Annotated in this window: 91 protein-coding genes, 1 tRNA gene and 2 pseudogenes (1 of these 94 cut by a window edge); 44 read left to right on the top strand and 50 right to left on the bottom strand. The window is 75.2% G+C overall.

All coding sequences use genetic code 11. The features are described from left to right. Nucleotides 1-241 precede the first annotated feature (241 nt). On the top strand, nt 242-808 hold the full coding sequence (locus tag ACVWNX_RS05230; RefSeq protein ID WP_454412688.1) for an adenylosuccinate lyase: 567 nt from the start codon (nt 242-244) through the stop codon (nt 806-808). Between the two features lie 171 nt (nt 809-979). Here ACVWNX_RS05230 and ACVWNX_RS05225 read toward each other — a convergent pair whose 3' ends face one another. The 3 genes from ACVWNX_RS05225 to ACVWNX_RS05215 all read right to left on the bottom strand — a co-directional run bounded on the left by ACVWNX_RS05225 (nt 980) and on the right by ACVWNX_RS05215 (nt 5,024). After that, on the bottom strand, nt 980-1,405 hold the full coding sequence (locus ACVWNX_RS05225; protein ID WP_454412687.1) for a RidA family protein: 426 nt from the start codon (nt 1,403-1,405) through the stop codon (nt 980-982). 230 nt (nt 1,406-1,635) lie between these two features. Continuing rightward, nucleotides 1,636-3,222, bottom strand: a complete 1,587-nt coding sequence (locus ACVWNX_RS05220; RefSeq protein ID WP_454412686.1) for an alpha/beta hydrolase — start codon at nt 3,220-3,222, stop codon at nt 1,636-1,638. 317 nt (nt 3,223-3,539) lie between these two features. Continuing rightward, nucleotides 3,540-5,024, bottom strand: a complete 1,485-nt coding sequence (locus ACVWNX_RS05215; RefSeq protein ID WP_454412685.1) for an MFS transporter — start codon at nt 5,022-5,024, stop codon at nt 3,540-3,542. A 223-nt stretch (nt 5,025-5,247) separates the two neighbouring features. Here ACVWNX_RS05215 and ACVWNX_RS05210 point away from each other — a divergent pair. From ACVWNX_RS05210 to ACVWNX_RS05200, 3 genes and pseudogenes are all read left to right on the top strand, one after another. Beyond that, nucleotides 5,248-5,694 (top strand): annotated as a pseudogene (locus ACVWNX_RS05210) (winged helix-turn-helix transcriptional regulator); the annotation flags it as partial. A gap of 318 nt (nt 5,695-6,012) precedes the next feature. Continuing rightward, nucleotides 6,013-6,459, top strand: a complete 447-nt coding sequence (locus ACVWNX_RS05205; RefSeq protein WP_454412684.1) for an SRPBCC family protein — start codon at nt 6,013-6,015, stop codon at nt 6,457-6,459. Nucleotides 6,460-6,670: 211 nt separating this feature from the next. Then, nucleotides 6,671-9,490 (top strand): SpoIIE family protein phosphatase, encoded by a 2,820-nt coding sequence (locus ACVWNX_RS05200; protein WP_454412683.1) that lies wholly within the window; start codon nt 6,671-6,673, stop codon nt 9,488-9,490. A 247-nt stretch (nt 9,491-9,737) separates the two neighbouring features. On the opposite strand, the gene ACVWNX_RS05195 is transcribed toward ACVWNX_RS05200, so the two are convergent. Continuing rightward, nucleotides 9,738-10,247, bottom strand: coding sequence for a MarR family winged helix-turn-helix transcriptional regulator (locus ACVWNX_RS05195; protein ID WP_454412682.1), 510 nt, complete (start codon nt 10,245-10,247; stop codon nt 9,738-9,740). 136 nt (nt 10,248-10,383) lie between these two features. On the opposite strand from ACVWNX_RS05195, the gene ACVWNX_RS05190 reads away from it, so the two are divergent. From ACVWNX_RS05190 to ACVWNX_RS05155, 8 genes are all read left to right on the top strand, one after another. Beyond that, nucleotides 10,384-11,028 (top strand): NAD(P)-dependent oxidoreductase, encoded by a 645-nt coding sequence (locus tag ACVWNX_RS05190; RefSeq protein WP_454412681.1) that lies wholly within the window; start codon nt 10,384-10,386, stop codon nt 11,026-11,028. 301 nt (nt 11,029-11,329) lie between these two features. Further along, nucleotides 11,330-12,052, top strand: coding sequence for a class I SAM-dependent methyltransferase (locus ACVWNX_RS05185; protein ID WP_454412680.1), 723 nt, complete (start codon nt 11,330-11,332; stop codon nt 12,050-12,052). A gap of 200 nt (nt 12,053-12,252) precedes the next feature. Continuing rightward, nucleotides 12,253-13,086: a M55 family metallopeptidase gene (locus ACVWNX_RS05180; protein WP_454412679.1), complete on the top strand. Its 834-nt coding sequence runs from the start codon at nt 12,253-12,255 to the stop codon at nt 13,084-13,086. Next, nucleotides 13,079-14,668, top strand: coding sequence for a M20/M25/M40 family metallo-hydrolase (locus ACVWNX_RS05175; RefSeq protein WP_454412678.1), 1,590 nt, complete (start codon nt 13,079-13,081; stop codon nt 14,666-14,668). The genes ACVWNX_RS05180 and ACVWNX_RS05175 overlap by 8 nt, the downstream gene beginning before the upstream one ends. Continuing rightward, on the top strand, nt 14,665-15,627 hold the full coding sequence (locus ACVWNX_RS05170; RefSeq protein WP_454412677.1) for a S66 peptidase family protein: 963 nt from the start codon (nt 14,665-14,667) through the stop codon (nt 15,625-15,627). The genes ACVWNX_RS05175 and ACVWNX_RS05170 overlap by 4 nt, the downstream gene beginning before the upstream one ends. 419 nt (nt 15,628-16,046) lie before the next feature. Beyond that, nucleotides 16,047-16,292, top strand: a complete 246-nt coding sequence (locus tag ACVWNX_RS05165) for a lipopolysaccharide assembly protein LapA domain-containing protein (protein ID WP_454412676.1) — start codon at nt 16,047-16,049, stop codon at nt 16,290-16,292. Nucleotides 16,293-16,597: 305 nt separating this feature from the next. Then, nucleotides 16,598-17,500, top strand: coding sequence for an arginase family protein (locus tag ACVWNX_RS05160; RefSeq protein WP_454412675.1), 903 nt, complete (start codon nt 16,598-16,600; stop codon nt 17,498-17,500). A 171-nt stretch (nt 17,501-17,671) separates the two neighbouring features. Then, complete coding sequence (locus tag ACVWNX_RS05155) at nt 17,672-19,654, top strand: DUF5107 domain-containing protein (protein WP_454412674.1); 1,983 nt, start codon at nt 17,672-17,674, stop codon at nt 19,652-19,654. 4 nt (nt 19,655-19,658) lie between these two features. Here ACVWNX_RS05155 and ACVWNX_RS05150 read toward each other — a convergent pair whose 3' ends face one another. Continuing rightward, a complete protein-coding gene (locus tag ACVWNX_RS05150; RefSeq protein WP_454412673.1) occupies nt 19,659-20,024 on the bottom strand; it encodes a VOC family protein in 366 nt (121 codons plus the stop codon). 297 nt (nt 20,025-20,321) lie between these two features. On the opposite strand from ACVWNX_RS05150, the gene ACVWNX_RS05145 reads away from it, so the two are divergent. Beyond that, nucleotides 20,322-21,116 (top strand): GvpL/GvpF family gas vesicle protein, encoded by a 795-nt coding sequence (locus ACVWNX_RS05145; protein ID WP_454412672.1) that lies wholly within the window; start codon nt 20,322-20,324, stop codon nt 21,114-21,116. 237 nt (nt 21,117-21,353) lie between these two features. Here ACVWNX_RS05145 and ACVWNX_RS05140 read toward each other — a convergent pair whose 3' ends face one another. Both ACVWNX_RS05140 and ACVWNX_RS05135 read right to left on the bottom strand, forming a co-directional pair. Further along, the gene (locus ACVWNX_RS05140) at nt 21,354-22,163 is read right to left on the bottom strand and encodes a methyltransferase domain-containing protein (RefSeq protein ID WP_454412671.1); all 810 of its coding nucleotides are present in this window, start codon (nt 22,161-22,163) and stop codon (nt 21,354-21,356) included. 290 nt (nt 22,164-22,453) lie between these two features. Further along, complete coding sequence (locus ACVWNX_RS05135; RefSeq protein WP_454412670.1) at nt 22,454-24,073, bottom strand: bifunctional phosphatase PAP2/diacylglycerol kinase family protein; 1,620 nt, start codon at nt 24,071-24,073, stop codon at nt 22,454-22,456. 92 nt (nt 24,074-24,165) lie between these two features. On the opposite strand from ACVWNX_RS05135, the gene ACVWNX_RS05130 reads away from it, so the two are divergent. Together ACVWNX_RS05130 and ACVWNX_RS05125 are read left to right on the top strand one after the other, a co-directional pair. Then, the gene (locus ACVWNX_RS05130) at nt 24,166-25,785 is read left to right on the top strand and encodes an ABC-F family ATP-binding cassette domain-containing protein (RefSeq protein ID WP_454412669.1); all 1,620 of its coding nucleotides are present in this window, start codon (nt 24,166-24,168) and stop codon (nt 25,783-25,785) included. A 159-nt stretch (nt 25,786-25,944) separates the two neighbouring features. Next, entirely contained in the window at nt 25,945-26,184 is a 240-nt protein-coding gene (locus ACVWNX_RS05125; protein ID WP_454412668.1) for a DUF6158 family protein, read from the top strand. Nucleotides 26,185-26,248: 64 nt separating this feature from the next. Here the strand turns inward: ACVWNX_RS05125 and ACVWNX_RS05120 are convergent, their stop codons facing one another. From ACVWNX_RS05120 to ACVWNX_RS05090, 7 genes are all read right to left on the bottom strand, one after another. Beyond that, a complete protein-coding gene (locus ACVWNX_RS05120; protein WP_454412667.1) occupies nt 26,249-27,376 on the bottom strand; it encodes an Ldh family oxidoreductase in 1,128 nt (375 codons plus the stop codon). Between the two features lie 4 nt (nt 27,377-27,380). Next, nucleotides 27,381-28,481, bottom strand: coding sequence for an aspartate-semialdehyde dehydrogenase (locus ACVWNX_RS05115; protein WP_454412666.1), 1,101 nt, complete (start codon nt 28,479-28,481; stop codon nt 27,381-27,383). Nucleotides 28,482-28,614: 133 nt separating this feature from the next. Continuing rightward, nucleotides 28,615-29,298, bottom strand: coding sequence for a GntR family transcriptional regulator (locus ACVWNX_RS05110; RefSeq protein ID WP_454412665.1), 684 nt, complete (start codon nt 29,296-29,298; stop codon nt 28,615-28,617). Next, nucleotides 29,295-29,891 (bottom strand): hypothetical protein, encoded by a 597-nt coding sequence (locus ACVWNX_RS05105; RefSeq protein WP_454412664.1) that lies wholly within the window; start codon nt 29,889-29,891, stop codon nt 29,295-29,297. The genes ACVWNX_RS05110 and ACVWNX_RS05105 overlap by 4 nt, the downstream gene beginning before the upstream one ends. Nucleotides 29,892-29,947: 56 nt before the next feature. Beyond that, nucleotides 29,948-30,964, bottom strand: a complete 1,017-nt coding sequence (locus ACVWNX_RS05100) for an ABC transporter permease (protein WP_454412663.1) — start codon at nt 30,962-30,964, stop codon at nt 29,948-29,950. Then, nucleotides 30,961-31,755, bottom strand: a complete 795-nt coding sequence (locus ACVWNX_RS05095; RefSeq protein ID WP_454412662.1) for an ABC transporter ATP-binding protein — start codon at nt 31,753-31,755, stop codon at nt 30,961-30,963. The genes ACVWNX_RS05100 and ACVWNX_RS05095 overlap by 4 nt, the downstream gene beginning before the upstream one ends. After that, on the bottom strand, nt 31,752-32,777 hold the full coding sequence (locus ACVWNX_RS05090) for an ABC transporter substrate-binding protein (RefSeq protein ID WP_454412661.1): 1,026 nt from the start codon (nt 32,775-32,777) through the stop codon (nt 31,752-31,754). Before ACVWNX_RS05090 ends, ACVWNX_RS05095 begins: the two co-directional genes overlap by 4 nt. A 284-nt stretch (nt 32,778-33,061) precedes the next feature. Here ACVWNX_RS05090 and ACVWNX_RS05085 point away from each other — a divergent pair, with 284 nt between their 5' ends. Continuing rightward, a complete protein-coding gene (locus ACVWNX_RS05085; RefSeq protein WP_454412660.1) occupies nt 33,062-34,357 on the top strand; it encodes a M20 metallopeptidase family protein in 1,296 nt (431 codons plus the stop codon). A gap of 157 nt (nt 34,358-34,514) precedes the next feature. Here the strand turns inward: ACVWNX_RS05085 and ACVWNX_RS05080 are convergent, their stop codons facing one another. Beyond that, entirely contained in the window at nt 34,515-35,021 is a 507-nt protein-coding gene (locus ACVWNX_RS05080; protein WP_454412659.1) for a hypothetical protein, read from the bottom strand. Between the two features lie 264 nt (nt 35,022-35,285). On the opposite strand from ACVWNX_RS05080, the gene ACVWNX_RS05075 reads away from it, so the two are divergent. Then, nucleotides 35,286-36,545, top strand: coding sequence for an aminotransferase class I/II-fold pyridoxal phosphate-dependent enzyme (locus tag ACVWNX_RS05075; RefSeq protein WP_454412658.1), 1,260 nt, complete (start codon nt 35,286-35,288; stop codon nt 36,543-36,545). A 19-nt stretch (nt 36,546-36,564) separates the two neighbouring features. Further along, complete coding sequence (locus ACVWNX_RS05070) at nt 36,565-37,854, top strand: MBL fold metallo-hydrolase (protein WP_454412657.1); 1,290 nt, start codon at nt 36,565-36,567, stop codon at nt 37,852-37,854. 85 nt (nt 37,855-37,939) lie between these two features. Here the strand turns inward: ACVWNX_RS05070 and ACVWNX_RS05065 are convergent, their stop codons facing one another. Then, a complete protein-coding gene (locus ACVWNX_RS05065; protein ID WP_454412656.1) occupies nt 37,940-38,578 on the bottom strand; it encodes a DedA family protein in 639 nt (212 codons plus the stop codon). Continuing rightward, nucleotides 38,575-39,348: an MBL fold metallo-hydrolase gene (locus ACVWNX_RS05060; protein ID WP_454412655.1), complete on the bottom strand. Its 774-nt coding sequence runs from the start codon at nt 39,346-39,348 to the stop codon at nt 38,575-38,577. Before ACVWNX_RS05060 ends, ACVWNX_RS05065 begins: the two co-directional genes overlap by 4 nt. 83 nt (nt 39,349-39,431) lie before the next feature. Here ACVWNX_RS05060 and ACVWNX_RS05055 point away from each other — a divergent pair, with 83 nt between their 5' ends. After that, entirely contained in the window at nt 39,432-39,887 is a 456-nt protein-coding gene (locus ACVWNX_RS05055; RefSeq protein WP_454412654.1) for a hypothetical protein, read from the top strand. Between the two features lie 202 nt (nt 39,888-40,089). On the opposite strand, the gene ACVWNX_RS05050 is transcribed toward ACVWNX_RS05055, so the two are convergent. Continuing rightward, a complete protein-coding gene (locus ACVWNX_RS05050) occupies nt 40,090-40,725 on the bottom strand; it encodes a maleylpyruvate isomerase family mycothiol-dependent enzyme (RefSeq protein WP_454412653.1) in 636 nt (211 codons plus the stop codon). 455 nt (nt 40,726-41,180) lie between these two features. Here ACVWNX_RS05050 and ACVWNX_RS05045 point away from each other — a divergent pair. The 4 genes and pseudogenes from ACVWNX_RS05045 to ACVWNX_RS05030 all read left to right on the top strand — a co-directional run. Further along, a pseudogene (locus tag ACVWNX_RS05045) lies at nt 41,181-43,469 on the top strand (phage holin family protein); the annotation flags it as partial. A gap of 553 nt (nt 43,470-44,022) precedes the next feature. Then, nucleotides 44,023-45,084: an ATP-binding protein gene (locus ACVWNX_RS05040; protein WP_454412652.1), complete on the top strand. Its 1,062-nt coding sequence runs from the start codon at nt 44,023-44,025 to the stop codon at nt 45,082-45,084. Further along, on the top strand, nt 45,081-46,895 hold the full coding sequence (locus ACVWNX_RS05035) for a vWA domain-containing protein (RefSeq protein WP_454412651.1): 1,815 nt from the start codon (nt 45,081-45,083) through the stop codon (nt 46,893-46,895). The genes ACVWNX_RS05040 and ACVWNX_RS05035 overlap by 4 nt, the downstream gene beginning before the upstream one ends. Nucleotides 46,896-46,992: 97 nt before the next feature. After that, entirely contained in the window at nt 46,993-47,418 is a 426-nt protein-coding gene (locus tag ACVWNX_RS05030) for an OsmC family protein (protein WP_454412650.1), read from the top strand. Nucleotides 47,419-47,596: 178 nt separating this feature from the next. On the opposite strand, the gene ACVWNX_RS05025 is transcribed toward ACVWNX_RS05030, so the two are convergent. The 3 genes from ACVWNX_RS05025 to ACVWNX_RS05015 form a co-directional block, all read right to left on the bottom strand. Then, nucleotides 47,597-49,219 carry a flavin-containing monooxygenase gene (locus tag ACVWNX_RS05025; protein WP_454412649.1) on the bottom strand — a complete coding sequence of 541 codons (1,623 nt, stop codon included), beginning with the start codon at nt 49,217-49,219 and terminating at the stop codon, nt 47,597-47,599. A 242-nt stretch (nt 49,220-49,461) separates the two neighbouring features. Beyond that, nucleotides 49,462-49,986 (bottom strand): ABA4-like family protein, encoded by a 525-nt coding sequence (locus ACVWNX_RS05020; RefSeq protein WP_454412648.1) that lies wholly within the window; start codon nt 49,984-49,986, stop codon nt 49,462-49,464. Further along, nucleotides 49,983-50,951 carry a hypothetical protein gene (locus ACVWNX_RS05015; protein WP_454414638.1) on the bottom strand — a complete coding sequence of 323 codons (969 nt, stop codon included), beginning with the start codon at nt 50,949-50,951 and terminating at the stop codon, nt 49,983-49,985. Before ACVWNX_RS05015 ends, ACVWNX_RS05020 begins: the two co-directional genes overlap by 4 nt. A 169-nt stretch (nt 50,952-51,120) precedes the next feature. On the opposite strand from ACVWNX_RS05015, the gene ACVWNX_RS05010 reads away from it, so the two are divergent. Then, a complete protein-coding gene (locus tag ACVWNX_RS05010) occupies nt 51,121-51,849 on the top strand; it encodes a MerR family transcriptional regulator (RefSeq protein ID WP_454412647.1) in 729 nt (242 codons plus the stop codon). A 254-nt stretch (nt 51,850-52,103) separates the two neighbouring features. Here ACVWNX_RS05010 and ACVWNX_RS05005 read toward each other — a convergent pair whose 3' ends face one another. Together ACVWNX_RS05005 and ACVWNX_RS05000 are read right to left on the bottom strand one after the other, a co-directional pair. Then, on the bottom strand, nt 52,104-53,054 hold the full coding sequence (locus ACVWNX_RS05005) for a helix-turn-helix domain-containing protein (protein WP_454412646.1): 951 nt from the start codon (nt 53,052-53,054) through the stop codon (nt 52,104-52,106). A gap of 227 nt (nt 53,055-53,281) precedes the next feature. Next, nucleotides 53,282-54,127 carry a helix-turn-helix domain-containing protein gene (locus ACVWNX_RS05000; protein ID WP_454412645.1) on the bottom strand — a complete coding sequence of 282 codons (846 nt, stop codon included), beginning with the start codon at nt 54,125-54,127 and terminating at the stop codon, nt 53,282-53,284. Between the two features lie 582 nt (nt 54,128-54,709). Here ACVWNX_RS05000 and ACVWNX_RS04995 point away from each other — a divergent pair. After that, on the top strand, nt 54,710-55,735 hold the full coding sequence (locus tag ACVWNX_RS04995; protein ID WP_454412644.1) for a class I SAM-dependent methyltransferase: 1,026 nt from the start codon (nt 54,710-54,712) through the stop codon (nt 55,733-55,735). Nucleotides 55,736-55,898: 163 nt separating this feature from the next. Here the strand turns inward: ACVWNX_RS04995 and ACVWNX_RS04990 are convergent, their stop codons facing one another. From ACVWNX_RS04990 to fdhD, 3 genes are all read right to left on the bottom strand, one after another. After that, nucleotides 55,899-56,735, bottom strand: a complete 837-nt coding sequence (locus ACVWNX_RS04990; RefSeq protein WP_454412643.1) for an aldo/keto reductase — start codon at nt 56,733-56,735, stop codon at nt 55,899-55,901. 140 nt (nt 56,736-56,875) lie between these two features. After that, complete coding sequence (locus ACVWNX_RS04985; RefSeq protein WP_454412642.1) at nt 56,876-58,708, bottom strand: AMP-dependent synthetase/ligase; 1,833 nt, start codon at nt 58,706-58,708, stop codon at nt 56,876-56,878. Between the two features lie 415 nt (nt 58,709-59,123). Then, a complete protein-coding gene (fdhD, locus tag ACVWNX_RS04980) occupies nt 59,124-59,972 on the bottom strand; it encodes a formate dehydrogenase accessory sulfurtransferase FdhD (RefSeq protein ID WP_454412641.1) in 849 nt (282 codons plus the stop codon). A 249-nt stretch (nt 59,973-60,221) separates the two neighbouring features. Here fdhD and ACVWNX_RS04975 point away from each other — a divergent pair, with 249 nt between their 5' ends. Both ACVWNX_RS04975 and ACVWNX_RS04970 read left to right on the top strand, forming a co-directional pair. After that, nucleotides 60,222-61,169: a beta-ketoacyl-ACP synthase III gene (locus ACVWNX_RS04975; protein ID WP_454412640.1), complete on the top strand. Its 948-nt coding sequence runs from the start codon at nt 60,222-60,224 to the stop codon at nt 61,167-61,169. A gap of 290 nt (nt 61,170-61,459) precedes the next feature. Continuing rightward, a tRNA-Leu gene (locus tag ACVWNX_RS04970) sits at nt 61,460-61,547 on the top strand. Between the two features lie 132 nt (nt 61,548-61,679). On the opposite strand, the gene ACVWNX_RS04965 is transcribed toward ACVWNX_RS04970, so the two are convergent. Then, the gene (locus ACVWNX_RS04965; RefSeq protein ID WP_454412639.1) at nt 61,680-62,267 is read right to left on the bottom strand and encodes a hypothetical protein; all 588 of its coding nucleotides are present in this window, start codon (nt 62,265-62,267) and stop codon (nt 61,680-61,682) included. Nucleotides 62,268-63,026: 759 nt separating this feature from the next. On the opposite strand from ACVWNX_RS04965, the gene ACVWNX_RS04960 reads away from it, so the two are divergent. The 3 genes from ACVWNX_RS04960 to ACVWNX_RS04950 all read left to right on the top strand — a co-directional run bounded on the left by ACVWNX_RS04960 (nt 63,027) and on the right by ACVWNX_RS04950 (nt 70,310). Further along, complete coding sequence (locus ACVWNX_RS04960; RefSeq protein WP_454414637.1) at nt 63,027-64,133, top strand: glycosyltransferase family 4 protein; 1,107 nt, start codon at nt 63,027-63,029, stop codon at nt 64,131-64,133. A 580-nt stretch (nt 64,134-64,713) separates the two neighbouring features. Continuing rightward, the gene (locus ACVWNX_RS04955) at nt 64,714-68,853 is read left to right on the top strand and encodes a Pls/PosA family non-ribosomal peptide synthetase (protein WP_454412638.1); all 4,140 of its coding nucleotides are present in this window, start codon (nt 64,714-64,716) and stop codon (nt 68,851-68,853) included. A 200-nt stretch (nt 68,854-69,053) separates the two neighbouring features. Then, nucleotides 69,054-70,310, top strand: coding sequence for a M1 family metallopeptidase (locus tag ACVWNX_RS04950; protein ID WP_454412637.1), 1,257 nt, complete (start codon nt 69,054-69,056; stop codon nt 70,308-70,310). A 25-nt stretch (nt 70,311-70,335) separates the two neighbouring features. Here ACVWNX_RS04950 and ACVWNX_RS04945 read toward each other — a convergent pair whose 3' ends face one another. From ACVWNX_RS04945 to ACVWNX_RS04935, 3 genes are all read right to left on the bottom strand, one after another. Continuing rightward, the gene (locus tag ACVWNX_RS04945) at nt 70,336-71,046 is read right to left on the bottom strand and encodes a polysaccharide deacetylase family protein (RefSeq protein ID WP_454412636.1); all 711 of its coding nucleotides are present in this window, start codon (nt 71,044-71,046) and stop codon (nt 70,336-70,338) included. Nucleotides 71,047-71,376: 330 nt separating this feature from the next. Next, entirely contained in the window at nt 71,377-71,991 is a 615-nt protein-coding gene (locus tag ACVWNX_RS04940; RefSeq protein ID WP_454412635.1) for an NADAR family protein, read from the bottom strand. Between the two features lie 170 nt (nt 71,992-72,161). Then, the gene (locus ACVWNX_RS04935; protein ID WP_454412634.1) at nt 72,162-72,332 is read right to left on the bottom strand and encodes a hypothetical protein; all 171 of its coding nucleotides are present in this window, start codon (nt 72,330-72,332) and stop codon (nt 72,162-72,164) included. A 340-nt stretch (nt 72,333-72,672) separates the two neighbouring features. Here ACVWNX_RS04935 and ACVWNX_RS04930 point away from each other — a divergent pair, with 340 nt between their 5' ends. After that, nucleotides 72,673-74,097 (top strand): MFS transporter, encoded by a 1,425-nt coding sequence (locus tag ACVWNX_RS04930; RefSeq protein ID WP_454412633.1) that lies wholly within the window; start codon nt 72,673-72,675, stop codon nt 74,095-74,097. Nucleotides 74,098-74,116: 19 nt separating this feature from the next. On the opposite strand, the gene ACVWNX_RS04925 is transcribed toward ACVWNX_RS04930, so the two are convergent. From ACVWNX_RS04925 to ACVWNX_RS04885, 9 genes are all read right to left on the bottom strand, one after another. Continuing rightward, a complete protein-coding gene (locus ACVWNX_RS04925; protein ID WP_454412632.1) occupies nt 74,117-74,356 on the bottom strand; it encodes a hypothetical protein in 240 nt (79 codons plus the stop codon). Nucleotides 74,357-74,414: 58 nt separating this feature from the next. Then, nucleotides 74,415-75,806: a WhiB family transcriptional regulator gene (locus ACVWNX_RS04920; protein WP_454412631.1), complete on the bottom strand. Its 1,392-nt coding sequence runs from the start codon at nt 75,804-75,806 to the stop codon at nt 74,415-74,417. A gap of 169 nt (nt 75,807-75,975) precedes the next feature. Continuing rightward, the gene (locus ACVWNX_RS04915; protein ID WP_454412630.1) at nt 75,976-76,680 is read right to left on the bottom strand and encodes a hypothetical protein; all 705 of its coding nucleotides are present in this window, start codon (nt 76,678-76,680) and stop codon (nt 75,976-75,978) included. A 164-nt stretch (nt 76,681-76,844) separates the two neighbouring features. Further along, the gene (locus ACVWNX_RS04910; RefSeq protein ID WP_454412629.1) at nt 76,845-79,256 is read right to left on the bottom strand and encodes a hypothetical protein; all 2,412 of its coding nucleotides are present in this window, start codon (nt 79,254-79,256) and stop codon (nt 76,845-76,847) included. Between the two features lie 45 nt (nt 79,257-79,301). Further along, the gene (locus ACVWNX_RS04905) at nt 79,302-79,856 is read right to left on the bottom strand and encodes a hypothetical protein (RefSeq protein WP_454412628.1); all 555 of its coding nucleotides are present in this window, start codon (nt 79,854-79,856) and stop codon (nt 79,302-79,304) included. Nucleotides 79,857-79,909: 53 nt separating this feature from the next. After that, on the bottom strand, nt 79,910-82,912 hold the full coding sequence (locus ACVWNX_RS04900; protein WP_454412627.1) for an ATP-binding protein: 3,003 nt from the start codon (nt 82,910-82,912) through the stop codon (nt 79,910-79,912). A gap of 7 nt (nt 82,913-82,919) precedes the next feature. Beyond that, the gene (locus tag ACVWNX_RS04895; RefSeq protein WP_454412626.1) at nt 82,920-83,462 is read right to left on the bottom strand and encodes a hypothetical protein; all 543 of its coding nucleotides are present in this window, start codon (nt 83,460-83,462) and stop codon (nt 82,920-82,922) included. A 124-nt stretch (nt 83,463-83,586) separates the two neighbouring features. Then, nucleotides 83,587-83,838, bottom strand: a complete 252-nt coding sequence (locus ACVWNX_RS04890; protein ID WP_454412625.1) for a hypothetical protein — start codon at nt 83,836-83,838, stop codon at nt 83,587-83,589. 93 nt (nt 83,839-83,931) lie between these two features. Continuing rightward, a complete protein-coding gene (locus tag ACVWNX_RS04885; RefSeq protein WP_454412624.1) occupies nt 83,932-85,626 on the bottom strand; it encodes a conjugal transfer protein in 1,695 nt (564 codons plus the stop codon). A 292-nt stretch (nt 85,627-85,918) separates the two neighbouring features. Here ACVWNX_RS04885 and ACVWNX_RS04880 point away from each other — a divergent pair, with 292 nt between their 5' ends. The 5 genes from ACVWNX_RS04880 to ACVWNX_RS04860 all read left to right on the top strand — a co-directional run bounded on the left by ACVWNX_RS04880 (nt 85,919) and on the right by ACVWNX_RS04860 (nt 91,852). Continuing rightward, nucleotides 85,919-86,500, top strand: coding sequence for a hypothetical protein (locus tag ACVWNX_RS04880; RefSeq protein ID WP_454412623.1), 582 nt, complete (start codon nt 85,919-85,921; stop codon nt 86,498-86,500). A 27-nt stretch (nt 86,501-86,527) separates the two neighbouring features. Further along, nucleotides 86,528-86,947, top strand: coding sequence for a DUF4913 domain-containing protein (locus ACVWNX_RS04875; protein WP_454412622.1), 420 nt, complete (start codon nt 86,528-86,530; stop codon nt 86,945-86,947). A 280-nt stretch (nt 86,948-87,227) separates the two neighbouring features. Beyond that, nucleotides 87,228-87,902 carry a hypothetical protein gene (locus ACVWNX_RS04870; RefSeq protein ID WP_454412621.1) on the top strand — a complete coding sequence of 225 codons (675 nt, stop codon included), beginning with the start codon at nt 87,228-87,230 and terminating at the stop codon, nt 87,900-87,902. A gap of 6 nt (nt 87,903-87,908) precedes the next feature. Next, complete coding sequence (locus tag ACVWNX_RS04865) at nt 87,909-90,095, top strand: peptidoglycan DD-metalloendopeptidase family protein (RefSeq protein ID WP_454412620.1); 2,187 nt, start codon at nt 87,909-87,911, stop codon at nt 90,093-90,095. A 20-nt stretch (nt 90,096-90,115) separates the two neighbouring features. Then, complete coding sequence (locus tag ACVWNX_RS04860; RefSeq protein ID WP_454412619.1) at nt 90,116-91,852, top strand: type IV secretory system conjugative DNA transfer family protein; 1,737 nt, start codon at nt 90,116-90,118, stop codon at nt 91,850-91,852. 49 nt (nt 91,853-91,901) lie between these two features. Here the strand turns inward: ACVWNX_RS04860 and ACVWNX_RS04855 are convergent, their stop codons facing one another. Beyond that, nucleotides 91,902-92,465: a hypothetical protein gene (locus ACVWNX_RS04855; RefSeq protein WP_454412618.1), complete on the bottom strand. Its 564-nt coding sequence runs from the start codon at nt 92,463-92,465 to the stop codon at nt 91,902-91,904. A 476-nt stretch (nt 92,466-92,941) separates the two neighbouring features. Between ACVWNX_RS04855 and ACVWNX_RS04850 the strand changes: the two genes are divergently transcribed. Next, nucleotides 92,942-95,401 carry a hypothetical protein gene (locus ACVWNX_RS04850; protein ID WP_454412617.1) on the top strand — a complete coding sequence of 820 codons (2,460 nt, stop codon included), beginning with the start codon at nt 92,942-92,944 and terminating at the stop codon, nt 95,399-95,401. A 41-nt stretch (nt 95,402-95,442) separates the two neighbouring features. On the opposite strand, the gene ACVWNX_RS04845 is transcribed toward ACVWNX_RS04850, so the two are convergent. From ACVWNX_RS04845 to ACVWNX_RS04830, 4 genes are all read right to left on the bottom strand, one after another. After that, complete coding sequence (locus ACVWNX_RS04845; RefSeq protein WP_454412616.1) at nt 95,443-95,673, bottom strand: hypothetical protein; 231 nt, start codon at nt 95,671-95,673, stop codon at nt 95,443-95,445. A 254-nt stretch (nt 95,674-95,927) separates the two neighbouring features. Continuing rightward, complete coding sequence (locus ACVWNX_RS04840; RefSeq protein WP_454412615.1) at nt 95,928-97,112, bottom strand: MAB_1171c family putative transporter; 1,185 nt, start codon at nt 97,110-97,112, stop codon at nt 95,928-95,930. A gap of 224 nt (nt 97,113-97,336) precedes the next feature. After that, nucleotides 97,337-97,873: a toxin-antitoxin system, toxin component gene (locus ACVWNX_RS04835; RefSeq protein ID WP_454414636.1), complete on the bottom strand. Its 537-nt coding sequence runs from the start codon at nt 97,871-97,873 to the stop codon at nt 97,337-97,339. Between the two features lie 23 nt (nt 97,874-97,896). Then, nucleotides 97,897-98,646 (bottom strand): helix-turn-helix domain-containing protein, encoded by a 750-nt coding sequence (locus ACVWNX_RS04830; protein WP_454412614.1) that lies wholly within the window; start codon nt 98,644-98,646, stop codon nt 97,897-97,899. 453 nt (nt 98,647-99,099) lie between these two features. Here ACVWNX_RS04830 and ACVWNX_RS04825 point away from each other — a divergent pair, with 453 nt between their 5' ends. From ACVWNX_RS04825 to ACVWNX_RS04810, 4 genes are all read left to right on the top strand, one after another. Next, complete coding sequence (locus ACVWNX_RS04825) at nt 99,100-99,774, top strand: MmyB family transcriptional regulator (RefSeq protein ID WP_454412613.1); 675 nt, start codon at nt 99,100-99,102, stop codon at nt 99,772-99,774. 603 nt (nt 99,775-100,377) lie between these two features. Next, the gene (locus ACVWNX_RS04820; protein WP_454414635.1) at nt 100,378-100,455 is read left to right on the top strand and encodes a putative leader peptide; all 78 of its coding nucleotides are present in this window, start codon (nt 100,378-100,380) and stop codon (nt 100,453-100,455) included. Nucleotides 100,456-100,756: 301 nt separating this feature from the next. After that, on the top strand, nt 100,757-101,308 hold the full coding sequence (gene ssuE, locus ACVWNX_RS04815; protein ID WP_454412612.1) for an NADPH-dependent FMN reductase: 552 nt from the start codon (nt 100,757-100,759) through the stop codon (nt 101,306-101,308). Nucleotides 101,309-101,441: 133 nt separating this feature from the next. Continuing rightward, nucleotides 101,442-102,791, top strand: a complete 1,350-nt coding sequence (locus tag ACVWNX_RS04810) for a 6-phospho-beta-glucosidase (protein WP_454412611.1) — start codon at nt 101,442-101,444, stop codon at nt 102,789-102,791. A 42-nt stretch (nt 102,792-102,833) separates the two neighbouring features. On the opposite strand, the gene yidD is transcribed toward ACVWNX_RS04810, so the two are convergent. Both yidD and ACVWNX_RS04800 read right to left on the bottom strand, forming a co-directional pair. Further along, on the bottom strand, nt 102,834-103,202 hold the full coding sequence (gene yidD / locus ACVWNX_RS04805; protein ID WP_454412610.1) for a membrane protein insertion efficiency factor YidD: 369 nt from the start codon (nt 103,200-103,202) through the stop codon (nt 102,834-102,836). Between the two features lie 225 nt (nt 103,203-103,427). Then, the gene (locus tag ACVWNX_RS04800; RefSeq protein ID WP_454412609.1) at nt 103,428-104,351 is read right to left on the bottom strand and encodes a DMT family transporter; all 924 of its coding nucleotides are present in this window, start codon (nt 104,349-104,351) and stop codon (nt 103,428-103,430) included. Between the two features lie 344 nt (nt 104,352-104,695). Here ACVWNX_RS04800 and ACVWNX_RS04795 point away from each other — a divergent pair, with 344 nt between their 5' ends. After that, on the top strand, nt 104,696-105,328 hold the full coding sequence (locus ACVWNX_RS04795; RefSeq protein WP_454414633.1) for a TetR/AcrR family transcriptional regulator: 633 nt from the start codon (nt 104,696-104,698) through the stop codon (nt 105,326-105,328). Between the two features lie 274 nt (nt 105,329-105,602). On the opposite strand, the gene ACVWNX_RS04790 is transcribed toward ACVWNX_RS04795, so the two are convergent. Next, the gene (locus tag ACVWNX_RS04790; RefSeq protein ID WP_454412608.1) at nt 105,603-106,664 is read right to left on the bottom strand and encodes a DUF2510 domain-containing protein; all 1,062 of its coding nucleotides are present in this window, start codon (nt 106,662-106,664) and stop codon (nt 105,603-105,605) included. A gap of 271 nt (nt 106,665-106,935) precedes the next feature. Here ACVWNX_RS04790 and ACVWNX_RS04785 point away from each other — a divergent pair, with 271 nt between their 5' ends. After that, a complete protein-coding gene (locus tag ACVWNX_RS04785; protein ID WP_454412607.1) occupies nt 106,936-109,611 on the top strand; it encodes an ATP-binding protein in 2,676 nt (891 codons plus the stop codon). A gap of 430 nt (nt 109,612-110,041) precedes the next feature. Here the strand turns inward: ACVWNX_RS04785 and ACVWNX_RS04780 are convergent, their stop codons facing one another. Continuing rightward, the gene (locus tag ACVWNX_RS04780; protein ID WP_454412606.1) at nt 110,042-111,019 is read right to left on the bottom strand and encodes a DUF3048 domain-containing protein; all 978 of its coding nucleotides are present in this window, start codon (nt 111,017-111,019) and stop codon (nt 110,042-110,044) included. An 89-nt stretch (nt 111,020-111,108) separates the two neighbouring features. After that, entirely contained in the window at nt 111,109-112,173 is a 1,065-nt protein-coding gene (locus tag ACVWNX_RS04775) for an ATP-dependent DNA ligase (RefSeq protein WP_454412605.1), read from the bottom strand. 111 nt (nt 112,174-112,284) lie between these two features. Here ACVWNX_RS04775 and ligD point away from each other — a divergent pair, with 111 nt between their 5' ends. Then, on the top strand, nt 112,285-113,391 hold the full coding sequence (gene ligD / locus ACVWNX_RS04770) for a non-homologous end-joining DNA ligase (RefSeq protein WP_454412604.1): 1,107 nt from the start codon (nt 112,285-112,287) through the stop codon (nt 113,389-113,391). 45 nt (nt 113,392-113,436) lie between these two features. On the opposite strand, the gene ACVWNX_RS04765 is transcribed toward ligD, so the two are convergent. Then, nucleotides 113,437-115,343, bottom strand: partial view of a CHAT domain-containing protein gene (locus ACVWNX_RS04765; RefSeq protein ID WP_454412603.1) — the end only. 2,620 nt of this gene lie beyond the right edge of the window; only the last 1,907 of its 4,527 coding nucleotides appear in the window; the start codon falls outside the window, past its right edge — the gene reads right to left on this strand; its stop codon occupies nt 113,437-113,439.

The raw sequence follows: 115,343 nt of genomic DNA, 5'->3' as shown, positions 1-115,343 counted from the left end.
GAGGGGACGTCCGGCGGTGGGTGACGTGCCGTCACCGGGTCGCCGTCCGTCGGGTTCGTCCGAACCGACCGTGCTCCCGCCGGTCGCGTCACCGAACCGCCGGGAGGCGTCATCCAGCGGAAGGTCGTCCCGCTGGCCTGAGGTTAACTCGCGGGTAACGAGCGCGCCAGCCTCCGGTGCGCTCCTTTTCCGTCGCTTTCGGTGTCCTGACGGTGACCAGGGGTGTCGATAGGGTCCCCGTATGGACGAAGAGCTGCGAGTACTGACGGAGCGTCTGCGCAAGGAGTCCGGCGGTTCGGCCTCCTACGGGCGGCTGGCCGCGACCGTCGACCCCGAGGTGCTGGCGGAGGTGCTGACCGCGCCCGCCCAGCCCCTCTGGGCCCGCGAACTGGCCGCCTTCCGGCTCGGCGGCGCCGGGGACCGCCGCGCCTTCGAGTCCCTGGTGCTGCTCCTCAACCACCGTGACCCGGAGCGCTGCGCCAGCGCGGCCACGGCGCTGGCCCGGCTCGCCGACCCCCGGACGGCCCGCGCGGCGGCGGCGCTCGCCACCAACGAACTGCGCGTGGCGTACGCCCTGCACCCCGTGCGCCTGCTGGTCGCCCTGCGCGCCCCCGAGTCGGTGCCCGCGCTGATCACCGCGCTGGAACGGCGCCTCGCCCCGCGCGATCCGTACCGGGCGGTGGCCCTCGCCTGCGTCGACGGACTCGGGGAGCTGGGGGACGGGCGGGCCCGTCCGGTGCTCCGGGAGGCCCGCGCCCGCCCCGCCCTCGCGGAGGCGGCGTCGCGCGCCCTCGCCCGGATGGTCTGAGGAGGGCGCTGGCTCGCGGCCCGCGTCCGGCTGTTCCGGCGGGCCCACGCGGACCTCGCCCGGATCACCCTGGCCCCGGTCCACCGCTCCTGACCGTTCGCGCTCCCCGGGCGGGCTGCGGCGCGCGGCGTGGCACGGTACCGTCCGGCCCGTCCGCCCCGGTCGGAGCGGTCACCGGCCGGGCTCCGGGACCACCGCGTACGCCTCGATCTCCATCAGGTACTCCGGCGCGACCAGCGCGGCCACCTGGACGGCCGAGCCGGCGGGCAGCCGGGCCGGGTCGAGGAACTCGCCGCGCACCGAGCGCACCGCGTCCAGGTGCGCGATGTCCGTCACGAAGTACGTCAGCTTGACCACGTCGGCGAAGGTGGCGCCCGCCGCCGCGAGACAGCGGCCGAGGTTGACGAAGACCTGACGGGCCTGGGCCGTCGGGTCCCCGGGGCCGACCAGCTCGCCCTCCTCGTCGAGGGCGAGCTGTCCGGAGACCGCCACGAACCGTCCGCTGCCCAGGACGACATGGGTGTAGGCGGTGGCGGGGAAGACCCCCTCGGGCGCGGGGACGCGGGTGAGGTGGCCGGAGCCGTGATCGCTGCTCATGGCCGTCATCCTCACACCCGTCGGCCCGGAGCGGTCCACCGGCCCCGGCGCCGACTCCGGCTCCGGTCCGCACCGGTGCGGGCTCCGGCACCGGCATGCGCCCTGGCGCTGGACCGGAGGTTGGGGCGGAGCCGGTTCGGACCGCGCCGGCCGCCGGGGCGCGTTCCCCCGGCGGCCGGTCGCCCCTGAGGGCGTGCCGTCCCCGTCGACGCGTCGGCACCTCGGGCGGGTCAGCCCCGGAAGCCGATCAGCCCGTGCAGAGTGGTGCCCCGGGCGGCGGTGCCGCCGGTGCCGCGTGCGGGCCTCGGCTCGGGCTCCGGGGAGCGGGCGCACACCGCGTCCGCGCCCGGACCGCGCTCGTCCGGCACCCGGCCGGTGGCCAGGTAGTCGGCGAGGTGGCGGTCGAGGCAGTCGTTCCCGCTGAGCGTCACCCCGTGGTTGCCGCCGCCCTCCTCCACGACCAGCCGGGAGCCGCGCAGCTCCCGGTGCAGCGAGAGGGCGCCCTCGAAGGGCGTCGCCCCGTCGTCCGTGGCCTGGAGGAGCAGGACGGGCGGCAGTTCGCCGGTGGAGACGTCCGGCCGGACCAGCGGCGGGACCGGCCAGTGCGCGCACGGCGCGTTGTACCAGGCGTTGTTCCAGGTGGAGAACGGTGCCTTGGCGTGGCTCCGGCGGTTGTCGGCCCGCCAGTCGTCCTCGTCGCGGCTCCACCAGGAGTCCCGGCACTGGACGGCGGTGTAGACGCTGTAGCCGTTGTCCCCCTCCGCGTCCACGGCGCCGACCGCCTCGTACACCTTGACCAGCGGGCCCGGGTCGGCGCGCAGCGCGTACGCGGCGAACGCCTCGGCGAGGTAGGGCCAGTAGCCGTCGTAGTAGCCGCCGGGCAGGAAGGCGTCCTCCAGTTCGGCGCCGCCGACCGTGCCGCCCGCCGGGTCGCGGGTGACCGCCTCCCGCATCGCGTACCAGGCGGCCTCCACCCGCGCCGGGTCGGTGCCCAGCCCGTAGCGGTCGTCGTGCCGGGCGACCCAGGCCAGGAACGCCTGGTGGCGGGCGTGGAACGCGGCGTTCTGCCGCAGGTTCCCCTCGTACCAGACCTCGTCGGGGTCCACGACCGAGTCCAGTGCCATCCGCCGCACCCGGTGCGGGTAGCGCGCGCCGTACACCGCGCCGAGGTACGTGCCGTACGAGTAGCCGAGGTAGCTGATCCGCTCGGCGCCGAGCGCGGCGCGGATCGCGTCCATGTCCCGGACGGTGCTGACGGTGTCGACGTGGGCGAGCACGTCCCCGTGCTTCTCGCCGCACGCCCGCGCGAACGCCCGCGCCCGGTCGCTGTTCGCGCGGTCCACGGCCGGGGTGTCCGGCACGCTCGGCGGGCGCACCGGGTCGAAGTGGCCGGGGCGGCAGTCGAGGGCGGGTTCGCTCTTGCCCACCCCGCGCGGGTCGAAGCCGATGACGTCGTAACGGGCGCTCACCTCGCGGGGCAGCCCGCCGGACACCACCCCGGCGAGCGAGAGCCCGCTGCCGCCGGGACCGCCCGGGTTCACCAGGAGCGGGCCGTCGGACGTCTTCGCGGTGTGCGGGACCCGGGACAGGGCGAGGGTGATCCGGCGTCCCTCGGGCCGGTCGTGGTCGAGGGGGACCAGTAGCGAGGCGCACTGGAGCCTCGGGTGCCGTGCGGTGCCGCACTCCTTCCAGACGAGCGGCGCGGCGGGGGCGGCCTCGGTGGACGGGGGGCGGGCGGTCGCGGGGTGGGGGAGGGCGGTGAGGGTTCCGGCCAGGGCCACGGCGATGCCGCAGAGCGCGGCCGTACGTTTCTTCATGGGGCCTTCCAGGGCGGCGGGTACGGGGCCGTGGGCCCACGACCCCCAGGGCATGGTCGCGGACCGTCCGCCCCGATCCGCCCCGGGCGCCGGGGTGTTGCCCCGCGTTGACCCGTACGGGTGACCGGCCCGGTCGTGCGGGCGAGGGGGACGCGCCCGGCACCCGGTGCGGTGCCCGGCACGGGCTGGGGCGGCGCCCGGGGAGAGGGGAGCTTCCGGCGGGCCCGGCCGGGCCGTGCGGAGGGAGCGCCCGGGTGGGCCTGGCGCTGGCGGGAACGTCCTGGCGGGCCAGGCCGGACGCCGCGGCGCGGGGACGTCTAGGAGGGGTCGGGCCGTGCGGGCGGGGGGAAGGCCCGGTGCGCGGTGGAGGGGGCGTCGGCCGGGTCGTTCGGGGCCGTCCCGGCGGCCGTGCCGGGGTCGTCGTGCCGGGTCCGGGCCCACAGCGCGAGCCCGAGGCAGCCGAACGCGGCGCCCAGCGCGCACACGGCTCCCCAGCCCACCGCCGCGTACAGGGTGGTCGAGGCGAGGGCGCCGATGCCGCTGCCGACCGAGTAGAAGACCATGTACCCGCCGATCACCCGGCCGGTCGCGGTCGGGTGCAGGGCGGTGATCAGGGTCTGGTTGGTGACGTGGACCGCCTGCACCGCGAGGTCGAGGAGGACCACGCCGACGACCAGCGCCCAGAGCGAGTGCCGGACGAGGGCCAGCGGCAGCCACGAGACGGTGAGCAGCGCCAGGGCGACGCCCGTGGTCCGGCCGGAGAGTCCCCGGTCGGTCAGCCGCCCTGCGGTGGTCGCGGCCAGCGCGCCGACGACGCCCACCAGCCCCAGCGCGCCGATCGCGCCGTGGGACAGGGAGTGCGGGGGCTCGCCCAGCGGCAGCGCGACGCCGCTCCACAGGGTGCTGAAGGAGGCGAAGACCAGCAGTCCGAACAGCCCCCGGAGCCGCAGCGGTCCGCTCCGGACGAACAGGGTGACCGTGGAGAGCGGCAGCCGTCCGTAGCGCGGGGCCGTGGCCGTCGGGGCGGACGTCTGCGGTGCGGACGTCTCCAGGACGGCGGCGCGGCGCGGCAGCGTCCGGTGGAGGACCAGGGCGAGCAGGGTGGTGAGCACCGCCGAGGCGAGGTAGACGGACCGCCAGCCCGCCAGATCGGCCAGCAGACCGGACACGGTACGGGCCAGCAGGATGCCGATGACCACCCCGCTGGTGACCAGGCCGACGACGTGTCCGCGCCGGTCGGCGGGGGCCAGGGACGCGGCGTGGGCCACCAGCGTCTGCGCGACGACCGCGAGGAACCCCGTCGCGGCCACGCCCGCGAGCAGGACCGCCGCCGTGGGAGCGGTGGCCACCACGAGCAGCGCCGCCACCAGCAGGAGCGTCTGGACCACGACGAGCCGTCCACGGTCCACCCGGTCGCCCAGCGGGACGAGGAGGAGGAGCCCCAGCCCGTATCCGACGTGGGTGAGGGTGATGACGCCGCCGACGAGCGCGGGGCTCATGGCGAGGTCCCGGCCCATGGTCACCAGGAGCGGCTGGGCGAAGTAGACGTTGGCCACGGCGGCCCCGCAGACGACCGCGAACAGGGCGAGCACCGCGCGGGGCGGCGCCGATCCGGGGCCCGCCCCGCCCCGGGCTCCGGTGGCCGGTGCCGTCCCGGCGGGCGCGGACGGCCCGGTGGCCGCGGTGGCCCTGTCCGCCGTGGCCGTACCCGTCGCGGTGGCGATACGTGTCGTGGCCGTATCCGCCGTATCCGCCGTATCCGCCGTATCCGGTGTGCCCGGCGCACCAGGCGTGCTCGTCATGTCTGGTGCGGTCGTCCCGCTCGTCTCCGCCGTGGCGGTCCCCCTCGTGGTCGTCTCCGTCGCGGCTGTCCCTGTACCTGTCGCGGTCGTGCCGCTGTCGCTGTCGCCGGGCATCGGCGCCCCCCTCGGTTCTGGTTGCATCTTGCTACCAGTCGGGACGGTAGCCCGCCTTGGTAGCATGTTGCAACCATTCAGTGCTCGGGATCGGGAGGCGGGGAACGCCGTGGTGACCAGGACGCGTTTCGACGACAGCGAGTGCCCCGTCGCGCGGTCGGTGGACGCGATCGGGGACTGGTGGTCCCTGCTGATCGTGCGGGACGCCTTCGACGGGAGCAGGCGCTTCGGGGAGTTCCAGCGGAGCCTCGGCGTCGCGAAGAACATCCTCGCCGCACGGCTGCGCACCCTGGTGGCGGGCGGGGTCCTCGTGTCCGTCCCCGCCTCGGACGGCAGCGCCTACCGCGAATACGCGCTGACCCCGAAGGGTGAGGCGCTCTTCCCCGTCATCGTGGCGTTGCGCCAGTGGGGCGAGGGGAACGCCTTCGTGCCCGGCGAGCCGCGCTCCCGGCTGACCGACCGGGAGCGGGGGCGACCGCTGCGCGCGCTGGAGGTGGTCTCCGAGGACGGACGGCGGCTGGGGCCCGGCGACACCGTCGTCCACAAGGTCCCCGCCGTTTCCGGCACTTCCGGCACTTCCGGTGCTCCCGGCGCCTCCGTCGTCCCCGGCGCCCCCGCTGTTCCCGACGCTTCCGACGTCTCCGGCGGGTGATCCCGGGCGCGGGGGCCGGCGCCGGGCGCGGGCCGGTCGTCCGTCGCTTCGGAAGGGAACGGGCGTTCGGTCCGAGGGTGGGGCGCGCCGGAGACGGGGAGGTGCGCCGGATCACGGGGCGTCACCGTGGGGCGTCAACCGCCACCCCGATTTGGGGGCGCGGGCGCGGGGGTGGTTGGCTTTCCGTGGACCTTTGGGAAAACAAGCCTTGGAGGAAGTGCAATGGCGCAGGTCGAGGCCACCACGGAGCGGATCATCGCGGCGAACCCCGACGACGTCTTCGACGCGCTGGCCGATTACAGCGAGGTGCGCGGGAAGCTGCTGCCGGAGCAGTTCAGCGAGTACGAGGTCCGCGAGGGCGGCGACGGCGAGGGCACCCTCGTCCACTGGCGGCTCCAGGCCACCAGCAAGCGGGTCCGTGACTGCCTGCTGGAGGTCACCGAGCCCAAGGACGGCGAGCTGGTCGAGAAGGACCGCAACTCCACCATGGTCACCACCTGGCTGGTCACCCCGGCCGGGGAGGGGCGGGCCCGGGTCGTCGTGACCTCCCGCTGGCAGGGCGCCACCGGCATCGGCGGCTTCTTCGAGCGGACCTTCGCGCCCAAGGGCCTCGCCCGGATCTACGACGCGCTCCTCGCCCGGCTCGCGGCCGAGACCGAGAAGAAGTAGCCGAGCGCCCACCGGGCCCCGCCGCGCGCCCCGGAGCGGAGGGGGCCGCGCCGTCTCCCGGACGCGCCCCCGGGGTTCCCCGGGGGCGCGCGGGCGCGGTGAGGGGCGCGGAGCGGCGCGAGTTCCGGCGTTGTCGCACACCGCGACACGGGCCGGACGTACCGTGGTCACGAGCGACCACGTACGTGTGGCACCGGAAGGAGCCTCGGCCATGGAGCACGGCACGGGACCGGCCCGCCCCGAGGGCCCGGCGACGGGCGGTGGGGCCGCCCGTCCGGCCCCCGGACGCGTCCCGCTGGCCGTCGTCGTGGTGGACGGCGCGGGACTCGTGACCCACTGGAGCACCGGCGCCCGCAGACTCTTCGGACATCCGAGGGAGGCCGCCGTCGGCCGCCCCGCCACCGATCTGCTTCCGGTGACCGGGGCCCTCGCAGACCTCTCCGGGACGGATCTCTCCGGAGTGGACGTCTCCGGAGCGGACGGCGCCGACGAGCCCCCGGCGGACGGCCGGGGCGGCCCCGGGCCCGACCCGGCGGATCTCCTGCGCGGCTCCACCGGCTATCCGAGGTCCGGCCGCGCCCGGGTCTCCGTGGCCTCCGGCCCCTGGCCGTCCGGCACTCCCGGTTCCGGCCCGGCGCCCGGCGCTCCCGGTTCGGACGGTCCGTCCGGCACCCGTGTTTCCGGCCGCGCGCCCGACGCCCCCGGTCCGTACGGCGCCGCCGCCCCGTCCGTCAACGGTGCCTCCGGCCCGGCCGCGTACCGCGCGGGAAGGCTTCCCGGTTCCGGCGCCCCGCTCCCGGCCGGTCCGTCCGGCGCCGCCCCCGTCGCGGGCGGCCCGTCGAACGGGACGGTGCCCGCCCCGCGCTCCCCGGTCTCCGGGCGGGGACCGGACGACCCGGCCGGGCACCGGATCGAGGTCCTCTGGTGGACCTACCCGCTGGTCGGACCGGGCCCCGCGCGGCTGCTCGTCCTCGCCGCCGGGGCGCCCGGACCCGGGGAGGATCCGGCGGCGGAGCACGTCGCCCCCGGCTTCGCCCGGCACGCCGACCTCCCCGACGCCGACGACCTGGCCCGGCGGCTCCCCGAGATCATGCCCAGCATGAGCGTCGCCGACAGCGCCCGGATCGCCGAGCAGGTCCTCGAACTCGGCTACCCCGTGCTGGAGTTCAGCCAGCGCGACCGGGTGCCCGTCACTCCCGACTGGGGAGTGGCCCGCCGGGCGGAACGCCGGGCCCGCCGGGAGCGCGCGGCCCGCGCCCGCGCCGCCGGAGTGCCCCCGGAAGCGGTCGACGGCTCCTCCCGAGACGTCTGGGACGCCGAGGACGCCGAGGACCTGGAGTACGCGGCCGTCCGGGAGCGCCTGGAGTTCCTCAACGAGGTGAGCGGACGGATCGGCACCTCGCTCGATCTGGCGCGCACCATCGAGGAGGTCAGCCGCGCCGTGGTGCCCCGGTTCACCGATGTCGCGGGCACCTATCTGCGGGAACAGGTCGTCGCGGGCGAGGGGTTCCCCGACGGGCCGCCCGACACCACCACCATGTGGCACCGGGTCGCCGTCGAGCACACCGACGAACCCGGCCGCTGGGACGACGTGGTGCCGGTCGGCGAGGCGATGCCGTTCCCCGCGCACACCCCGTTCTTCCAGTGCATGACCACCGGGCACCCGGTCCTCGTCCCCCGGATCACCGAGGAGATGGGCAACGCCATCGCGGCGCAGTTCGAGAAGCGGGACATCCGCCCGCTGATCAACCACCGCTCGATGCTGGTCGTCCCGCTGAAGGCCCGTGACGTGGTCCTCGGCTTCATGATCCTGCTGCGCCACCGCGAGCGGCCCGTCTTCAACGACATGGACCGGGTCACCGGCGCCGAACTCGCCGCCCGCGCCGGGCTGGTGCTCGACAACGCCCGGATGTACACCCATCAGGAGAACGTGGCGGAGACCCTCCAGGACAGCATGCTCCCGCACATCCCGCCCCGGATGGCGGGCTGTGACATCGCCACCCGCTACCTTCCGGGCACCCTGCTCGGCAGGGTCGGCGGCGACTGGTTCGACGCGGTGAAGCTGCCGGGTTCCCGCACCGCCCTGGTGGTCGGCGACGTGATGGGGCACGGCCTCAACTCCGCCGCGATGATGGGACAGTTGCGGACCTCCGTCCAGACCATGGCCGCCCTGGACCTGCCGCCCGCCCAACTGCTGCGCAACCTGGACGACCTGGCGCAACGGCTGGGCGAGCACTACCTGGCGACCTGTCTGTACGCGGTGTACGACCCGGTGCGCGGTCATCTGGAGATCGCCAACGCGGGCCATCTGCCGCCGGTGGTGGTCCGCGCCGCCGACGGCCGCAGCGAACTCCTCGACCTGCCGACGGGCGCCCCGATCGGCGTCGGCGGGGTGCCCTTCGAGACGGTGCGGGTGCCGGTGGCCCCCGGTGACCGGCTGGTGATGTGCACCGACGGACTGGTCGAGACGCGCGGCGAGGACATCGGGGTGGGCCTGGCGACCCTGTCCGAGTCGGCGGCGCACCCGGCGGCCTCCATGGACGCCGCCTGCGACACCATCATCCGGGCGCTGGCCCGCCGGGGCGACCGCAAGGACGACGTGGCGCTGCTGATGGCCCGGTTGAACGGGATCTCCCCCGAGGACGTGGCCCACCACCGGATGCCCGCCGACCCGGCGGAGGTCCGCGCGGCCCGGGCGTTCGTCGCCGAACGGCTCACCGGATGGGGGCTCGGCGCCCTGGCCGGGACGGCCGCGCTGCTCGCCGGGGAACTCGTCGCCAACGCGGTGCGGCACGCCGGGGGCGGTGGGGTCGGGGTGCGGCTGGTGCGCGGGGACGCCCTGCTGTGCGAGGTCACCGACGACGACCACCATCTGCCGACCCTGCTGAGCGCCGGTCCCGGGGACGAGGCCGGACGCGGGCTGCGGGTGGTCAGCGCGCTCGCCCGGGCCTGGGGCACCGGTCGCACCGCCACCGGCAAGACGGTGTGGTTCGAACTGGCGCTGCCCCGCCGCCGCCCCGTCCCGCGCTGACCCGTCCGGCTCCGGACGTCGGTCCGGACGGGTGGACCCGTCGCCCCCGGTCCGAGGGACCGGTGCCACGGGTACCTGGACAGGCGGTCCCTGGACGGTGGCTCCGCTCAGGGGCCGCCCCCCTGGGCGGCAGCCGTCACCCCGGCGGCGAACCGGCCGTCAGGGCCGATCCGGGACGGACGGCCGTCAGGGTGACCCCGGGCGGATCGGAGGTCAGGGTGATCCGGGACGGGACGCGGTGGGCGCCTCAGCCGCGCGGCACGTCCCCCAGCCCGGTCAGCAGTTTCCTCAGCAGTCCCGCCAGTAGCTCCCGCTCCTCCCCGTCGAGGTGGTCCAGCAGCTCTTCCTCGGTGGCGAGGTGCCCGGTGAGGGCCGTCCCGGCCAGCCGGTGGCCCTCGGGGGTGAGGGTGACCAGCAGGCTGCGGCGGTTGTCCGGGTCGGTCTCCCGGGTCACCAGCTCCTTGGCGACCAGTCGGTTGAGACGGTTGGTCATCGCTCCGGAGGTGATCATCGACGCCTCGCTGAGCGCCCCGGCGGTGAGCCGGTACGGGGGGCCGGACCGCAGCAGGGTCGCCAGGATGTCGAACTCGCCCAACTGGAGCCCGTGCGTCGCGAACTGGTCGGACAGCACGCGTTCGAGGAGTCGTGAAGCGCGCTGGATCCGGCCGATCACCCCCATCGGGGCCGCGTCGAGGTCCGGCCGTTCGGCCCGCCACTGGGCGAGCACCCGGTCCACGTTGTCGCCGTCACCGCTCACGGTCCCTCACCCCTCATTGATTGCTTTACGTCGAACTGTTTGACGTGAAGGTAGCAGAGTCCTACTCTTCTTCATGTCGAACAGTTCAACGTCAAGCAATCCGGGCGGGGTTCAGGCCCGGAGGGGGAGGCAGGCCATGCGCATCACCGTCTTCGGAGCCGCCGGGAACGCGGGTGTCCGGATCGCCGCCGAGGCGCTGGACCGGGGTCACGAGGTCACCGGGGTGGTCCGCGACCCGTCCCGGGCCGCCGCGCTGCCCGCCGGGGTCACCGTCCGGACCGGCGACGCCTCGGACTCCGGACGGGTCCGGGAGCTGGCCGTCGGTCAGGACGTGGTGGTCGGCGCGACCCGTCCGCCCCGGGGACACGAGGACGAACTCGCCACGGCGGCCCGGGGTCTGCTCGCCGGGCTCACCGGAACCGGGACCCGGCTCCTGGTGGTCGGCGGCGCGGGAAGCCTCCTGGTCCCCGGTACCGGGGGCCGCCTCCTCGTGGACGACCCCGCGTACGTCCCGCCCGCCTGGCGGGACGTCGCCCTCGGCAGCGTCCGGCAGCTGGAGGTCTTCCGGGACCGCGCCGAGGTGGACTGGGCGTACGTCAGCCCGCCCGCGATCCTGGAGCCCGGCGAGCGCACCGGCCGCTACCGGACCGGTCGCGACGAGGTGCTCACCGGTCCCGGCGGCGTCTCCCGGATCTCCATGGAGGACCTGGCCGTCGCGCTCCTCGACGAGATCGAGCGCCCCCGCCACCACCGCGTCCGCTTCACCCTCGTCGAGGACTGACGCCCCGGGCGGCGCGACTCCGTACGGCCCGTCCGACCTGTACGGCGCCGTCTGACCCGTACGGCCCGTTCGGCCCGTTCGGCCTGCCCGGCCTGTCCGTCCCGCCCAGGGGCCGGACGGACCGGGGCGCACGGACGGCGGGGACGGCCGGACCGGCCCGTTCGGTCCGGCCCGGACCGGGCATCCGGTGACGCCACGTCAGGGGAAGCCCTTGCCCGCGCCTCCCTCCGGACGGTAGACCGGTCGTAGTACCGGTGTTCGGGACGGATCCGGCGGCCGGACGGGTGAACGGGGACACGGAATGGGTACGGAGCACGGGCAGCGGGACGCCTGGCAGGGGTTCTGGGCCGGGGCGCCCGAGGAGGAGGGCGGGGTCTTCTGGGACGCCGACCCGGCCACCGCCGCCGCCCTCCATCTGCCGCTGTTCGCCGACCACTTCACCGACGGGCCGCCCGTCCTGGACCTCGGCTGCGGCAACGGCACCCAGACCCGCCACCTCGCCCGCCACTTCCCCCGGGTCATCGGCGTCGACCTCGCCCCCGCCGCGATCGAGCGCGCCCGCCGCGCCGACCCGGAGCACACCGTCGACTTCCGGGTGGCCGATCCGACCGACCCGGCCGTGACCGAGGGGCTGCGCGCCGAACTCGGTGACGTCCACGTCTACGTCCGGGGGGTCCTCCACCAGTGCCCGCCCGGGGACCGCCAGCCGCTGGTGGACGGGATCGCCGCGCTGCTCGGCACCCGGGGCCGGGGCTTCCTGGTGGAACTCGCCGAGACGGCCGGGGAGGTGCTGCGCGCTCTCGCCGGGTCCCCGTCCGGCCCCCCGGCCAAACTCGTCCCGGTCCTCGCGCACGGCATCGCGCCCGGCGCGGTCTCCGACGCGGCCGTCCCCGGTCTTCTGGAGGCCGCCGGGCTGGACGTGCTAGCCACCGGCGAACTCCCGCTCACCACCACCGAGACCACCGGGGACGGCCCGGTCGTCCTGCCGTCCCGCTGGACCCTGGTGGCGGCCCGCCCGCGCTGAACCGGCCACCCGGTCCGGCGCCCGCGCGGTGGTCCGGCCACCCGGCCCCGTACCCGGCCACCCGACTGCTCGGCGCGCGGGCGAACCGGCCGCCGGGCCCGCCGTCCGCGCGACCGGACCGGTGAACCCGGTCCGGGGCTCCTGGCCCGGCCCCGTCCCGGCGCGTACCGTGGCGGGACAGCGAAGAGGGGAGCCCCGGTGTGAAGATCCTCATCAGCGCCGACATGGAGGGCGCGACCGGAGTCACCTGGCCCGCCGACGTGCTGCCCGGCACCCCGCAGTGGGAGCGCTGCCGGTCGATGTTCACCTCCGACGTGAACGCCGCCGTCCTCGGGTTCTTCGACGGGGGCGCCGACGCGGTCCTCGTCAACGAGGCCCACTGGACCATGCGCAACCTGCTGCTGGAACGGCTGGACGACCGGGTGGAGATGCTCACCGGCCGCCACAAGTCCCTCTCGATGGTCGAGGGCGTCCAGCACGGCGACATCGACGGCATCGCCTTCGTCGGCTACCACACCGGCGCAGGGATGGAGGGCGTCCTCGCCCACACCTACCTCGCCAACTCCCTCACCGGGGTCTGGCTCAACGGGGAGCGCGCCAGCGAGGGCCTGCTGAACGCCCGGGTGGTCGCCGAGTTCGGAGTGCCCGTGGTCCTCGTCACCGGTGACGACCTGACCTGCGAGGACGCCCTCGGCTACGCGCCCGGGGCGCTGAAGGTCGCCGTCAAGGACCACGTCTCGCGTTACGCGGCGGTGTGCCGCACCCCCGCCCGCACCTCCGCCGCGATCCGCTCGGCCGCCAAGGAGGCCGTCGCCCTGTCGGAACGCCACGTGCCGGTCGAGGCGGGACCGTTCACCGTGGAGATGGAGTTCGACGCCGAACACCTGGGCCTCGCGGCCACCGTCGTCCCCGGGGTGGCCCGCAGCGGGGAACGCCGGGTCGGGTACACCAGCGACACCATGTACGAGGGCATCAGGACGTTCAAGGCCGTCACGACGATCGTCTCGGCGGCCGTGGAGGAGAGCTATGGCTGACCCCCGATCCGGACCGCCCGGCGGCGCCTCCGCCGCGACCGCGACCGGCTCCCGCGCCACCGGCGCCGGAAGCGGTCACCGCGCCCCACGGACCGGCCCGGCGGGCCCGGCGGACGGCCCGCCCGCCCCCGGGGCCGACGTCACCGGAGTCCGTTCCCCGGGGGCCGACGCCTCCGGAGCCCCCGCGCCCGGGGCTCACGCCCATGGGGTTCACGCCCCCGGGGCCGACGCGCCCGGGACCCGTGTGCCGGGTGAGGACGCTCCCGAGGTCGACGCCCGGGCCCTCGACGAGGTCGTGCGGTTCACCTCCGACCTCATCCGCGTCGACACCTCCAACCGGGGCGACGGCGAGTGCCGGGAGCGGCCCGCCGCCGAGTACGCCGCCGCCCTCCTCGCCGACGCGGGCCTGGAACCGGTCCTGCTGGAACGGGTCCCCGGCCGCGCCAACGTCGTCGCCCGCTTCCCCGGCACCGACCCCACCGCGCCCGCCCTGCTGCTCCACGGGCACCTCGACGTCGTCCCGGCACGGGCCGACGAGTGGTCCGCGCACCCCTTCTCCGGGGAGGTCCGCGACGGGGTGGTGTGGGGCCGGGGCGCCGTCGACATGAAGAACATGGACGCGATGATCCTGGCGACCGCGCGCTACTGGGCGCGCGCCGGACTGCGGCCCCGCCGCGACGTGGTGATCGCGTTCACCGCCGACGAGGAGGCCAGCGCCGCCGACGGGGCCGCGTTCCTCGCCGACCGGCACCCCGACCTCTTCGAGGGGTGCACCGAGGGCGTCAGCGAGTGCGGCGGCTACACCTTCCACGACGGACGCGGCACCCGCATCCACCCGATCGGCGCCGGGGAGCGCGGCACCGCCTGGGTGCGGCTCACCGCCCGGGGCCGCGCCGGACACGGCTCGAAGATCAACCACGCCAACGCCGTCACCCGGCTCGCCGCCGCGATCACCCGCATCGGCGACCACGCCTGGCCCGTACGGCTCACCCCCACCGTGCGCGCCTCGCTCGCCGCCCTCGGCGCCCTGTACGGACTGGAAGCCGACCCGGACGCGCCGGACTTCGACGTCGACGCCTTCCTGGACGACCTCGGCCCCGCCGCCGCGCTCGCCGCGCCGGTCGTCCGCAACAGCGCCAACCCCACCGTGCTGAACGCCGGTTACAAGGTCAACGTCATCCCCGGCGAGGCCACCGCCCTGGTCGACGGACGGTGTCTGCCCGGCACCGAGGAGGAGTTCCGCGCCACACTCGACGCGCTCACCGGACCCGACGTCGACTGGGAGTACCACCACCGGGAGATCCCGCTCCAGTCACCCGTCGACACCCCCACCTACGCCCGGATGCGGGCCGCGCTGGAGGAGTTCGCGCCCGAGGCCCGGGTGGTGCCCTTCATGATGTCGGGCGGCACCGACGCCAAGCACTTCTCCCGGCTCGGGATCACCGGCTACGGCTTCACCCCGCTGCGGCTGCCCGAGGGCTTCGACTACGCCGCCATGTTCCACGGGGTCGACGAACGCGTCCCGGTCGACGCCCTCCACTTCGGCGTCCGGGTCCTCGACCGCTTCCTGCGCACCGCGTGACCCCCCGGCCACCGGAGGCCCCCGCCCGGCCCGCGCGGCTGCGGCCGGGGGCCCGGGTCGCGGTCGTCGCGCCCAGCGGGCCCGTCCCCGCCGACCGGCTCGCCGCCGGGCTGGAGGTGCTGCGCGGCTGGGGCCTCGACGCCTTCGCCACCCGGCACGTCCTCGACGGACACCCCCGCCTCGGCCACCTCGCGGCCCGCGACGCCGACCGGGCCGCCGACCTCCAGGACGCCTGGTGCGACCCGTCCGTCGATGCGGTGCTGTGCGCCCGGGGCGGCTACGGCTCCCAGCGGACGGCCGACCTGGTGGACTGGACGGCGGTGCGCGCCGCCGGACCCAAGCCGTTCGCCGGGTTCAGCGACGTCACCGCGCTCCACGAGGCGTTCGCGGTGCGCGCCGGATTCGCCACCCTGCACGCCCCGATGACGGCCACCGCCGACTTCCTCGGACTCCCGGACCCGGTCGCGCCCGCCGGAGGGAGCCGCGCCGCCGACCACCTGCGGGCCACCCTCCTCGCCCCGGAGACCGTCCGGGTCCTCGCCCTGGGCCGCCCGCTGTTCCCCGGTCGCGCCCGGGGCGTCACCCTCGGCGGCTGCCTCTCGCTGCTCGCCGCCGACCTCGGCACCCCCCACGCCCGGCCCTCGGCCCGGGGTGGGCTGCTCTGTCTGGAGGACGTGGGCGAGGAGCCCTACCGCCTCGACCGCTACCTCACCCAGCTGCTGCGCTCCGGCTGGCTGGACGGCGTCGCGGGCGTCCTGCTGGGCTCCTGGCGGGACTGCGGTCCCTATCCGGGGGTCCGCGCCGTCCTGCTGGACCGGCTGGGCCCGCTGCGGGTGCCGGTCCTGGAGGAGTGCGGCTTCGGGCACGCGCCCGGCGCGCTCACCCTGCCGCTGGGCGCCCGCGCGGTCCTCGACGCCGACGCGGGAACCCTCACCCTCGACGAGCCCGCCCTGCGCTGACCCGACGCCCTGGGCCGGTCCCCGGCTCCCGGTGCCGCCCGGGCCCCGCGTCGCCCCGGCGCGTCCCGCGTTCTCCCGGTGCCCTCCGCGATGACGGGCCCCGTGTCCGTCCCGGGCCTCGGCGTCGCCCTCCCAGCCCGCACGCCGCGACGTCCTGGGCCGGTGCGGTTCCCGGCGGTCGGAACGGGTCCCCGGACGCCGACGCTGTCCCTGGTGGCCTGGTGGCCTGGTGGCCTGGTGGCCTGGTGGCCTGGTGGCCTGGTGGCCTGGTGCGATGGTGCGGGGTGCGGTTCGGTGGCCCGGCGCGGTCGGGCCGGGACCCTCCGTCACCGCCGTCCCGGCTCGCCGTGCGGGGCGGCCCCGCGCTGCCCATGCTGGTGGGGGAGGGGTGGGACGACCGGCGGCGAAGGGTGCGCGCGATGAGTCCGAAGACGACCACGACCAAGTCCCGGAGTTCGCTCGGCGAGCTGGCCACCCCCGGCCGGATCGTCGTCATCGTGCTGGCGGTCCTCGCGCTGGTCTTCATCTTCGAGAACACCCAGGAAGTCGAGATCAGACTGCTGATCCCCCAGGTCACCATGCCGCTGTGGGTCGCGCTGCTGGCCATGTGGCTGATCGGGGCGCTGTGCGGGGCGTACTTCCTGCGCCGCCGCGACCGCCGCTGATCCGCTCGGTCCGCAGGGACCCCGTGGGACCTGCGGCGGGCCCGTTCCGGGGGTGGTCCGGCCGTCCGGCGCCGGGACCGTCCCGCCGCCCGCTCCGCCGGACCACCACGGGCAGCGGACCGTTCAGCCGGGACCGTTCCCGGCGGTCCCGCCACCAGTTCTGCCGTGCTTGCCGCGCCTGCCAGACGGACCCGCCGTGACCGTCGCGGGGACCTTCGCCGGGCCGGGACCCTCCGCCGTACCGCCGGTACCGGCCCCTGCGGAAAGCCGTTGTCCTGGGGGACATCGCCGCCCAGAATGGCCCGATGCGACGGATCGTGGTCATCGACGCCCCCTCCAACCTGGGCTTGCGCCCGCCCGCCCCCGGCCAGGTCCCCGGCTGCCGTCTGCTGGCCGGGGCCCTGCGCGAGCGGGACCTCGTCCGGCGGATCGGTGCCGACGACGGCGGGGCCGTGGCCGCGCCCCGCTACGACCGGGGCGACTGGCAGGAGGGCGACGGGGTCTTCCACGCGGCGGCCATCGCCGCGTACACGGTCCGGCTCGCCGACCGGATCGGCCCCCACCTCGCCGCCGGTGAGCTGCCGGTGGTCCTCGGCGGCGACTGCTCGGTGCAGCTGGGCGCCTCCCTCGCCATGCGCCGCGCCGGACGGTACGGGCTCGTCGCGATCGACGCCTCCGCCGACTTCCGGCACCCCGGCAACTCCGACCGGATCGGCGCCGCGGCGGGCGAGGAACTCGCCCTCGCCACCGGCCGGGGCCAGCGCGACCTCACCGACCTGGAGGGCCTCGGCCCCTACCTCCGGGACGAGGACGTCCGCTGCCTCGGCATCCGGGACGGGGACGAGGACCTCCCCGAACTGGCGGCCCTGAGCATCCCCGTCGCCACCGTCGGGGAGGTCCGTCGCCGGGGTGCCGAGGAGACGGCCCGGGCCGTCGTCCGGGACTTCCCCGCCGACACCCACCGGGGGTTCTGGGTCCACCTCGACGCGGACGTCCTCGACCCGTCCGTGATGCCCGCCGTCGACAGCCCCGACCCGGACGGACTGCTGCCCCCCGAGGTCACCGCGCTGCTGCGCCCGCTGCTCGCCTCGCCGCGCTGCGCGGGCCTCAACGTCACCATCTACGACCCCGCCCTGGACCCCGACGGCACCGCGGGCGATCTCCTCGCCGACCTGGTGGCGGACGCCTTCGGGGCGGTCGGCCGCTGACCGCGCCGGGCCCCGCCGCCCGCCGCCCGGACGGAAACATCTCCCCCGGAACCCCTGGTCAGGAAGCGCCCCGCGCTGTTCCATGGTCACCGTGACGACGGGCGGCACCGCGGGACGGGCCGCCCGCCGGGCACGTCACGGACCAGGGAACCGAAGAGAGGGGCTGCCGCCTTGACGCCGACGGCCACGACGATCCGCCGCGCCACCCTCATCCTGCCCGCCGCCGGGCTGGGCACCGCCAATCCGCTGCCACCGCTGCGGCCCCACGACGGGACCCACCACCTGGACGCCCGTTCCCTCGCGGACCTCCCCCGCGACATGGCCCGTCAGATCGGCTACGCGCCCCTGCGCGGGGTCCTGCCCGCCCCCGTCCTCGACGGGTACGGCCGCGACCGGACCGCGACCGCGTTCGACACCCTCGTCATCGAGAACACCCGGCTCCGGGTCACCGTCCTGCCTGGACTCGGCGGCCGGATCCACTCGATCCACCACAAGCCCACCGGCCGCGACCTCCTCTACACCAACCCGGTGGTCCAGCCCGCGGGCTTCGCCCTCAACGGCGCCTGGTACTCCGGCGGCGTCGAGTGGAACATCGGCGCCACCGGCCACGGGGTGCTCTCCTGCGCCCCCTTCCACGCCGCCGTCGTCCCTGCCCCGGACGGCGGCCGGATGCTGCGGCTGTGGGAGTGGGAACGCCTGCGCGACCTGCCGTTCCAGGTCGACCTCTGGCTCCCCGACGACTCCGACTTCCTCCACGTCGGCGTCCGGGTCCGCAATCCGCACGAACGTCCCGCGCCCGTCTACTGGTGGTCCAACACCGCAGTCCCCGAGGACCGCCGGGTGCTCGCCCCCGCCGACCACGCCTGGCACTTCGGCTACACCCGCGCCCTCACCCGGGTGCCCGTCCCCGAACACGACGGCGTCGACCGCACCCGCCCGGAGCGCAGTACCCACGCCGCCGACTACTTCTACGACCTGCCCGAGGGACAGCGCCGCTGGATAGCCGCCCTCGACGCGGACGGCCACGGCCTCGTCCAGACCTCCACCGACGCGCTGCCCGGCCGCAAGCTGTTCCTCTGGGGCTCAGGCACCGGCGGCCGCCGCTGGCAGGAGTGGCTCACCGAACCCGGCACCGGCGGCTACGCCGAGATCCAGGCCGGACTCGCCCGCACCCAACTGGAACACGTACGGCTGGAGCCGGGGGAGCAGTTCAGCTGGCTGGAGGCGTACGGGCCGCTGCGGGCCGACCCCGGCGCCGTCCACGGCACCGACTGGACGGCCGCCCGCGCCGCCGCCGAGGAGGCGCTCTCCGTCGCGCTGCCCCGGGCGGCCGTGGACGCCGCCCACGCCGCCTGGCTCCCGTACGCCGACGCCGAACCCGTCGAACGCCTCGCCACCGGTTCCGGCTGGGGCGCCCTCGAAGTGCTGCGCGGCGGATACGAACTGCCCGGCACCCCCTTCGACCTCGACGGCGACGACGGCCCCGGGCCGGACCAGGAGCCCTGGCACCATCTGCTGCGCACCGGGGACCTGCCGGAGCCGCGCCGGGCCGCCCCGCCCGGCCCCAGCCTCGTCGCCCCGCACTGGCGGGACATGCTGGAGACCGCGCGTGCCACCCCCCTCACCGAGTACCACCTGGGCGTCGCCCAATGGCACGCGGACGACCGGGCCCAGGCCGTCCGCAGCTGGGAACGGGCCCTCGAACTCGCCCCCGGAGCCTGGCCGCCGCTGCGCTGCCTCGCCGTGGCCGACCAGGTGGACGGCTTCCCCGAACGGGCCGCCGACCGCTACGCCGAGGCGTTCGCCGCCCTGCTGCGGGAGCGCGGCCCCGGCCCCGACTGGACCGCCGCCTCGGCCGCCCTCGGCCGGGAGGCCCTCGACGCGCTGCTCGCCGTCGGCCGTCCCGGGGACGCCCGCCGGGTGTGGGAGGCGCTGGCCCCCGAGACCCGGGCGCGCGGCGCGTTCCGGCTGGCCGAGGCCCGGCTGCTGCTGGCGGAGGGCGACCCGGCGGCGGCCCGCGCGGTGTTCGCCGCCGGGTTCGAGGTGGCGGACCTCGCCGAGGGCGCCGAGACGCTCGGGGAGCTGTGGGCCCGGATCAGCGACGAACCGCTGCCCGCGCGCTACGACTTCCGGATGCGCCCGGCCGCCTCGTAGGCACTCACCGGGGCGGCCCGGCCGGGCCGCCCCGGTCCGCGTACTCGAACACCGAGCCGTCCGGATGCAGCGCGATCAGATTGCGTCCGGCGGGGGTGGCCACCGGTCCGGCCAGGACCTTCGCCCCGGACGCGCCCAGCACCTCGGCCGTCTCGCCCACGTCCCGCACGGCGATGGTGGCGGCCACCCGCCGCAGCACGTCGATCTCCTCCTCCGGCCCGCTCATCAGGAGGAAGCAGCCGACCGCGGCGACCGACACCCCGCCGCGCTCGTAGCGCTGGGCCCGGCCGCCGGTCAGCCGTTCGTAGAACGGCACCGAGGACTCCAGATCGGTGACGCAGACACGCAGAGTGGTTCCCAGGATCTCCATGCGGGCGAGCCTAGTTGGGGTCCGTCCGCCGGGTGATCGGTTCCGCCGGGACGGCCACCCGGCGGCCTTGGACGACCCCCCGCGACCCGGGCGCTTCCCGGTGCCCGGGGAGGTTCCCCGTGGGGCGGGCGGCCGGACGTGCGTTCACCGGGACGGGGGTGGCCCCACGGTGGCCGCCCGGCGCGCCGTCCCCGCTGCTCCGCCGGGAGTACCCCGATCGGCTGGTCCTCGTCGCCGGGCGCGCGCCGCCGGTCCCCGGGGCCCGGGCGGGGCGGGGCCGGGGGGAAGGGTGGTGCCATGAGCGATCCGCGTTACCTGTACGCCGTCTGCCGTCCCTGGAGCGCCCCGCTCCAGACCGACCTCCGGGGCGTGGCCGGGACGCCGCCCAGGGAACTGCGGCACGACGCCCTGGTCGCCGTCGTCAGCACCGTCCCCGCCCGGGACTTCGCGGGGGACGCGCTCCGCGCCCGGCTCGCCGACCCCCGCTGGAGGTCCGCCCTCACCCGGGCCCACGAGGCGGTCGTCGCCGCGCTGACCACCGTCACCACCCCGCTGCCCGTGCGCCCCGGGGCGGTCTTCCCGGACGACAGCGCGGTCCGGGTGCTGCTGGCGGCGGAGCACGAGCGGCTGACCCGGGCCCTGGACCGGCTCGCGGACCGGGTCGAGTGGACGGTGACGGTCCGGGCGCCGGGACCGGAGTCCGCGCCGGACGCGCCGGATGCGCCGCATCCGGTGGGCACGGGCACGGTGGCGGGTGCGGGCGGTGCCTCCGGCGTGTCCGGCGCGGACGAGGGCGGCGGGACGTCCGGGGGGCCGGACGGCGGACCGCCCGGCCCGGCGCGGGAGCTGCACGAGCGGCTGGCCGCGCTGGCCGACGAGTACCGCCGGGACCCGCCGGACCGCTCCGGCGAGCCGTCGGGCGTCACCGGAGAGGTCCCGTCGCGCGTCGCCTATCTGGTGCCGCGCACCCTCTGCGAGGAGTTCGTGGAGGAGGTCGGACGGTACCGGGCCGGACCCGCCCGGCCGCCCGCCGAGCTGTCCGGCCCGTGGGCCCCGTACTCCTTTACCCCCGCCCCCTACGGCGGCGACTGACCGCTCCCGGCCCCGCACGGCGGAGATGACCGTCCGTCCCCGCCCCGCACGGCGGCGACTCCCGTCCCCGCCCCCACGGCGCCGACTGTCCGCTTCCGGCGCCCGACCACGGCGACCGTCCGCTCCCGGCGGCGGCCCGCGTCCCGTCCAGGCAAGGGACCGGGGGCGGTGACCACCGCCCCCGGTCCCTTGCCCGGGCGGCGGACGCCGACCGTCCGCCGCCCGGGCAAGGGTCCGTCAGACCCGGCACAGCACCTCGCCGTGCAGTACGGCGAACCAGCCGTCGGGCGCCGCGCTCCACTCGTGCCAGGCCGCCGCTGCCGCCGCCAGGCCCGCCCGGTCGGTGTGGCCCCCGGTCACGGCCCGGTCGGCGTACTCCGAGGCCACCGTGCGGTCCGCCCACAGTCCGCCCCACCAGGCGCGGTCCTCCTCGGTGGCGAAGCACCAGGTGCCGGTGGACGCGGTGACGTCCGTGAAACCGGCCTGCCGTGCCCAGGATGTGAGACGGCGTCCGGCGTCCGGTTCGCCGCCCCCGGCGCGCGCCACCCGCTCGTACAGGTCCAGCCAGCCGTTCAGTCCGGGCACCTCCGGGTACCAGACCATGGCCGCGTAGTCGGCGTCCCGGACGGCCACCACGCCGCCCGGCCGGGTGACCCGGCGCATCTCGGCGAACGCCCGTACCGGGTCGCCGACGTGCTGGAGCACCTGGTGGGCGTGGACGACGTCGAAGGAGTCGTCGGGGAAGCCGAGGTCCAGCACGTCCGCGACCGCGAACTCCGTGTTGTCCAGACCCCGGGCGGCGGCCGTGGCCCGCGCCTGGTCGAGGATCTCCGGGGCCCGGTCCACACCGGTCACCCGGCCCCCGGGCACCAGCGCGGCCAGGTCCGCGGTGATGGTGCCGGGGCCGCAGCCGACGTCCAGGACGGTCATGCCCGGGGTCAGCGAGCCGATGAGGTAGGCCGCCGAGTTGGCGGCGGTCCGCCAGGTGTGCGACCGCAGCACCGACTCGTGGTGTCCGTGCGTGTAGACGGCGGTGTCCTTCGGCATCCCACTTCCCCTGTCCGTGTGTTCCGGGCGGCCCGGTGTCCCCGGGCCCGTCGTCCGTCGCGCGACGCTCCCGGAGGGCGCGCCGCACCGCGCCGGCGACCCGGCGCGAACGGTCCCGGGAGCCGTCGCCGACACCCCGGACCGTCCCCTCCACCGTACGACTCTGGCCGCATTGTGAGACCAAGTGTCTTGAATATTGGGACGCTTGGTGGGGTGCGGGAGGGGCCTGCCGGGGGTGGGAACGGTGACGGCGACGGCCGTGGGTCACAGGGGACGGCGACGGCCGTGGGTCACAGGGTCAGCGGGCGGTACACCGTCAGCGCCTCGTGGAGCTTGTCGATCCGCAGCACCGGGCCGCAGGGGCCGATCTCCCCGTCGTACGCGAGCGGGGTGCCCGGGGCGACGCCCTCCACCCGCACCCGCAGCCGCCGCACCGCCGCGTGGAACGGCGAGCGCGACAGCGGACCGGCCAGCGCGGCGCCCAGCAGCCGGAACCCCGGCCAGCGCCCGCCGTGCACCGCCCGCACGTCCAGCAGCCCGTCCGCCAGGTCCACCCGCCGCGCTGCGGTCAGTCCCATCCGGCCGTAGGTGCAGTTGCCCGCGAACAGCAGCCACAGGGACCGGTCCCGGCCGTCCACCTCCGCCCGCAGCGGCCGTCCCCGGCGGCGTACGTGCACCGCCGCCACGAGGTCCGCCAGCCGTCCGCCGATCCGCCCCGACCAGCGCTCCCGCTCGTGCACCAGCTCCGGGTACACCCCCAGGCTGAAGGTGTTGAGGAAGATCCCGGACGTCCCGTCCGGACCCGAACGGAAGCGGCCCACGTCCACCGCCACCGCCTGCCCCCGCTCCACCGCCCGCACCAGGTCCTGCGGGTCCTCGACGCCCAGGTCGTACGCGAAGTGGTTGAGGGTGCCGCCCGGCAGCACCGCCAGCGGCAGATCGTGCCGCAGCGCCGCGGCCGCCGCCGCGTTCACCGTGCCGTCCCCGCCGCACACCCCCAGCGCCACCGCCCGGCCCGCCGCCTCGTCCAGCCGCCGCACCAGGTCCGCGCCGGTCGTCTCGACCACCTCCATCCGGGGCAGCGCCTCCCGCAGCGCCCGCACCCGGTCCGGGGTGCCCGCCCCGGTGTTGACCACCATCACCAGCCCCTCCCCGGCGGGCAGCGCCGGGATGTCCACCAGGGGGCGCCCCGGCGACGGCATCTGGTCCCGGGTCGGCACCAGACCCCGCACGGCGAGCGCCGCCCCCACCCCCAGCGCGGCCCCCGCCAGCACGTCGCCCGGATAGTGGACGCCCGTGTAGACGCGCGAGAAGGCCACCGAGAAGGCGACCGGCGCCACCAGTGCCCCCCAGCCCCGCGACTCCAGCGCCACCCCCGCCGCGAACGCCGCCGCCGAGGCCGCGTGCCCGGACGGGAACGAGGTGGTGACCGGCTGCCGCTTCAGCCGTCGCACCACCGGCACCCCGTGCAGCCGGGGACGGGGTCTGCGCACCGAGCGCTTGCCCAGGGTGTTGATCGTCGCCGAGGCGACCGCCAGCGACGCCATCCCGCGCACCGCGCCCCGCCGGGCCCGGGGCGAGCGGGTCAGCGCCAGCCCCGTCGCGACCGCCCCCCACAGCAGCCCGTGGTTGGCGGAGCGGCTCAGCCGGGGCAGCACCCGGTCCCCGTACGGCCAGTGGTGGTCGGCCACCGAGGCGAACAGCCGGGCGTCCACCGCGCCCAGCCGCTCGCGCAGCGAGTGCGGCGGGGGCGGCGGCGGAAGCGGTCCCGGGGCCGCGCCGAGCGGTCCCGCCGGGACCGGCGGGCGGCGCGGCGGCTCGCGCAGCCACGCGGACAGCGCGCGGCCCCAGCGGCTCGCGAGCGGGCCGGGGACCGTTCCGGCGGGATCGTGATCGTCGTCAAGGCGCATGGGGGGCGCTTACCCGCCCGGGCCCCGGTGATCCCGCACGGATCGGAAAACGGTTTGGTCCCGGCGGCCCCCGCCCCGCAGAATGCGGTCCCATGGGACACCTCGAAGCCGCGCACCTCGCCTATGACCTCCCGGACGGCCGGGCGCTGCTCGGCGACGTCTCGTTCCGGGTCGGCGAGGGCACCTCGGTGGCGCTCGTGGGCCCCAACGGCGCGGGCAAGACCACCCTGCTGCGGCTGATCTCCGGCGAGCTGAAGCCGCACGGCGGCACCGTCACGGTGACCGGCGGCCTCGGGGTGATGCGCCAGTTCGTCGGCTCGGTCCGCGACGAGACGACCGTCCGTGACCTGCTGGTCTCCGTCGCCACCCCGCGCATCCGGGCCGCCGCCCAGGCGGTCGACCGCGCAGAGCACGGGATCATGACGGTGGACGACGAGGCCGCGCAGATCCAGTACGCGCAGGCGCTCTCCGACTGGGCCGAGGCCCGTGGCTACGAGGCCGAGACCCTCTGGGACATGTGCACCACGGCCGCGCTCGGCGTCCCCTACGAACGCGCCCAGTGGCGCGAGGTGCGCACCCTCAGCGGCGGCGAACAGAAGCGCCTCGTCCTGGAGGCCCTGCTGCGCGGCACCGACGAGGTGCTGCTGCTCGACGAACCCGACAACTACCTCGACGTCCCCGGCAAGCGGTGGCTGGAGGAACAGCTGCGGGAGACCCGCAAGACCGTGCTGTTCGTCTCCCACGACCGGGAGCTGCTCGCCCGCGCCGCCGACCGGATCGTCAGCGTCGAACCCGGCCCGGCCGGAGCCGACGCCTGGGTGCACGGCGGCGGCTTCGCCACCTTCCACCAGGCCCGCAAGGACCGGTTCGCCCGCTTCGAGGAACTGCGCCGCCGCTGGGACGAGAAGCACGCCCAGCTCAAGAAGCTCGTCCTCACGCTGCGGCAGGCCGCCGAGATCAGCCATGAGCTGGCCTCCCGCTACAAGGCGGCCCAGACCCGGCTGCGCAAGTTCGAGGAGGCCGGGCCGCCGCCCGAGCCGCCCCGCGAGCAGGACATCCGGATGCGGCTGCGCGGCGGCCGGACCGGGCTGCGCGCGGTCACCGTCGAGGGCCTCGAACTGACCGGGCTGATGAAACCGTTCGACCTGGAGGTCTTCTACGGGGAGCGGGTCGCCGTCCTCGGCTCCAACGGCTCCGGGAAGTCCCACTTCCTGCGGCTGCTGGCCGGGGGAGAGGTCGCGCACGAGGGCCGGTGGAAGCTGGGCGCCCGGGTCGTCCCCGGTCACTTCGCCCAGACCCACGCCCATCCGGAGCTGGAGGGCCGCACCCTCCTCGACATCCTCTGGCGCGAGTACGCCAAGGACCGGGGGGCGGCCTCCTCGCTGCTGCGCCGCTACGAGCTGACCGCCCAGGCCGAGCAGAGCTTCGACCGGCTCTCCGGCGGACAGCAGGCCCGCTTCCAGATCCTGCTGCTGGAGCTGGCCGGGGCCACCGCCCTGCTGCTCGACGAGCCCACCGACAACCTCGACCTGGAGTCGGCGGACGCCCTCCAGGAGGGGCTGGAGGCGTTCGAGGGCACCGTCCTCGCCGTCACCCACGACCGCTGGTTCGCCCGTTCGTTCGACCGGTTCCTGGTGTTCGGCTCCGACGGACGGGTCCGGGAGACCCCGGAACCCGTCTGGGACGAGCGACGCGTCGCCCGGAGCCGCTGAGCCGCTGAGCCGCTGAGCCGCTGAGCCGCTGAGCCGCCGGGGACGCGACCCGGTGCCGCGCCCGCCCGTCCTTCCGGCCCCGGCCCGACAGGCGGGGCGGGCGTCCAGCGGGGACAGTGGGAGGAGGACGAACCCGACTGGGACTGGGGTGATGCCGCCATGACCGGAGTCGATCCCGCCCGACTGGACGACCAGCAGCTCATGCGGGAACTGGAGACCATCCACCGCACCCGGCACGACACCCTGCTGCACGGCTCCAACGACGCGCTGCGGGTCCACAACGCCCGGATGGCCGAGCTGGAGGGCGAGTACCTGCGCAGGCACCCCCGGCGACCGGTCGCCTCCGGCCGCACCCGGGACGGCGCCCGCGAACGCACCCCCGTCACCGGCACCGGCTGAACCGGTCACCCCGGCTCACCCGGGTCGGCCCGGGGCGGTTGGCCGACCGCGCCGGGGCGCCGCCTCAGCCGGTCAGCTCCCGCCAGACGTCCCCGGCGACCTCCAGCACCGCCCCGTCCGGAACGGGACGCTCCAGGGCGCCCGGCGCCCGGCCCCCGGCCGCGGTGAGCGCCACCGCCAGTTCCTCCACCCGGGGGGCGACGGGTCCCGCGCCCAGCGCCCCGGGGTCCACCGCCACGCACAGCACCCCCCGCCCCCGGGCCGCCGGGCCCCGGGCGTCCGGCAGGGCCCCGGCCAGCGCCTCCACCAGGAGTCCGACCAGCGTGCCCAGCAGCCCCCCGGACGGCAGCAGCGCCGCCACCGCCGCCGGGTCCGTCGTTGGGGAACCCCCGGCGTCCAGCGCCCGCCCCGGCGGCAGCGGCAGCCCCCGGCGCCGGTGGTCCGCCAGCTCCGCCTGGGTCAGCGCCGCCGTGGCCGCGTCCGCCACCAGCACCCCGCCGTCCGCCCGGGGCAGCGCGTAGGCCAGCGGATTCGTCCCCAGGACCGGCGCGGAGCCGCCGTGCGGGGCGGTACTGGGCGGGGCCTGCGCGCAGAGCAGCACCACCAGCCCCCGCCGGGCCGCCCGCGCCGCGTACGGGGCGAGGCGGCCCGCGCCCGTCACCCCCCGCGCCGCGACCAGCCCCACCCCGGACGCCTCCGCCAGCTCCCCGGCCAGCCGGGTGGCGTGGGCCACCGCCACCGGGCCGGGCGCGTCCGTCCCGTCCAGGCACCGCACGGCGGGGGCCGACGCGGCCGTGACGGTGACCGCCGCCCGACGGGCCGCCGGACCGCGCAGCTCACGGGCGAGCAGATCGAGCCCGAACTCCGGCCGTCCCGCGTGCTGCGCCCCGGTGAGCGCGTCCGCGACGGCGTCCCGGTCCCGGGGGTACCCGGCCAGCAGCCGTCGCACCACCTCCCGGGCCTCCCCGGCGGTCACCTCGACCCGGTCCGGAGCGGTGGCGGGGTGCGGCGCTGCCGTCGGGGGCGCTGACGGGTCCGGTACGGCGAACGGGTCCGGTACGGCGAGCCGGGCGGGGCCGGAGCGTGAGGGGTCCGGCCCGGTGCCGTGCGGGTCCGGCCGGGCGGAGGGCGCCGGGCCGGTGCCCGACGGGTCCGGGCCGGTGCGCGGCGGGTCGTGCGGCGCGGTGGTCACCGGATCAGCGGTCCAGCAGACCGGACGCGGCGACCAGCTCGGTCAGCAGCAGGGCGTTGCCGACCGTGCCCCGGTCGTGGTTGTGCGCGACCGCGACCAGGGACACCCCCGACTCCTGCGCGGAGTGGGCGCGGACCCGGCCCACGCTCACCGAACGGCCGTGGCCCGCGTCCCGGTCGAGCAGCGGCTGCGGACGGTCGGGCTCCTCGCGCACCACGATCAGCCGGTCCGGCGCCGACGGCAGGGCGTACCCGTCCGCGGTGCCCCGGAACGCGGCCAGCGCCCCGGCCGCCTCCTCGGCGCTCACCCGTGCGCCGAGCCCCGCCGAGAGCACCGCCGTGTGCCCGTCCCGCACCGGTACCCGGGTGCAGGTCGAGGCGAGGTCCGCGGTCCACGGCACGATCCGGTCGCCGTCGAACGTGCCGAATATCTTGGCGAGTTCACCGTCGAGCTTGTTCTCCTCGTCGGCGATGTACGGCAGCAGGTTGTCGATGACCTGGAGGGCGGCGACCCCGCTCTTGCCCGCGCCGGACAGCGCCTGGAGCGTGGTGGTGACCAGCGAGCGCACCCCGCCGAACGCGTCGTGCAGGGGCTTCGTGGCGAGCCCGACGATGACGGCCGTGCACAGCGGGCTGGCGACCAGGAAGCCCCGGTCGTAGCCCCGGGTCTCCCGCTGGCGGCGGGCCAGTTCGAGGTGCCCGGCGTTGATCTCCGGGACGACCAGCGGGACGTCGTCCTCCAGCCGCAGCCCCGCCGACTCGCTGATCACCCCGAAGCCGAGCGCGGCGAGCCGCGGGTCCAGCTCCCGGGCGTGCGGGCCGGGCAGCCCGGAGAGCACCAGTTCGACGCCCGCCTCCCGCAGGGCCGGTCCGTCGATGCCGGTCAGCCGGACGTCCGCCCACTTCGCGGGCAGCGGCTCGTCCAGCAGCCACCGGTCGGCGACCACGTCACCGAGCCGCTTGCCCACGTCGGCCGGGTCGTCCGCGATGATCGCCCGGACGTCGAACCACGGATGGTCCTCGAACAGCCCGAGCCCGCGCTGACCGATGTAGGCGAACGGGGTCCGTCCGGCCACTCCGAGCAGTCCGATACCTGTACGAGACATGAGAAATCACCTTTTCTGGATGAAGAGAGGTGTAGATGTTGGGAAAGGCTGATAAAGCGCCCTAGTGGAGGGTGTGTTCGAGCACGGGCGGGCGCGGTGAGGACGAGGGTGCGGCGGGCGGTGCCCGCCGGGTCTACCGGAGCAGGGGCTCCCGGGTCAGCACCCCGGAGTCCAGGACGTGCTGCATGATCACGTTGCGGGCCTTGCGGACGTGCCGGAACTCGATCTCGGCGGCCCGCTTGCCGTCCCGGGCGCGCAGGGCGGTGATCAGCTTCCGGTGGTCGTCGAGCGGTTCCTCGCCCGCGCGCGGCGGCATCGAGGCGAGCCGCAGGATGCGCTCCAGGTCCTCGAACAGGTTCTCCGTGATGCGATGGAGCCGCCGGTTGCCGGAGAGCAGGGCCACCGTGCAGTGGAACCGGTGCGAGGCGCTGAGCAGCGACGGGGAGTCCCCGGCCAGGGTGTAGCCCGACTCGGTCTCGGCCGCCAGCCGGTCCAGCTCCCCGCTGGGCGCCTGCGCGGCCAGCCGACACGCCAGGGGGCCCGTCGCCTCCCGCAGGTTCAGCAGGTCGATGAGGTCCTGGAGGGTCACCGGAGCCACCCGGCACAGCGAGCGCGGCGAGATCTCCACCAGGCCGTCGTACTCCAGCTGGTGCAGGGCGTCGCGCACCGGGGTCCGGGAGGTGCCGAACTCGGCGGCGAGGGCGCCGATGTCCAGCGGCGCCCCCGGCGCCAGCTCGGTGAGCAGGACGCGTCGGCGCAGCTCGGTGTAGACCTGTTCGCGCAATCCGGTCCCGGCCCGCTGCTGACGGCCGCTCACCGGCGGGTGATCCGGTCCATCGCGCGCCGGGCGACGACGTCCCCCGGTCCGGTGCCCATCCCCTCGGCGAACGCGGCGTGGTCCGCCGAGGCGAGGAACAGGGCGGCGGCCCGCTCGTCCGTCCAGGACACCAGCAACGTGAACTCCTCGTCCGTCCAGTAGCCCTCGGCGCTCACCGCGCCGGGCTGTCGCAGGATCAGCGTCCGGCCCGTGGACAGCCAGTACTCCTCCGTGCGGGCCCGCTCTGCGGCGGCGATCCGCACGGTCACCGACCGGACGTGCCCGCCTGCCAGCACGGGCGGTACCACCGTACTCGCCGCCTCCCGCTCGGTGACCTCGACCCCGAGCCCGTCGAACGTCCGGTTGATGCCGCTGTGCCGCTGCCCGGAGTGGAACCGGGTGAAGTGCTCGGCGCTGTCCCAGAGGGTGACGGCCCGCAGCCGTCCGGGCGTCGGCGTCTCCAGGACCAGCGAGCCCCGCCAGCCGGGCTGCGCCGCCGGTCCCGCCCCGGCGGCGGCCTCCGCGGCGAAGTGGGCGCGGACGTCGTCGAGCCGCTCCGCGTCGAACTCCAGGGTGCTGTAACGGGCGTACATGGTGGTCGTTCTCGCTTTCGGGTGGGGGCTTGAGGGGGGTGGGGGAGGGGTGCCGGTCAGGTCCGGGCCCAGGGGACGAGCCGCCGTTCCAGTGCTCCGACCAGGAGGCTGGTGAGGTAGCCGAGCAGGGAGATGGTCACGATGCCCACGTACATCCGGTGGACGGACAGGGTGCCCCAGGCGCTCCAGATCAGATAGCCGATGCCGGTGCGCGAGCCCACGAACTCGGAGGCCGCGATGATCACGAACGCCCCGCCCACGGCGAGCCGCAGCCCCGTGAAGACCGAGGGGAGCGCCGCCGGGAGCGCCACGGTGGTCCAGCTGGCGATCCGGCGGGCGCCCGCCGCGCGGGCCACGTCGAAGTAGATCGGCGGTGTCTGGAGGACGCCGCCCATCGTGCTGTAGAAGACCGCGAAGAAGACGCCGATCGCGACGATCGCGTACTTGCTCTCCTCGCCCAGGCCGAAGATCAGCAGGAGCAGCGGGAAGACGGCGACCTTCGGCACCGGCAGCAGGGTGGCGAAGACCGGCCCCAGCACCGCCCGCAGCCAGGGGACGGCGCCCAGCGCGATCCCGGCCACCAGCCCGGGGACCAGTCCGAGGACGAGACCCACGCCCACCCGTCCGAGGGTGGCCAGCGCGTGTTCCCGCAGGGTGCCGTCGGACACCATCGTCACGAAGGTCCCGGCGATGGAGGAGGGCGGCGGGAAGAACCGGGCGTCGAGCAGCCCGGTCCGGGACGCGGCCTCCCAGACGCCGAGCAGCAGCAGCGGGGTGAACGGTCCCACCCAGCGCAGCACGGCGTGGGAGCGCCGGTCGCGCAGCCGTCGGACGAGGGCCGCGCGGCGCTCCGCGCGGTCGTCCGGGGCGGCGGCGGGCCCCGGCGGACCGGGTTCCTTCGCCGTGGGGACGCTCGCCGCGTGGCCGTTCGCCGTGGGGGCGCTCTCGCGGTCGTTCACGCCGCCGTCCGCGCCGTCGTCGGCGGGGTGGTCGGCGGGGCGGTCGGTCGTCGTGACGTCTCCGCGCGCGGTGCCTCCGCCCGTCGTGGAGTCGCTCGCCGTACGGCCGCTCATGGCGTCCCGCCTTCCCCGCCGGACGGCGCGGTCCCGCGCAGCAGCCGCCACAGCTCGTAGGTGATCTCGCCGTAGCGGGGGTCGCGGCGCAGTCCGAGGATGTCGCGGGGGCGGCCGAACGGTACGGGCACGTCCGCGACGATCCGGCCGGGGCGGGCCGACATCACGAGGACCCGGTCCGCGAGGGTGAGCGCCTCGTCCACGCTGTGGGTGATGAACACGACGCTCTTGCCGCTGTCCTGCCAGATCCGCAGCAGCTCCTGCTGGAGCGTCACCCGGGTCTGTTCGTCCAGCGCGCCGAACGGCTCGTCCATCAGCAGGACGTCCCCGTCGTCGGCGAGGGCGCGGGCCACCGAGGTCCGCTGACGCATCCCGCCCGAGAGCTGGTGCGGGTACGCCGAGCGGAAGTCGGTGAGCCCGGTCAGTTCGAGCAGGGGGCGCACGGCCGCCCGGCGCGCGGCCTGGCGCACCCCGCGCAGCTTCAAGGGGTAGGCGACGTTGTCCTCCACGCTCAGCCAGGGGAAGACCCCGTGCTCCTGGAAGACGACGGAGGCCCTGCCGTCGAGCCGGACGTCCCCGAGGTCCTGGCGTTCCAGTCCGGCCAGCATCCGCAGCAGGGTGGTCTTGCCGCAGCCGGAGGGGCCGAGGAGGCAGACGAACTCGCCCGGCGCCACGGTGAAGGAGGCGTCCTCCACCGCGATCACCGTGTGGTCGGCGCGCGCGTCGTGGAACCCCCGCCACACCCCGTCGACCTCGATGGCGGCGGGCGGGGGAGCGGTCACGGCGGTCACGAGCCCTCCTCGTCGAGCGCGGCGAGGGCCCGCTCCAGCAGGTCCTCGCGGAACGCCCCCCGGGTGTCGGCGTCCCCGCTGAACTCCAGGTCGCCCTGGGCGCGGAAGAACCGCTCCTGCTCGCGGACCGAGTCCCAGTCGATCGCGGCCCCGGGATCGCTGCTGGTCAGCCCGATGCGGTTGAGGGTGTCCACGGGCAGATCGGTGTACTTGGCGATGATCCGCTGGTTCGCCGGGTCCTTCCAGCCGCCGTCCGCGAGTTCCCGGGCCGCCTTGAGGTAGCCGGTCAGGAACTTCACCACCTCGTCCTCGTGGTCCTCGGCCCACGCGGTGTTGAAGACGATCGCGCCGAGTTCGGTGCCCGCCGCGTGGTGCTCGCTCAGCCGCCGGGCGACCTTCTTGTCCTCCAGCGCGGTCGAGAGCGGTTCGATGGTCCAGGCGGCGTCCAGGGAGCCGCTCGCGAAGGCGGCGCCGGTGTCGGGCGGGCTGATGTTGGTCAGCTCCACGTCCTTCAGGGTGAGGCCGCCCTTGGCCAGGGCCCGGGCCACCGAGTAGGTGCCGAAGCCGCCGGGGCCGGGCACCCCGATCTTCTTGCCCTTGAGGTCGGCGATCTCCCGGATCTCCTTCCCGGCCTTCTCCGCCACCATCAGCGGCGAGGGGTCGCGGCCCTCCTCGGGCACCCGGGACACCCCGCCGAGGACCGACAGGGAGGCCCCGGACTCGACGGCGTTGAACAGTCCGGCGCCCCAGGACGCCCCGCCCGCCGTGACGTGGCCGGAACTGACGAGCTGGTACGTCTCGCCGGACGAACCGCCCTTGGGCTCCAGCTTGACGTCGACCCCCTGCTCCTCGAAGTAGCCCTTGTCGGCGGCGAGGAAGAACGCGCCGTAGTCGGCGTAGGGGGAGTACAGGAACGTGATCCGGTCGCGGTTCCCGTCGTCGGGCTCACCGCCACCACACGCGGTGACCACCGTGGTCAGTACGAGGGAGAGGGCGCCGGTCAGCAGCGCGGGTCGTCGCATGTCACCTCCAGGGGCGGCGGGCGGGCACGGGGCCCGCGAGCGGGGGTGCGAGGGGTCCCCGGGCGGTTCGCCCGGATGTTCCTCGCTTGTGTGTGCATCACATTAGGTGTCTGATGTATCAGAGGGCAACACTGAAGTATTAAGGGAAGATGTCCATGTATGAGGAACCGTCAGTTTCCGGCCACCGTGCGTTCGGCGCGCCCGCCGTATCCGCTGTACCTGCCGTCCCCGCCGTACCTGCTGTGCCCGCGGTACTCGCCGCGCCTGCTGTACCCGCCGTGCCCGTGCCCGCCGCGTCCGTCCCGCCGGTTCCGCCGGTTCCGCCCGGGGCCTCCGCCGCCCCCGGTGAACGCCTCCCCGTCCCCGGCGGACGGCCCGGTGACCCCGGCCCCCTCGACGGGCTGCTCGCCGACGCGCGACGCCACGCCCCCGGCGTGCTCGCGCTCCGCCGCGCACTGCACCGCCACCCCGAGACCGGACTGTGGCTGCCCCGCACCCGCCGCGCCGTCCTGGACGCCCTCGCCCCGCTCGGCCTGCCGCTGTCCGGCGGACCCTCCTGCGACGGGGTCGTCGCCCGGATCGACGGCGCCCGCCCCGGCCCGGTGACCCTGCTGCGCGCCGACATGGACGCCCTGCCGCTCCAGGAGGAGTCCGGTCTGCCCTGGGCCAGCGCGACCCCGGGCGCCATGCACGCCTGCGGCCACGACGCGCACACCGCGATGCTGGTGGGCGCCGCGCGCCTGCTCGCCGAACGGACGGACCGGCTCGCCGGACAGGTGGTGCTGATGTTCCAGCCGGGGGAGGAGGGGCACGGGGGCTGCCTGGCGATGCTGGCGGACGGCGTCCTCGACGCCGCTTCCGGACCCGTCGACCGGGCCTACGCCCTCCACCAGTCGCCCACCCTGGACAGCGGGGTCGTGGCCAGCCGCCCCGGGCCCCTGCTCGCCTCGGCGGACGTGTTCGCCGTGACGTTCCACGGGCGGGGCGGACACGGCTCCCGCCCGTACGAGACGGACGACCCCGTCGCCGCCCTCGCCACCGCCGTCCCGCTGCTGCACGCGGCCCCCGCCCGGGCCGCCGACCCCGCCCACCCCTGGCACCTGGGCGTCGGGGTGGTCCGGGGGGGAACCGCCCCCGGGATCGTTCCCGGACGGGCCCGGCTCGAAGGGTCGCTGCGCGCCTTCGACGAGACGGGCCGCGCCCGTGGCCGGGCCGCCGTCGAACGCGCGGTCCGGGGCGCGGCCGAGGCGCACGGCTGCGCGGTCACCACCGTCTGGACCGAGACCGCCCCCGCCACCCGCAACGACCCGGACCGCACCGCCCACGCCCTGGCCACCGCCGGACGGCTGCTCGGCCCGGAACGGGTCCGGGTGCTGCCCCGGCCCGCCACCGCCAGCGAGGACTTCGGGCACGTCCTCGCCCGGGTCCCCGGCGCCCTGCTGCAACTCGGCGCCCGGCCCCGGGACGCGGCCGGGTCGCCGGTGCCCGATCCGGCCCCCAACCACTCCCCGCGCATGGTGCTCGACGAGGACGCCCTGCCCGTCGGGGCCGCGCTGCTGGCGGCACTGGCCCTCACCTGAACCGGACCGGACCGGACCCGGGCGTCCCCCCCTCAGGCCCCAGGCGTCCTTGAGGGCCTGGGGAGGGGGCCGGGGGCGAAGGCGTCACCGCACCGGACGACGCGTCACCTCACCCGGCGCGTCCGCCCGCCCCGGGACGCCGCGTCAGGACGCCGCGTCAGAGGGAGGCCATCCGGGACACGTCCGTGATCCGGCAGGTGACCGGCTCGTTCACCTGGGCGAGGCTCTGGGCGGCGTCATGGGCGACCTGCCCCGGAGCGAGCCGGGAGACGCTGGTACTGGCCTCGGTGAGACGTTCCCCCGACGCCGCCACGAACTCCACGCTCACCAGGTAGTCGCTCGCCTTCCCGCTGCGGTTGGTGATGACGAGTCCGGCGCGCGGCCACTTGGTGGCGGCGTCCACCTCGCAGGACGCGATCCGGACGTCACCCGCCGGCCCGTCCGGCCCGTCGTCCCGCACCGGCTCGTCCACCACCGTGGCGAGCAGCCCGGCCAGCGCCGCCACGGCGACCAGCGCCAGCACCCCCACGACGAGCGCCGCGACCAGACACCCCCGCGACCGGCGCGGGGACCCACGGTCCGCCCGGGCGTCGCGCCCGACGGGCGGCCGCCGCTCCCACCCGCCCCATCCGGAGGGCCGCCCGGACGGATTCCCCATCGTCATCACCCCGGTCCCGCGATCGCCGTACCCCCACGGTGCACCCGGGACGCCGTGGCGGCACCCCGGGCCGTTCCCGCCGCCCCGGCGGGCCCGGCTCCCGCACCCCCGCAGGTCCCCTGGCCCGGTGGCGGGACGCGTCCACCGGGTACCCCGGCGTCCCGGGCCCGGTACCCCGGGCGCGCCCGTCCGGTAGCGGACCCCCGGTCCCGGCGGAACCCTGGAGGGAGAACCGGGCGACGGGTCCGGTGCCCGACCCCGGAGGCGCGGATGCGGCGCACGGACGAGCCGGACGGCGGCGGCCGTCTCCCGGCCGGACACGGCCCGCTGCGCTACGCGCCGCCCCTGCCCGGCAGCGGACTGCCCGGGACCGAGGAGGCGTTGCGGGCCCTGATCGCCGCCGCCGACGCGGACCCCGGTCCGGTGGGCGGCGACGAGGCGCTCCGGACCGCCGCCGCCGGCTACTGGACGCGGCGCGGACTGCCGACCGCGCCGGACCGGGTGGCCGCCGCGCCGGGCGGGGCGCCGCTGCTGCTCGCGGTGGCCGCCGCGCTCGGCGGGGACCTCCTGCTGCCGCGCCCCTGCCCCGCCTGGTGGATCCCGCAGGCCCGGCTGCTGGGCCGGACCGCGCACCCGGTGCCCACCCCGGCGGAGTGCGGGGGCGTCCCCGACCCGTACGCCCTGCTGGAGACCGTGCGCCGGGTCCGCGCCGAGGGCGGCGACCCCCGGCTGCTGGTCCTCGCCGTGGTGGACGACCCCACCGGCACGGCCGCCCCGCCCGAGGTGCTGCACGAGGCGGTGGAGGCCGCCGCCGGGGCCGGGCTGCACATCGTCGCGGACGAGACCTGGCGGGACACCCTCCACCCGGTGCCCGGCGGGCCGCGTCCCGTGCTCGCCGGACCCGCCGGGATGCTGCCCGACGGGGTGACCGTCCTGACCGACCTGGCCGGGTCGCTGCTGCCCGGCGCCTGGCCCGCCGCCCTCGCCCGGTTCCCGGCCACCCCGTGGGGCGCCGCGCTCCACGACCTCGTCCTCGACGTCCTCGCGGGCACCGGGGCGGTCCTCTCCGCGCCGGTCGCCGCCGCCGCGGCGCACGCCCTCGCGGAGCCCCCCGACCTGACGGCGCGCGCCACCGCCGCCGTCCGCGCCCACGGACGGATCGCCGCCGCCGTCCACCAGGCGCTCCGCGCGACGGGCGCCCTCGCCCGGCCGCCGTGCGCCGGACGCCACCTCTACGCCGACCTGGAACCGCTGCGGAACGCGCTCGCCGCCCGGGACGTCACCGACGCCCAGGAACTGGAGGACCACCTCACCGCCCTGCTGGACGCGCCCGTCGCGGGCGGTCACCGCTTCGGGGACGACCCCGGAGCGCTCCGGGTCCGGTTCACGACCGCTCCCTTCCTCGGCGCGACGGGCCCCGACCGGCTCGCGGCGGTCACCGCCGTGGACCCGCTGGACGTGCCGTGGGTCCGCGACGCGCTGACGATGTTCGCGGCGGTCCTCGACGGCCTCCGCGCCGACGCCCGCTGAAGCGAAGGGAGCGTCCCCGATGACCAGTCCCCGGACCGAGCCGTCACCCCGCTCCGAGCCGCCGCCCCGGTCCGAGCCGCCCCGGACCGGCACGCCCCCCGCCCCCCTGCCGCCCGCCGCACCCGCCCCGGCGGCCCTGCCCACCCCGTCCGACCTGCTCGCCCTGTACGACCCGCCCGGCTCTTCCGGCTCTTCCTCGCCGTCCGCCCCCTCTACCCCCTCTGCCCCTTCTAGCCTCTGTGACCCCTCTGACCTGTCAGACCCGTCCGCCCCGTCCGGACCGTCCGTCCCGCCCGCGGTCCCGTCCACCGTCCGGCCCGCCGTCCCGTCGGCCCCGGACGAGCGGTGTGGGACGGCGGCCCCCCGCCGGCTGTGGCCCCGTTCCTTCGCCGACCGGCTCACCGCCCCGCTGCCCGGGCTGCGGGCCTTCGCCCGGTTCGCCCGCGAGGGAGCCCTGCGGCCCCGCCCCGAGGGGCTGCGGGACGTCCCCCGGCTGCCGTTCGCCCCCGGACCGCTGCCCCGGACCGACGCCCGCACGGTCGCCGTCACCTGGGCGGGCCACGCGAGCTGGGTGATCCGGATCGGCGGGCTGACCGTCCTCACCGACCCCGTCTGGTCCCGCCGCATCCTCGGCACCCCCGCCCGGGTCACCCCGGTGGGCGTGGCGTGGAGCGCGCTGCCGCCCGTCGACGCCGTCCTCATCAGCCACAACCACTACGACCACCTGGACGCCCCGACCCTGCGCCGACTGCCCCGGAACACCCCCGTCCTGGTCCCGGCGGGCCTCGGCCGCTGGTTCCGGCGGCGGGGGTTCGACCGGGTCACGGAACTCGACTGGTGGCAGGGCGTCCGGCTGGACGGGGTCCGCTTCGACTTCGTCCCCGCCCACCACTGGTCCAAGCGCGGCCCGTTCGACACCTGCCGCAGCCTGTGGGGCGGCTGGGTGCTCACCGACCCCGACGGACAGCGGGTCTACTTCGCCGGGGACACCGGCTACGGCCACTGGTTCGACCGGATCGGCCGCCGTCACCCGGGCATCGACCTGGCGCTGCTGCCGATCGGCGCCTACGCCCCGCGCTGGTGGCTGCGGGACGTGCACTGCGACCCGGAGGAGGCGGTACGGGCCGCCCGTGACCTGGGCGCCCGCCGGATGGCACCCATGCACTGGGGCACCTTCCTGCTCTCGGCGGAACCCGTCCTCGAACCGCTCCTGAGGGTCCGGGCGGCCTGGCGCGCCGCCGGGCTCGACCGCGCGGACCTGTGGGACCTGCCGGTCGGCGGCTCGCGCCTGCTGCCCGCCCCGGACTGATCCCCGCCCCCGGACCGTTCCGGGCCCGAACCGTCGAAGGACCGGTGCGGCGAGCCGTGCCCGGAGACGGGTGCCGGGGCGGGGCTCAGCCGGACGGACCGGTAGCGCCGCGCCCCCGCAGCCGCCGCCACAGCGCGGGGACCGCGCTCAGCAGCAGGGTCAGGGCGACCGCCGTGACGACGCCCTCCCAGGGTTCCGAGAACAGCGCCCCGCCGAGGATGCCGATCAGCTGGTAGGTGACCGCCCAGGCCAGGGCGGCGGGCACGGCACCGCGCGCGAAGCGGCGCATCGGCCACTCGGCCATCAGACACGCCAGCATCACCGGGATCCGGCCCGCCGGGATCAGCCGGGACAGCACCAGCACCGTCACCCCGTGCTCGTGCAGCCCCCGTTGGGCCCGGGCCAGCCGGTCGGCGGGGGCGTGCGAGCGGATCGCCTCCAGCCAGCGCGATCCGCCCCGGGACCGCATGCCCCGCCGCCCCAGCCAGTAGAGGGTGACGTCCCCGAGCAGCGCGGCCGTCGCCGCCACCACGAACACCAGCAGCAGGGCGAACGGCACGGTCTGGTGGAACGCCACCACCGCCGCCGAACTGACCAGCGCCCCCGTGGGCACCACCGGCACCAGCGCGCCGATCAGCACCAGCAGGAACAGCGAGGGATAGCCGAGGGCCTGCTGAGTGGACTCCGTGGGCACCGCCGACACGGCGAACTCGCCCCAGTTCACCGGCCGACCTCCGGACGGACGCTCTCGCCGTGCCCCAGCAGGTGCACCGCCACGTCCGGGGCGCGGACCGCCGCGAGCCGGACGAACTCGTCGCCGGGGGAGTGGAACTCGTGCGGGCGCACCCCGTCCATCCCGATCGGCCAGTAGGTGCCGTAGTGCACCGGCACCGCGCTGCGCGGCGCCAGCCGGGCCGCCGCCTCCGCCGCCCGGCCCGCGTCCAGGTGCCCGTGCCCGAGGAACGGGCCCCAGCCGCCGACCGGCAGCAGCGCCACGTCCACCGGGCCCACCTCCCCGGCCATCCCGTCGAACAGGCCCGTGTCGCCCGCGAAGTACGTCCGCGCCTCCCCGCTGACCACGAAGCCCAGCGCGGGGGAACGCCGGGGGCCCACCGGCAGCCGCCGCCCGTCGTGCGCGGCGGACACCGCCCGCACCACCAGGTCCCCCTGCCGGGTCTCCTCGCCCGGGCCCAGCTCGGTGATCCGCAACCGGTCCAGCCGGCGCAGCGCCGGTACCGCCCGGCCCGCGCCCCGGGGCACCACCACCCGGGTGCCGGACGGCAACGCGGCCAGCGACGGTACGTGGAGGTGGTCGGCGTGCAGATGGGAGACGAGCACCAGGTCCGCCGCCCTGGCCCGCTCCGACGGCAGCGCGCCCCGGCGGCGCCGCAGATGCGCCAGCCGCCGCGCGAACAGCGGATCGGTGAGCACCCGGGTCCCCGAGTCCTCCACCGTGCAGGTGGCGTGTCCCCACCAGGTGATCTCCACCGGCACCGGTTTTCCTCCTCCGCGCGACTCCCCCCGAGCCTACGGGCAGCGGTAGGGTCAACGCCCGAACGATGACGTGAGGGGCTCGCATGCACAGCGACGGCGACAACGGCGAAGGCGGCGTTGACGACGACGGTGCTTCCGGTACGGTGCGGGTCGCGGCCATCGCGAGCCTGACCCCGCTGGAGGAACTGGACGCCGACCCGTTCCTGGTGGATTCGCGCAGCCAGTACGCGATGTGCGCCCGCTGGGCCGCCGCGCAGGGCTACGTCATCACCCGGGAACTCCTGGTCCACGCGCTGCGCCACGACCACTGCGCCCTGTGGACCGACGTCGACGACGGCCAGGTGGACCTGTTCGTGGCCCCGAGCCGCCGGGTCCTGGAACGGGCCCTCAGCTCGGTGGACGCCTTCACGGCCGAATGCGCGCGGCGCGGGGTGCGGGTGGAGACCGTCGGCTGCGAGGAGCCCGCCTACAACGCGGAGATGAAGGCCCGGGTGCACCGCAGGCTGTCGATGCCGACGGCCGGGTACGACGGCCGCTGAACCACCGCCCGGCCGTGCCCGCGCGGCCCGTGTCCCGGTGCCTGCGCTTGTCCGGTCCCGCGCCGCCCGTACCCGGCCCGGCGGCCCGGCCCGCACCCACCCGGCTCAGCCCGGTCCGGCCCGTTCCGTCCGGGTCCTCCGCCGGGCCCGCGCGGTACTGACCGTCCGTCCCGTCCGTCCCGTCCCGGGCCGTCCGGGCCGGTCAGCCGGTGACGAACCGGTCCCGGGCCGCGCCCCGCAGCCGTCCGCCGGGGACCTTCCGGCCGAACGCGACGAGCAGCACGTCCCGCGCCGGGCCGCTCAGCTCGGGGCCCTGCCCGAAGGACCAGTCGAGGTCGTCGGCGACCAGCCGCACCCCGGTGAGGTCCGCGCCGAAGAACCGCCCCGACCGCACGGTCACCCCGTCCAGCACGGGCCGCAGCCGTTCGGCCGGGACCGCGCGGTCCCGGCCCAGCGCCACCGTGATGTCCAGCCCGTGCACCACGTCGTGGCCGAGCGCGGCGGCGAGCCCGCCGACCGGGGGACGCCACGGGTGGTGGGCGTTGTCGCGCAGCGCCGCCGCCAGCTCCCGGGTGCCGAGCGCCGCCGCGTCCGCGCGGGCCCGGCGGTCCGTCATACGGTGCGTGCGGCCCCCTGACCGGGCCAGTTCCCACAGGGTCCGGGGGAGCGGGACACGGAACCCCAGCGACATGTGGGCGGCCACCTCCCGCACCCGCCACCCCGCGCAGAGCGAGGGGGCGTCCCACTCGGCCGGGGTCAGCGCGTCGAGCAGATCCGCCAGTTCGCGGCGTTCCGAGGCGATGGCGCGCCGCAGGAAGCCGTCCGTCCGTTCACCCATGCCCCGAGCCTGCCGACCGGGGGTCCCGGCCGTCCAATAACGGCTGGTGCTGACGGTCAGCACCCCTGGTTATCGGGCTGTCTGACGATCCGCCGCCCCGCCCCGCCCCGTCCCTCCCTCTGCCCCGTTCCTCCCTCTGCCCCGTTCCTCCCTCTGCCCCGTTCCTCCCTCTGCCCCGTTCCTCCCTCTGTCCTGTCCGCTCCGTCCGGCCCTGTCGGTGCCGTCCGCCCCGCTCGCCCGTCCGGTGAGCGGGCGGGTCCGGGCCGGGGCGGTCGTGCTCCCGGCGCACGGGGACGGCACCGGGCGTACGGAGCCGCCGGGGCGCGGACCGGGGCGCGCGGGGGAGCGCGCCGACCGGTGGCCGGACCCCGGCCGCTCCCGGGAGCCGGTGGCCGACCGGCCCGGATGTGCGAGGCTGGACGGAGGAGCGACCGTGTGAGGCGGGTGGGCGGCGGGTGGCCACGAGACGATGGCGGCGGATCGTCAGCGCCGTGTGGCGCTCGGTCACCGTGTGGGCGGTCAGCACGCTGACGATGCTGGTGCTCGCCGGGGTGCTGCCCGACTTCCGGCTCCAGTCGGCCGACGGCGACAGCGCCACCCGCGTCGCCGTCACCGCCGCCCTGGGCGCCGGGGCCTTCGGTCTGCTGAGCGCCCTGGTCTGGCCGCTGCTGGTACGGGCGCTGCTGCTGGTCCCGGCGCTGGTCCTCGGACTGCTGGTGTTCTTCCTCAACGGCTCCCTGCTGCTCCTCGCGATGCGTCTCAACCCGGCGGGACGGGGCGAGGTCGCCCCCGAGACCGCCGTGGTGGTCGCGGCGGTGATGTCGGCGGTCGCCTCCGCGACGGGCGCGGCCCTCGCGGTGCGCGACGACGACGCGTACCGCCGTCGGCTCTCCCGGCTGGCGGCCCGCCGCCGCACCCGCGACGACGGCTGTCCGCCCACCCCGGGCACGGTGTTCGTCCAGCTCGACGGCGTCGGCCACGACGTCTTGGTGGACGCGGTCGACAAGGGGCTGATGCCCACCGTCGCCCGCTGGCTCGGCGTCCCGGGGGAGGAGGACCGCCCCGACGACGCGCCGGGCAACGGCACCGGCCGCGCGGGGACCGGCGACAGCGGGACCGGCACCAGGGACACGTCCGGGGACGCGTCCGGAAACGGCACCCGCGACGCCCGCACCCCCGGAACCGGCATCGGAACCGGAACCGGAACCGGCATCGGAACCGGCATCGGAACCGGCATCGGAACCGGAACCGGGAACGGCACCGGGAACGGCCCGGACGGCTCTCCGGACGAGGGGCGGCCGACCGCCACCCACCGCCTCGCCCCCTGGCGCACCGACTGGTCCAGCCAGACCGGGGCCAGCCAACTGGGCATCCTGCACGGCAGCAACCACGACGTCCCCGCCTTCCGCTGGTACGAGAAGGACACCCGCGAGGTGATGGTCTGCAACCGCCCGACCAGCGCCGCCGAACTCCAGCGCCGGGCCGTCGAACGCACCGGTGACGGAGGACTGCTCGCCCTCGACGGCGCCAGCCGGGGCAACCTGTTCAGCGGCGGTGCCGGCCAACTCGCCCTGGTGCTGTCCGTCTCCGCCCGCCGGGGCCCGGAGAACCGTTCCCGCGCTGGATACTTCGCCTACTTCAGCGACCCGGCGAACGCCGTCCGCACCGCCCTGTCCTTCATCGCCGAAGTGGGCCGGGAGATCGGCCAGTCCGGCTACGCGCGGCTGCGGCGCCGCCGCCCCCGGGTCTCCCGGGGCGGTCTCTACCCCCTGATCAGGGCCTTCGCGACGGTCGTGGAACGCGATGTCGTGGTTGCCGCCGTCCTCGGGGACATGCTCGCCGGGCGTGGCGCCGTCTACGCCGACCTCGTCGCCTACGACGAGGTCGCCCACCACTCCGGCCCGCGCGGCCACGACACCGACCGCGTCCTGATGCGCCTCGACCGGTCGCTGGCCCTGCTCGCGAAGGCCGCCGACCACGCGCCCCGCCCCTACCGGATCGTGGTCCTCTCCGACCACGGCCAGAGCCCGGGGGAGACCTTCCTCGACCGCTACGGCCTCAGCCTCGGCAACCTGGTGCGCGCGGGCTGCGGACTGCCCGTGCCGCGCCGCGCGGGCCGCACCCACAGCGGCGCCGAGGCCCGCGCCGCCGTCCGCGCGGCCCTCCACCGGCCGGTGGAGGACGCCCCCGGGCCGCCCGCGCCCGCCCGGGGCACCGAACCCCTCGTCCTGGCCTCCGGCAACCTGGGCCTGGTGTCGTTCCCCGACGTCCCGCACCGGATGACCCGGCGGGAGATCGACCACCGGCACCCCGCGCTGCTGTCCACCCTGGCCAACCACCCGGGCATCGGGTTCCTCCTGGTCGCGGACGAGGAACACGGCGGGGTGGTGCTCGGTGCGCGCGGTGCCGTGATCCCCCTCGCCGACCTCGACCGGAACCCGGGCCCCCTCGCCGACTTCGGCCCGGGCGCCGCCGGAGCGGTCCGCCGCACCCATGCGTTCCCGCACGTCGCGGACATCATGGTCAACTCCTGGTACGACCCGGAGGACGGCGAGGTGCTCGCCTTCGAGGAGCAGATCGGTTCACACGGCGGGCTCGGCGGCGCCCAGAACCGCCCCTTCCTGCTCTGGCCCCGGGAACTGTCCGACCCGTTCGACGGCCGTGCCGAACTCGTCGGCGCCGAGGGGCTCCACCGGGTGTTCCGCCGCTGGCTGACGGAGGACGAGGGCCCCCGGGTCCCGCTCGCCCCCACCCGCCGGAACGCCCCCCGCCACGAACGCCGTTCCCCCGCCCCGGGCCCGGCCGGGAACCCCGCCCCCGGCACCCCGCCGACCGCCCCGGCACCCCCGGCCGCCCCGCTGGAGACCGCTCCCGCACCGGCCGCTCCGCCGGAGACCGCCCCGATGCCCCCGGCCGCCCCACCGTCGACCGCTCCCACTCCCGCACCAGCCACCCCACCAACCCCCTCCGCCGCGCCTTCCCGCTCCACTCCACCGGCCGCCCCTGCCGCCGGGACCAAGGGCGACGACGGCGCCCCGATCCCCGGCTGACCCCCCGACACCACCGGCCCCGCGCCCACCATCCGCGCACCGCACGCACCGCACGCACCGCCTGCCCGGGGCCCGCCCCGCCGGCCCCGTCCGGCCGTCCCCTCCCCCCCGCCGGATATTCGGCTGCGGGCGCCCGCACCGCCCCGCACACTGGTGCCCCCGTGGCGTACGCGCGTACGGACGACCGCGCGCGACCCCACCCACCCCGCCCGTTCCACCAGGCACCCCCGTCCTCCAGGAGCCCCGAGTGCAGTCCGCCGTGACCGTCACCCCCGCCCGGATACCCGAACTGCTCCTCGGGCTGGCGACCGTCCGTCCGGTGTTCCTGTGGGGCGCGCCCGGGATCGGCAAGTCCGCCCTGGTCAAGGAGTTCGCGGAGTCGCTGGGACTGGAGTGCGTCAGTCTGCTCGGCACCCAGCTCGCCCCCGAGGACCTGATCGGCGTCCCCCAGATCCGGGACGGCCGCTCGGTGTTCTGCCCGCCGGAGACCATCGCCCGCGACGAGCCGTACTGCCTCTTCCTCGACGAGCTGAACGCCTCCGCCCCGGACGTGCAGAAGGCGTTCTACTCCCTGATCCTCGATCGGCGGATCGGCGGCTACGAACTGCCCGAGGGCTCCCTGGTGATCGGCGCGGGCAACCGCTCCTCCGACAACGCGCTGGCCCGCCCGATGGCCTCCGCCCTGGTCAACCGGCTCACCCATGTCCACCTCCGGGCGTCCTCGGCCGACTGGCTCGTCTGGGCCGCCGCGAACGGCATCCACCCCTGGGTGCTGGACCACCTCACCGACCGCCCCGACCACCTGTGGTCCGCGCCCCCGAAGACCGAGGAGCCGTTCTCCACGCCCCGCTCCTGGCACATGCTCTCCGACGCCCTGCACTCCTTCGGGCCCGGCCTCGACGAGGACACCCTGAAGGTCGTCGCGCACGGCACCCTCACCCCGGCGCACGCCGTGGCGTTCTGCGGCTATGTGAAGATCGTCCGCCATGCGTACGGGATCGAGGCCATCATCCGGGGCGACGCCTCCTGGCCGCGCGCCCTAGGCGACCGCGACCTCCTCTACTACCTCGCGGAGGCGTTCCGGCGCCGTCTCGTCAAGGACCTGCCCGCCGACCGGGAACACGTCTCGGACACCGTCCGGCAGACCGCGTACCGCGCCAAGGCGCTGCTGGTGCAACTCGCCGAGATCTCGGTGGAGGTCGCCCAGGCCGTCATCGCGGACGACGCCGACGGCCGGCCGGTGCTGCCCGCCTGGTTCCTCATCGAGGCGGTGCGCGACATGCCGCGTCTGGTCGAGGCCCGCCGATGAGCCGCCGGAGCGCGGCCCGCAAGAAGGGCGAGGCTCCCGATCCGGCGGCCGAGGCGTTCGCCGCCGGGCTGCGCACCGCCCTCGCCAACCCGGCGCTCGCCGCGCTGGAACCCGTCGTCTGCCGTGGCCGGGAGTGCCGCGAGCACCCCGGAAACGGGCTGTGCGCCATCGACTCCAACGGCGTGCTGCACGTCCACCCCACCCGCCGCGCCGCACCGGAGACCTGGGCCTGGGCCGTCGCCCACTGCGTGATCCACCTCGGCTTCGGTCACGTCCCCGCCGCGACCGGCGTCCGCGTCCAGCCCGACCGCTTCGACCTGGCCGCCCGCTGTGCGGTCGTCGCCCGTTTCCAGGAGACGTTCCCCTGCGGGCGCGCCCCCGACGACCTGCCCGCCGAGTGGCCCGGCGGCGACGAGGAACAACTCGCCGCCCGTTGGCGCCGCGACGGTCTGCCCGCCGCCCACGAGCGCTGCGGCACCGGCGGGACCGCCCCCGACCAACTGCTGGTGCCCTGGCCCGCCGACTCGTGTTCCCCGCCGCCCAAGGACTGGCGGGACGCGTTCGCCCGGGCCCTCACCCGGGGAGTGTCCGTCGCCATGGACGTGGCGGGCGGCCGCCGCGCCGCCTTCTCCGACGCGGAACCGGTGCTGCGCCCCTGGGACCGGGCCCGCGAGTGGTTCGTCTCCTCCTATCCGCTGCTCGGCGGGGTCGCCGCCGGGATGACCGTGGTCGCGGACGCCGAACTGGCCCGGGCCCATGACATCGCGGTGGCCGCCGTCAACGCCGAGGCGGGCCAGATCTACGTCAATCCGCTGACGGAGCTGACCGAGGAGGAGTGGCGGTTCGTCCTCGCCCACCAGATGCTGCACGCCGCCCTGCGCCACGGCGAACGGCTCGGCGGCCGGGACCCGTACCTCTTCAACGTGGCCGCCGACCACGTCGTCAACGGCTGGCTGCGGGAGATGGCCGTCGGGGAGATGCCCGCCGGTCTGCCGCACGATCCGGACCTCGCGGGGCTGTCCGCCGAGGAGGTCTACGACCGGATCGCGGGCGACCCGCGACGGTCGCGACGGCTGTCCACCCCGCGCGGCAAGGGCCGCCGCGACGTTCTCGGCGCCCCGCTGGCGCGCCCGGCGGGCGACTACGCCGACCTGGACGAGTTCTACCGGCGCGCCTTGGTGCACGGCTTCGACCTGCACGACCACCAGGACCGGGGGCGGCTGCCCGCCGGGCTGGTGGAGGAGATCCGGGCGCTCAGCCATCCGCCGCCGCCCTGGGACGTCCGGCTGGCCCGCTGGTTCGACGAGTTCGTGCCCCGCCCCGAGCCCGTCCGGGGCTTCGCCCGCCCGGCGCGCCGCCAGGCGTCCACCCCCGACATCCCGCGCGCGGGCCGCTGGTTCCCGCCCGAGGAGGTCGCCCGGCACACCTTCGGGGTCCTCCTCGGCACCTCGGAGTCGATGGACCGGACCCTGCTGGGCAAGGCGCTCGGCGCCGTCGCCTCGTACGCCACGGCCCGGGACGTGCCCGCCGCCCGGGTGGTGTTCTGCGGCGCCGCCCCGTACGACGCCGGGTACCTCCCCGTGGAGGAGATCGCCGGACGGGTCCGGATCACCGGGCGCGGCGGGCCCCTCCTCCAGCCCGGCGTCGATCTGCTGGCCCGGGCGCGGGACTTCCCGCGCACCGCGCCGCTGCTGGTGGTCACCGACGGGCACGGGGACGTGCCGCGGATCCGCCGGGAGCACGCGTACCTGGTCCCCGAGGGCGCTGGCCTCCCCTTCCGTGCGCGGGGGCCGGTGTTCCGGGTCCGCTGAGCGGGCGGGGGCGCGAACCGTCCCCGGAGTGTGATCGGATGGGGGCACGGGCCCCGGCCGACGGGGTCGCGGACGACCGTCAGGAAAGGGCACACACGTGGCAACCACGCGCTCCGCGCACACCGTCTGGGAAGGCAACCTCCTCCAGGGCAGCGGTGTCGTCACCTTCGACTCCTCCGGCATCGGCGAGCAGCCGGTGTCGTGGCCGTCCCGCGCCGAGCAGGCCAACGGCAAGACCAGCCCCGAGGAACTGATCGCCGCGGCGCACTCCAGCTGCTTCTCGATGGCGCTCTCGCACGGTCTGGCCGGTGCGGGCACCCCGTCCACCAAGCTCGTGACCTCGGCGGACGTCACCTTCCAGCCGGGCGAGGGCATCACCGGCATTCACCTCACCGTCGAGGGCACCGTTCCGGGCCTCGACGAGGAGGCGTTCCTGGCCGCCGCCGAGAACGCCAAGGCCAACTGCCCGGTGAGCCAGGCGCTCACCGGCACCACGATCACCCTCTCGGCCAAGCTGGTCTGACCCACGGCCGCCCCGGAAGCCTTCCGGGACCGCGCGCACCCGGCCCCGGGGCGACCCACCGTCAACACGGTGACCCGCCCCGGGGCCGTACGTTTCCCGGAGCGGGGCGGGCCCGGTCGCGAGGAGGCGCCGCGCGCCTGGCTGGCGCGCGGCGCCGTCCCGGTCCCCGCGGGGGGTCTCAGGCGAGGGTGAACCCGGCGTACCCGTCGCGGGCCACCGCGTCGCACCGCTCCCGGTAGACGTCGGCCCCGCCCGGGTACGCGAGGAAGCCGCGCGCCTTGCCGGGGACGTTGGCGCCGGTGTACCAGGAGTCGGCGGTCGGGTAGAGGGTGCGGCCCGCCACCTCGGCCGTGTGCGCGACCCACTCCCGCTCGGCGTCGGGGGTCGCCTCGATCTCGGTCAGCTCCCGGTCCCGCAGGAAGCGGACGCAGTCGGTGATCCACTCCACGTGCTGCTCGATGGAGACCGCCATGTTGGTGAGCACCGAGGGGCTCAGCGGGCCGGTGACCGTGAACAGGTTGGGGAACCCGGCCGAGGCGAGCCCCAGATAGGTGACGGGTCCGTCGGCCCACTTCTCCCGCAGGCTCACCCCGTCCCGTCCCACCAGGTCGACGGTGGTCAGCGCGCCGGTCATCGAGTCGAACCCGGTGGCGAGGACCAGCACGTCGACGGGGAACTCCTCCTCCGACGTCCGCACGCCCTTGGCGGTGATCTCCACCAGCGGGGTGCTCCGCAGGTCCACCAGCCGGACGTGCGGCTGGTTGAACGTCGGGTAGTAACCGGTGTCCAGACAGGGCCGCTTGGTGCCGAACGGATAGCTCCGGGGGGAGAGCAGTTCGGCGGTGGCCGGGTCGGTGACGGTCTCCCGGATCTTCCCCCGGACGAACTCCGCGACCGTCTCGTTGGCGTCCGGGTCGACGAGCAGATCGGTGTACGAGCGCAGCAGCGCGCTGAGGATCCCCTCGGACCAGGCGCTCTCGTACCGCTCGGCGCGCTCGGCCGGGGACGCCTCCAGCGCCGGTCCGGTCGGCATCGGGAACACCGAGCCGCCCTTGGTGCGCCGCTGCGCGGCCCGGAACGCCGGGTAGCCGGCCTTGCGCGCGGTGACCTCCGCCCCGCCCAGCGGCCGGTTCAGCGCGGGCAGCGCGTACACCGGGGTGCGCTGGAACACCGTCAGCTCTGCGGCCCGCCGGGCGATCAGCGGGACGCACTGCACCCCGGACGCGCCGGTGCCGATCACGGCCACCCGGCGGCCGTCGAGGTCCACCCCGTCGCGCGGCCAGCGCGCGGTGTGGTGGACCTCGCCCGCGAACTCCCCGAGCCCCGGCACCTCAGGCTCCTTCGGCACGGTGGAACAGCCCGAGGCCATGATCAGGAACCGGGTGGTGACCCGTTCCCCGGTGTCCGTGGTGACCTCCCAGTACCGCCCCGCCCCGTCGTAGGCCGCGCGGACGACCCGGGTGCCGAAGGTGATGTGCGGACGGAGCGCGAACCGGTCGGCCACGTGCCGCAGATAGCGCAGGATCTCCGGCTGGGTGGCGTACTTCTCGGACCACACCCACTCCTGGTCCAGCTCCGGGGAGAAGGAGTAGGAGTACGTCATGGACTCGATGTCGCACCGGGCGCCCGGATAGCGGTTCCAGTACCAGGTGCCGCCGACGTCGTCACCCGCCTCGAACACCCGGGTGCGCAAACCCAGTTCCCGCAGTCTCAGCAGTTGGTACAGCCCGGACATCCCGGCCCCGACGACGATCGCGTCGGTCTCGGGGACGGCGGGGCGGGGCGCGGTGGCGGCGGGCATGGCTCTCCTGGACAGCGGGGATCGCCGCGGAACCGCCATTCCGCTCACGGGGGACCTGTCGATGCTCCGTCAGATGCGGCACTCCGCGCCACCGACCCGGGCGGGAACGGCCCGAATACCCCGTACGGGATGGCCGGTTCCCGTTGTTCTCCAGGTGGGGGCGGAGTCCATGGGCGTCCCCGGACCCCGGGCGCGGGCGGCCCGACCGGGGCCGGACCACCCGCCGCGCTCCCTCAAGGGCCCTACAGCGCGGGGCCGGGCGTCGGGGAGCCGCCGGGCCGGACGCTTCCGCCCCCGCTCCGCCGCCCGCCGGACCCCTTGGTGCCGTTCCCGTCGGGCCCCGGCCGGACGCCCCCGCCCCGTGTCGCCCGCACGGCCAGGAACAGCGGCAGCGCGAAGGGCGACAGCAGGATGGCGAACACCAGCAGCGGGCTGGTGATCAGCGGGCTGATCCCCAGCCGTCGCGCCTCCAGGAAGATCCACTGTCCGATCAGCAGGTCCCAGGCGATGATCTGCGCCCATACGGCTCCCGCGCCGTCGGGCAGCGCGGTCAGCTCCCGCATCAGTTCCAGGGTGGGGGAGGTGACGAGTTCCCACAGCTCGGGCAGGACGGGGGCGACCAGCACCGTGTAGACCACCAGGACCGGCAGCGCGGTCAGCGGGGACGAGGCCACCCGTACGGTGACGTGCCAGCGGGGGGCCAGGATCATCAGCGCCCAGACCGGCACGGCGCACAGGAACGCCAGGTCGAAGAGTCGCTCGGTCACGCGGAAGCTCCTTCGTCGGTCCGCGCGCCGTGGCGGTCCGTGGTGGTGGTTCCGGCGCGGTCGCCGGACCGGTCGTCCGAGCGCTCGCCCGAGGGGCGCCCGGAGCGCAGGGAGAACGCGGTCGCCAGCGCGGTGCCCACGACGATGACGGCGGCGCCCGTCAGGGTGGCGGCGTCCGGCTCCAGCAACGGCTGGCCGCGCAGCGCCTGCCAGGTGGTCAGCCCCACCGCCGCCGCGTACGCCCCGGCGGCGGTGAGCACCAGCCGCAGTCGTACGGCCTCGTCCCGCAGCCGGGGGAGCCGGGGGGCGAGCGCGGCCAGGGCCACCAGCAGGAACGGCAGCAACTGGAGCGCGTGCATCCCGACGAAGTGGGGGACGCGCAGGTCGCCGCCGGTGGTGGACCAGTCGGTGAGCGGCATCGAGGCGCCGCCGTCGGGGACGCCCACGCTGTGGGCGCCGACCACTTCCAGGGTGCGGCCGTCGTCCTGGGCGGCCAGCTGCTCGCTGGTGGGCAGGGTCATCAGGAACCCGAGTCCCGCCCCGGCCAGGGCGATGGCCGAGCCCAGACGCAGTCCCCAGGCCGAGGCGCGGTCCGTGAGCCGGGAGCGGAACAGCAGCACCGCGATGACCAGGGCGGAGACCCACAGCGCGACGATGCTGAAGGCCATGACGTCGTAGAGCGTCGAGTCGAAGGCCGTCTCGTTGTTGAAGTGGCTGCGCCGCCCCCGGACGACCTGGCCGACGATGATCACCATCTCGACGGTGCCGGTGACGGCGATGACGGTCCCGGCCCACCAGCCGGTCCGCCGGGCCCGGGTGGACAGCGACAGCATCCAGGCGATCGAGACCGCGTAGAGCAGCAGCGACACCGAGAACTTGAACGGCTTGAGCCAGATCGGCGCGCCCACGAGGGTGCGGTCGTCGATGACGAGGCCGACCGTGGAGAGCAGTCCGGTGCCCACCATCAGAGCGGCGAACAGCAGGAGCGGGCGGTGCCAGGAACGCCAGGACGGCGCGGGCGACGACATGGGAAGGTCCCCGTTTCAGTATGGATAGCGAAACTATCCGCTATCTGCTGGCGACACTATCTAGGATGGGGAGCGGCAGACGCAAGGGCGGAAGGAAGAACGGATCGTGCGCATCGGTGAGTTGAGCCGGAGGACCGGGGTCCCGGTGCCGACGATCAAGTACTACGTCCGGGAGGGGCTGCTCCCGCCGGGCGAACTGACCCAGCGCAACCAGGCGACCTACGGCGAGCCCCATGAGCACCGGCTGCGGCTGATCAGGGCGCTGCTGGACGTCGGTGGGCTGCGGATCGCGGCGATCCGGGACGTGCTGGGGGCGGTCGACGACTCGGGACGGTCGGTGCACAGCGTGCTGGGCGCGGCCTCCGACGTCCTGGTGGGGCGCGACCGGCAGTCCCTGAAGGGGGAGGTCGAGGAGGACGAGGCGCTGCGGACCGCCCGGGCCCGGGTCGCCGGTCTGATCGCCCGCCGGGGCTGGCTGGTGAACGAGGGCTGCCCGGGCGTCGAGGCGCTCGCCGCCGCGCTCGCCGCGGTCCAGCGGGTCGGACTCGACGACTTCGCGACGGTCCTGGACGACTACGCCGGGGCGGCGGAGGCGGTGGCGCGGGCGGACCTCGACTTCGTGGGCGCCCGGCGCACCCTGGACGAGGTCGTGGAGGGCGTCATCGTCGGCACGGTGCTGGGGGACACGATGTTCTCGGCGCTGCGCCATCTGGCACAGGTGGACCGCTCGGCCCGGCAGTACGGGAAGGGCAAGGGGGCCCCGTCGGAAGGGGCCCGCGCCGACCGTCCCGGAGGGGCGACGGAGGCCGGAACCGGAGAGGGGGCGGAGGTCTGAGCGCCCCGGCACGGGGAATCCGGCACCCGGGGCATCGCGCCCGGGCCGTCAGCTCTGTCTGACCGCCGCGTTTGACCGCCGTGCCCGGTCGCCGCGCCTGACCGCCGTGCCCGGTCATCGCGCCTGACCGTCGGGTCTGACCGCTGCGCCCGGTCGCCCCGCCTGATCGGCGTGTCTGATCGCCGTACCCGGTCAGGGTGTCCGGTCGGCGGTGTCCGGTCGCGCCGGTCGGTCACCGCCCCCAAGGCGGTGCCTCAGGCGGGGTGGTGCTCGGGGCTCGGCTCGTGCCGTTCGGCGGACAGCGCCTCGGTCTCCGCCCGGAACGCCGCCTCCTTCGCCTCCGCCCGGTAGTGGTCACGGGCCTCCCGCAGCAGCTCCCGGGTCCGGTCCGTGGAGGCGGCCTGCGCCGACATGTGGTCCAGCACCTCTAGGTGGTTGGCCACCTCGATCTGGGAGTCGAGGTACAGCGCCCCGGTCAGGAACTCGCAGTAGACCATGTCCTGCAGCTCCGGCTGGGTGAACCGGAAGAGCGAGAAGGGGCCGTAGGTGCCTGGGTGGGGCCCGTTGCCGAACTCCGCCACCTGGAGGGTGAGCCCGGGGGTGCGGGCGGCGGTCAGCAGCCGGTCCATCTGCTCGGCCATCACCTCGGCCCCGGCCACCGGACGGCGCAGCACCGTCTCGTCCATGATGATCCACAGATGCGGGGCGTTCGGCTTGCCGAGCAACTGCTGCCGGTCGAGGCGGAGTTCGACGTGGCGCTCCACCTCCTCCGGATGGGAGTGCCCGATGGTGCCCGCCGTCATCACCTCGCGGGCGTACCGGTCGGTCTGGAGGATGCCCGGCACGAAGTGCGGCTCGTAGGACCGGATCAGCCGGGCCTCGGCCTCCAGGCTGACGTAGAGGCTGAACCACTCCGGCAGCACGTCGTGGTAGCGCTGCCACCAGCCGGGCCGGTTGGCGTCCTCCACCAGCGACAGGAAGCCGTCGACCTCGCCGTCGGCGACCCCGTACATCGCCAGCAGGACGTGGACGTAGGGCACCTTCAGCGCGACCTCGGCCGTCTCCATCCGGCGGACCGTGGCGGCGGTCACCCGAAGTTCGGACGCCGCCTGTTCGCGGGTCAGGCCCTTGGCCTCCCGCAGCTCCTTGAGCCGCTTGCCGAGGACGACCTGTCCGACGGTCGGCGCGGCACGCCGTTCACTCACGTCACGCCTCCCCACGTGCCGAACACGTGAGCAGTGTGTCATGCCGTGGCTACGCGACGGGAGGACTCCGCCGTTCGCGTGGAAAGTTACGTTCCGGTCACGGCTCCGGGGCGGGTGGGAACCGGGCGTTAGGTGAAGAGAACCGGGCGGACCGCCGGACCCTCCGTGGCACATGTCACACGACCCCGTCGCGCCCCGGCGTCCGGGCGGGAGGTGCTCACACCGTGTCAATCCATCCGTGACCGGAGGTAGTCGGCGGTCTCCTCATCAGCCGGGAGGAAGGTCTCGATCGCCAACTCCGCGACCGTCACGTCCATGGGGGTGTTGAAGGTGGCGATGGACGACACGAACGACAGCACCCGGCCGTCGTGCTCCACCTGCATCGGCAGCGCGAAGTAGGGGGTCGAGGCGCCCCGCGCGGCCGGTTCGCCCGGATTGAGCACCGGGTACGCCGACACCTCCTCGTACAGATCCCGCAGCACCGGGGAGCGGTCGAGGGCGATCTGACGGGCCATCTGCTCCAGCAGGTGCTCGCGCCACTCGGCCAGGTTCCGGACCCGGCGCGCCAGTCCCTCCGGGTGCAGGGTCAGCCGCATCGCGTTCATCGGCGGGGTCAGCAGCCGCTCGGGAACGTCCCCCAGCAGCATGGTGATGCCCCGGTTCGCGGCGATCACCTGGTACGTGGCGTCCACCACGAGCGCCGGATACGGCTCGTAGCCGCGCAACAGCCGGTCCAGTCCCTCGCGCAGCCCCGCCATCGACGGGTCGTCCATCGAGGTCTCCGGGAACCGCGGGGCGTAACCGGCGGCCAGCAGCAGGGCGTTGCGTTCGCGCACCGGTACGTCCAGATGGTCGGCGAGACGGAGGATGAGCTCCTCGCTGGGACGGGACCGGCCCGTCTCCACGAAGCTGATGTGCCGCGCCGACGACCCCGCGCGCAGGGCCAGTTCCAGCTGGCTGACCCGTCGCCGCTCCCGCCAGTCGCGCAGCAGGGGTCCCACGCCGGGAGCGCCCGGGGAGGCGGGCGGAGCGCCGCGGGTGGGCCGGGGCGCGGTCGGCGGTGCGGTGGTCATGCCCCGACGGTAATCGAACGGCGCGGTCGGTGCGTACGGGAAAACCGCCGGGTCCGCCGGGTCACCGCCCCCGCGCCGGAACGAACGCGGACGAACAGCCCCATACCCCGGCCCGCTCCCGGGCGGCCGGGCCCCGGCTGGCGCGATCACGCCAGCCGCCCGGCCCCGGGTCGTCCCCGGTCATACCGGCCGGGTCCTCCCAAGGCCGCCCCAGGTCCCGCCCGCCGGAACCCGGACCGGGTTCCGGCCGCCCCCGCCCCCGGTCGCGCTCGCCGGGCCCGGTCGTCCCCGGTCATACCGGCCTGGATCTCCCGACGCTCCCCGGTCCCGCCCGCCGGGACTCCGGACCGGGTTTCGGCCGCCCCCCCCGGTCGCGCTCGCCGGGCTTCGGTCGGCCCTGGTCACACCGGCCGGGTCCCGGGCCCTTCCCGGTAGCGCCCGCCGGGACCCCGGACCGTGACCCCGCCGTCCCCGGATTTGCCGGACCGGCAAGGCGACTGGCCCCACGACCGGCCCGGCGCGCACCCTGGCGGCGACGGCGGGCCGACCCGGCGCCCGCCCGCCCGCACGGAAGGCCGACCCATGGCGCCCGCCCCGCACCCCCGCCCCGCCCCCGACCCCGCGTCCGGTCACCACCCCGCTTCCGGCCCCGCGTCCGCCGAAGGCGGGCCCGGTCGCCACCACGGCCCCGGAGGCACGCCCGGCGGAGGCACCGGTCACCACCCCGCCCCGGACGGAGCGTCCGGTCACCACCACCACGGCCCCCACACCATGGACTGGACGGAGCTGGCCCCCCATCTGGAACGGGAGGGCGAGGTGTTCGCGCCGATGTACCGGGACGTCGCGCGCTGGCTGGCCGCGACCCACCCCGCCCCCGGCCGGATCCTCGACGTCGGCTCCGGCCCCGGAGTCGTCTCCCGGCTGCTCGCGGAGGTCTTCGACGGGGCGGAGGTCACCGCCGTCGACCCGGAGGAGGCCCTCCTCGCCCGCGCCCGGGACCGGGCGGCCCGCGCCGGACTCGCCGACCGGGTCCGCACCCACCGGGGGGAACTCCCCGACGGCCTCGGCGGACTGGAACCCGCCGGACTGGTCTGGCTCGGCAACTCCCTCCACCACGTGGGGGACCAGCGGGCCGCCCTCGCGGCCGTCGCCGCCCGGACGGCGCCCGGCGGGGTCGTCGCCCTGCTGGAGGGCGGACTGCCGACCCGCTGTCTGCCCCGGGACCCCGGCTTCGGCCGCCCTGGACTCCTCAGCCGGATCGACGCCGCCGAGGAGGACCGGTTCAGCGCGATGCGCTCCGAACTGCCCGGCACCGTCCGGGAGACCGAGGACTGGCCCGCCCTGCTCACCGCCGCCGGGCTGCGCCCCACCGGCAGCCGCACCTTCCTGCTCGACCGGACCGCACCCCTGTCCGCCCTCGAACGGGACCACGTCACGGCCTGGGTCACCCGTCGCCGCGAGGCGCTGACCGACGTCCTCGGCCCGGACGACCTCGCCGCCCTCGACCGCCTCCTCGACCCGGACGACCCGCTGGGCCTCGCCCGCCGCGCGGACCTCTTCCTGCTCACCGCCCGCACCGTGCACACGGCCGTCGCGGACCCCCGCTGACCCGGCGGACCGCCCCCGCGTCACCCGCTTGACACCGCGCCCCGGGAGCACGGGGTCCGCGCCCCGGGACACCCCGGGGCGCGGACGCGCGGTCGGACGAAGTCAGACCCGGTCGGACAGGGCCGGGCGCGGCCAGGCGGGGGCCGGACGCGGCCAGGGACGGTCAGACGACGTCGAACTCCGCCGGGTCGGGCCCCAGCCGGTGGTCCTCGTTCAGGGCCCGGATCGCCGCCAGGTCCTCCTCGTCCAGCTCGAAGTCGTACACCGCGATGTTCTCCGCGATCCGCGACGGCGTCACCGACTTCGGGATCACCACGTGCCCCAGCTGGATGTGCCAGCGCAGCACCACCTGCGCCGGGGTGCGCCCGTGCTTCTGCCCGATGGCCACGATCGCCGGGACGTCCAGCAGCCCCTTGCCCTGCCCCAGCGGCGACCACGCCTCCGTGACGATGCCCTGCTCCGCGTGGTACTCGCGCGCCGCCCGCTGCTGGAGCCTCGGGTGCAGCTCGATCTGGTTGACCGCCGGGATCACCGACGTAGCGTCGAGGAGCCGCGCCAGGTGCTCGGGCAGGAAGTTCGACACCCCGATCGAGGTGGCCCGCCCGTCCGCCTGGATCTTCTCGAACGCGCGGTACGTGTCCACGTCCCGGCCCAGCGAGGGGACCGGCCAGTGGATCAGGTACAGGTCCACCCGGTCCAGGCCCAGCCGTTCCAGGGAGGCGTCGAACGCCCGCAGCGTCGCGTCGTACCCCTGGTCGGAGTTCCACAGCTTGGTGGTGACGAACAGTTCCTCACGGGGGATCCCGGAGGCCGCGAGCGCCCGTCCCGTCCCCTCCTCGTTGCCGTAGACCGAGGCGGTGTCCACGCTGCGGTACCCGGCCTCCAGGGCCGTGGCCACCGCCCGCTCCGCCTCGTCGTCGGGCACCTGCCAGACACCGAACCCCAGCTGGGGCATCTCGACGCCGTTGTTCAGGATGACCGGGGGGACCTTGCTGCTCACGGAATCTCGATCCTTCGCGTCGTGGGTCGTGGACGTTCTCGCTGGCACGCGCACGGGAGCGCTCCTCCATCGTGAACGATCACGCCCGCCCGCGCATTCCGCTCGACGTTCGAACGACCTGTTTCCCCCGCCCGGCCCGTTCACACCCGGTAGAGGGCCTCCACCTCCGCCGCGTACGCCCGCTCGATCGCCGTCCGGCGCGGCTCCCGGGACGCGGTCAGCAGCCCGTGCTCCTCGGTGAACCGGTGGGCGAGCACACGGAACGTGCGGATCGACTCGGCCCGCGACACCAGGGTGTTCGCGGCGACCACCGCCCTGCGCACCTCGGCCTCCAGCTCCGGGTCCCGCACCAGCGCGGCCACCGTGGGCGGCTCCGCGCCCCGCATCTGGAGCCAGTGCGCCACCCCCTCGGGGTCCAGGGTGACCAGCGCCGCCACGAACGGCCGGTCGTTGCCCACCACCACGCACTCCGCCACCAGCGGATGCTCCCGCACCCGCTCCTCCAGCCGCGCCGGGGAGACGCTCTCCCCGCCGGAGGTCACGATCACGTCCCGCTTCCGCCCCGTGATCGTCAGATGGCCGTCCGCGTCGAGGACCCCGAGGTCCCCGGTGGCCAGCCAGCCGTCGCGCGGTGCCGGTTCCGCCGCCTTCGCCTCGTCCAGGTACCCGCCGAAGACGTGCGGTCCGCGCACCCACACCTCCCCGTCCGCCGCGATGTGCACGCTCGTCCCCGGCACCGGCGGGCCCACCGTCCCGCACCGCACCCGCCCCGGCTGGTTCGCCGTCGTCGCGCCCGTGGTCTCCGTCAGCCCGTAGCCCTCGTACACGACGACCCCGGCGCCCGCGAAGAACAGCCCCAGGGCCCGGCCCATCCCCGAACCGCCGGACATCGCGCACCGCGCCCGTCCGCCCAGCGCCCCGCGCAGCCGCGCGTACACCAGCCGGTCGTACACCCGGTGCCGGGCGCGCAGCGCCGCCGAGGGCCCCGGCCCGGTGCCGAACGCCCGGTCCTCCAGCGCCTCGGCGTACCGCACCGCCGTCTCCACCGCCCGGTCGAAGTGCGCCGAGCGGCCCTCCCGCTCCGCCGCCCGCCGCGCCGCCCGGAAGATCCGCTCGAAGACGTACGGCACCGCCAGCAGGAACGTCGGCCGGAAGGTGGCCAGCCCGGTGCGCACCGCCTCCGCCGACAGCTCCGCCTGGTGCCCCAGCCGCACCTTCCAGCGCACCGCCGCCACCTGCGCCAGCCGTCCGAAGACGTGCGCCAGCGGCAGGAACAGCAGCGTCGACGGCTCCTCGCCCCGCCGGGTCCGCAGCGCCCGCGCCCAGTGGTGGTAGACCGTGTCGGCCTCGAACATCAGATTCGCGTGGGTGAGCACACAGCCCCGGGGGCGGCCCGTCGCCCCGGACGTGTACACCACCGTCGCCACCGAGGCGGGCCGCACCCGTCGGCGGTGCCGGTGGACCAGGTCGTCCGGCAGGTGCGCGCCCTCCGCGCACAGCTCCGCCACCGCGCCCGCGTCGAGCTGCCACAGACCGCGCAGCCCCGGCAGCCGGTCGATGACGGTGGCCACCGTCATCGCGTGGTCCTCGTCCTCCACCACCGCGGCGGTCACCCCCGCCTCGTGCAGCATCCACCACAGCTGCTCCGCCGACGAGGTCGGGTAGACCGCCACCACCTCGGCGCCGACCGTCCACAGCGCGAAGTCGAACAGCGTCCACTCGTAGCGGGTCCGGGACATCACCGCCACCCGGTCCCCGGCCCGGACCCCCCGGGCCAGCAGCCCCTTCGCCAGGGCCAGCACCTCGTCCCGGAACCGCGCCGCCGTGACGTCGCGCCAGACGCCGGGTGCCTCCTGGCGGGCGAGGACCACCCGCCGGGGGTCGATCCGGGCGTGTTCGAAGACGGGGTCCGCGAGGCCGCCCGTGAGCGGTGGCGCCACCGTGGGCGACGGGGGGCTGGTGAACTCGCGCAACTGGGCTCCTCGTGGCGGCTCTCCCGTGGGCGCCGCGGACCGTACTCCGCCCCGGCGCCCCCGTGGGAGGGCCCGGTGACCGACCCCGCGCGGCCCGGGGAGGCCCCTCGCGCCCGTGGAGGCGGCTCGGCGGGGCGGACCGGCGGGGGTGCGGGCGGCCCGGCGGAGGATTCCGGGCGCCCATCCTGGCGCCGGACCGCCCCCACCACCACGATCTGCACCGAATCACCACCGGCTCCGCCGGATCGCCACGCCCTCCACCGGGACCCCCCGAACCGGACGCCCGGTAGGAACCGCCGGACGCCCGGCCCCGGGTGAGGGGGCGTGCGCCCGCGCCGCCCGGCCCGGTGTCCCGCCTCGGTGGTCCGGTGGGGGAGGGCACGTCCGATGGGCAGGGCCAGCCGGGTGGAGGGGGTCAGCCCGAGGGCTCCGCAGCGGGGAACAGGATCCGGTGCTCATGGGCGTAGACGTTCATCGAGGAGCCCCGCAGGAACCCGACGAGGGTCAGGCCCGCCTCGTCCGCGAGGTCCACTGCCAGCGACGAGGGCGCGGAGACCGCGGCCAGCACCGGCAGCCCCGCCATCACCGACTTCTGCGCCAGCTCGAACGAGGCCCGCCCGGACACCAGGAGGACGTGCCGCGACAACGGCAGCCGCCCCTCCCGCAGCGCCCGTCCGATCACCTTGTCCACGGCGTTGTGCCGCCCCACGTCCTCCCGGACGTCGAGCAGTTCCCCGTCCCCGTCGAACAGGGCGGCCGCGTGCAGCCCCCCGGTGCGGTCGAAGACCCGCTGCGCCGCCCGCAGCCGGTCCGGCAGCTCCGACAGCAGCCCGGCGGACAGCCGCAGCGGCGGTTCGTCGGCGATCGCCCACCGCGTCCGGGTCCGCACCGCGTCCAGGCTGGCCTTGCCGCACAGCCCGCAGGACGAGGTGGTGTACACGTTCCGCTCCAGCGAGATGTCCGGCACCGGCACCCCGTCGGCGAGCCGCACGTCCACCACGTTGTAGGTGTTGCCGCCGTCCGAGGTGGCGCCCGCGCAGTACGCGACGCTCCGCAGCTCGGCCGCCGAGGCCAGCACCCCCTCGCTGACCAGGAACCCCACTGCCAGCGCGAAGTCGTCGCCCGGCGTCCGCATGGTGATCGCCAGCGGTCTGCCGTTCAGCCGGATCTCCAGCGGCTCCTCGGCGACCAGGGTGTCCGGACGGCGGTCCACCCGCCCGTCCCGCACCCGGACCACCCGCCGTCGCTCGGTGACGCGTCCCATATCGTGTGTCCGTCCCGGTTCTGTGCGTAGTGGTCACGGTTCTGTGCGTAGTGGTCACGGCGTGACGGGCCGCTCCACCGCCACGCGCTCGCCGGTGATTGTTCCCCACGGTGCCCCCGCCCCGCCTGGGCGCCTGACCGGAGCCGACAACACGTACGCGCGAATCCTGTCGCTTTACTCGTCCGCTTACCGGCGGGTCGCTCACCAGACTGACAAATCCGTGATCTCACCGGAACCCGAGGGGGACCCTTGCACGGCACGCGCATCGCGGCGCTGGGCCACTACCAGCCGTCCGGCGTCCTCACCAACGAGGACCTGGCGGGCATGGTCGACACCAGTGACGAGTGGATCAGGTCCCGGGTCGGCATCCACACCCGCCATGTGGCCGGGCCCGAGGAACCCGTGGACGAGCTGGCCGCGCACGCCGGCGCGAAGGCGCTCGCCACGGCCGGGCTCGACCCGGCCGACGTCGACCTGGTGGTCGTCGCCACCTCCACCGCGATCGACCGGTCCCCGAACACGGCGGCCCGGGTCGCCGCCCGCCTCGGGCTGCCGGGCCCCGCGGTCCTGGACCTCAACGTGGTCTGCGCCGGGTTCACCCACGCCCTGGCCACCGCCGACCACACCCTGCGGGCCGGTGCCGCGACCCGGGCGCTGGTCATCGGGGCCGACAAGATGACGGCGGTCACCGACTGGACGGACCGCACCACCTGCGTCCTCGTCGGGGACGGCGCGGGCGCGGCCGTCGTGGAGACGTGCGAGCCCGGGCGGGAGCCGGGCATCGGGCCGGTGCTGTGGGGCTCCGTCCCCGAGATGGGGCACGCCGTGCGGATCGAGGGCACCCCGCCCGTCTTCGCCCAGGAGGGCCAGAGCGTCTACCGGTGGGCCACCACCCGGCTGCCCCCGCTGGCCCGCCAGGCGTGCGAACGCGCGGGCGTCATCCCCGCCGATCTGGCGGCGGTCGTCCTGCACCAGGCGAACCTGCGGATCATCGAGCCGCTCGCCGAGCGGATCGGCGCGGTGAACGCGGTGGTCGCCCGGGACGTCGTCGAGTCGGGCAACACCTCGGCGGCCAGCATCCCCCTGGCCTTCTCCAAGCTCGTCGAACGCGGGGAGATCGCCTCCGGGGCGCCCGTCCTCCTCTTCGGCTTCGGCGGCAACCTCTCGTACGCGGGCCAGGTCGTGCGCTGCCCCTGACCGGACGGACGGCGACCACCAAGGACGGCCCGGCACCACCTCCGGCCGCCCTCCGCGCCGGGCCTCTCCCGTCCCGGGCCCTTCCCCGACCGGCTTTCCCGCGCCGGTCACGGGGGAGGGCCCGGTCGCGTTCGGCGGCCTTCCCCCGAGGGCGTCTCACGGGCTGTGACCGGGCGGGCGCTCAACGTGTCCCACCCCTCGGGCCTGCGGATACATGGGTGAAACCCACTCCGAAACCTTGGTATTGTTGTCCATGTCGCCGCGGGGAACATCCCGCGAACACCACACCGGTCCGGGTGGCGGAATGGCAGACGCGCTAGCTTGAGGTGCTAGTGCCCTTTATCGGGCGTGGGGGTTCAAGTCCCCCCTCGGACACCAGCTAAGACCCCAGTTGATCTGGGGTCTTTCGCGTTTCCGGGCTGTGCCTCGGTGCCTGGCCCCCGACGTTGGCGGGCCTGCCGCAACGCACTGGCGCGGCCTGGCGGGCGTCAGCCCCGCCCTCGGAGTGCTTCACGCCCCCTGGCGGCGGGTGCGGCGCTGGTAGGACCAGGCGGCGGCGCCGAGGGCGAGGCCGTAGGGGCCCATTCCCGAGTAGGCGATGTAGAACGCGGCGTTCGAGAACCCGCCGGTTTCGAAGCTGAGGACCCCCAGGGCCGAGAGCACCACGCCGATCAGGGCGCCGACGCCGAACACCGGGGCCAGGATCGCGGCGGTGATCCAGGCCGGCGTCAGCGGCAGCCACCGGGGGACGGCCTCGCGGGCCACGAACGGCACCCAGCGGGGGAACGTCCGCCCCCACGGGCTGACCAGCCCCAGCAGCAGGAAGACGCCCATCCCCGCCATGACGACCGTGATGTCCACCCCGTGCTGGTACAGCCACAGCGTCGCGGCGTTGAACGGGTCCAGGTGCTTGCCCTGGGCGTTGTGCTCCATCTCCGCCAGCACGCTCGGGAACCCGGCGGGGATGCCCCACGTGCCGCCGAAGGACCAGTACTGCTTCATCGCCGCGTACGGGAGCAGCGCGATCGCGCCGATGTAGGCGATCCGGCGGATGCGGGGCGAGGCCGGTTCCATGGTGGCGCTGCTTGTCGTCTTCATGTGTTCATCCTGTTCGGCGGCCCGAACCGCCGAATCCGCCTGGAGTGCTCACCGCCTCCCCCGCGCGGGTGACCCCTCGTCACCCGGTCTCATCACCTCGGCCGACGGCCGTCCAGGACGATCCTCGGAAGCGGGAGTCAGCACAGGCGACCGTTACGCGCTGGCCCGGCTCCTGTCCGAGCGGTCGGCACTGCCGCCGACCCGACTACCACCGGACGGAGGGGCTTCCCACGGGCCGGTCTCACGCCCGATGAACGAAACGAGGGCCGCGTCCGTACCGGGGGGTGAGCTCCGGCAGTGGACCGAACACGCCCTACCTGGAGGGTCCTTGTACAGCATCACCGCCCCCGGCCGTCCGACGGCCGTCCGTGGCCCTCACGGCGTGGCCGTCCGCCCCGGACGCCGACCGCGCGGGACCGCGGCCACCGTGGACGAGGCCGTCCGCCCCGCCGTGCCCGCCGCCGACGCCACCGCGACCGGTGCCGGCCGGGCGGGCCGGGAGCGCGTTCGGTGACCCCCGCCCCCGCGCCGACCCCGGCCCCCAGCCCCCTCCCGTCCGGTTCCTCCCCGTACCCCCGGACCGCCCACGGCCCCCGCCCCCTCGTCGGGCACACCGTCCGGGGGACCGTCCCGGAAGCCCTCCACCCACCCGGGCCGGTGCCGTCCGGGCGGGGCGACGGGCCCGGGCCGGTGCCGTCCAGGACGGTCGACGGGACGGTCCCGCCCGCCCTCACGCTCCGCTCCGCCACGCCCCCCGAACTGATCCCCGCCGCCGCCCGCCCGGTGTGCTTCGTCATGCCCGGCCCGGTGCCGGGCCGCTCCGCGCCCAGCGGCGGGGACGTCTACGACCGCCGGGTCGGCCTGGACCTGTCCGGCTTCGGCTGGGACGTCCGGACCCACACCGTCCCCGGAACCTGGCCCCGTCCCGACGCGCTCGCCACCGCCCGCCTCGCGCATCTGCTGGCAGGGCTGCCCGACGGCTCCGTCGTCCTCCTCGACGGACTGGTGGCCTGCGGGGTGCCCGAGGTCGTCGTCCCCGAAGCCGAACGGCTGCGCCTCGCCGTCCTGGTGCATCTGCCGCTCGCCGACGAAACCGGGCTCGCCCCCGTCACCGCCTCGGAACTCGACGCCCTGGAACGCGCCACCCTGCGCGCCGCCTCCGCCGTCCTCGCCACCAGCGACTGGGCCGCCCAGCGCCTGGTCGACCACCACGGACTGGCCCGCCGCAGAGTGCACGTCGCCCTCCCCGGCACCGACATCGCGCCCCCCGCCACCGGCACCGACGGCGTCTCCCGGCTGTTGTGCGTCGCCTCCGTCACCCCGCGCAAGGGCCAGCACCGCTTGGTGCGCGCCCTCGCGACCGTCGCCGATCTGCCGTGGACGTGCGTCTGCGTCGGCGGACTCGACCGCGCCCCCGACTACGTCGACCGACTGCGCGCCCTGATCGCCCACCACGGGCTCACCGACCGGATCCGGCTCGCCGGACCGATGACCGGCGCGGAACTGCACGCCAGCTACGCCGAGGCCGATCTGATGGTGCTCGCCTCCCGTGCCGAGACCTACGGCATGGCCGTCACGGAGGCCCTCGCCCATGGCGTTCCCGTCCTCGTCAACGACGTCGGCGGGCTGCCGGAGGCCGTCGGACGCGCTCCCGACGGCGCCCTGCCCGGAGTGCTGCTGCCGCCCGACGACCCGGACGCGCTCGGCACCGCCGTGCGCCGCTGGTTCGAGGAACACGACGAGCGCCAGCGGCTCAAGAGCGCGGCCCGGCTGCGACGCACCTCGCTCCACGGCTGGGCGACCACCGCCCGTGGCGTCTCCGGGGTCCTCGAAGGGCTCCGCCGCGACGACTGGAGCACCCGGTGACGACGGCCCTCGCCCGGCCGCCCGACCGGCCGTGCCCGCGCTGAGTGGGCCCGTCCTGAACCCGCCGTGAGGCTTTCCGTGGATGGGGGCGGGGCGGATTCGGGTGCGAAACGCGGGTGCTGGTGCGGAGCCGAAACGGATTTCCTTGAGTGCTTCACCGCCGCGCCGAGCTGGGATTGCCTCAACCCGCCCGGGGGTTCATTCGTTCTCCGGTTCCTTCCCGTACGCACGGAAGTCCGGTCCGGATTCCGGGGCGGTCGGCGCGTGGCATTCGGGTGAACCTCCGTCAGAGAGCTGACCAGGGGAATCGTCTGGCTGTGGAGAGTCGAGGGAGGGAATGGAGACGGCCCGGGGCGTGGTTCTCGTGGGCGCTTCCGGGGGATTCTCCTGACTGTGCCAGTGGTTATGAGGAGCGTGCGGGGAATTCTCCGCACGCTCCTCGCCGAGAGGAATTCCCGCCGCCGTTCTAGGCTGATGCCGGTCGTCCGGTGAGGCGCCGGACGGGACCGGGCCGGCCGCAGGTGCGTCGGCGGCCCGTGCCGGAGATCCGGGGCGCGCCGGGAACGAGACGCGAAGACCGATGGCAGCAGCCACCACCCCACCGGCCACCACTCCCCGGCACGACCGCGCGGCCCGCTCCGCCCGGGCACCGGACACCGCGTCCCCCACCAGCACGACGGATCCCGTCCGCACCACCGAGGTTCCCGTCACCGGAACCCCGACCGCTGGGCGACCGGCCGTCCTCACCGCCGGGCCCGCCGCCCCGCCCCGGACCCTCCTCGACGTCCTGGACGCGACCGTGCTCCGTCACCCGGGTGCCCCGGCCCTCGACGACGGCACCACCCGGCTCACCTACCGCGCGCTGGCCGCCGACGTCGAACGCCTGCGCCGTCGGCTCGCCGCCCTCGGTGCCGGGCCCGGTGCCCGGATCGGCGTACGGGTCCCTTCCGGCACCAACGACCTGTACGTCGCGGTCCTCGCGGTCCTCGCCGTCGGAGCCGCCTACGTGCCGGTGGACTCCGAGGACCCCGAGGAGCGTGCCGCCCTGGTGTTCGGCGAGGCGGGGGTGCGGACGGTCATCGGGGCGGGCCGGCACGTCACACCATTCCCTGGGGCTGGGGCTGGGGCTGGGGCTGGGGCTGGGGCTGGAGCTGGAGCCGGGGGAGAGGGAGAGGGACGGGCGGGGGCTGTTCCGGGGGCGGTATCCCCTGATCCCGGCTCGGCCCTTGACCCCCACCCCCACCCCGACCCCGGACGCCACCACCACCCCGGACCCCGGCCCGCCGTTCGCCCCCGCCCCGCCGACGACGCGTGGATCATCTTCACCTCCGGGTCCACCGGCACCCCCAAGGGCGTGGCCGTCACCCACCGGGCCGCCGCCGCCTTCGTGGACGCCGAGGCCGCGCTCTTCCTCCGGGACCGGCCGATCGGCCCCGGTGACCGCGTCCTCGCCGGGCTCTCCGTCGCCTTCGACGCCTCCTGCGAGGAGATGTGGCTCGCCTGGCGGCACGGCGCCTGTCTGGTCCCCGCCTCCCGCGACCTGGTCCGCTCGGGCGCCGACCTCGGGCCCTGGCTGGTGGACCGGGGCGTCACCGTGGTCTCCACGGTGCCCACCCTGGCCGCCCTGTGGGAGCCCGCCGCCCTCGCCGGAGTGCGGCTGCTGATCTTCGGCGGGGAGGCGTGCCCGCCCGCGCTGGCCCGGCGGCTGGCCACCGGGGACCGTGAGGTGTGGAACACCTACGGCCCCACCGAGACCACCGTCGTCGCCTGCGCCGCCCGGCTCACCGGCGAGGAACCCGTCAGGATCGGACAGCCCTTGGACGGCTGGGAACTCGCCGTCGTCGACGACGGCGGACGGCCCGTGCCGATGGGCGGCACCGGTCAGCTCGTCATCGGCGGCGCCGGACTCGCCCGCTACCTCGACCCCGTCCGGGACGCCGTGGGGTACGCCCCGCTCGACGCCCTCGGCTGGACCCGCGCCTACCGCAGCGGCGACCTGGTGCGGGCCGACCCGGAGGGCCTGGTCTTCCTGGGCCGCGCCGACGACCAGGTGAAGATCGGCGGCCGCCGCGTCGAACTCGGCGAGATCGACGCCGCCCTGACCGCCCTGACCGGTGTCACCGCCGCCGCGGCCGCCGTCCGCGTCCCGCCGGGCGGCGCCCCCCTCCTCGTCGGCTACGTCGTCGTCCCCGACGGCTGGGACCGGACCGCCGCCACCGCCCGGCTGCGCGCCACCCTGCCCGCCGCCCTCGTCCCGCTGCTCGCCCCGGTGCCCGCGCTCCCCACCCGCACCTCCGGCAAGACCGACCGGGACGCCCTGCCCTGGCCGCTGCCCGCCGCCCCGCCCGACCCCGCCCCGGCGGGCCCCGGCACCGACCTCACCCCCACCGAATCCTGGCTCGCCGCACGGTGGCAGGAGACCCTCGGCACCCCCGTCACCCGCCCGGACGACGACTTCTTCGCCCTCGGCGGCGGCAGCCTCGCCGCCGCCCGGCTGCTCACCGCGCTGCGCGTCCGCTACCCCCGCGCCGCCGTCCTCGACGTCTACCAGCGCCCCGTGCTGCGCGCCCTCGCCCGCCGTCTGGAACGGTCCGGCACCGACGACGCCCCCGCCCGGACGGTCGTCCCCGTCCCCCGGCGCGCCCAACTCCTCCAGAGCCTGCTGCTGATCCCCCTGTTCACCGTCACCGGACTGCGCTGGACGGTCGCCCTGCTCGCCCTCGGCGACCTCCTCGCCCTCCTCGGCCCCTATCCCTGGGCCCCCACCGCCCCCTGGTGGCTCGTCGCCCTCGGCGCCGCGCTGTTCCTCAGCCCGCCCGGCCGTCTCCTCCTCGCCGCCGGGGGCGCCCGGCTGCTGCTGCGCGGGGTGCGTCCCGGCACCCACCCCCGCGCGGGCTCCGTCCACTTGCGGCTGTGGACCGCCGAACGCCTCGCCGAACACAGCGGCGCCACCGCCCTCACCGGCGTCTGGCTCCAGCGCTACGCCCGCGCGCTGGGCGCCCGGGTCGCCCCCGACGCCGATCTGCACTCCCTGCCGCCCGTCACCGGACTCCTCCGGCTCGGCCGGGGCTGCGCGGTGGAGTCCGAGGTCGACCTGTCCGGCCACTGGCTCGACGGCGACCGGCTGCACATCGGCGCCGTCCGGGTCGGCGCCGGAGCCGTCGTCGGCACCCGGAGCCTGCTGTTCCCCGGCGCCCGGATCGGCAAGCGCGCCGAGATCGCCCCCGGTTCCGTCGTCACCGGCCGCGTCCCCGCCGGACAGCGCTGGGCCGGGGCGCCCGCCGTCAAACGCGGCCGGGCCCGCCGCGACTGGCCCCGCGCCCGCCCGCCCCGCTCGCCCCACTGGCGCGCCATGTACGGGGTCACCGGCTTCGGACTGCTTCTGCTGCCGCTGCCGCCCGCCGCGCTCGCCCTCCTCGTCGTCTGCGCCCTCACCGGCCCGGCCGCCCCGCTGTCCGCCGCCCTCCCCACCGCACTGCTCGCCGCCGCGCCCGCCGCCCTCGCCTTCGGCCTCGGCTACGCGCTGCTCGTGCTCACCGCCGTCCGGCTGCTCAGCCTCCGGCTGCGCCCCGGCGTCCACCCCGCGCACAGCCGCACCGGCTGGCAGGCGTGGACGGTCACCCAGCTGATGGACCAGGCCCGGGGCACCCTCTTCCCGCTGTACGCGGGGCTCGTCACCCCGGTCTGGCTGCGGCTGCTCGGGATGCGCGTCGGCCGGGGCGCCGAGGTGTCGACGGTGCTCGCCCTGCCCAGCCTCACCACCGTCGGGGACGGCGCCTTCCTCGCCGACGACACCCTCACCGCCCCGTTCCAGCTCGGCGGCGGCTGGGTCCGCATCGGCCGCGCCCGCATCGGCCGTCACGCGTTCCTCGGCAACTCCGGGATGACCGCCCCCGGCCGTCGCGTCCCCGACGGCGGACTGGTCGGCGTGCTGTCCGCCGCCCCCAAGAAGGCCAAGAAGGGCGGCTCCTACCTCGGGCTGCCGCCGGTCCGGCTGCCGCGCACCGCCGCCGCCACCGACCGCCGCCGCACCTACGAACCGTCCACCCGGCTGCGCTGGGCCCGTGGCCTCGTCGAACTCTGCCGACTGGTCCCGGTGTTCTGCTCGGCCGCCCTCGCCGTCCTCACCCTCGCCGCCCTCAGCGCCCTCGTCGCCGCGCTCGGACCCTGGGCGGCCGTCCTCTCCGGCGCCGTCGCGCTCGCCGCGGGGCTCGCCGCCTGCGCGGTCACCGTCCTCGCCAAGTGGCTGCTCGTCGGACGGCACCGCCCCGCCGAACACCCGCTGTGGAGCGGCTTCGTCTGGCGCGACGAACTCGCCGACACCTTCGTCGAGGTCCTCGCCGTGCCCTGGCTGGCCGGAGCGGTCCCCGGCACCCCCCTGCTGACGCTCTGGCTGCGCGCCCTCGGCGCCCGCATCGGCCGGGGCGCCTGGTGCGAGAGCCACTGGCTCCCCGAGACGGACCTCGTCACCCTCGGCGCCGCCGCCACCGTCAACCGGGGCTGCGTCCTGCAGACCCACCTCTTCCACGACCGCGTGCTGCGCACCGGCACCGTCACCCTCCACCCGGGCGCCACCCTCGGCCCGCACGGCATCGTGCTGCCCGGCGCCACCGTCGGGGCCCGCAGCACCCTCGGCCCCGGCTCCCTGGTCATGGCGGGGGAGTCGGTGCCCGCCGGCACCCGCTGGCTGGGCAACCCGATCGAAGCGTGGCGGCCCTGAACGGGCCCCCGCCGCGCCAGCGGCCCCCCGCCCCGGAGGACCCCCCACCGCGCGGCGGGCCCCCCGCCCCGGAGGGGCCCCCAACGGCCGACGGCCTTCCCCCGACCGGCCCGGACGACCTCCCTCCGACCGGCCCGGACGATCTCCCCCCGACCGGTCCGGACCCGTACTTCCCGGCGCACGGCGACCCTCGCTACCGGGTGCGCCACTACGAGATCGCCCTCGACTACCGCCCCGGTCCCAACCGGCTCAGCGGTACCGCGCTGATCAGCGCCACCGCGGGCCCCGCCCCGCTCACCGCGCTCCAGCTCAACCTGAACGACTTCCGCGTCGGCCGTGTCCACGTCGACGGGGACCGCCCCCGCTGGACCCACCGCGACGGACGGCTGCGGCTGCGCCCCGCCGAACCACCGCGCGCCGGGGCCGACTTCACCGTCGAGGTGCACTGGTCAGGAAATCCGCGTCCGGTGTCCAGTCCCTGGGGCGGACTCGGCTGGGAGGAGCTCACCGACGGCGCCCTCGTCGCCAGCCAGCCCATCGGCGCGCCCTCCTGGTTCCCCTGCAACGACCGGCCCGCCGACAAGGCGTCCTACCGGGTCGCGGTGACCGTCCCGTCCCCGTACACCGTGGTCCTCGGCGGCCGTCTCACCGCCCGCACCACCCGGTCCTCCACCACCACCTGGGTGTACGAACAGCCCGCGCCGACCTCCAGCTATCTGATCGGCCTCGCGCTCGGCAGGTTCCGTACCGTCCGGCTCGGCGATCCGGACCGGGGCGTCCCCCAGACCGGCCATCTGCCGCCGCGGCTGCTGCCCGCGTTCTCCCGGGACTTCGCCCGCCAGCCCCGCATGATGGAACTCTTCACCGCGCTCTTCGGCCCGTACCCCTTCGGGGAGTACGCCGTCGTCATCGCGGACGAGGAGCTGGACGTCCCCGTCGAGGCGCAGGGGCTGTCGCTGTTCGGCACCAACCACGTGGACGGGAAACGGGGTTCGGAACGCCTGGTCGCCCATGAGCTGGCCCACCAGTGGTTCGGCAACAGCGTCAGCATCGCCGACTGGCGGCACATCTGGCTCAACGAGGGCCTCGCCAAGTACGCCGAGTGGCTCTGGTCGGAGCACTCCGGCGGCCGGACCACCACCCAACTCGCCCTGACCGCGCACCGGACGCTCGCGTCGCGTCCCCGCGATCTGCGGATCGCCGACCCCGGCCGCCGCCACATGTTCGACGACCGGCTCTACGAGCGCGGCGGCCTCACCGTGCACGCCCTGCGCCGCGCCCTCGGCGACGAGGCGTTCTTCCGGATGCTCCGGGGCTGGGCCGCCCGGCACCGCGACGGTGCCGTGAGCACCGCCGCGTTCGCCGCGCACACCGCCCGGTACGCCGGGCGGCCCCTGGACGACCTGTTCGCGGCGTGGGTGTACGGCGCGGAGCTGCCCCCGTCGCCGGACGGCTGACCCCGCGCCCCCGCGCCGCCCGGTCTCAGCAGGTCTGCTTGGCGAAGGTGTAGCCCCGTGCCTTCAGCGTCTTGAGGATCTTCGGCAGCGCGGCCACCGTCTGACCGCGGTCACCGCCCGCGTCGTGGAAGAGCACCACGGAACCGCTGCGGACGTTGTTGAGCACCTCGGACTCGATGGCGGCGCGCCCGGGCCGGGCCCAGTTGCGGGTGTCGATCGTCCACAGCCGCAGCTTCTTGTTCAGCCGCGCCGCGCGGTCGCGCACCGTCTGGTTCACCGCCCCGTAGGGCGGACGCAGACAGGTCGGCGTGGAGCCGGTCAGCTGCTTGATCGCGTTGTCCGTCCGGGTCACCTCCGACTTGAACGTCGTCCAGCTCACCGTCCGCAGGTCGGGGTGCGACCAGGTGTGGTTCTGCAGGCTGTGGCCCTCCTGGAACGCGCGCTTGGTGGTCGCCGGGAACCCTCCGACGTTCACCCCGTTCTGGTAGAACGTGGCCTTCGCCCCGTACTGCTTCAGCAGGTCCAGCACCTTCGGCGTGGCCACCCCCGGACCGTCGTCGAAGGTCAGGTACACCACCTTCGGCGCCGGTGCCGCCGCGACGGGCGCGGCTATCAGCAGGGACCCCGTCAGCGTCCCCGCCAGTGCCGCGACCAGCGCGACGCGGCCCCGCCGGGCGGCGCCGCCCCGTGCGGCCGTCCGCCCGTTCCGTGCCGTCTCCTTCTCCATGGCGTCCATGAAGTCCCCTCCCGATACCGCGTGCTGTCGTGGGTGATCACCGTAAACCCGGTGACCGGGGCCGGTTGACGGCTGTCCGGGGACCATGGCGCGACGATGACGTTGGTTCAGACAGACGGGACCGGGCGCGCGGTTGCGTTCGACGCGGAAACGATTCGCCGCCGGGGCGGTTTCCCCGTCGCGCGGAGCCGGGCGCGAGGACGCCGCACGGTCCGGCCCCGCCCGGGGCGGGCTCCGGCACGGGCTCCGGGACGGCTGGAATCCATCGTGTCCGCAGCCGTCACGTCCGCCGTCGTCACGTCCGCCGTCCTCATGGCTGTGGCCGGAGTCTCATGGACCCGTCCGGTCCCCGGCGGGGGACGACGCCTCCCGCGCCGCCCTCAGCTCCTCGCGCGCCTCCATCAGGGCGAAGCCCAGGAGGTTGAGCCCGCGCCAGCGCCCCGGGTCCCCGGCCCGCTCGTCGTCCGCCGTCAGCCCGATGCCCCAGATCCGGTCCATCGGGCTCGCCTCCACCAGCACCCGGTCGCCGGTGCCCAGCAGATACGCCAGCGACTCCGGATGCCCGGCGAACTTGTGGACGTTGCCGCGCCGGACGATCCCGGACCGCTCGCGCCGCCACACCTCCTCGCGGAAGCCGCGCACCAGCCCGCCGATCCGTTTCGCCTCCGCCGGGTGATCCGCGCCGAGCACCGCCCGTTCGGCCTCCGCGTCCCCGAACAGCCGGGCCTTCGAGGCCATCATCCAGTGCTCGGCGGTGGCGTACCGCACCCCCTCGACCACGAACGGCGAGGGCCACCACTGACTGAGGCAACTCGCCGACACCCGTCCGTCCTGACGCGGCACGGCACCCCAGAAGAAGACGTACTTGACGCGTTCACCCCGTCCGACCCGTGCGATCAGGCTCTCTCTGTCCAGGTTCGTTCCGTCCTGGCCGTTTCTGTTCATCCGCGGAGTCTGACAGCCGCTCCGGAGGGCCCGCACCCGGTTAAGCCTCCGTCCGCAGCCTGCCCGTCCGTCTTCCCCGCCGTCCGCCTCCGTGGAGCCGGTTCCCCGTGGAGCCGGACCGCGCGTCGCGCCCCCGACGGGAAGCGGCGCGCGGTCCGGCAGACGGCGGATCAGCCCCGGTCGTCCTGGGCGCCCAGGACGCGGCGGGTCAGCCGCCGGGACGTGCCGAGCTGACGGCGGACGGCCGCCGGGTCCTTCTCCGAGCGCCCGACGCCGCGCACCTTGTGCGGTGCGCACCACGGGCAGCAGCCCTTCCAGCGGCGGTGCGGTGAGTGTGCCATCGTCCGATCCCTTCCCAGACGCCCCGCCTTGGGGCCGGTCTGGGTGGAACAGCGACAGGGGAAAGCTCACGATGAACACGCGGACCATCCTTCCGCACGGGCGCGGAAGGCCGCGAGCGGGGTCGCCGGGGCACCGGGCCGGGGCTCCGGCGCGGCCGCCCCTGACCGGGACCGGGACCGGACCGGATGGGACGGCTGACGGTTCCGTGACCGTGAGGAACGGCCCCGTGACCGGGCGGAACGGTCCCGGACCCGCCGGAAACGATCAGGCCCCGCCGGTCCTCCGACGACGGGAAAAGGGGTGGCATCCGGTCAGGACCCCCGCTTAGCTTGTCCACTCGTGACTCATGACCCCGAGAGAGCCCCGACCAGTCCGGCCCCGGCACCCTTCGAAGCCGTCCCACCGGACCCCGGGCCTCCGGGGAAGCTCTTCGCCAAGCCCTACGCGGCGGCCACCACCATCTTCGCCGTGGTGATGTTCCTGACCGGACTGGCCTCGCTGGCGGTCGTCCCCACCCTGCCCACGGCGGCCGAAGCCCTCGACGGGGTACGGCTCTTCCCCCTGGTCGCCGGGTGCTTCGTGGCCGCGAGCCTGGTCGGCGCGGTCCTCGGCGGTCACTGGGCCGACCGCGCCGGGGCCCACCGCCCGCTGGCCGTGGGCATGGCCCTGGCGGTGGTCACCCTCGTCGTCTCCGGGATCGCCACCTCCATATGGCACCTGGCGCTCGGCCGGTTCCTGGACGGGCTCGCCGCGGGCATGGTCGCGGTGGCCATCAACACCGCGATAGGCCAGTCCTATCCGCCGTCCCTGCGCCCCAGGGCCCTGGCCCTGATGAGCACCTGCTGGATCGTTCCCTCACTGGTCGGCCCCCCGCTCGCCGGTGTGGTCGCCGAAGTGTGGTCCTGGCGCGCGGTCTTCCTCGGGCTCGCCGTCCTCACCCTGGTCCCCGCGCTCGCCGTGGTGCTCGTCCTGCGCGGGGACACCTGGTCCGCCGTGCCCGCCCCGGCCCGGGACGACGCCCCGCGCCCCGCGCTGCTGATCGCCGCCGCGGTCAGCGTGGGCGCCGCGCTCGCCCAGTACGGCGTCTCCGACTGGGACGTGCCCCATCTGCTGTTCACCGCCACGGGCGTCGCCCTGCTCGCCCTCGCCCCCCGGCTGCTGCCGCCCGGCACCCTGCGGGCGGCGCGACGGCTCCCGGTCACGGTCCTGCTGCGCGGGCTGGGCTCGGGCGTGTTCTACACCCTGGAAGCGCTGATCCCGCTGATGCTCGTCACCGAGCACGAGGCGCCCCCGGTCGCCATCGGCCTGGCCTTCACCGGCGCCGCCCTCGCCTGGGCCGCCGCCTCCTGGCTCCAGGGGCACGTCCTGACGCGCGCCTCCCGCCACCGGCTGGTCCTCGTGGGCGCGGGCATCATGGTCGTGGCGGTCCTCCTCGCCGTCGCCGGGACCCCCCCGACCGTGTCCCCGTACGTCGCCGCCTCCTCGATGGTCGTGATAGCCCTCGGCATGGGACTGGCCGCCCCCTGTCTGACGGTGCTCTCCCTGGCCCACAGCCCCGAGGGGCGCCAGGGGTACGCGAGCGGCGCGATGCAGACCGCCCAGAACCTGGGGCAGATCACGGTGCTGGGCCTGGGATCGGCCGCCCTCAACCTCGGGCTGTCCCTGCGCGCCACCCCGACCGTGGCCTACGCCGTCACCTTCGCGCTGCTCCTGGTGCCCTGTCTGCTCATCGCCACCTTGTCCGGCCGGACCCGTCACCCGTGAGGCCCGCCCCGGCCCCGGCTCAGTCCACGACCTCGGTGGTGCCGTCGGGGTGGACGAGCAACCGGACCGCCCCGCCGTAACGGTCGTCGGTGACGGAGGCCGGGGCCGGGGCGCCGAACTGCTGGGCGCGCTGCTGGAGGATCGAGATCACGACCTCCTGGATGTCCCCGTACGGCGGCGCCGTGACCGGGACCCCGTCCACCAGGCCCGCGTTGGGGGAGAAGATGCGGACGTGGGCCACCGGGGGCATGGGCTGCATGACGCGGATCCTTCTGGGGTGCGGGACGGGCGGGACGGCCGGTCAAGCAGGAGACGGCCTAGGAACGGGGGACGGTACCGTCGCCGGAGGGGGCGGGGGCCGCGGAGGTGTAGGTGCCGCGCGAGACCCTCAGCAGCCGTCCCGACTTGACCATCGCGGACAGGACGTTGCTGACCGACTTCCCCGACTCCTGGAAGACCTCGGGGGGCAGCGCCAGCAGGACGTCCCGCACGGTGAACGGCCCCGGGAACGACGCCACGGTCCGCTCCACCGCCCGGCGCAGGCTGGTCGGGGGCCGCAGCACCCGCACCACCCCGCCGACGGACGGTTCGACGGAGCCGCGCGCCACGGGCACCGCCCGGACGTGCCCGCCCGGACCGGGGCTCCGTACCGGCTCGGGCCGGGCGGGCCGGAACGGTTCGTGCGGGTCGGCGCCGACCGGGGGAGCGGACGGCGACCGGGGCGCGCCCACGGAACCGTACGCGGCGATCTGTTCGGCGAGCGCCCTGAGCGCGGCCCGCAGCCCCGCGAGGTCGGCCGCGCGCGGATCGCCGTTCCGTCCGGGGGCGTTGACCAGGACGGGCATGACCTCCTCGACGCGGTCGATCGAGGCGAGGAGCCGCCGCAGCAGGGGTTCGAACACCTCCTGGCGGAGCGCGGTGATCGGATCGCTGGTGGCCAGTTCCACGCTGACCGAGCCGGTGAGCCCGCCGTCCGTCGCCGGGGCGTCCCCGCCGGTCCCGGCGTCCCACGCGGTCAGCCGTCGCAGGGCCTCCCGGCAGGTGTCCAGGAACGCGGGCGTCAGTCCGGCGGAGGGCGCGTGCGCCAGCATCGCGCCGAGCTGGACGGCCGCTTCGAGGGTGGGCCGCGCCGCGCGCAGCAGCGGGGCCAGGACCGCCTCGCGCACCGCGCGGACCGGATCGTCGAAGGGGAAGGAGATCCGGTCGCCTGCCGGGGCCGTCATGGATACCTCTGAAGGGGGGTGCGTCTTCTGACTGGGGATCACGGGCAGCAGTCCGGGGCGGTCCGGCCTGGTGGAACGCACGGGGGCCAACACGCCGAGCACGGCGTCGAGTTCCTCCGGGTTCCGGTGCCGGAGGTCCACCGGGACTGCCAGGTCCCCCTGGGGGGTGCCGACCCCGAGCCGCTGGCGGATGAGACGCCGGTCCTGTCGGGTGGTCGCCGCCGCGTAACCGCCGGGGTCGGCCTGGAGGACGGCCTCGCGCAGGCACTCCTGACGGACCGGGCAGGACGAGCAGAGCTGACGGGCCGCGTGTTCCAGGGCCTGGAGGCGCCGGGTCTGGATCGGCAGGTCGGTGGAGCCGACGGGCGGATTCTCCAGCAGCGGATGACGGAAGACGTCCGGACGGCGTTGGCAGGGTGCGGGAACGGCGGCCGAACCGGCCGCGGCATTGGGTGTGAGACGAGCCCTGTGGACTGTTGCGACCATGAAAGTGCCCCCCGTGGCAATTTTTGACCATTGGGGACTCTAGAGCAGTGCAATCAGCAACCGCAAAGGCGATTGCCGGGATTATTACGTAGTCAGGACGGTTCATGACCCGGTATCAGTTGCTGTGACCGTTTGCTCGGGTTTCCCCGTGGATCGCCTGCGAAGACCCTCACCCGTCGCTCTGCCCCCTTCGCGCCCCGTTCCGGTCCCCGTTTCGTTCCCCCGTCTTCCGCCGTCCGTCCACCCGAGGTCCGTCCACCCGTCGCCCGTCCATCTGCCGCCCGTCCCCGCGGCGTCCGCCCATCCGGCTTCGCAGCGCGGCGAATCCCCCGCCCCGGAGCACCAGTACGGCGACCACCCCGAGGAACCCGAGCGGCACGGCCGCCGGGGGCGCCACCGTGCCCAGGGACGCCGCCGCCACCAGCACCAGGTCGGCCAGCACCACCGTGACCCCGCGACGGCCCGGGTGTTCCCGCGCCATCCACGCGCCGAGCAGCGCCATCCCGGCCAGCGCCCAGTGCCCGAACACGGCCTGACCGCTGACCCATCCGGCCTGAACACCCCTGGCCAGGTCCGCGACGGCGGCCAGATAACCGGTGAGGGCCGCCGTCACCGTGGTCGACGCCAGGGCGAGCAGCAACTGCGTCCGCCGTCGTAGCGCGAACACCAGCAGCCCCAGGAGCAGCAGGGCGCAGACCGTGAGGAACGAACTCATCCCGGCGGACGCGATCACGAAGAGCGTGTAGAGCGCGGCGAGCCCGAAGACCAGCCGGGGCAGCAGCCGGACGGCCCACGCGTCCTTCTCGTCCTGCCGGACCAGCCGTCGCAGCGCCGCGGGGAGCGGGACCCGCCGGGGCGGGGCGGAACGCGTCACGGGATTCCTCCTATCGGGCTATCCGGTCATCGGACCGTCGTGGGTCGGGCGGGGCGGTCGGGGTGATCGGGGTGGGTGGTGCCGGTGGTGCGGGCGGGCCGGGTCGTCTCTTACGGCTCTGGCCGGGTCAGGACCTGAGAGCGGCGAGATCCGTAAGAGACGGGCTAGCGGGGCATGCGGCCGTCGTCGTCGCGCGGCGGTGACGGCTGGGACGGCAGCGGCGGGACCCTCGGCGGCTGGGGCGGCGCGGGCTGGGGCTGCGGGGGTTGGGTACGGGGCCGGGACCCGGGCTGCGGCTGCGGCGGGGCGGCCGGACGGGGCGCCGGTGCCGGATCCGCCGGGGGACGCGTCCGCTCGCCCTCCGGTCCCGGCTGGGCGGGCACGCCCGGGGCGGGCGGGTTCGCGGCGGTCCCGGACGGAGCGGACGGGGACGGCGCGGCGGCCGGACGGGACTGGCTGACCCGGCCGGTGCGGCGGGGGGTCGGGGCGGTCGGCGCGGGGGTGGTCTGGCCCTCGGTCTCCGGGGCGGTGCCTCCTTCCCCCTGGGACTCCTGCCGCGCCGGTCCGGCCACGGTCCGTTCGTACGAGTCCCGTTGGGTGACCCTGGCCTGGTAGGCGTCCTTGCGCTGCTGGCGCTTGGAGTTGTTCTGGCCGATCCAGCCGCCCTTCTGGAGGCGCTGGTTGAGGAACTTGTTGTCCACGCCGCGAGTGATCATCCCGGCTCCACCGGTCATGACCCTGGCGCTGTAGGCGGTGCTCTTGGCCGCTACCCGACCTGTGACCTTGGTGGTGCCGACCCCTGCCCTGCCGACGACGCCCGCCACGGGCATCGCCTTCCCGGCCACGGCCCCCGGCATGTCGCCCACGCCCAGCGCGTCCTCGCCCCCGGCGATCTGCGGGCTGAAGTTCCCGGCCAGCAGCTTCTTCAGCATCATCACCACGGCGACCGTCACCAGCAGCAGCATCAGCAACTGCATGCCCAGCGAGATCCTGGCGGGCAGGATCATCTGGTAGAGCACCAGCAGCACGGTCAGGATGATCCCGAAGCCCGCCCGCAGCACGAAACTGTGGATGAACGTCGTCAACCAGCCCTTGAGCAGCTTCTGCTGGGAGGGGTGGATGCCGATGGTGGCGACCAGTGGCAGCATGATGATCAGGATCAACGTCACGGCGTGCCAGAGCAGGGTGAGGGCACTGAGGACGATGACCATGAGGCCGACGATGAAGGCGGCGATCAGGGAGTAGAAGGAGAGTCCGATACGGGTTCCGGCGCTCTTCCCCGCCCACTCCTCGAAGCCGACGGGGTAGACATCCCGTTCCGTGCCGGCATCGTCGCCACGGTCGAGACCACCGGCGACATCCTGGCGAATGGAGTACCAGTCTTTCTTGTACTTGCTCTTCCAGAAGTCGCTTGACTTGTCGCCGTTGTTGCCTCCGTCATCGGGGTAGACGTCTTTGTTGGTGATGGACTGGGAGATCACTTGGCGCACTCGAAGATCCGCGCAACGAGATCCCTGACCCCAATCGCATCTATCCTCGTCTTTTGCTTTGCACACCCCTTCGGAGACTGTTCCCTCGGAATTCTTGAAGATGCAGTCGACGCCGCCCGGGCCGAATTGGCCAAGAGCCCAGGGGCGGAAGGCGAGGGTGTCGTACATCGCACAGCTGGAGACTCGTAGCCCTCTGCCTTCGTGCTTGACGTCCGGTAGGTCGCAAGGAGGCTGGGCGTTCCCCGAGACTCCGCTGAGTGCCGCTTTGGCGATGCCCTCGTTGACTGCGGCGATGCCTGAGTCGGCCTCCGCGATGACTGTGTCGTAGTTTTTGCCTGTCAGGAGGGTGACCACGGCGATCGTGGTCAGGGCGGCCCACCCGACCCCGGCCCACACCTCGCGCATCTGCTGCTGACGCCATTTGCCGAACACCCAGAATCCCGTCAGTGCGATCATGACGGGTACAGCAGGGATGAAGATGTGCTTCTTCAGCGTGTAGACTGTACTGTCGCGACTGTCGTAGAGCCCTCTGAGAGGGCTGGGGTTCGAGGCCGATTCCTTGATGGAGATGGCCGTACGTGTCAGAAGCTTCGTTCCGTCGAAGACCATATTGGCGATGGTGTTGTTGACGAAGTTCACGATGCTGCAGTCGTCGGCGCCGCTGGCATCGATTCTGGCATCGGTCTGTGAGGCGTCTCCACGGCCCCGCTGGGTGCTCGACCAGTTCAGCCCGCGCATTCCGTTGAGCTCGTACAAGGTGTACATACTGGCATGCTTGGGAAGATCCACCGCTCCGGTGGCCAAGCCCCTGGTGTCCGAGAGGTCATCGGCCCGTCGTTCCCGTGCCTCCCATTGGTTCACCGCGGGGAAGATGCTCTCACCGTTGGCGCCGGGTGCGTCGAGTTCGTAGGAGTCGTCGCCGGTGAAGTTGCAGGCGAAGTCCGCGTGTGCGGTGCTGGGCACGGCCATCACCAGGGCGACCAGAGCCAGCGCCGTGAACAGGCAGGCCCGGACGACCCGGCCGATACCACGCCCCTTGTCACCCGGTGAAGGCGTTTCGTTGCGGGTGCCGGGTGACGTGGCCATCGGTTTCCTCTCGGACAGCGGGTGGAAGCGGGCAGGCGTGTTCGGTTACGCGGGCGCGTAGTCCGTGGTGAAGCACCCCTTGACCGAGGTGTTCTTGACGGCGAATCCGCTGGGAACGTCTTCCTTGTCCTTCGGGTCGCAGGTAAGGAGGAGGAGCCCTCCTTGCAGCATCAGCCCCCGTGTGGTGTTGTCCCCTTCCGGTATCACCACGAAGTTCTCCCCCGTGAGGGCGGAGACGGGTTCCCCCTTCGCCAAGGCCTTCTTCATCGCCTCCTGCATCTTGGCCATGTCGCCGACCAGAGCGAGTGCGATCTCGTCGCCTTGGCCGTCATGGCACACAGCACGTTCCTTGATGCTCCAAGCGGGCTTCTCGGCCTCTTCCTCCAAGGCCGAGAAGCTGTCGGAACGGGGGCGCAGTTCGCTGCACTCGCCTCCGGTATCGATGATGAGCTTCTGGAGTTCGGCCATGGTGTCGGCCTTCGGCAGGTTCAACCCCGCCATGGGGCCGCTGGCTGAGTCGTCGTCCCCGCCGCAAGCGGTCAGCCCGCTGAGGGCGGCCAGGGTCAGGACTCCGGTGGTGAGGGTCTTGGCGAAGCGCATGTCAGGAACTCCTTGTCGCGATGTCCGCTGGTGGGGGGAGAGGGGCCGCCGGATCAGGGTGCGGTGGACGGCTGGGGCGCGGGGTCCGGGGGCGTGGTGCCGGACTCCTGGAGGAACGTCCAGTCCCAGACGCTCGACGGGGGGTCGATGCCCTGGCGGGACGGGCGGGTGGTGCCGTTGGTGTCCGTGGCGGCGAGGATCTCCTGGAACACCAGGTCCACCGCCACGGTCCCCACCCGCTTGTCGGCGTCCCGCTGGAGGCAGACGCCGGTGCGCAGCTCCTGGAGCGCGGCGATCACCTTGGCGTCGTTCTCCGGACGGCCCAGCAGCGGCGCCACCAGGGACGCCTCCTGGGAGGACTTCTGCTTGAAGGCGAACACGGTGTGGATCTGGTTGGCGCCACCGCTGCGGGCCTCGGAGTCCTCGATCTGGACGAGGTCGATGGCCTGCTGGGTGATCAGCACGGTGACCGCCAGATACGAACGGCCCTGCTTCAGGGCGCGCCGCATCAGGTCCCGGCCGCTCTCGGTGGCGGTGACCACGTACGCCTCGTCCACGAACAGCGCCTTGGGACGCAGCCCGACCTCGCCCGTCACCGGGTTCTTCTCGTAGCCGACGTCGAGCATCTGGCTGCCCAGCTCGACCACCGCCATCAGCGCGGTCGCGGCCAGCCGTTCGGCCGGGTTCCAGTTGCGCGGGTCGGAGGCGGCGGGGGACTGGAAGCCGCGCAGGGTGATGACCGTGCGGCGCTTGCGCATCGACGACAGCGGCTGCGGCCGCTCCGCGAACGCCAGCCGCGCGTACGGCAGGGTCCGCAGTTCGGTGAGGAGCATCCGGGCCAGCTTGAGGTCCTTCACGGCCTCCCGGTCCTGGGCGGCGATCGCCTGCTCATGGGCGCGCACCACCTCGTCCACGACCTGCCACAGCGTCGGCCGGGGCACCCGCAGTTCGGCGTCGCGCGCGCTCAGCCCCTGCTCGGTGGCCTGCCGGATCGCCGAGTTGTACCAGCCGACGACCGTGGCCATCGCCTCGATCACGGGCAGCCGCACCCGCTGGTAGTCCTCGTCGCCGAGGAACCCGCGCAGCATCGACTCGGCGAGCAGCCGCCCCGAGGGCACGTCCCGGGCGACCACCCACGGATCGAGCACGCCCGCCTGGCCCTTGAGGAGGTCCACCACCTCGGTCTCCGCCCAGAACTCCGGGTTGACCGGCCGGAACCGGCTCTCCGGGGTGCCGAGGGCTCCCCGTTCGGCGTCCGCCGCGAAGTCCGGGTCGTTCACCTGGGCGCCGAAGCCCAGGTAGTAGCAGAGCTGGGCGAAGTCCGTCTTGGGGTCGATGACCAGGCAGCGCACGCCCGACTCCGACTCCTCGTAGAACTTCTGGAGCGCCAGCGACGACTTGCCGCCGCCCGAGGCGCCGACGATCGCCAGCCCGCCGCCGTCGTTGCGCGCGGGACCCACGTGCAATGAGTAGTGCACCGGCATCTTGCCCGCCCAGCCGACCAGGTTGCCCACCCAGCCCAGCCGCTTGCCGGACCGCTGCTCGGGGTTGTCCCCCAGCTCGGTCCCGGCGGTCGGCAGCCCCGCGCCGAGCTGCTCCACCTCCTGGAGCCGCAGATAGGGCGCGACGGGCAGCTTCGGCGCGTTCCCCGGCAGCTGCGACTGGAGCAGCCGCCACTGCTGGCGCGTCGGCCGGAGCAGGGTGACCTTCAGGTCCTGCTTGAACTGCATCTCCAGGATCCGGCGGCGGCGCTCCAGCTCCGTCACGTCCGGGGCGGAGACGGTGAAGCGGATCTGCGCCTCCATGCCCGGCATCTTGTGCTCCTCGATGTCGTCGAGGAGGTGCTGGGCGCGGGTGACCTGGCTGGCGAGCTTGGTGTCCGGGGCGCGGCCGGAGTTGGCCATGTCGTTCATCTCGTCGACCAGGTTGCCGCTGATCTTCCCGGCGCGGTCCTTGAACCTGGTGTACGGGATGAGGGTGAACCGCATGTCGATCTCGACCGGGAACTCCACGTTCTGCGCCGCGTAGCGGGCCCAGGCGGTGGACTGCCGGAAGCGGGTCTCCGTCGGCCAGTTGGCGGCCACCAGAGTGGTCGTGTAGCTGGTGTGGCGCTCGCCGGTGACCTCGTCGTACTGGTGCAGCACGATGTGCGTCTTGCGGTTCTCCCCGGAGAAGTCGACCACCAGGTCGAACTGGTCCGGGCCCCAGGAACGGGAGCCGAGCACCGGCTCGGGCGGCACCGGGAGGTCGCCGTGCAGCGGCTTGCGGATCAGCCAGACCAGTTCCTCACGGGTCAGCGGGGAGCCGCCGAGGGTCTCCAGGCTCTCGTGCACCTCCCGCGCCACCTGCGTCCACTGGGCCAGCAGCCGGGGCGACAGGTGCTCGCCGTGCACCCCGGTGGCGGTCGCCGCCGCCTGGTCGGCCGCGCCCGTCACGGCCCGGGTGAGGGAGGTCTCCTCGACGGGGTCGTCACCGTCCGGCAGCACTCCGCCGTCGCCCGAACCGCGCTTCAGCGAACCCAGCTTGACCAGCAGCACGTTCCGTTCGCGCAGCGCCCCGATGCGCTCCTGGTACTCCGCCTTGCGGAGGTTGTACGCCTTGTAGTTCTCCGTGGGGTCCCAGGCGACCGCGTTCAGCTCGTCGGCCCAGCCCACGGCGGTGATCGGCTGGTACACCTTCCGGTAGTGGCACTCCACGTTCCGGTCGCCCCGCGCCAGGTTCAGCAGGGCGCGGGCCGGGCCCTCCGCCATCACCTGGAGTTCGGTGGCGTTCAGGTACTCGTCGATGGCGGTGGGCAGGACGAGTCCGGTCCACACCGCGTCCCCGTGCACGAAGATCATGTCGTCCGCGTACCGGTAGGGCAGCCGCATCTCCTCGCGACGGGCCGCGCCCCGGTCCCGGGAGCGGGATCCGGCGCCCTTGCCGCCGGATCCACCGGACCCGCCGGACGCCGGCTTGCCGTCGCGCCCCTTCGACGAGCCGGACGAGGTGGCCGCCAGGATCATGGCGACCAGGAAGAAGGCGACCGCCCCGCCCAGCAGGATCAGCATGAACATGGGGAACTCATCCCGGGGTCTCGGAGTGTGCGGTGGTGGTCTCGGAACGCGTGGCGTCCCCGGAGCGCGCGGCGTACGAGGACCCGGTCCGGGCGGCCTCGTCCAGCGCCCGTTCGTAGCGCTGCCGCCAGCGGGGCGAGCCCGGCTCCCAGAGGATCACCTGCCAGCGCAGCTCGTCGGGCTCCCGGTCGGCGGCCAGCCCCTGGAGGCGCTTGGGCTGGAACCAGTAGTCGACCCACACCACCAGCTGCTGGCTGAGGGTGAGGGCGGAGGGCAACGGACGCCCCCACACGAAGTAGACGGCGACGGGCGGCCCGAGGTAGAGGACCGAGGTCAGCATCGACAGGCCGAGGAACGGCAGGAAGGCGGAGACGGAGAGCAGCACCACCAGCCAGACCAGTCCGAACCCGAACGCGGCGCCCAGAGCGGGCAGCAGCAGACCGGGAAGCGGGATGTTCCCCCAGTTCCAGATGCGCTTGGGCCGGTTGAGCAGGTCGGTGTGGTCGTAGGCGACCATCGGTTCCGGTTCGCCCGGTGTGGGTGCTGCCATCGGTCGTGCCCCTCTCCGGTGGTCGTCGGCTGGTGTGTTGCTGTGCGTCGCGTCCCCGCGCGGTCACCTCACCGGCAGGGCGCGCCCTGCCGGGAGCCGGAACGGCCCGGCCCGGTGGGACGCGTCACTCGCCGATCTTCTCGCCCAGGCCGATCAGCAACGTGGCGAGGCCGGTGGCACTGCCGATGATCAGGGCGGCCAGCGCGATCATGCCGAAGCCCTGGAAGGCCTCGCGCATCCCGTCGCCCCGCTTCATCGACAGCAGCATGCGGATGCCGAGGATCAGCAGGGCGATCACCGCGACCATGGTGCCGATGTTGCGGAGGATCGCCTCGATCTCCCCGAACATGCTGTCGAGGGTTGCTGCCAGGTACATGAGGTGTCCTTTCGGTCGTCTGGGGTGTGCTGCCGCCGTCCGTGGGGACGGTCGGGGCCTCCCCACGGGTCGCCCGTGGGTGGCCGGGGGTCGTCAGGGAGCGTCGTCCGGGCCGTCGCCGGACGCGTCGTCGGCTCCGGCGGGCGTGCCCCCGGAGGGCCCGGTCGTCTCCGCCGGTTCCGCTTCGTCCGCGTCGCCGCTGCCGCCGGTGGGGTCCAGGACGGCGCCGCGGACGTCCTTGATGAACCAGCCCTGGGCGGTGTTGACGACCTTCAGCCGGTACGAGCGGCGCACCTCCGGGACGGTCGGCTCCCCGCCGTCCTTCCGCGCCTCGTCCGCCTTCCCGTCGGGTCCGTCCCACAGGACGGTCACCCGTACGGCCACGGTCTGTCCGTTCCGGTGGACGATCTCGCCGTCGCCGTCGCTGCCCGCCGGGGCCAGCGCCTCCACCGTCTCGACCCGGGGCCTGACGAGCGCCCCGGCGAGTCCGGTGGTCGCCGTCACGGTGGCGTCGGAGGTGGTGAAACGGGACATCGCCGTGGTGTCGGAGCCGCCCCAGGCGGTGAAGTAGCCGGGCAGCACCTTCGCCTTGAGCTGGTCGGACAGCGTGTCGTCGACGACCTCGTCCTGCCGGTCCACCTCGGGGGCCTCGCCCCGGGCGGGCAGCGGCATCTCGCCCACGTCCCCGACGACGCGCAGCCCCGAACCGGTGGCCGGGTCGGTCACGAAGACCGGTACCGAGACGCTGGTCACCCGCCCGGTGGCCAGGGTGACCTGGACGTTCAGATAGCGGCCGTTCTTCCCGTACTCGGGCAGCGCCTCAATGCCGCCGTCCCAGGTGGCGAGCGTGACGCGCTGGGTCCCCCGGCCGTTCCAGCCGCAGTCCGCATCCACCCCGGCGGTGGTGTACCGGGCCATCTCGGCGCGGCGCCGGTCGGCCGCCTTGGGGTCGTGCGTCAGGCAGAGCGTGGCGTACTTCTCCGCGAACGTGGCCGCGGCCCGGGTCGGGAACTCCGTGAGCTGGTAGCGGCGCACGTCCTCGGCGTCCAGGGCCGCGGTCGGGGTGGAGGACGACTTCCCGATCACCAGTCCGACGACCCCGCACGAACCGAGGGCGAAGGCGCAGGTGGTGACGAGGAGGGTGGCGCGCAGCGCGACATGGGTGCGCCGTCCCCGGGACGGCAGCCGCCCACCGGGACGCGGCACGTCGAAGCCCCCGGCGCGGACGGCCCCGTCCGCGCCACCGGCGGCACCACGGGTAGCCGCTCCCGGCGCCCCGGTCCGCCCGGCCGCGCCGGACGTCGTGGCCGCCCCGGGCGCCGTGCCCGTGGGCGTGCCGACGGCCGCCGTGCCGACCGGAGGCGGGACGGCCGCCGGAGTGTCGCCCCGCCGACCGGACTTGCGCGCCTCGCGTTCGGCCTTCTTCCGTTCGTACGCGGCCTTCCGCTCGGCCCGCTCCCGCTCGCGCCGTTCCCTCTTGTCGGCCTTGGCGGTGGCCTTGGCGTCCTGGGCGGAGCCCGTCGGCCGTCCGGCCCGGGGCGGCAGCGGCGGCACGGCCGCCTCGGCGGGCGGGACGGCGGCCTGCGGGGCGCGTCGCGTCCACGCGGCGGCCACCTGGGCGCGGGCCGCTTCCGAGGCGGCGGGCGGCTGGGGCTGCTGCGGCCGGCCGTACGGGGCGGGCGCCTGGGGCTGCTGCCAGGCGGTGTGGTCCGGAGCCCCGAACTGCCCCGGCCCCGCGGGTGGCCGGGTCCCGTCGTCGCCGCCGGCCGGGCTGTGCTGGTCCGTCATCGGCTCGCTGAACTCCCCCCGCGTGTGATCCCCCGACCGCCGACCGGACGCGGCGGGCCCCGGCCGAGCCGGGTGCGGTGGGCAGTGTGGCAAACGGGCCGCCCGGGGACACCGGACTTTCCTCGACGAGGAAAAGGGCGGGTGGATGAGGAAAGCCGCGCGGGGGTGTCCGGGTCAGGTGAGGAAAGTCCGGGGACCGCGGCCGGGCCCCGCTCCGGCGGGCTCGGCACAATGCGGGAGGCGCCCGGGTGCGGGCGCGCCGACCCGCCCCCGACCCCGCCAAGGACGAGAGTTGAGCGACGACCAGACCGCGGATCCACGGTGGACCCCGTCCGCCGCGGCGCCGCCCGCGCACACCGTCCCCCCGGCCGGGACCCCGGCCGCGCCCCCGTATCCGGAGCCCGCCGGGCCCGTCGGGCACCCGACCGGCCAGCCCGGCGGCGCGCCCGCCGCCCCGGGCGCCGCCCAGGTCCCGGTGGAGGCCCGGCGGGCCTGGATCGACGGCTACGAGCCGGGCAACCCGTGGCGGGCCAGCCTCTGTTTCGAGACCCCGTACGGCACCGTGGCGTACCCCCTCACCCCGCACACCATGCCCGACCTGCTGGAAGGGCTGGTGATGGTCGCCCAGGAACAACAGGGCGTCGTCCCGGACCCGGACGGGGAGACGGACCCGGACGACGGGTACGCCGACGCCCCGGACCACCCGGACGGCGCGCAGCCCGCCCGCGCCCCGGGCCCGCACGGCGGTCTGGCCGCCCGGCTGACCGGCTGGACGGTCGTCCACGACCTGTGGGAGCGGGGCGACCCGAAGGTCCGCCTCGTCATGGGCACCGTGGTCGTGGTGCTCCTGCTGCTGGGCATCGTCCTCACCTGAACCGGCCCGCCGACCCGAGGAGCAGTCATGCCGGAGCACCCGCCGCACCCGCCGGAAGCCGCCGTCCCGGACGGCCCTGACGCCGCCCGGGAGGAGCCGGAGTTCCACTACCCGGACGTCTTCGCCTTCGTCACCGAGTACCTGGGCCAGCTGGTCCGCCGACGGATCAACGGGTCCTCCGCCACCTGGTGCCCCCGCTGGTGGGCGCACCCCGAGGCGGGCGCCCGGCTGGCCGCGCTCTGGCTGGCCTGGGAGGAACTGCGGCGGGAGCCGGGGACGGGCATGTCCAACTGGTGGCTGCACCACGCGGATCCGCACCTCAGGGTGCTGATGGACCCGGACCTGGGGCCGTTCGCCGCCTGCTCGCCCAAGGACGGGCACACCGCCTACCCCTTCGACCCGCTGCCGCTGGAGCCCTACGACCCCGCCGCGGACCCGACGCGCTGAGCCCTCCCGTCCGGAGCGGGGAACGGGCGCGGCAACCGCGCGTGGCGAGCGGGTACGGGAACCGCGCGCGGTCCGTCCAGGTCCGTCCACGCCCATCGATGTCCGTCCGCATCCGCCCACGACGTTCCCGCACGTGTCAGCCAGTCGGGCTTTCCCCGGTCCCGTCCGTCCCCCGCCCCCTGGATTCCCCGTCTTTCCTCACGGGGAAAAGGGGCCGACCGGTGACGGTTCCTCGCCCTACCGTGTCCCGGCGACCCGACTGTGAGGGAGGCCCGGGACGGTGGAGTCACCCGCCGAGAACAAGCGAACCGCCGCACTCGCCCTGGCGGCGCTGGGGCTCCTGCTGGTCGGCGCCGTCCTGGTGCTGACCCTGTTCGGCGCGGAGGAGGACGCTCCCGACGCCCCGTCCGGAGACCGGCCCAGCGCCGGTGCCCCCCTCGTCGGTGGAACGGGCGGCGACGCCAAGGGCGGTGACGTCCCGTCGGACGACGCTCCCGAACCCATCCTCACCACCGCCGAGATCGCCCGGGCGCACCGGGTCATGACCTCCTACATGTCCGGCCTCAGCACCTACGCGCACACGGACCGCCCCGGTCCCTGGGCGAAGCCGCTGCGCGAACTCACCAACGGGGACCCGGCGCTGGAGGAGGAGACCGCCCTTCCCACCGGCAAGGCGTGGGACACCTGCGTGGCCGCCCGGTGCGCCTCCAGGGGCCGGGCGGTGGTGGTCCGGGACGCGCTGGTCTCCAACGACCTCGTCCGCGACAGCGGTCGCACCGTCTCCAGCCTGGTGCGGGTCACCGTGACCCGTACCGAGGAGGGCGGCGAGTCCACCGAGGAGACCAACTCCTGGCTGGTGACCGCCCGCGACGAGGGGAGCGGCACCTGGAAGGTGTCCGGGTTCTCCCTCTTCGGACTCGGTGACGTCGGCGCCTCCGACCGGGCGGGAGGCTAGGCGCCGATGGTGGCTCCAGCCGTACTCGCGGCGGCGGCCAAGGCCGCGAAGGTCGCCAGGGCCGCGAAGGCGGCGAAGGCGGCCGGGAACGTGGTCCGCTCCACCGGAGGCGGCGGCCGGGGCCCCGACGGCGGACCCGGCGACGGCAAGAAGAAGAGCAACCTCAAGTGGTGGCTGCTGCTCGGCGGCGGCGGGCTGCTGCCGATCGGCGGCCTCGGCTTCCTCGTGCTGGTCATGATCGGCGGACTGATCGGCGGCGCCGGCGGCGGCGCGGCCCAGGCCGCCTGCGGCGACTACGGGGACAACGCCGAAGCGGGCAACACCGGCACCGCCGCCGCGACTTCCCCGATCATGCCCGCGGGCAAGGTGTACCTGCCCAGCGCCACCGCCCGCAATGAGATCCCCCCGAAGCTGATCCTCGCCTCGATGCGCGCCGCCGCCCGTTACGAAGGACTCGACTGGACGCTCATCGCCGGGCAGATGTACCAGGAGACCAAGTACGGCCAGCACCCCTCCGCAGCCCCCGGCGGCCGCAACAGCGCGGGCTACATGGGCATCCTCCAGTTCGGCCGCCCCGCCTGGCAGGACTACGGCGCCGACGGCAACGCCGACGGGAAGAAGGACCTGTACAACATCGACGACGCCGCGTTCGCCGCCGCCAACTTCCTGCACGCCAAGAAGGCGGAGACCAACGCCTGGAAGGCGCTCCAGTCGTACTCCGGCTCCAGCGCCAGCAACACCATCTACATGCGCGTCGTCCTCACCCAGGCCGCCCGCTACCGGGGCAACCTGACCGGGGACAAGGAACTCATCAAGGACTGGTACGCGCATCTGAGGAAGGCCGTGGAGAAGAACCCGGGGTTCCCCACCCTGGGCAAGCAGTCGGACATCCCGGAGCCGGTCGGCAACGACGCCGACCCGGGCACCGCCCTCAGCATCGCCTCCTCGCCCGCCCGCTCCTGGTCCACCCCGCCGCTGGACGGCGGCGGGACCCGCACCACCGCGATGGCCCCCGTGGCGTACACGCCGCCCACCCCCGTCGCGGACACCGTCCCGGCCCCGGCCCTGGCCGCACACGGCACCGTGGGGGCGGCGCTCACCGGGGCCGTCCCCGTCCGCGCGCCCCGCGCCCCGCAGCCGGAGCCCGACGCCGACGGCGGCAAGAGCTGGCAGTGGCCGCTGAAGAAGGGCAGCTACACGGTGGGCTCCAAGTACCGTCAGCGCGGCAACATGTGGAGCCTCGGCTACCACACCGGCCTCGACCTGGTCGCCGCCACCGGCACGCCCATCTACGCCCCGGCCGCGGGCGAGGTCGTGAAGTCGTCCCGTGGCGGCCCCTACGGCAACGAGACCCATCTGGAACACGCGGGCGGCGTGATCACCCTCTACGCCCACCAGACCAACGTGTACGTCAAGGTCGGCGACCGGGTGGACCGCGGTGACCGGATCGGCACCGTCGGCGCCACCGGCAACGTCACCGGCCCCCACCTCCACTGGGAGGTCCGGGTGCCGGGCGTCGACAACCCGTTCGTCGCGGGCCAGGACCGGGGCCCCGGCATGGTCGACCCGCAGGAGTGGCTGGCCGGGCGGGTCGCCGCCAACCCCGACTACGGCACCGTCCCCGGCGGCACCGGACAGGGCCGCGACGCCGAGTACGCCGACTGCGCGGCGGGCGGCGGCGGCTCGCCCGTCGCCCCCGACGGCGCGGGCCTCACCGGAGTGCTGCCCGACTCCGACGACCCGGTGGTCCGGGCCGCCCTCGGCTGGGCCCAGCGCGGCATGGGCGTCCCCTACGTCCTGGGCGCCCCGCGCCTCCAGGGCCGCGACCCCACCGCCTTCGACTGCTCCAGCTACACCCAGTGGGCGTACTACCAGGCCAGCGGCGGGAAGATCGACATCGGCGCGACCACGTACGTGCAGGAGAAGCGGCTGAGCGCCCACAAGATCCCCCTGGGCGAGGCGCGCCCCGGCGACCTGATCTTCTTCCGTCCCAGCCGCCGGGGTTCCGAGCACGTCGGGATCGTCTGGGACCCGGCCGGAAAGAAGATCGTCCACGCCCCGCGCTCCGGACGGAACGTCGAGTTCAGCACCTGGGACGTCCAGGACGAGATCACCGGCGTGTACCGGGTGCCCATCCCCCGGGGCACCAACCCCGTCGAGGGCGACGGCAAGGGCGAGCACGAGCACGCATGACACGAGGAAGGACTGACCCGATGGCCACCGGACAGCAGAAGAAGCCCCGGGCCGGGGACGACTGGACCTACGAGATCGCCGCGCTCGTCGGCGCGCTCGTGGTCCTGCTGTGCGGCGCGTGGGGCGCCGCGCGCCTCGGGGCCCCCTTCGACGACGCGCCCGCCCCGCCGGGCGACCCCTTCTCGTTCGCGGTGGCCCTCACCAAGGGCGACTACGCCTGGCCCGGCACCGCCGCCACCGCCGTCGCCGCCGGTGAGGCGCTCCTCCTCGGCGTCCTCGTCCTGCTCGGCTTCCGGCTGCGCCGACGGCTGCGGCGCAAGCCCGACGTGGACGAGGCCGCCCGCCACCTCGCCCGGGGCGAGGAACTCGGCAAGCTCTCCCTGAAGGGCGCCGCCGCCACCGCCGAACGGCTCGGCGTCCAGGGCGATCTGCCCGGCGTCTTCATCGGCCGTTCCGTCCGGGGCCGCCAGCCGCTCTTCGGGTCCTTCGAGGACATGCACATCGACATCTGGGGCCCCCGCACCGGCAAGACGACCCGCCGCGCGATCCCCGCGATCCTCGACGGCCCCGGCGCGGTGCTGGTGACCTCCAACAAGCGGGACGTCGTGGACGCCACCCGGGGCCCGCGCCAGGCGCACGGCCCCGTCTGGGTCTTCGACCCGCAGCAGGTCGCGCAAGAGGCCGCCGCCTGGTGGTGGAACCCGCTGTCGTACGTCACCGACGTCGCCAAGGCCCGCAAGCTCGCCGACCACTTCGCCTCCGGCTCCCGGGACGCCAACGCCTCCACCGACGCCTACTTCGACCCGGCCGGACAGGACCTGCTCGCCAATCTGCTGCTCGCCGCCGCCACCGCCGGGGCCCCGATCACCCAGGTCTACACCTGGCTGTCCAACCCGAAGGACGACACCCCCGAGCGAGCGCTGCGGAGCGCCGGACACACCATGCCCGCCGACGCCCTCAACGGGGTCATCACCGCCCCCGACAAGCAGCGCGGCGGCATCTACGGCGTGGCCCAGCAGATGGCGTCCTGCCTGATCAACCCCGAGGTCAACAAGTGGGTGACCCCGGCCGGTCCGCACGACACCCGCCCCCAGTTCACCCCGCACGAGTTCGTCCGCACCCGGGGCACCCTCTACTCCCTGTCCCGTGAGGGCAGCGACTCGGCGGGCCCCCTGGTGACCGCGCTCACCGTCGCGGTCGTCGAGGCCGCCGAGGAGTACGCCACCACCCAGCGCGGCGGACGCCTCCCGCAGCCGCTGGTCGGCGTCCTGGACGAGGCGGCGAACGTCTGCCGCTGGCGCGCCCTGCCGGACCTCTACTCGCACTACGGCTCGCGCGGCATCATCCTGATGACGATCCTGCAGTCCTGGGCCCAGGGCGTCGAGGTCTGGGGCGACCGGGGCATGGAGAAGCTGTGGTCCGCCGCCAACGTCCGGGTCTACGGCGGCGGCGTCTCCGACACCCGCTTCCTCGGGGACCTGTCGGACCTCGCGGGCGAGTACGAGCTGCGGGAGTTCACCACGACCCGCGAGTCCGAGCACGGGCACTGGTCCGGCAACCGCTCGGTCAACGAGTCCGTCCGCCGCGAACGCGTCCTCCAGGTCTCGGACCTGGGCGCGATGCCCCCGGGCCGCGCCCTGGTCCTGGCCTCCGGCACCAAGCCCGTCCTGGTCGAGACGATCCCCTGGTGGGAGGGCCAGCACGCCCGGGCCGTCCAGGCGTCCCTGGCCAAGTACGACCCGGGGGCACGGAGTTGAGGCCGGGCGCGGCACCACGGGGCGGGCCCGCCGGGCCCGCCGTCCGTGCTCACCCGGCTTCGCGCGGCGAAGAGCTCACCTCGTCGATGTCCGCGAGGACGGCACGAGCGTCCCTGATGTCCATTTCGATGATCTCCCGAGTGAAGTTGCCGGGGTCACGCTGGTACCGGTTCCTCCCCACCTCGGAAGTGAACGAACCCGCTGGTACCGCGGACTGGCCGTCCGGAATGAACTTGAGGACCTCCTCAAGCGCGGAAATGCTGTACGCCACCATGTCCCGGAACTTGTGGTGCTCGGTTTCAGGAGTGTTGAGGAGTTGGATTCCCGCCGACTCTGAGGTCCGGAAAGCGACTTCGGCGAATTCCCCGGGGTCGATGATCTTTGACGATTCCGCCCCCCCGAAAGCGGGCGGCGGAGGGGGAATCTCGTCGGGCATGTGGAAGATGAAAGTCCGGAGCCGTCCGCACTTCTGACACGTTCCCTCGTAGATCGTCACCAAGTCATCGTCGCGTTCTTCGAGCCGGTGTCTGCGGTCGAAGTCGGAAGATCCGCACTCACAGGGGTGGAGATCCATGTACAGGTGCGCTTCGGACGATGAGCGTGCTGTCAGCATGGAACGATCCTAAGGGTTGCCCGATGAGTGTGTACAGGAAATCACGGGGGGAGAGGGCAGGTATGGAGGGATCGGTCGATCCTCGCATGATGGCGGAAGCCATGACTCTCAAGGCGTCGGGAGCTCAACTGTTCGCACGGCAATCCGTGTTGATGGAGACGGTACGCCGCGAACTGGGCGGCGTCGCGCCCGTGGTCCTAGGGGCCCGTTTCAGATCCCTTGAGTACGAGCGGACGGCGAACACACGCGACTACTTCCTTCTGCGGGAATCCCGGGGGGATTCGCTCAGTGTCGGGGTCAGCGCTGTTCCGATGGAGCGGGGATTCATCGCTGACACCGCTGTGAACACGGTTTCACACAGCTATGTCGTCAATATCTCCGACCGTCTTTCGAGTGACCGTGTTCCTCGGGTGCTGGCCCGGCAGTTGGGCGAAATGCTGGAGGTTCACGACCGGTCGGGCCGGGGTTTGACGCCGGTGCGTGAAGGTCTCCTGAACCAGGAGCGGGACATCGGCGACCGCCATGAACTCTCCAGCCGGGACCACGGCCTGATCGCAGAGCTGAACTGGCTCGCCGCTCGTACGTCCGATCCGGGGGCGTCCGCGCAGCGGCGACTCGACGCCCGTGCGGAGTTCTCCGCGCTGGTCGACCGCTCCGGCCTGCGACCCGTCTCCTCGGAGTCCGAAGGGGAGGTGCGGCAAGCGGAGTGGAGGGCCGTCCGAAGGCGTCACTTCGCGACGAGGGGTTTCCTGTCCTCGCACGCGAAGCACCTCGCGAACGACCTCGCCCGCCCCGTGGAGTACCTGTCCTCCGCCGACGCCGCCGCGCTCCGCGCCAGCCGGGAGGCGGCCCTGCTCGCCGAGCGGCGGGTCGAGGCGTTCATCGGGGGCCGGGACATCACCACGGTGGCCGCCCCGGGCTACGACGAGAACGGGCTGCCCCTGTCCCTCGACGGGCTGGCGGAGCGGGCGGGCGAATGGGCACGGCACCGCACCGGCGTCAGCGCCCGGGCCGCGCACGGGATCGAGGAGCACCTGGCGGCGGGGGAGTTCCCGCTGCGCGCGGTGATGATCGGCGGCGGCGCGAGTCTGACCGGGCGGGACCCCGACGCGCTGCTGGTGGACGCGGTGGGCCGGTGGCACGAGGACCCGGCCGAGGGCATCGTCCAGTCGGCGGACCAGGCCCGCGAACTCGCACGGACGATGAAGGCCGATCTGTACGGGGTGGTGCCCGACCCCCGGCACCGCATCCCCCTCGACGCGGTGCGGGCCTGGGTGGACGAGCTGGCCACCCGGGGCGACGTGGTGAACGGCCGGGCCCGGCTGCGGCTGGGCCAGCGGGGCGAACTGCTCGCCGAGATCACCCCGGCGGACCGGGCGGAGGGCGCGCCGCCGCTGTGGGTGGCGTGCGACGGGGCACCGGTGGTGGCGACGGGACTGCCGCCCGAGGTGGTGCCCGGGATCGCCCGTGACCGCCGGGGCACCCTGGGCGTGGAGAGCCGGGCCGAGGCCCTGCGGCTGCTCGACGAGCGGCTGGGCGAACTGGTGGGGCAGGGCGCGGAGGGAGCGGGGGAACTGCGCGGGTGGCTCGCCGGGGCCGGACGCCACGGGGTCGACACCAGGACGGTGTGGGACGCCCTGGAGGGTTCCCCGCTGAACGCGGCCCTGCGCACCGACCCCGACGCACAGCGGGCCGCCCGGCTGGAGGGCTGTTTCACCACCCTGGCGGCGACCCGGGACTGGGAGGGCGCGCGCGAGGAGGCGCCGGGCCGGGCGCTGATGGGCGACGAGGTCGCGGACGGCCGCTTCGACCCCCGTGACGCGCGCCACTGGATCGTCGCGGGCTCCGGCGGCACGGGCGTCGCCAACGCGGAGATCATCCTGAAGGGCAACCCGGAGTCGACGGTGACGATCATCGGCCGTCAGCCCCCTCCGGCGGCCCTGGACCACCAGGTGCAGTACCCGGCGATGAAGGAGAAGTACCTCAAGGAGGACGGCACCGGTCGGCTGCGGTTGGTCGAGGCGGACCTGGGGGCGGTCCGGACGGCCAGGGACGAGGACGGCAGGGCCGTCTTCCGGGTGCCCTACCCGGACCCGGAGACGGGGGAGACCAGGTTCCTGGAGGGCGACGGCTACGTGGCCAACCTGGGCCGTACCAATCCGCTCCCCGGCGCGACCCAGCTCCTCGCCGACGAGGTGCGCGACCGGGGCGGCCGGGTCAGCGGGGACCTGCTCTTCGACGGCGACGACCAGTACCTCGGCTACGGCCTCTCGTTCGCCGTGGACGGCCGGGAGCACCGGGTGGACGTGACCGGCGCGGCCTCCTGGCAGCTGCCCCGTGAGGTGTTCCCGCCCGAGTCCGGGCTCCAGGGACGGCTGAACGCGATGGGGGCCCGCGCCCTGCCCGCCGAGACGGGCAACGCGCTGCCCGGCTTCGCGCCCACGGCCCGTCAGGGCGCCCTGCGGGCGAAGGCCGTGGCCCGGGCCACGGCGGGCGACGGGACCGCCCTGCGGCGGACGGCGGACGTCCCCGAACGATGGCGGGGCCCCGGGCCGGAAGCCGGGCCGACCGGTTCCCCTGCCTCCGGGCCCACCCCACCCCTGCCGGAGGCCGGGCCCGAACGGGGGAAGCCCTCCGCGTCTACCGCCCCCGCCGACCTCCCCGCACCGCCGCGCCAGGAGACGGGACCGCGCTCCCCGGGCCCCGCCGCGTCCACCCCCGGAGCACCGGAAGCCCCCGCCCCTGCACCCGCGTCGGCCGCCCCACCGGCCTCCGTCCCACCGGCCCCGGCCCGCCCGGCCTGGACCGGACCCGCGCTGTGGCACACCGGCATCCCCCGCCCCGGCGCTCCCCGGCCCGCCACCGCCCCGCCCCCGCCGGAACGGCCGCCCCCCGCGCCCCGGGGTCCGGCCACCGGCACCGGGCTGGGGGAGTGACCGGCCCGTCCCGCCGCCCTCCGGTGCCCGTCCGTCCCGCCTCACCCCCGGGGCGGACAGGCCCCCCGCAGCAGACGGAAGAACTGCTCCTCGTTGCCGACGAGTCCGGCGTCGGCCAGCGCCCGCTCGGCCTCCGCCAGCACCCCGTCCGGGACGGCGAGGGACCGGGCCGGGGCGGCGGGGGCGTCGAGGACGGCGCGTACGGTGTGCAGGAGCCGTAGGTACGCCTGGACGGCGGAGCGCTCGCTGTCGGTCGGCACGGCGGTGGGCATCGTTCGTCTCCCTGCGCGTCGGGATCGTCGGACCGGCGGGGCCGGAACTGCGCGTACCAGCTTGCCCGCTCCCACTGACAATCCGCCCGTTCCGGGCCGGGACACACCGTCACCCCGGCCTTCCGCCCTCCCGGCCTTCCGCCTTTCCGGGGCTCCGTCCCCGCCCTCGGCTTCCCCGCCCTCCGTTTCCCGGGACCGCGACCGCCCGGCCGGGCCGTGACCCTCGGTCCGGGCACGGGTCCGGGGCACGGTCCTCAGTCCGCTGTCGCGGAACCGGTCGCGCGGGCCGCCGCGACCACCGGGGAGTGCCGCAGCGCGTGGGACATCCGCACCAGGTCCCGGGGGCCCTCCCCCGACAGGTCGGCGGGTCCGTTCCCCGCGCAGTGGTCCAGTACCACCCCTTCGGGGTCGGCGGCGCGGGCCCGGACCGCCACCGTCACCATCGCCGCGTCGGCGACGGCGTGCGCCTGGTCCGGGCCGCTGCCCCCGCGCACGGCGGCGGCGTAGGCGCTGGCGCGGATCCGGCCGTCGAAGTACGGGTACAGACAGAGCATGCCGTCGTGGATGTCGGACTCCCGCTGGATGACGCGCAGCTCGGCGGAGGACCACCACAGCAGGCGCGGCGGCTGGTCGCCGCGCGGGGTGAGCCCGCGCAGCTCCTGCCAGAGCGGGCCGAGCCGACGGTAGGTGGACCAGATGGTGAACCGGTCCCGCAGCCGCTGGAAGGCCAGCGGCAGACAGAAGCCGACGGCGGTGAACACCGCCGCCACCGACGCCAGCAGGGGTGCCGTCTCGGTGCTCAGCCAGTCGAGGTCCCGTCCCGACCAGCGGGCGAACACGGCGGTGAACTTGGCCGCGGCGTAGGCGAGGTTGAACAGGTAGCCGACGGCGATGTTGACGAGCCCGGCGCGCAGCATCCCGCGCACCTGGAGCGACCAGCGCAGACAGAGCCAGGCCATGGCCACGCCCGCCACGGTGAGCCCGGTCAGGTAGAGCACGATCATCTCGCGGACGTACGGGGTGTTGGCGTAGTACGTGTCGAGGTCGCGCAGCCGTTCCACCGGCGCGTCCCCGAGGGCGAACAGGGTGATCAGGGCCAGGCTCACCGCCGCGTACCCGGCGACCCACCGCCGGGTGGTGCGCCGGGTGGCCGCGGCCGTGCCGTCCCGCCAGTTCAGCATCAGCACCAGGCACGAGGCGCTGAACGCGGAGAGCAGCACGTACACGAGCGGCGCCGAGACGTTCGGGATCCCGGTGAGGCGGTTGACCCGGGCGATCGTCGGCGGGGCGGAGAAGAAGAACACCGAGGTGCCGAGCGCGAGGAGGGCGCAGACGGAGCGCAGCAGGGGGTCGTGCCAGTGGCGGACCAGGGCGGGGAGCTTGAGGGCGAACGCGAACCCGGTCGCCACGGCGGGGATGTAGTAGTCCGGTCCGTTCACGCGCCCTGGGCCCTCTCTTCCGGATCGTGCGGGCCTCGCGGGCCCGGCGCGGCCCTCCCCGGGCCGGGCCCGGGGGACCCGGCCGCGTCGTCGTCGGTCGTCGGTGCGTTCCGGCCCCGGGGAGACCGGGAGGCCAGGGAGGTGCCCCCGCCGCGTCGGCTCCGGCCGCCCCGTGGCGCGCGGCAGCCGGGCCGCGCTCCCCGGCCCGGTCCGGGCGGCCGGGTCTAACCCTGCGGTCTGCGGTAGCCGAGGGACGCCTCGATCCGCGCGGCGACCCCGTCGCGCGGCGCGTGGTCCCGGCCCGCCGACCCCGACAGCCAGGGGCGGCACTTGCTGGCCAGCAGCAGGCCGAAGCTCTCGGCTTCCTCCTCCTCCACGGCGTGCGAGCGGCTGCGCGCGGCGACGGTGCGGACGGTGTCGCACAGGTTGACCCCGTCGGCCAGCAGCCGGGCGGCGACGCCGGTCCCGGCCGGGTCGACGTGACGGCTGCTGTGGCCCGCCGTCATGTGCCACAGCTCGTGGCCGAGGATGACCAGCTGGTGGTCGGGGGCGGTCCGTTCCTCGATGACGACGAGGTCCTGGTCGACCATGTCCAGCCACAGCCCGCTGGCGGTGCCGGGCGGGAAGGCGGCCATGCGGTGGTTGACCGGACGTCCACGTCTTCTGCTCATGGCCTCGCACAGGGCGGTGAGCAGGTCGCCGGGCCTGCCGGGGACCTCGGGCGGCAGTTCGGCGATCAGTTCGCCGCACAGCCTGCGCATGTCCTTGCTGACCCGGGTGCGCATCAGGGCTCCGTGGGGCCGTGGGGCGGCTTCACGCTCTCCAGTAGCATGTCCAGCCACTCCGTGACCTTGTCGCGGTGCTTGTCAGTGGGGAGTTGGGCGGCCCGCCAGGCGATACCGCGTACGCCGTGGTTCTGGAGGAGGCGTTCCAAGGCGTCGTCCATGGTGGCGGATCCGTCCGGGCCGCCGGGGCCGCCGCCCCGGCCGCGCGGACCGCTCCGGCCGCGTTCGCCGCCGTCCGGTCCGGGGACCGTCCCCCGTTCGCGGGCGGCGGCCCGCTGGAGGAGGTCCTGTTCGGTGAGCTGGAGCGCGAACGCCAGGGCGTCGGCGTCCTCGGCGGACAGGAAGCCCGCGTGGACGCCGAAGAACCGCTGGATGGCCGCGCAGTGTTCCATCGTGGGCCGCCGGTCGCCGTTGATGAGGGCCCCGGCCTGCTGACGGGACATCCCGGCGCCGTCCGCGATCTCCTGCTGGGTGTAGCGGCGGCCGTTGGGCTTCAGCCGGGTCCGCCGCAGCAGGTCGAAACGCTGGAGGAACCTGGCCTGGAGGTCGGGTTCGCCGCCGGGGCGGCCGGAGAGCAGTTCCCTGACGACCGGTTCGGGCACCCCCGACGCCACCGAGAGCCGGGCGACGTCGAACACCTCGGCGTACGGCACGCCGAGCCGGTCGGCGTGCGCGCGGACGCGGGCGAGGACACCCGGCAGTGAGCCCGAGGGAGTGGTGCCACCCGGTACCGAGAAGCCATCCGTCACCGAAGGTCTCCTAGAACCGACAGGTCGAAACAGGACCGACACCCATCACGGGGGCGCTCCCGCTTCCGGCCGCACGGATACGTGCGGCCCAGGGGGAACCGCCCCGGTCCGCCGGGGGCTCTCCGGTGGTGCCGGGCGCGCCACGGGGCGCGCGGACCCGGGTACGGGTCCGGTACGTCGGTGTCCGGCATCGCGCAATGGACAGCACCAGAGGTTAGCCTCCCGAACCGCCAACCTGCCAGGTCACGCCACATCTGTGGCGCGAATCAGCCGTCAACCGACCGTAAATGCCACGATAGTTGACATGGCTCCTGGCGGGGTAGCACGATCATCACGCGGTGTTGAGGGACCTTGGGCCCCGGAGGGTCCTCCTCAGGTCCCCTCTCCCGGGTTCCCGGCACCGACTCGCACGACAGCGCTCGCCGTCAGAGCCGTAAGAGGGGTGACCACCCGATGGCATTCGAGGCAGAAGGGCGCCGACGACCGGCCTGGGAGAGCACACGGACCGGGTCGGAGGGCCGGGCCTACCTCCAGGACTACGCCGCGCTGCTCGACGCCGTTTCCTTCCCGTCCCTCGTCCTCGACCACCGCTGGAACGTCGTGCACGCCAACGACGCCTTCGACGCCCTCTTCGGCGTGATGGCGCCGCACCCGACCGCCATGCCCCGGGACAACTTCCTCCGCTTCGTCCTCTTCCACCCCGACGCCGGGGCCGTCCTCGGGGACCGGGAGGCGAGTTGGTGCCTCCCCATGCTCGCGCACTTCGCCGAGGCCCTGGAACGGCACCCCGACGACGACGAGTTGCGGGCCGTCCGGCGGGCCATCTCCGACGACCCCATCATGGACGCCGCCTACCGCGACGGCGTCCCCCGCTGGATCCGGGTGGTCGGCGCGGACGCCGTCGCCAACGACGGCGCGCTGCGTCCGCTGACCCATCCCGACCCGCGCTGGGGACGCACCTACTGCCGGGTCGTCGGGGAGACGCCCCGCACCCTCCGGGCCATGGGGCTGTGCAGGCTGACGCTGGTCCTGCGCGAGCCGGGCCGTCCCACCGAGCCGCGTCCGGTGCGACGCGGCGTCCGCCGCACCGCCGCGCGGCACCTCAGGGCCGTCCCCGCGGACGGCTGACCGACCACGGGAGGGCGGCCGTCGCGACCGGTCAGGGGGCCGCGGCGGACGCCCTCCCCTTCTCCGCCCCCGGGCCTCCCGTGCCCGGGGGCGCCGCCGTGTCTTCACGCCAGCGGTGTCCGGATGCCGTCGATCGTGGCGTCCGCCCGACGGCCCGCCCGGATCGCCCCGTCCCGACCGCCCGTCCGTCCGGAGGCCCGCCCCCGGCGGCCGCGCGGCGACGGCGCCCGGGCCCGGGAGAAGCCGGGCGGCCGAAGCGGCCGGTGGCGACGGCGTCCGGGCCCGGGAGCGGCCGGGCGGCACGGACGGGCCGGGGGCGGCCGAAGCGGCTGACCGGCACGGCCGGAACGGCGGAAGCGTCCGGAGCGGCCGAGGGGAGCGGGCCCGGACGGCACCCCGAACGCCCCTGCCCGGTGGGGACGGTGGCGCCCGTCCGGCTCCCTCCGGCGCGCTCCGGGCGCGCCGCGTTCCCACGGTCCCGCCCGGTCCGCGCATCCGCTCCCCGGGGTACGACGGCCCCCGCCCGTGGCGTCCGTCACCTGCGCGATTCCACCCCCCGGACCGCCTTGACCGGCCAGACCCGCGCCTGATTTGATCGAGTGCATGCGGAAACGACAGGAACTCACGCGGCGACGTCACGTCGACCTCGCCCGTGTCGCCAGCTCCGGCTGTCGTTCCTGACCCCTTCCCCGCTCCGCTCCCGGCCCCCGTCGGCCTGAACCAGCGGACTCCGCGACCCCCTCCCGCCCGTCGCGCCCCACCGCCCGCGCGCCGCGCCCCGGTTGAACGTGCGCGACCCGGCAGCCACCTCACCTCCCTCCTCTCCGTCTCCCGCCCGCCCGGGGAGCCCCCACCGCCGTGTGCTCCCGGGCCGTCCGCGTCCGTCGTCCCGCCCGTGCCCGTGCCGCGCCCCTCCGGCGCGCCGGAACCGGCCGCCCGGGCGCGCTCCGCTCGTCGCGCCTCTCCGACCCGAAGGATTCCCATGGCCACCGTTCTGTCCGTCTCCGGAAGTCCCTCCGCCACCTCCCGCACCGCCCGGCTGCTGCGGCACCTCGACGACCGGCTGCGGGCCCAGGGCCACGAGGTCATATCCCTCGACGTGCGGACCCTGCCCGCCGAGGCACTGCTCGGCGCGGACTTCGCGCACCCGGCCATCGTCCGCGCCGGAGCCCTGTTCGAGCAGGCCGACGGCGTCGTCATCGGGACGCCCGTCTACAAGGCCGCCTACTCGGGGCTCCTCAAGTCGCTGCTGGACCTGCTGCCGCAGTACGCCCTCGCGGGCAAGACCGTGCTGCCGCTGGCCACCGGCGGCACCAACGCGCACGTCCTCGCCATCGACTACGCGCTGCGCCCCGTCCTGACCTCGATGGGCGCCGACCACATCGTCCAGGGGTGGTTCACCCTCGACCGGCAGATCACCGTGGAGGCCGACGACCGGCTCGTCCTCGCCCCCGAGGCGGACCGGGCCGTGACCCAGGTGCTGGACCGGTTCTCCGCCACCCTCGGCGCCCCCCGGCTCGCCGCCACCGGCTGACCCCGGAGCGGGTGCCGACCGGACGCCGGACCCGCCGTGGACGACGCCTTCCGGCCACCGACCGGCCGCGCCCGCTCCGCGTAGGATTCCGGACGGACCCCGCACCGGGGCCGGGCGACGAGGGCGGTGGCGCGTGAGGCTGGTCGTGCTGGGCGGCGGGGGGTTCCGGGTCCCCCTGGTGTACTGGGCCCTGCTGACGGACCGCGGCGAGGGCCGGGTCGACGACGTGGTGCTCTACGACACCGACCGGGCGCGGCTGACCGCCGTCGCCCGGGTCCTCGCCGACCAGGCCGCCGCGTCCGGCGCGGACCGCGCCCCCCGGGTGAGCGTCACCACCGACCTCGACACCGCGCTGCGCGGCGCCGACTTCGTCTTCTCCGCGATCCGGGTCGGCGGTCTCGCCGGACGGGCCGCCGACGAACGGGTGGCGCTCGCCGAAGGGGTCCTCGGCCAGGAGACCGTCGGCGCGGGCGGCATCGCCTACGGACTGCGCACCCTGCCGGTCGCCGACCACGTGGCGCGCCGGGTCGCCGCGCTGGCGCCCGACGCCTGGTTCATCAACTTCACCAACCCGGCGGGGCTGGTCACCGAGGCGATGGCGCGTCATCTGGGGGACCGCGTCATCGGGATCTGCGACTCTCCGGTGGGGCTCGGCCGCCGGGTCGCCCGGGTGCTGGGCGCCGACCCGGACGCCGTGGAACTCGACTACGTGGGCCTGAACCACCTGGGCTGGCTGCGCGGACTGCGGGTCGGCGGCCAGGACCTGCTGCCCCGGCTCTTCACCTCCACCGCCCTGCTGGAGGGCTTCGAGGAGGGCCGGCTGTTCGGCGCGGACTGGCTGCGCGCGCTGGGCTGCGTCCCCAACGAGTACCTGCACTACTACTACTTCAACCGGGAGGCCGTGCGCGCCTACCGGGAGGCCGGGCTCACCCGGGGGGCGTTCCTCCAGGGCCAGCAGGCCCGGTTCTACGCCCGGGTGGCCGACCCGGCCGTGCCCGCGTTCGCCACCTGGGACGCCGTCCGCGCCGAACGCGAGGCCACCTACATGGCGGAGAACCGGGAGGCGTCCGGGGCGGGCGAACGGGACGAGGCGTCGCTCACCGAGTCCGGGGGCTACGAGAAGGTCGCCCTCGCGCTGATGCGGGCCATCGCCCGGGACGAACGCGCCACCCTGGTCCTCAACGTCCGCAACGGCACCGCCCTGCCCGGACTGGACGCCGAGGCCGTGATCGAGACGCCCTGCCGGGTGGACGCCCACGGCGCCCGCCCGCTGCCCTCCGCTCCGCTCCCCGGGCACGCCATGGGCCTGGTGACCGGAGTCAAGGCGGTGGAACGCGAGGTGATGGCGGCGGCCGAGTCCGGCTCCCGGGCGGTCGCGGTCAAGGCGTTCGCCCTGCATCCGCTGGTGGACTCGGTGTCCGTCGCCCGACGGCTGATGGACGGCTACGCCGCCGTCCATCCGGGACTCGCCTACCTCCGCTGACGGGCCACCGGCTTTCGGGAGGCGAGACCCCGCCCCCGGGCTTCAGCGCCGGGGCGGCACCGGGTCCACCCCGCCGCGCCGCCGGGCCGCGCCCGGGCGGCAGCGCAGCAGCCTGCCCACGGTCAGCCGGACGCCCCGCACCGCCCCGTGCCGCTCCAGCGCCCGCACCGCGTAGGTGGAACAGGTCGGCCGGTACGGGCAGCGGGCGGGCGTCCGGGGACTGACCTCGGTCCGGTAGCGGACGACGGCCGAGAACAACGCGCCCGCGACCGCCCCCCGGGGCCGTCGCGCCGACGGCTCGCCCCGGCGGACGCGCGCGGGCGCGCCCGGCCGCAGGGTCAGCAGGGCGAGCACCAGCACCTGGAACCAGTTCGCGGGGCAGCAGAACCGCAGCCCGATGTAGGTGTCCATGCCCGTCACGCAACAGCCCTCGGCCTCCTCCTCCGACGGCCCGTCCGGCCGGGACCGGTACCGTCCCGGCCGCGCCCCCTTCCGTCCCTTCCGCCGCTCCCGTCGCTCCTCGCGTCCGCCCATGGCGTACCGCCCCCCGGTGATCGTCGTTCCTGTGGGGGCGACCGTATCCAGCCGTCCGCCACCGCCGGGCGGCGGCCCCACCGCACGGGCCGCCGGGCGGGGTCAGCGGCAGCGGGCCGGGTCCGGAACGTCGGCGCGCGGGGTGCCCGGGCGGGGCGCCGGGAGGCCGGAGGCCACGACCCGGGAGACGGAGGGGCCCGTGCCGCGCTCCCCGGCGGCACGGCTGAGCACCAGCACCCCGCGTCCCGCGACCGCCGCGCCCGCCACCGCCAGGGCCAGACCCGGTCCGCCGCCCCGGAAGCCCTCGCCGAGCAGGGCGAGCCCGATCACGGCGGCGGCCACCGGGTTGGCGAGGGTGAGCAGCGCCAGCGGCGCCCCGAGGCCGTCCCGGTAGGCGGCCTGGGCCAGCAGCAGCCCGGCCGTGGCGAACCCCGCGACCAGCGCGGCCACCAGGGCGGTCCGGCCGCTGAACAGGACGGCGGTCCCGGTGGCGGCGACGGTCAGCGTCTGGGTGAGCGCCGAGGCGACCCCGGAGGCGATCCCGGACGCGGTGGCGTGTCGCTGGCCCGGCCGGGCGCCCGGCCGGGCCAGTGCCCCGAGCAGGACGACGGCCACCGCCGCCACGGTCAGGGCCTGGGCCGGGGAGAGCCCCCGGGCGGGGGCGGGTCCGGCGGCGGCCAGGGTGAGCGCGCCGAGTCCGGCGAGGGTCAGGGCCACCCCGCGCCACTCCCGGCGGTCCACCCGCCGCCCGGTGAGCCGCGCGCCCAGCGGTACCGCCACCACCAGGGTGAGGGCGCCCAGCGGCTGGACGAGGGTGAGCGGACCGAACCGCAGCGCCGCGACGTGCAGCAGCGCGGCGCCCCCGTTGAGGGCGACGGCTCCCCACCAGGCCGGGGCGCCCAGCAGGCCCCGGACCCGGCGCCCGTCGTGGACGCGGACGGCGAGCCGTCGCTGGAGCACGGCGGCGGTGGCGTACGCGACGGCCGACAGCAGGGACAGGGCGACCGCGAGAACGGTGGCGCTCACCGTCCGGCCGCCGACGGGGGACGGACGGCGGGCCGGTCCGCCCCGGTCGGCGCGGGCGGGTGTGCCCCGGTGCGGGAGTCCATCGGCCGCCCCTTCGTCCGCGGTCGGGTCCGACGGGCGTCGGACCACTATCGATACGCGAGTGTACCGATACGGAACCGTATCGGTACACTCGCGTATCGAGGGAACCGCCGGCCCACCCGGACCGTCGCCCGGGAAGCCGGGCGGCGCGGACGGGACACGGACAGGGAGCGGTGGACGTGGGCGACGACGGGGAGCGCGAGGCGGCCCGGGCGGGGGCCGGGCGGACGGCCCGGGGCGGCGCCCCGGGCCGTCGTTCGAAGATCGGGCCGGAACGGGAGCGGGAGTTCTTCGCCGCCGTGCTCGGTCAGCTCCGCGAGAGCGGATACGCCTCGCTGACCATGGAGGGCGTCGCCGCCCGCGCCCGGTGCGGCAAGTCCACGCTCTACCGCCAGTGGGGGACCAAGGCGCGGCTGGTCGCCGCCGCCCTGCGGGCCGGGCGGTGCCCCCGCTTCGCGGACATCGACACCGGGACGCTGCCCGGGGACCTCAGGGCCGCCGCCCGCGCGGCGGGCGCCGAGTCCTGTGACGACACCCGGCTGCTGCACGCCCTGGGTCACGCCGCGCTCCACGACGAGGAACTGCGGAAGGCGCTGCGCGAGGCGCTGGTGGAACCGGAACTGGCCGCCCTGGACGGCATGTTCGCACGGGCCGCCGCCCGGGGGGAGGTCCCGGCGGACCACCCGGCCGCCGCCTACGCGGCGGCGCTGCTCTTCGGGGTCACCCGGGTCCGGCCGGACCTGGAGGGACGGTTCGCCGACCCCGCGTACCTGGTCGGGCTGGTGGACGCGGTGATCCTGCCCGCCCTCGGGCTCGCCCCGGCCGTGGCGCCCGCCCCGACGCGGCCGTCCGCTTCCGGCGCGCCGGAGGCCCCCCGGACGCCGGGCCGCCCCTGAGGCCGCCGGGGCGGGGCGACCCGGGGCCGGGGACTCTCCACGGGGCGCCGGGCCGTCGCCCCCGGTGACCGCCGGGGGCGACCCGCCCGCGCGGGGCCGTGCGGACAGACCGGTGCGCGCCCGGGCCGGACGGGGTCTCCTCCCCGAGCGGCCCGCCCGGTCCGCGAGCCGGTCACCGGACGGGGCCCTCCCCAGTGGTCCGTCCGGTCCGCGAGCCGGTCACCGTCCGGTCCGGGCCCGGTCCGCCGCCCGGTTCACACGTGGTCCCACCGGATCAGGCGGACCGGCCGCTGCCACCCGCTCCCGCTCCCGCGGGCGCCTTCTTGATGCCCTTGGCGATCTCGTCCATCACCGACTGCGCGGGTGCCTTGTCGCTCACGTCGAAGCCGAACCGCACCACGACGAACTCGCCCTTGTTCTGGGGCGAGGGGAACGCCAGCGACTGGACGTAGCCGTCGTCGCCCTTCTCGGTGACGACCTTCCAGCGGACCAGATAGCCCTTGCCGCCCGCCACCGTGGTCGCCCGGGCGGCTATCTCCTCGTGCGAGGTGATCTCGCCGTAGCTGCCCTTCTGGCCGTACGCCTCGTCGGCGGCGTTCTTGACGTCGGCCTCCGCGATCGCCTTCGCCGAGGACTCCGTCCGCTTGAGGGCCTCGGCCGGGGCGGAGCTGGCGCCCGCCCGGGCACAGCGCTGCGAGGTGTCGCCCGGGCACGGGTAGGGACCGGTCGTGATCTGCGCCCCGACGATGCCGGACTCGCCCGTCCAGTCCTTCGGGACCGGCAGGCTGATCCCGCTCGCCACGTCGGTGGCGAACCCCTTCTCCGTGGGCGGCTGGCCCGGCACCCCGGGCACCCCCTGACCGCCCTGGCCACCGGAACCGCCCGGCCCGCCGGGCGAGCCCGGCGCGTTCGGGGCGCCCGGACTGTTCGGGGCGCCCGGACTGTTCGGCGCGCCCGGGCTGTCCGGGGTGCCGGGCCCCGGTCCGCCGGGTGACGGCTGTCCGCCCGGCACGGTGGGCGAGGGGGTGGGGAGCGTCGTCACGCGGTCGTCGTTCCCGTCGTCGTCCAGCGTCAGCGCGTACACCCCGCCCGCCAGTCCGCCGAGCACCGCGAGGGCGACGACCGAGCCGATCGCCACGCGTACCGCCTTGCGCCGCTTCGACGGCACCGGTGCCGTCGGCCACGCCGGGGCGACCGGGCGGCCCCAGGCATCCGAGACGCCGAGCACCCGGGTCTGTTCCGTCCACGCGGTGCCGTCCCACCATCGTTCGGTCGGCGGCCCGTCACTTCTCTGCCCGGGATCGGGGTACCAGCCGGGCGGCGTCATCTGGGTCATGACGCCACAGTAGGAGCCGCTCCTGAGATCCGGATGAGAGGGGCGGGTTCCGTTCCGGAGCCGGGACCAGCGGGGACGTGTTCCGGCCAACGCGCCGCCCGGTCCGCACGGACCGTCCGTGACCCTCCGTTCACGGAACGCGTGTTCGCGCTGCTCGCGGGGCGCCGCCGACGACCCCGGACGACCTGGCCGGTACGCCCGCGTATCCGGGTCCCGGCCAGCTAACCTCGGTGGTCCGTACGCTGGTTGGGCGCTCTGGGGAGGACGCGGGATGATGCAGGAACGGCCGGACCCGGCCGGTGCGAGACCGCTGTGGGAACGCGAGAAGGAACTGGACGCGGCCCGGACGGCCATCGACGCCCTCTGCGCCCCGTCCCCGACCGCCGCCAGCCGTGCCGGTGGCCTCCTCGTCCTCACCGGCGAGCCCGGCATCGGCAAGACCGCCCTGCTCGCCGAGGTCCGGCGGGCGGCGGAGGACAGCGGGTGCGACGTCTGGTCGGCGCGCGGCGGCGAGACCCTCACCCCGGTCCCCTTCCACATCGTCCGCCAGCTCCTCCAGCCCGGACTGCTGGCCCTCGACGCCGACTCCCGGGACCGCTCCTGGTTCGAGATCGCCGGGCCCGCCCTCGGGCTGACCGGGCCGAGCGGGCCGCACGCCGACCCCCGGGGCGTCTACGACGGCCTCATCGAGACCGTGGAGTACCTGCGGGAGCGGCACTTCCCGCTGGTGCTGGTGGTCGACGACGCCCACTGGGCCGACCCGGAGAGCCTGCGGTGGCTGGTCGACCTCGCCGAACGCCGCCATGAGCTGGGCATCCTGCTCATCGTCGCGCACCGTCCCGTCGACCCGCCCCAGCCCGCCGCGTCCCACCTCCGTCAGCTGGGGGAGCTGGCCGCGCCCCAGAAGCTGGCGGCGCTCAGCCCCGGCGCGGCCGCCGAACTCACCCGGGCCACGCTCGGCGCCCACGCCGACGACCCCTTCTGCCGCCAGGTGTGGGCGGTCACCGGCGGCAACCCGTACGACACCGTCGAACTCCTGACCAAGGTCGGGGACCGGGAGCTGGACCCCGTCGAGGAGTCCGCCGACGCGCTGCGCGGCCTCCACAAGGCCACCCGGGGCGCCGGTCTGCTCTCCCGGCTGGACGGTCTGCACCCCGACACGGTCACCTTCGCCCGGGCCGCCGCCATCCTGGGCACCGGTGTCTCGCTCCCCGTCGTCGCCCGGATCGCCGACGTCGACGCGGAGACGGCCGCCACCCGGGTGGCCGAGCTGCGGACGGCCCGCATCCTCGCCGCGCCCGACGCCGTTGCCGGGGCCGCCCCGGACCGGCTGGAGTTCGTGCACCCGCTGGTCGCCAGCGCCGTCTACGACGCGATCTCCCCGGCCACCCGCACCGTCCTGCACGGGGTGGCCGCCGCGGCGGTGGAGGCCGAGGGCGGGAGCGCGGCGGTCATGGCGCGGCACCTGCTGGAGGTGCACCCGGAGGAGGACCCCGTCCTCGTGGAACACCTGCGGTCCGCCGCCCGGGAACACCTCGCGGTGGGCGCCCCGGAGGCCGCCGTCCGCTGTCTGGAACGCGCCCTGGAGGAGCCGCCGACGCCCGAGCGCCGGGCGTACGTGCTCTACGAACTCGGCTGCGCCGCCCTGCTGACCGCGCCCACCCGGACCATCGGCCATCTGCGGGAGGCCCTCGCCGAACCGGGCTTCGAGGGTGACGACCGGGTCGGCGCGGTGTGCAGGCTCGCCCAGGCACTCGTCCACAACGACGAGTTGACGGAAGCGGTCCGGGTGATCGACGAGGAGGCCCGCCGACTGAGCCCGGGCCCGAACCAACTGCGGTTGCGGGCCCTGCGCTTCATGTGGGAGGGCATCCACGCCGACCACGAGGACACCACCGGCCGCTCCCGCAGCCTCGCCGAACTCGCCGACCCGCTGAAGGGCGCCGACAACTCCGAGCGGGCGCTGCTGATCATCCGGGCCTTCGACGCGATGACCCGGGGCGAGAACGCCGAGTTCGTGGTGGAACTGTGCGACCGCGCCCTGGTCAACGGCACCCTTCCGGAGGGGCTCGGCTGGACCGACACCGAGTGGGGCTTCGAGCTGCTGATGATGCTCGGCAGCTCGTACCTGTTCACCGACCGCCTCGACCGCGCGCTCAGCCTCTTCAACGACGCGCAGCGCGAGTACGAGGAGAAGGGCTGGAACGGCGGCCATCTGGCGCTCGCCAAGGCGTTCGTGGGATTCGTCCAGCGGCGGCGCGGCAAGCTGGTCGCCGCCGAGGGCCTGCTGCGGGACGCGCTGCGGCTGGCCGACCGGGTGGGCAGCGGACTGCCGATGCACTGGGACGCGGCCTGCATGCTCATCGACACCCTGATCGCCCGGGGCCACCTCGACGAGGCCGTGGAGGTCATGGAGCGGTACGGGATCGCCCCGCCCTACCCGTCCACGGTCATCATGCCGGACGCGGACTCCGTGCGCGGAAGGCTGCTGATCGAGCGGGGCCGGGTCAAGGAGGGCGTCGAGGCGCTGGAGGCGGCCGAACGGGCCGCCTCCCTCAGCGGCCGTCACCACACCGTGCTGGCGCCCTGGGCCGCCGATCTGGCCCGGGCCCTCGTCCGGGAGGACCCCGAGCGGGCGGCACGGCTCGCGGGCCTCGCCCGGACCCGGGCCGAACGCCTCGGCACCGACACGGCCATCGGCGAGGCGCTGCGGTGCGCCGCCGCGCTGGAGACCGGCCAGCGCGCCGTGAGCCTCTACGCGCAGGCCGCCACCTATCTGGAGGCGTCGCCCTGTGCCTACGAACACGCCGCCGCCCGGATCGACTACGGGATCGCGGCCCGCTCCACCACCGAACTCGAACGCGGCATCGCGCTCGCCCGCACCTGCGGCGCCGACGGGCTGGTGGCCCGGGGCGAGGAGGTGCTGGCCGCCTGGCGACGGCACTGAGCCCGGGGCCCGGTCGGCCGGGCCCGGTCGGTCGCCTGCCCCCGGCCGGGCCCGCCGATGCCGGGCCCGCCGATGCCGGGCCCGCCGGGGCAAGGGCCGCCGATCCCGGTCCCGGGCCCGCGCCGATCCGGCTTCCGTCGGCTCCGGCCGGGGCGGGGGCGCGATCCTGGCCGGCTCTCGCCCATGGCCCGGCTCGCCGTCCACCGGGTCAGGTCCCCGTCCACCGGGTCGGGGTCTCGCCCCCCCGGGCGGTTCCTGGCTACGACACGGCTTCCGTTCACGGGCCCGGTTCCCGTCCACCGGGCGGTTCCTGGCTATGACACGGGCTCCCGTTCACCGGTCCGGCTCCCGCCCACCGGGCGGCTCCCGGTGACGACGCGGCACCCGTTCACCGTCCCGGTTCCCGTCCACCGGGCCGCCAGGGCGGGGGTCAGCGTGCCACCAGCAGCACCCAGACCGGTCCGGCCGCCGTCCGGAGGGGGTCGCCCTCGGGGGTGGTGAAGGTGGTCGCGGACGAAGCGGAGGGCCGCTTCCACTCGCCCGGATGGGCCTTGCCGTCGCGCAGCACCTCGACCGTTCCGGAGCCCACGGTCACCGTGAACGGCGAGTTGTTGCCCATGAAGTCCTCGAACCGCGACTCGCGGATCTCGACCCGCTGGACGACGACGGTCCCCGCGGTCACCGGGGTCCCGTCCGGCTCGGCGGCCCGGCGGCCGTCCAGCGCGACCAGCCACCGCTCCCGTTCGGCCGACCAGGTGAACGTGAAGCGCGCGGAGGGGAAGCGCACGGTCCGCTCGCCGACCGGCTCCCCGCCCCCGGGCGCCGCCCCGGGGAGCAGCCCGGAGGGCTCCAGGGCGGCCGCCCCGGCGGGCCGGTCCACCACCTTCGCGGGCCGCAGGAACAGGTTGTGCGGCGCGGGCCGCGCCGGGTCCCGGGTGTAGGCGCCGGAGGGCGCGTCGTCCGGCGGCACGGGCCGCAGCGGCGCCTCGTCGATCAACGGCAGCAGCTTGGACTGCGCCCCCGAGAAGGCGAGCACCGGTTCGTCGAAGGGCGCCAGGAGCTCCAGATCGGACTCGCGGGCGCTGCGCACCGGCCCCACCGTGGCGGGCAGCCGGGTCGCGTACAGCGCCATCAGTCTGCTCAGCCCCGCCTCGACCTGCTCCGCGTACACCACGTCGGCCGAGGCGAGCCCGCTCTGCGGCCGGGCCGCCGCCACGTTGTCGATCTTCACGGCGAGGACGGAGCCGGTCGCGGGGGTGGGCGTACCGCTCCCGGGCGCCGCCCCGCCCTCGTCGCCGGAGCAGGAGGTACCGAGCACGGCGAGCACCAGCGCGGCGACGGCCGCGTGGGTGCCCCGCCGGACCCGGGACCGGACCGGTGGACGGGTTCCGGCTGACGATCGGCTCATCTGCGCTCCCGGTGACGGACTGCCCCCCACGGTACGGCCGGTCGGGCGCCCCGGCCCCGCGAACCGCCCGACCGGCCGGGCGCGGGTCCTCAGCCGCCGAGGATCTCCCCCAGGTCGTAGCGGACGGGCTCGTCCAACTGCGCGTACGTGCAGCTCTCCGGCGTCCGGTCCGGGCGCCAGCGCCGGAACCGCGCGGTGTGCCGGAACCGGGCCCCGTTCTCCATGTGGTCGTAGGCCACCTCGCACACCCGTTCCGGGCGCAGCGCGATCCAGGACAGGTCCTTCTTGCCCGACCAGCGGCTCGGCGCCCCGGGCAGCCGGGCCGAGGCGTGCGCCTCCTCCCGCGCCCACTGGGCCCAGGGGTGGTCCTCCGCCGACTCCAGCCGCAGCGGCTCCAGTTCCGTCACCAGCTCCGCGCGGCGCTTCATGGTGAAGGCCGCGCACACCCCCACGTGCTGCAGCGCGCCCCGGTCGTCGTACAGCCCGAGCAGCAGCGAGCCGATGACCGGCCCCGACTTGTGGAAGCGGTACCCCGCCACCACCACATCGGCGGTGCGCTCGTGCTTGATCTTGAACATCAGCCGTTCGTCGGGCCGGTACGGCAGGTCCAGCGGCTTGGCGACGACCCCGTCCAGCCCCGCGCCCTCGTAGCTCTCGAACCAGGTGCGCGCCACTTCCGGATCGGTCGTCGCGGGTGCCAGGTGCACCGGGGGAGTGGCGGCGGCGAGCGCCCCGGCGAGCAGCGCGCGCCGCTCGGTCAGCGGGGTCTCCCACAGGCTGTCGTCGCCGAGGGCCAGCAGGTCGAAGGCGACGAACGACGCCGGGGTGCGCTCGGCGAGCGTCCTGACCCGGGAGTCGGCGGGATGGATGCGCTCGGTCAGCGCGTCGAAGTCGAGGTGCCCGTCCCGCGCGATCACGATCTCCCCGTCGACCACGCACCGCTGGGGCAGCCGGGCGGCCAGCGCCGAGACCAGTTCGGGGAAGTACCGCGTCAGGGTGCGGCCGGTCCGGCTGCCGATCTCCAGCTCCGGCCCGTCCCGGAACACGATCGCCCGGAAGCCGTCCCATTTGGCTTCATACTGCATGCCGGGCGGGATGTCCTTGACGGACTTGGCGAGCATCGGCTTCACGGGCGGCATCACCGGGAGGTCCATGGCGCGATTCTCACCGAAGGCGGGCCGGGCCGCAGATCCTCCGGACGGGTCCGGAACATACGGGAAGGCGCCGATATGCGCTCCGCGCGGGGTGCGCCTACCGTGGCCGTCATGGGTGCGAGCAGCCACGGCGAGCCGATCGAACTGGAGGCCGGGGGGCGGACCGTACGGCTGTCCAGTCCCGACAAGGTCTACTTCCCGGAGCGGGGCTTCACCAAGCTGGACCTCGCCCGGTACTACCTCGCGGTCGGCGACGGCGTCCTCCGGGCCCTGCGCGACCGCCCCACCACCCTGGAGCGCTACCCCGAAGGGGTGGACGGCGAGCACTTCTTCCAGAAGCGGGTGCCCAAGAACGCCCCCGACTGGATCCCCCGCGCCCACATCACCTTCCCCAGCGGCCGGTACGCCGACGAGATGTGCCCCACCGAGGTCGCGGCCGTCATCTGGGCCGCCCAGTTCGGCACCCTGACCTTCCACCCCTGGCCGGTGCGGCGCGCCGACACCGACCGGCCGGACGAACTCCGGCTGGACCTCGACCCCCAGCCGGGCACGGACTTCCGGGACGCCGTCACCGCCGCCCACGAACTGCGGGCCGTGCTGGCGGAGTCGGGGCTGCGCGGCTGGCCCAAGACCTCCGGCGGACGCGGACTGCACGTGTTCGTCCCCGTAGAACCCCGCTGGACCTTCACCCAGGTGCGCCGCTGCGCCATCGCCTGCGGCCGGGAGCTGGAACGCCGGATGCCGGACCGGGTCACCACCGCCTGGTGGAAGGAGGAGCGCGGGGAGCGCGTCTTCGTGGACTACAACCAGACCGCCCGCGACCGGACGATCGCCTCCGCCTACTCGGTGCGCCCCCGCCCGCACGCCCCCGTCTCGGCGCCGCTGCGCTGGGAGGAGGTCGACGCCGCCGAACCCCGGGACTTCGACCTCGCGACGATGCCCCGGCGGTACGCCGAGCTGGGGGACGTCCACGCGGACATGGACGACCACCGGTTCTCCCTGGAACCACTGCTGGAGCTGGCCCGACGCGACGAGCACGACCACGGCCTGGGCGACCTCCCGTACCCGCCGGAGTACCCGAAGATGCCCGGCGAACCCAAACGCGTCCAGCCCAGCCGGGCCCGGCACGAACCGGAGGACGGGGCGCGCGGCACGTCCGGCGACGCGGGCGGTCAGCCGGGCGGTACGGGCGGCCCGTCGTCCGGGGCGGGGGCCTGAGCCTCCGGGTCCGCGCACCGACGGCTCCGTCCCCGCCGGGCGCCATCAGCCCTCCGCGTCCGCCCCGCCCGTCCCCGGGACCACGTGCCCGGCCGGGGACGGCGGCCCGGAGCCGATGGCCCCGAGGGCCGGAGACCCGGGCCCCCGCTCCGCGTGACCCCCGGGACCCTCAGGGCCCCCGGGAGTTCCCCGTGACCCCCGGCCCCCCGCCCACGCCTGCTCCAGTACGGCGCGGATCTCCTCCTCCGGGAGGTCGGCCACCCCGTCCTCCGGGGACGACGGCGTCGGCTCGCCCGCCTCGATCGCCGCCCGGTGCGCACCGGCCTGGGTCCGCAGTTCCTCCAGCATCCGGCCCACCGGATCGTCCCGCAGCGCGAAGGGACTCGTCATCCGGGTGACGCGCACGGTGGTGCCCCACACCATGATCCGGAAGTGGCGCGGGCGCAGGTCGGCCGCGTCCTGGAAGTGCACCCCCGGCAGCTTCCAGCCCTCCTCGGCCTGGAGCGCGGCCCGTAGCCGCTCCACCCGGGCCAGCGCCGTTCCGCCCTGCTCCGGGTCCACGTGCGGCACCATGTCCGGCGACATCTGCACCACGAGGGGCGAACCCCGGTGCAGGGCGCGCTGGGCCGCCGCCCGCCACGGCGTCGACGGCCCCTGTTCCACCGGTTCCCCCAGCAGGTCCGCGAGATCCTCCAGAATCCCGCTCTCGGTGCGCCCCGAGGGCACCGTCCGCACCAGTGAGCGGGCCGCCAGCAGACACCACCGGGCGTCCGGGCCGGCGGTCGGCCCGGCGGCCCGGACGGCTCCGGCCAGGTCCCGCAGCACCACCGCGGCCGCGTACGGCTCGTCCAGATCGAGCCAGCCCAGGGCGCCGCGCCCCAGCGGGCCGACGGCCGCGCCCGGGTCGCCCGCCCCGCGCCTCGCCGAGCCCAGCTGGCCCAGCGCGCGGGCCCGTGCGTAGCCGTCCGCCGTCGCCTCCGCCAGCTCCAGGGCCTCCGTCAGCGGGGCGAGGGCCTCCGGGAAGCGTTCGTCGGCGACGAGCCGTTCGCCGAGCCGCTGGAGCGCCGCGCCGAGCGCCCCGTCCCCGCCCGTGGCGCGGCGCAGCTCCAGCAGCCGTTCCAGGGCGGGCACCAGCGCGGGGACCGGGTCGCCGGAGGACTCCGCCTCGTCGGCGAACACCGTCCAGGCCCGGACCTCCGCCTCCTCGGCACCCGTCTCCCGGGCCAGCGAGGCGACCTCCTGGGCGCGTTCCAGGACGTCCGCGCGGTCGTGGCCGTCCGTCCCCCGGTCCCGCTCCAGCGAGTCGAGCAGCAACTCGACCCGGTGGTCGGGCAGTTCGTAGGTGGCGGCGAGGGCCAGCACCTCCCGGTGGCCCGTCGCGTACCGCTCCCGGTCACCGTTCAGCCCGTACAGCCGGACCAGGCTCCAGCGCGCGTTGAGTTCGAGGATCTGGTCCCCGATGTCATGGGCCGTGTCCCGGGCCACCGCGTAGTGCGCCTCCGCCAGCGGATGGTCCTCCCTGGCCAGGGCGATGTTCCCCAGGGTGAACTCGGCGTGCGCCTCGATCCGGTGGGAGCCGAGCCGCTGGTTCAGCCTGAGGACCTCGTGGACGAGGCGCTCCGCGCCGTCCAGGTCGGGCGGGGTCTGGCTCAGCTGGACCCCCGCGAGTTCGCGCAGCGCCACCGAGTGGTGCATGGGCAGGTCCAGCCGCTGGTACTCGGCGAGCACGGCGTTCAGTTCGGTCCGGGTGGTGTCGAGGTCGTGCTCCCGCAGGTACTGGGCCATCGCCCGGTCGTAGCGGACGCACGCCGTCGAGATGCCGTCGTCGGGCACCCGCCCGGCCGCCGCCATCGCCTCGACGAACAGCTCCGCCACCCCCGCCCGGTCCCCGGGGGTGCCGTGCGCCGCGTAGTACCGGCCGAGGGTCCGGAGGGCGAACGACAGGATGCGGT

The organism is Streptomyces sp. JNUCC 64 (assembly GCF_054484115.1).
This window is presented reverse-complemented; position numbering and strand designations above follow the sequence as displayed.

Coding starts and splice junctions, on each gene's coding strand:
- ssuE (WP_454412612.1), top strand. CDS start 100,757: ATGGCCACCGTTCTGTCCGTCTCCGGAAGTCCCTCCGCCACCTCCCGC.
- ACVWNX_RS04940 (WP_454412635.1), bottom strand. CDS start 71,991: ATGAACAGAAACGGCCAGGACGGAACGAACCTGGACAGAGAGAGCCTG.
- ACVWNX_RS04775 (WP_454412605.1), bottom strand. CDS start 112,173: ATGGACCTCCCGGTGATGCCGCCCGTGAAGCCGATGCTCGCCAAGTCC.
- ACVWNX_RS05070 (WP_454412657.1), top strand. CDS start 36,565: ATGACCAGTCCCCGGACCGAGCCGTCACCCCGCTCCGAGCCGCCGCCC.
- ACVWNX_RS04820 (WP_454414635.1), top strand. CDS start 100,378: ATGCGGAAACGACAGGAACTCACGCGGCGACGTCACGTCGACCTCGCC.
- ACVWNX_RS05175 (WP_454412678.1), top strand. CDS start 13,079: ATGGCTGACCCCCGATCCGGACCGCCCGGCGGCGCCTCCGCCGCGACC.
- ACVWNX_RS05205 (WP_454412684.1), top strand. CDS start 6,013: ATGGCGCAGGTCGAGGCCACCACGGAGCGGATCATCGCGGCGAACCCC.
- ACVWNX_RS04965 (WP_454412639.1), bottom strand. CDS start 62,267: ATGAAGACGACAAGCAGCGCCACCATGGAACCGGCCTCGCCCCGCATC.
- ACVWNX_RS04910 (WP_454412629.1), bottom strand. CDS start 79,256: ATGGCCACGTCACCCGGCACCCGCAACGAAACGCCTTCACCGGGTGAC.
- ACVWNX_RS04825 (WP_454412613.1), top strand. CDS start 99,100: ATGGCATTCGAGGCAGAAGGGCGCCGACGACCGGCCTGGGAGAGCACA.
- ACVWNX_RS05200 (WP_454412683.1), top strand. CDS start 6,671: ATGGAGCACGGCACGGGACCGGCCCGCCCCGAGGGCCCGGCGACGGGC.
- ACVWNX_RS04955 (WP_454412638.1), top strand. CDS start 64,714: ATGGCAGCAGCCACCACCCCACCGGCCACCACTCCCCGGCACGACCGC.
- ACVWNX_RS04885 (WP_454412624.1), bottom strand. CDS start 85,626: ATGACGGACCAGCACAGCCCGGCCGGCGGCGACGACGGGACCCGGCCA.
- ACVWNX_RS05145 (WP_454412672.1), top strand. CDS start 20,322: ATGAGCGATCCGCGTTACCTGTACGCCGTCTGCCGTCCCTGGAGCGCC.
- ACVWNX_RS05140 (WP_454412671.1), bottom strand. CDS start 22,163: ATGCCGAAGGACACCGCCGTCTACACGCACGGACACCACGAGTCGGTG.
- ACVWNX_RS04835 (WP_454414636.1), bottom strand. CDS start 97,873: ATGCGCAGGCTGTGCGGCGAACTGATCGCCGAACTGCCGCCCGAGGTC.
- ACVWNX_RS05160 (WP_454412675.1), top strand. CDS start 16,598: ATGCGACGGATCGTGGTCATCGACGCCCCCTCCAACCTGGGCTTGCGC.
- ACVWNX_RS05050 (WP_454412653.1), bottom strand. CDS start 40,725: ATGGGTGAACGGACGGACGGCTTCCTGCGGCGCGCCATCGCCTCGGAA.
- ACVWNX_RS05190 (WP_454412681.1), top strand. CDS start 10,384: ATGCGCATCACCGTCTTCGGAGCCGCCGGGAACGCGGGTGTCCGGATC.
- ACVWNX_RS04785 (WP_454412607.1), top strand. CDS start 106,936: ATGATGCAGGAACGGCCGGACCCGGCCGGTGCGAGACCGCTGTGGGAA.
- ACVWNX_RS04860 (WP_454412619.1), top strand. CDS start 90,116: ATGGCCACCGGACAGCAGAAGAAGCCCCGGGCCGGGGACGACTGGACC.
- ACVWNX_RS04995 (WP_454412644.1), top strand. CDS start 54,710: ATGGCGCCCGCCCCGCACCCCCGCCCCGCCCCCGACCCCGCGTCCGGT.
- ACVWNX_RS05225 (WP_454412687.1), bottom strand. CDS start 1,405: ATGAGCAGCGATCACGGCTCCGGCCACCTCACCCGCGTCCCCGCGCCC.
- ACVWNX_RS05075 (WP_454412658.1), top strand. CDS start 35,286: ATGCGGCGCACGGACGAGCCGGACGGCGGCGGCCGTCTCCCGGCCGGA.
- ACVWNX_RS04845 (WP_454412616.1), bottom strand. CDS start 95,673: ATGCCCACCGCCGTGCCGACCGACAGCGAGCGCTCCGCCGTCCAGGCG.
- ACVWNX_RS05220 (WP_454412686.1), bottom strand. CDS start 3,222: ATGAAGAAACGTACGGCCGCGCTCTGCGGCATCGCCGTGGCCCTGGCC.
- ACVWNX_RS04875 (WP_454412622.1), top strand. CDS start 86,528: ATGCCGGAGCACCCGCCGCACCCGCCGGAAGCCGCCGTCCCGGACGGC.
- ACVWNX_RS05100 (WP_454412663.1), bottom strand. CDS start 30,964: ATGAGCGGCCGTACGGCGAGCGACTCCACGACGGGCGGAGGCACCGCG.
- ACVWNX_RS05150 (WP_454412673.1), bottom strand. CDS start 20,024: ATGGAGATCCTGGGAACCACTCTGCGTGTCTGCGTCACCGATCTGGAG.
- ACVWNX_RS04925 (WP_454412632.1), bottom strand. CDS start 74,356: ATGCAGCCCATGCCCCCGGTGGCCCACGTCCGCATCTTCTCCCCCAAC.
- ACVWNX_RS04865 (WP_454412620.1), top strand. CDS start 87,909: ATGGTGGCTCCAGCCGTACTCGCGGCGGCGGCCAAGGCCGCGAAGGTC.
- ACVWNX_RS04855 (WP_454412618.1), bottom strand. CDS start 92,465: ATGCTGACAGCACGCTCATCGTCCGAAGCGCACCTGTACATGGATCTC.
- ACVWNX_RS05000 (WP_454412645.1), bottom strand. CDS start 54,127: ATGACCACCGCACCGCCGACCGCGCCCCGGCCCACCCGCGGCGCTCCG.
- ACVWNX_RS04790 (WP_454412608.1), bottom strand. CDS start 106,664: ATGACCCAGATGACGCCGCCCGGCTGGTACCCCGATCCCGGGCAGAGA.
- ACVWNX_RS05025 (WP_454412649.1), bottom strand. CDS start 49,219: ATGCCCGCCGCCACCGCGCCCCGCCCCGCCGTCCCCGAGACCGACGCG.
- ligD (WP_454412604.1), top strand. CDS start 112,285: ATGGGTGCGAGCAGCCACGGCGAGCCGATCGAACTGGAGGCCGGGGGG.
- ACVWNX_RS05230 (WP_454412688.1), top strand. CDS start 242: ATGGACGAAGAGCTGCGAGTACTGACGGAGCGTCTGCGCAAGGAGTCC.
- ACVWNX_RS05080 (WP_454412659.1), bottom strand. CDS start 35,021: ATGACGATGGGGAATCCGTCCGGGCGGCCCTCCGGATGGGGCGGGTGG.
- ACVWNX_RS05130 (WP_454412669.1), top strand. CDS start 24,166: ATGGGACACCTCGAAGCCGCGCACCTCGCCTATGACCTCCCGGACGGC.
- ACVWNX_RS05215 (WP_454412685.1), bottom strand. CDS start 5,024: ATGACGAGCACGCCTGGTGCGCCGGGCACACCGGATACGGCGGATACG.
- ACVWNX_RS05165 (WP_454412676.1), top strand. CDS start 16,047: ATGAGTCCGAAGACGACCACGACCAAGTCCCGGAGTTCGCTCGGCGAG.
- ACVWNX_RS05090 (WP_454412661.1), bottom strand. CDS start 32,777: ATGCGACGACCCGCGCTGCTGACCGGCGCCCTCTCCCTCGTACTGACC.
- ACVWNX_RS04935 (WP_454412634.1), bottom strand. CDS start 72,332: ATGGCACACTCACCGCACCGCCGCTGGAAGGGCTGCTGCCCGTGGTGC.
- ACVWNX_RS04890 (WP_454412625.1), bottom strand. CDS start 83,838: ATGTACCTGGCAGCAACCCTCGACAGCATGTTCGGGGAGATCGAGGCG.
- yidD (WP_454412610.1), bottom strand. CDS start 103,202: ATGGACACCTACATCGGGCTGCGGTTCTGCTGCCCCGCGAACTGGTTC.
- ACVWNX_RS04945 (WP_454412636.1), bottom strand. CDS start 71,046: ATGGACGCCATGGAGAAGGAGACGGCACGGAACGGGCGGACGGCCGCA.
- ACVWNX_RS05055 (WP_454412654.1), top strand. CDS start 39,432: ATGCACAGCGACGGCGACAACGGCGAAGGCGGCGTTGACGACGACGGT.
- ACVWNX_RS04900 (WP_454412627.1), bottom strand. CDS start 82,912: ATGTTCATGCTGATCCTGCTGGGCGGGGCGGTCGCCTTCTTCCTGGTC.
- ACVWNX_RS05115 (WP_454412666.1), bottom strand. CDS start 28,481: ATGTCTCGTACAGGTATCGGACTGCTCGGAGTGGCCGGACGGACCCCG.
- ACVWNX_RS04920 (WP_454412631.1), bottom strand. CDS start 75,806: ATGGTCGCAACAGTCCACAGGGCTCGTCTCACACCCAATGCCGCGGCC.
- ACVWNX_RS05135 (WP_454412670.1), bottom strand. CDS start 24,073: ATGCGCCTTGACGACGATCACGATCCCGCCGGAACGGTCCCCGGCCCG.
- ACVWNX_RS04895 (WP_454412626.1), bottom strand. CDS start 83,462: ATGGCAGCACCCACACCGGGCGAACCGGAACCGATGGTCGCCTACGAC.
- ACVWNX_RS04905 (WP_454412628.1), bottom strand. CDS start 79,856: ATGCGCTTCGCCAAGACCCTCACCACCGGAGTCCTGACCCTGGCCGCC.
- ACVWNX_RS04780 (WP_454412606.1), bottom strand. CDS start 111,019: ATGAGCCGATCGTCAGCCGGAACCCGTCCACCGGTCCGGTCCCGGGTC.
- ACVWNX_RS05105 (WP_454412664.1), bottom strand. CDS start 29,891: ATGTACGCCCGTTACAGCACCCTGGAGTTCGACGCGGAGCGGCTCGAC.
- ACVWNX_RS05015 (WP_454414638.1), bottom strand. CDS start 50,951: ATGGTGGGCACCGGACTGCTCTCCACGGTCGGCCTCGTCATCGACGAC.
- ACVWNX_RS05035 (WP_454412651.1), top strand. CDS start 45,081: ATGAGCCGCCGGAGCGCGGCCCGCAAGAAGGGCGAGGCTCCCGATCCG.
- ACVWNX_RS05125 (WP_454412668.1), top strand. CDS start 25,945: ATGACCGGAGTCGATCCCGCCCGACTGGACGACCAGCAGCTCATGCGG.
- fdhD (WP_454412641.1), bottom strand. CDS start 59,972: ATGGGACGCGTCACCGAGCGACGGCGGGTGGTCCGGGTGCGGGACGGG.
- ACVWNX_RS05185 (WP_454412680.1), top strand. CDS start 11,330: ATGGGTACGGAGCACGGGCAGCGGGACGCCTGGCAGGGGTTCTGGGCC.